Genomic DNA, 111,922 nt, shown 5'->3' with positions numbered 1-111,922 from the left:
CGGGGTGGCGGCCCGGCCCCGTTACACGCCCACCCCCGCGCCCCGCAGGCCCCGCGCCCCGCGCCCCGCGCCCCGCGCCCCGCGCCCCGCGCCCCGCGCCCCGCGCCCCGCGCAACTTCAGGGATGTTGCTGCCTCCCAGGCACCGTAGGCAGCACTTTCCCTGAAGTTGCGCGGATCTTGGACTGGGCCGGGACGGGGATCGTGCTCGATCATGGTTGTAGTGGCCACCAGGGCGGCTCGAAGCCCCCTATCCATGATCGAGCACGATCTTGGCCGCCCGGACACGTCGATCATGAGGTTGGCCGGGCGTTCCGTCCGAGTTGTCCCCGCCAACCTCATGATCGACGGGTTGGACCCGGGCGGTGGGTGGTGCGCAGGACCAGTAGGACCACGATCAGGAGCAGGGCGGTCATCGCCAGGGCGCCGGGTGCCTTGGTGAAGCGGGCCAGGTTCGTGCCGTCGGGCAGGGTCAGGAAGGCCGCCACCGCCACTGGCAGCACGAACCACGTCGTTCGGGCGGCGGTTAGTGCGAGCAGCGCCAGGGGCCAGGTCGCGTACCAGGGGTGGAAGACCGGGGACAGGACGACGGTGGCGACCAGCGCCAGGGCAGCGCCGTGCAGCACCACCCGAGGGCGCGCCTCCTCGACCCGAGCCTCCTCGACCCACGCCCCGTCGACCCACGCAACCTCGACCCGCGCCCCGTCGACCCGCGCGCCCTCGACCCGCGCCACATCGACCCGCGCGCCCTCGACCCGCGCCCCATCGACCCGCGCCCCATCGACCCGCGCGCCCTCGACCCGCGCCACCCGCCGGGCATCGCTGAAGCCGCGCAGCGCCCGCCAGGCCCGCCACCAGAGCACCACCAGCACCCCGGCCAGCAGCAGCAGGGCGACTGCCCGGACCACCGGCACCGCCTGCGGGTCCCGGCCGACCAGCGCACCGGCGTAGTCCACCACGAACCCGACGGCGGTGGGTGGTGACGTCCACTGCTCCGAGTCGCCGCTGTGCGTCAGCCCGCCCACCCAGCCGAACCCGAGCCCGGACACCGCCGAGGTGACCAGCACCGCACCGAGCAGCCCACCGGCCAGCCAGCCGCCGTCGCGCAGCAACGCCCGTACGGTGTGACGACCACGGACTGCGGCCAGGGCGGCGAACGGCACCACCACGACCGCGCTGGCCTTCACGGTCACCGCCAACCCGAGCAGCGCCCCGGCCAGGAGCAGTGCCGGAGGCCAACCCGGTCGCCGGATCGCCACCAGCAGCCCGCAGAGCAGCAGGCCCAGCATCACCGCGTCGTTGTGCGCGCCGGCGATGAGGTGCACCCCGACCAGTGGGGCGGCCAACGCCAGCCACGCGGCGCGCCGGGTCGGCACCCCGGCTGCCCGTGCCAGGCCGGGCAGGGAGATCGCGGCCAGCAGCAACCCCGCCACGGCGATCACCCGCAGCAGCACCACAGTGCCGGTGAGCCCGCCGCCGAGCGTGACCGCCAGCGCCGCGAGCAGGACGAACACCGGCCCGTACGGTGCCGGGGTGTCCCGCCAGATCGGCGCAACCGTGTCCAGCCAGGGGCAGCCCGCCGCCGCCACCCCCACCGCGTACGGGTCGACGCCGTGCGCGTATGTCCAGCCCTGGCAGGCGTACGAGTAGACGTCCCGGCTGCCCAGTGGTGGCGCGACGAGCAGCGGCAGCGCCCACAGCCCGGCCGTGACGTACGCCCACCGGGTCGACGGTGCGCCCCCGCGCAGCGACCACCACGCACCGACCAGCAGCGTGGTGCCGGCCAGCCAGCAGATCAGCGTCGCCGGGCCGTCCGGGGTTCGCCAGGTCGACACCGGTGTCACGCCGAGCGGGGCGTCGGGCAGGGCACCGCCGAGGTAGCCGGCCACAGTGAGCAGGACCGCGCCGGCCAGGCCCGCGTACCGGGCAAGGCGTGCCGACAGAGGACGAGGCGGCGACGGAACACGCGAGGGCGGAACAGGCGGCGGAACAGGCGGCGGAACAGGCGCGCCGGGAGCGGTCACCGGCGCACCTTCCCTCAGTCGGCGGCGACCGGCTGACGGGCCGCCCGAGCCGACCGTACCAACCGGACGACCACCACGATCACCAACAGCGTCATCAGTGGCGCCCCGACCGTCTTGGTGTACCGGGGAAACCCGGTGCCGTCGGGCAGCACCAGGAAGGACGCGACGAGGGCGACCACTGTGAACCAGCCGGTACGGCGGGCGGTGGCGGCCAGCACGAACAACGGCCACGTCCAGTACCAGGGGTGCACCACGGGAGAAAGCGCGACGGTGACGGCGAGCGCGAGGCCGGCGTAGTACAGGGGGTCGCGGGTGCGGGCCCGCCACCAGAGCCAGACGAGGAGGACGGCCAGGACCACCACGGCTATCCCGCGCGTCACCGGCAACGCGTCGATGTGAGCGCCGAACAGCGCGGCGACGTAACCGACGGTCTGACCGACGGCGGTCGGCGGGGACGTCCAGGCGACGGCGGCGCCGCCCTGGGACAGCCCGCCGATCCAGCCGAAGTCCAGCCCGCCGGCGATTGTCACTCCCAGCACGGCGGCGACCGCACCGCCGACCACCCAGCCGCCGTCGCGGATCAGCGACCGGAGCCGGTACGGGCCGGTGGTGGCCGCCAGCGCTGCGAACGGGACCACCACCACGGCGGTGACCTTGATCGACACGGCGACTCCGAGGAGCAGCCCGCCGACCAGCAGCATGCCGCGCCGGCGCGGGTGTGCGGCCACCACGGCCAGCCCACCGACCAGCGCGGCGAGCATCAGTATGTCGTTGTGTGGGCCACCGATGAGGTGCGCGGCGACCAGCGGGGAGCCCAGCGCCAGCCAGACCGCCCGCTTGGCCGGCACCCCGGCCCGGCGGGCCAGCACCGGCAGCGCCCACGCGCTCAACACCACGCCGAGCAATGCCAGCGCCCGGAACAGCACGATGCTGGCGGTCAGCGAGCCGGCGACCTTGACCACCGCAGCCGCGACGAGCACGAAGAGCGGCCCGTACGGCGCCGGGGTGTCCCGCCAGATGTAGGAGACCGAGTCCAGCCAGGGGCAGGGCAGCGCGGAGACGCCCTGCTCGTACGGGCTGATGCCACCGGCGAAGCTGGCGCCCTGACACGCGTACGCGTACACGTCGCGGCTGCCGAAGGGCGGCGCGACCAGCAGCGGCAGCAGCCACAGCCCCACGGTGAGCAGCGCCCAGCGAGTCGACGGGCCGCCGTCGCGCAGCGCCCACCAGGCGTACGCCATCAGGCCGGTGCCGACCGCCCAGGCGGCCAGGATCAGCGGGCCGTTGGTGCCCTGCCAGATGCTGACCGGGGTGCTGCGCAGGGGGCCGCTGGGAAACGCGCCGCCGAGGAACGCGGACAGCGCGAGCAGCATCGAGCCGGCCAGGCCGGTCCAGCGCGCGAGGTGGGGAGGCACGCCCGACATGCTGCCAGCACCCCGGTGGGTGACCGACGGCAGGACCGTCAGCAGTGGTTGGCCGGTGCCAGGCTGCTGGAGATCGAGTAGTCGCCGGCCGCGCGTACCCGCACCTCGGTCCACCCGTCGGCGCCGGGTCGCAGGCAGCCGTCCGGGCCATCGAGCGACAGCCACCGTGACCACCGCACCTTGACCGGCACGTCGCCGGGCGTGGCCGTCAGCCGGACCGCGCCCCGGTCGGCGGTGACGAGCCGGCCGGGGGCCCCGACCAGCGGCGTCGGATCGACCACCTCGTACAGGCGCCAGGTCGGATCGCGCCAGACCTCCCGCAGGTACGGCAGGTCGCCGCGGATCAACGCGGCCTCGTCGCGGCCCCACCGGTCGGCGGGAGCATCCGGGGCGACCACCACGTAGGTGACCGCCTGGTCGCGGAGCCACTGCTCGTAGGTCTGGGCGCTCAGGGTGCCGTCGTAGAACAGCGCGTTGCGGTCGCTGTCGACCTGGCGCTCCCAGCCACGGGCCAGCGGCACGGTCGGTGGCAGGTACGCGGACTCCCAGTGGTCGCGCAGCGGCACCACCTCGACCCGCCCGACGGGCTGCCGTCGGTCGAGTTCCGCGACGAGCGGGCGGTAGAACGCCGGGGCGCTCTCGGCGGCGCCGGCCCGGGTGACGTCGCTCAGCATCACCGGGGACTGCCACCAGACCGTCGCGGCGAGCAGCCCGGCAAGCCACGGACCGGGCAGCGGCGCGTACCCGGCCAGCACGGGCAGCGCGAAGAGCAGCGGCAGGCGCAGCGCGTTGGAACCGATCGGGCTGGGCACGTAGTACGCGCCGACCAGGAGCAGCACGGTGAGCAGCGCGCCGACGCGCAGCACCCGGCGACGACGCGGCAGCACGACCGCCACCAGCACCGCGAGCGCGACGTTGATCCGCATCGACTCGGCCGAGTACGGCTGGGTGCCCCCGTTGCCGAAGAGCAACGCGATCGGCGCCAGGGTGACGGCGGGCGCCACGGCCAGCACGAACCCCTCCGCCAGTGGTCGCTCCGAGCGCCACCCACCGGGCAGTGCACGGCCGGGCCCGTCGCCTCTGCGCAGGGCGGCCAGCAGCAACGCCGCGCCGGCCAGACCGGTGAACAGGCCGGCGACCGGGCTCGCGGCCGTCGCCAGGGCGGCGCAACCGGCGGCAAGTGCCAGGCGAACCGGGCGTGGCGGGCGTTCCGCGCTGACCGCGCAGAGCGCCAGCAGCCCGAACGCCAGCCCGACGGCGAAGGTGACCCGACCGCTCGCCAGGTTGCCGACGAGGACCACGGCACCGAGGACGCCGGCCAGCAACGGCCGGCGGGCCCGGCCCCGGACGAACAGCCAGCCCAGCGCCGCCGCGCCGAGCACGGCGGCGACGGCCCCCAGTGGACGCATCCCGATCAGCGCGCCCAACCTGGCCGTGAACAGGCTGTAGCCGTACTGGTTGACGCCGCCGTACCAGCCGAGGTCGATCGGCGCGGCACCGTACCGGTCGGCGAACTCGGCGCGGGCCACCTGGGCCGCGAGGTCCGTGCCCATCCGCGGCGCGAGCAGGAACGCGGCGGCGAGCACGACCGCGGCCCCGGTCGCCGCCGCCCAGACCACCTGCGGGGACCGCGTGGCCGGACGGGTCGACGCGTCAGGCATTCAGGACCCGCTCCGTCGCGGCACGGGAGCGGCGGCCGACGCGCAGGTACTCGTCGAGGAACTCCCCCGGGTCGTCCCGGCCGAGGAGTCGGACCACGCCGGCCAACTCCACCCCGTGCCGGGGCAACTGGTCGCCGGCCCGGCCCCGGACCAGCATCAACGCGTTGCGGACCTGCGCGGCCAGAGACCACCCGGCGGCCATCTCCGCGGCGTCCGTCGGGTCGATCAGGCCGGCCCGCTCGGCGGCCGCGAGGGCATCGAGGGTACGCGTGCCGCGCAGCGCCGGGATCGCGCCCGCGTGCCGGAGCTGGACGAGTTGCACGGCCCACTCCACGTCGGCCAGCCCGCCGCGCCCCAGCTTGGTGTGGGTGGCCGGGTCGGCGCCCCGGGGCAGCCGCTCGGTCTCCACCCGGGCCTTGATCCGCCGGATCTCGACGACCTGCTCGCGGGTCAGCCCCTCGGCCGGGTAACGCACCGGGTCGATCATCGCCTCGAACTCGGCGCCCAGCTCGGCGTCGCCGCAGACGAACCGGGCGCGCAGCAGGGCCTGTGCTTCCCACACCCGCGACCAGCGGGCGTAGTACGCCGCGTACGCGGCGAGGCTGCGGACCAGCGGGCCCTGCCGGCCCTCCGGGCGCAGGTCGGCGTCGACGCCCAGCGGCGGGTCGGGGGCGGGCACGCCGAGCAGTCGGCGCAGCTCCTCGGCGATCGCGTGGGCGGCGGCGCTGGCGGCGCTCTCGCTGGACCCGGCGGGCGGGTCGTAGACGAAGAGCACGTCGGCGTCGGAGAGGTAGTTCGACTCGTACCCGCCGAGCCGTCCCATGCCGATCACCGCGAACCGCAGCCCTTCCGGGGCCGGCTGGCTGGCCTGGGCGGCGCGCAGCGCGGCGGCCAGGGTGGCGTCGGTGACGTCGGCGAGGGCCGTGCCGACCTGGGTGATGTCGGCCAGCCCCGGTGCCGGCCGGTTCGCGCCGTCCGGTCGGGTGGGTGTGGGTGCGAGCGCGCCCGCCCGACAGAGCACGTCGGCGCAGGCCACCCGAACGAGTTCCCGGCGCCGCAGTGCGCGTACCGCGCGGGTGGCCTCGACCGGGTCGGCGTGCCGGGCCGCTGCGGCGAGGAACCCCTCCCGGAGCACCTCGCGGGAGCGGGGCGCCAGCTCGTTCTCCTCGGCCAGCAGCCGCAGTGCCTCCGGGTCGCGGGCGAGCAGGTCGGCGACGTACCGGGACAGCGCCAGGACCCGGGCCAGCCGACGGGCGACCGGGCCACCGTCGCGCAGCAGCCGCAGATACCAGGGGGTGCTGCCCAGCTTGTCGGACACCTTCCGGTAGTTGAGCAGCCCCCGGTCCGGTTCCGGCGCGTCGGCGAACTCGCTGAGCAGCACCGGCAGCAGGGTGCGCTGGATGGCCGCCGTGCGACTCACCCCGCCGGTGAGCGCCTGGAGGTGCCGCAGCGCCCCGGCCGGGTCGGCGAACCCGAGGATCTCCAGCCGGTGCCTGGCCGCCTCCGGGGTGAGGCGCAGCCCGTCGGCCGGCACCCGGGCCACCGACTCCAACAGCGGCCGGTAGAGCAGCTTGGCGTGCAGCCGGCGTACCTCGGTGGCGTGGGTGACCCACTCGGCCCGGAAGCTCTCCACGGCGCTGCGCCCCGGCGCCGCCGTGAAACCCAGCGCGGCGGCGAGCCACCGCAGCGCGCCCGGCTCGGTGGGAACGGTGTGCGTACGACGCAGGCCCTGGAGTTGCAGCCGGTGCTCGACGCTGCGCAGGAAACGGTAACCGCGCAGCAGCGCCTCGCCGTCGGCACGGCCGACGTAGCCACCGGCGACCAGCGCGCGCAGCGCCGGGATGGTGCCCGGCGCCCGCAGCGTCTCGTCCCCGCGACCGTGTACGAGTTGCAGCAACTGGACGGCGAACTCGATGTCGCGCAGCCCGCCGGGGCCGCGCTTGATCTCGCGCTCCAACTCCTTCGGCGGGATGTGGTCGATGATCCTGCGCCGCATGGCGCGGACGTCCTCGACCGCCTCGGGTCGCTCGGCCGCCCGCCAGACCAGCGGCGCGAGCTGGTCGATCCACTCCTGGGCCAGCGGGAGGTCCCCGGCGGCCGGGCGGGCCTTGAGCAGCGCCTGGAACTCCCAGGTGCGCGCCCACCGCTGGTAGTAGGCCAGGTGGCTGGCGAGGGTCCGCACCAGCGGGCCCCGGTTGCCCTCGGGGCGCAGGGCGGCGTCCACCGGCCAGGCGACCAGCCCGCAGATGTGGATCAGCCGGGTCGCCACCAGGGTCGCGGCGGCCAGGTCGGCGTCCTCGGCGGCCACGAAGATGACGTCCACGTCGGAGACGTAGTTCAGCTCGCCGCCGCCACACTTGCCCATCGCAACCACCGCGAGCCGAGGCCGCTCGGTGCCCTCCGCCAGTTCCGCGACGGCCACCTCGTAGGCAGCGGCCAACGTCGCGTCGGCCAACGCGGAGAGCGCGGCCATCGTCTGCTCCAGGCCGCGCCCGCCGGTCAGGTCGGCCGCCGCGATCCGCAGCAGCGCCAACCGGTACGCGGTCCGCAGCACCGCCACCGGGTTGCCACCGGCGGCCGGCTCCAACCGTCCCTCGGCGATCGGCGCGAGCCCGTCCGGGGCGGTCCGCAGCGCCGTGCAGTGGTCGGGATGGGCCACCAGGTGATCGCCGAGCGCCGACGAGGCACCCAGCACCGCGATCAGCCGCCGCCGCAGCCCGGGGTCGGCGTGCAGCTCCGCGAGCAGCGGCGAGTCGGCGGCGCCGTCGGTCGTGCGACGTTCGGCCTCGACGATGCGGTGCAGTTGGCGCAGCGCCAGGTCCGGGTCGGCGGCCCGGGACATCGCGGCCAGCAGCTCACCGGCCGGCTCGTCGGCCGGCTCCTGCTCCTCCGGCCGCCACAGCCGCAGCCCGTCCGGGCCGAGCAGGTCGGCGGCACGGGCGCCGCCGTCGCCCTCGGCGGTGCCGAAGCCGTACCGGGCGAGCCGGCCCGTTGCCCTGGTCGGCCGGCTCATCAGTGCCCGAGCAGCGGCAGGCCACGCCGCATCGTGCTGTCGTCCAACTCACCGAGGGCAAGCGCGGCGAACCGGGCGGCGAACGGCTGCCAGACCTCCTCGATGTCGGGCAGCACCGAGGCGCAGGCCGCGACCACCAGCTCCGGGTCGTAGCCCAGCTCGGTGAGTTGGGCCGAGTCGGTGGCCCAGTCGGCGATCATCGCGGCGTCACACTCGATGTGGAACTGCAGACCCCAGGCCCGGTCACCGAGCCGGAACGCCTGGTGCGGGTAGCGGGTGGACGCGGCCAGCAGGGTGGCACCCCGGGGCAGCTCGGTGATCTCGTCGGCGTGCCACTGGAGCACGTCCGGGATCAACGGCACGTACCGGAACAGCGGGTCGTTCTCGGCGGCGTCGCGCCGGCCGACCACGCCCGGGCCGATCTCCGGCCCCGATGGACTCCGCTCGACCAGGCCGGCATGCGCGGTGGCGAGCAGTTGCGCGCCCAGGCAGACGGCCAGGGTCGGCACCCGGTAGCGGACCGCCTTGCGCAGCAGGCCCTCCACCGCCGGAAACCACTGTGCGCCGGGCGAGCCGTCCGGCAGCGGGTACGCCTGCTGGTCGCCGCCGAGCACCACCAGCGCCGCGTACCCCTCCAGGTCGGCGGGGAGCTCGTCGCCGGCGTGCGGGCGAACCACCCACAGCTCCAGCCCAGCCTCGGTCAGCCACTCGCCCAGCCGGCGTGCGTCGTCGGTCGGGTCGTTCTCGATCACCAGCGCGGTTGCCACAGGTCGAGGCTAGCCGGTGCGCCGCGCGGCGCAGCGCCCCGCCACAGGCCCACGCTTCCGGTGGTGTCCCTCTGCGGCCGCCGGGACCTGGCGTGGTCGTTAGGCTCAGCGGTTGTGATCAGCGACGACACCGCAGCCGTCCGCCCGCCCGTGCTGCTCCCGGGCGACGCGGTGCTGCTGGTGTCGCCGTCCGGCCCGACCTCGCCGGAGCGGGTGGCCCGGGGCATGGAGCTGCTCACCGGGTGGGGCCTGCGCCCGGTGCCGGCGCCGAACGCGTACGCCCGCCACGGCTACCTCGCCGGCACCGACGACCTACGGGCCGCCGACCTGAACACGGCCTTCACCGACCCGGAGATCCGCGGGGTGATCTGCACCCGGGGCGGGTACGGCGTCCAGCGGGTCGTGGACGCCATCGACATGACCGCCGTCCGCCGCGACCCGAAGGTGGTGGCCGGCTTCTCGGACATCACCGCGTTGCAGTTCGCACTGTGGCGGGGTGCCCGGCTGGCCGGGGTGCACGGTCCGGGAGCGGCCTGGCGCGACGAGCGGACCCCGCTGCGCTCCGCCGAGTCCCTGCACGCGGCGCTCATGACGACCGAGCCGGTGTCGATCACCGCGGTGCCCACCGAGGAGACCTTCGGCGTACGCGTCCCGGGCCTCGCCACCGGCACCCTGCTCGGCGGCAACCTCTGCATGATCGCCGCCTCGATCGGCACACCGGACCTGCCCGACCTGACCGGGGCGGTGCTGTTGATCGAGGACGTGCAGGAGCCCCCGTACAAGGTCGACCGGATGCTCACCCAGCTGCGCCGGGCCGGCGCGCTGGACGGGCTGGCCGGGGTGGCGGTCGGGCAGTTCACCGACTGCGGTGACGGCTGGGACACCACGATCGTCGACGTGCTCACCGAACGCCTCGGCGACCTGGGCGTACCGGTCCTCGGCGGCCTCCCCATCGGCCACGGCCCCAACCAGCTGACCGTCCCGGTAGGCACCCAAACGACCCTGAATGCCGAAAACGGCACCCTGACCGCATCCCCCGCAGTCCAGTAACGCACCCCCACCCCCTGCCCTGCCCGCGCTCCCCGCCCAGCCCCTCCCCGCGCTCCCCGCCCCTCCCCGCGCTCCCCCGCCCCTCCCCGCCCCGGTGATCAAGAGGTTTGCGTCAACTTCGGGCGGGATTTTGACGCAAACCTCTTGATCAACCAGGGACGGCGGGGCTGGGACGGCGGGGCGGCGCCGGGGCGGGGGTCAGGGGATCAGGGGATCAGGTGGGCTACTGCTCCTATTTCCAGGGCGGCCCAGACGCCCTGGGGGGTCAGGGTGATGCCGTGGGGTTCGGCGTTGGCGGTGGGCAGGTCGTGGCCGTCGATCCGGCCCGTGCCGTCGATGTGGCCGATCCGGTTGGCACCCCACTCGGTGAACCAGGCGCCGCCGGCCGGGTCGGCCACGATCGCGTGTGGGCGGGCCGCCCGGTCCGGCAACGGGAACTCGGTCATCTCGCCATCCGGGGTGATCCGGCCGAGCTGACCGGCGGCGATCTCCACGAACCAGATCGCGCCGTCACCGCCGAGGGTGATGCCGACCGGGCCGGCGTTCGCGGTGGGCACCGGATGCAGCGTCACCCGGCCGTCGAGGTCGATCCGGCCGATCGCGTTCGCCTGGTTGAGGGTGAACCAGAGCGCCTGGTCCGGGCCAGCGGTGATCATCGAGGCGAATCCGCCGGCCACCGGCAGCGGGAACACCTCGACCGTGCCGTCGGTGCCCACCCGGCCGATCGTGTCGGAGTTCATTCCGGCGTACCAGAGTGCGCCGTCGGGGCCGGCCGCGATGCCGCACGGCGCGGCGCCGGTCGGCAGGACGACCACCCGCTGCTCACCGTCGACGCTGATCCGGCCGATCCGGTCATCCCCGGAGCGGGTGAACCAGAGGGCGCCGTCCGGCCCGGTGGTGATGATCAGCGGTCGGCCACCGGCCGGGTCCAACGGGTAGGTCCGGATCGCGCCGTCGGGGGCCAACCGGGCGATCGCACCGGCGTGGACCAGCGTCAGCCAGAGCGCGCCGTCCGGGCCGGCAGTGATGCCGTACGGGCCGGCGCCCGGCGCGGCGAGTGGGATCTCACGAATCTCGGCGGTCGTCACGAGGCGTGGTCCTTTCGTCGGGGTTTTCCCACCCTGATCGCAGGGACGTCGACGTTGCAACCGGTTTGTCCGGTCGCTGGTCGCAGATTGTCAGCCCGCTGACAGGTTCGCCATGGGCCGCGCCCAGACTTTCCAGTCACTGTCGGTGACGTCATCGCAGCATCAACGACAACCTGGAGGACTGATGTTCCGCACGATGTCGAAGAAGCACCTGCTGGCCAGCGTGGCCGCCGCCGGTGTGCTCGGCGTGGGGATCGCCGCCCCCACGATGGCGTTCGCCGCTGACGGCAGCACCCCGACGCCGAGCGCCAGCAGCAGTGAGCAGCCGCAGCAGCAGGACCGGCAGGGCGACAAGAAGGGCGAGCGGCAGGGCGAGTTCGCCGAGAAGCTCGCCACCGAGCTGGGCGTCCCCACCGACAAGGTGACCGCCGCGCTGGAGAAGCTGCGCGAGCAGCACAAGCCGGCCGACCGGCCGGAGCGCCCGTCAGCCGAGGACCGGCAGGCCGCGCTCAAGGAGCGGCTGGACCAGGCGGTCAAGGACGGCAAGCTCACCCAGGAACAGGCCGACGCCATCACCAAGGCCGTCGAGGCCGGCGTCTTCCCCGGCCCCGGCGGCCACCGCGGTCCGGGCGGTCACGGCGGTCCGGGCGGTCACGGCGGTCCCGCGGGTACGCCGGGCAAGTAACCCCGGCAGACCCGCGGGTACGCCGGGCAGGTAACCCCGGCAGACCCGCGGGTACGCCGGGCAGGTAGCCCCGGCAGCCCTCTGGTCGAACCGGGCCCACCCCGGCTTGATCCACTCGGGTTTCGTGAAGTGGCGGTGTCCGGCGCACCCGGACACCGCCATTTCCTTGAGCCGGAGTTGATCATCACTGCCGAGCCCCAGCGAGGCAGGTACGCCAGCCCCGAGCGGCACCGGCACCCGACGCAAGGGGTCAGCCCCGAGGCGCCGGCCGGGAGCGCATCAGCCCTGGGCGGGCGGAGGGCTGAACACACCCAGGTGGTTTCCGGCCGGGTCGAGCAGGTGGGCGAGGGTGAGGCCGCTCGGTGCCGTACGGGCCGCCACCAGCACCTTGCCACCGGCCGCCTCCGCTCGCCGGCAGGTTTCCGACACGTCGGTGACCTCGGCGTAGAACACCGCGTAGTTCGGTGACGTCCCGTCGGTGGCCCGAATCGCCCCGCCGATCCCGGTATCGCCACCAGCGCCGGTCACCCGGTAGGACCCGCCGCTGCCTGCGCCCTGCTCCTCGAAGGTCCAGCCGAACAGCTCTCCGTAGAAGCGCTCCGCCTCCTCCGGCCGGTCGGTGCCGATCTCGAACCAGGTGATGGGCGTCGTGGACATCTGCTGCCTCCAGAGTTTCCGTGCCGGCCGTTCGGCCGTCGTCTGGAGCAGTCTCTGGGTCGTCCGCGACACCGTCCTGTCGGTGTTTCCGGATCACCCAACGGAGACCCGCTCTCGAAAACCCGTCAGACCAGGCTCAATGAGCGGACCCGCTCGCGCGGAATGTCCAGGTCGGTCGGGCGCAGCTCGCGGGACACCACGTCGGGCAGCGCCTGGACGCTTTCGATCCGGTCGGTGCGGAAGCAGCGCAGCTCGTCGCGCAGTCGGCACCAGGCCAGCAGATACCAGTGTCGCGGGTTACCGAGGTAGCCCAGCGGCTCGACGTCACGGACCGAGCCGGCGCCGGCCCGGTCCGCGTACCTGATGCGCAGCACCCGCCGCGCGGCGACCGCGTCGGCGACGAGGGCCGGGACGGGCGTGGCCGGCCCGTCGCCGACCAGGTGCACGCGGCCGGCGAGGCGGTGCGCCTCGACGGCGTCGGCGGCTGGCAGCACCGCCATCAACTTGCGCAGCGCGGTGCCACCCGGCCCGGCGAACGGCGTGCCGGCGAGCCGGCGTAGCGCGACGGCCATCGCGACCGCCTCGGCCGCGGTCAGGTTGACCGGCGGCAGAGTGCGGGCGCGATCCACCACGTAACCACCGGTGCGCCCAGGCTCGGCCCAGATCGGCACCCCGGCCTCCTGTAGCGCGCCGATGTCCCGTTCGATGGTGCGGCTGCTCACCTCGAAACGCGCGGCCAACCAGCGGGCGCTGCGCGGCCTCGGCGACACCGCCCGCAGCTCCTCGACCAGCGCGTAGAGACGGTCCGTACGGTTCATGCCCGGCACGCTACGGCCGGGGTACGACGCCCGTCGGCGACCGCCCGCACTGCGACGCGGAGGGCCGCCACAGCAAGACGCGGACGGCCGCCACAGCAAAGCGGACAGCCGCCTCAGGCGATGCAGGCGCAGACGATCAGCGCGGCGCCGAAGTGGGTGGCGGCGCTGACCCGGGCCGCCGGGTGCGGCTCGTCCGAGCAGATGACCTCGCCGAGCTTGCCCGGGGTGAGCAGGTCGAGCACGAAGAAGGCCAACGCCATGATGGCCAGCCCGACGATGCCGAAGATCACCGTGGAGGCGAGCCCCCTGCCGAAGTCGCTGTAGCTGGTCAGGATCGCGGTGAACACGATCCCGGCGATGCCGAGCTGGTTGGCGGCCAGCAGCAACCCCGCGTTGGAGTTGCGCTGCACCCAGATCAGGTCGCGCAACCGACCGGGCGTGAGCAGGTCGACCAGCACGAAGCCAGCCGCCATGAGCCCCACGCCGACGATCCCGAACACGACGCTCTGCCAAGCACCGCTGAGCAGATCCTCCAGCACCGACTGCCTCCCGACTCTCCGCCCGGAGGGGGTACCGGCGCGGTGATCGAGACGATAGCGGCAGCGCGCAAGCGCGTCAGCCCCGCGGTTACAGCGCCAGGTAGCGCTGCCGCTGCAACCGCGTCAGCCCTCGGTTAGAGCGCCAGGTAGCGCTGCCGCTCGTACGGGGTGACCTCGCGCCGGTACTGCTCCCACTCGGCCCGCTTGTTGCGCAGGAAGAAGTCGAAGACGTGCTCGCCGAGCACCTCGGCGACCAGCTCGGAACCGGCCATCACGTCGATCGCCTCGGCGAGGTTTTCCGGCAGCGCCTCGTATCCCATGGCACGCCGCTCGGCGCTGGTCAGCGACCAGACGTCGTCCTCGGCGCCCGGCGGCAGCTCGTAGCCCTCCTCGATGCCCTTCAGGCCGGCGCCGAGCAGCACCGCGAAGGCCAGGTAGGGGTTGGCCGCCGAATCGGGTGAGCGGACCTCGACGCGGGCCGAGTTGGGCTTGCCGTACGCGGGAACGCGGACCAGCGCGGACCGGTTGAGGTGACCCCAGCAGACGTACGCGGGGCTCTCGGTGATCCGGTCCGGCAGGGCCTGCGGGAAGAGCCGCTTGTACGAGTTGACCCACTGGTTGGTGACCGCTGTGTATTCCCGGGCGTGCACCAGGAGGCCGGCGATGAACGACTTGGCCACCTTGGAGAGCTTCATCGGGTCACCGCTGTCGTGGAAGGCGTTGCGCTCCCCCTCGAACAGCGACAGGTGGGTGTGCATCCCGCTGCCCGGCTGGTCGGTGAACGGCTTCGGCATGAAGCTGGCCTGCACTCCGGTGGAGAGCGCCACCTCCTTGACGACGTGCCGGAAGGTCATGATGTTGTCGGCGGTGGTCAGCGCGTCGGCGTAGCGCAGGTCGATCTCCTGCTGGCCGGGCGCGACCTCGTGGTGGCTGAACTCCACCGAGATGCCGATGCGCTCCAGCGCCAGCACGCCCTGGCGGCGGAAGTCGCGAGCCACGGCGTGCGTGGTGTGCTCGAAGTAGCCGCCGGTGTCGACCGGGGTGGGCACCGAGCCGTCCTGCGGGCCGTTCTCCAGGAGGAAGAACTCGATCTCGGGGTGGGTGTAGAAGGTGAAGCCCTTCTCGGCGGCCTTGGACAGCGCCCGGCGCAGCACGTGCCGGGGGTCGGCCCAGGACGGACCGCCGTCGGGCAGCAGGATGTCGCAGAACATCCGGGCGCTCTCGCCGCTGACCCCGCCCTCGAACGGGAAGACCTGGAAGGTGGTCGGGTCGGGCATGGCCACCATGTCCGATTCGAAGACCCGGGCGAAGCCCTCGATCGCCGAACCGTCGAAGCCGATGCCCTCCTCGAAGGCCGCCTCCAACTCCGCCGGCGCCACCGAGACGCTCTTGAGCGTGCCCAGCACGTCGGTGAACCACAGCCGGACGAACCGGATGTCCCGCTCTTCCAGCGTGCGGAGGACGAACTCCTGCTGACGGTCCACTTCCCCAACCCCTCGCGACGCTCTGCTGTCCGCCTTGGTCGGGCTGCGCGCCCGACCTGATCGCCCAGTCTTACCGGGCCTGGTTACGCAGACGTTACGCGAACTGCCGCCCGCCGTCCCCTCGCATCCCGCCCGGCGGGCGGGGGCCCTGCCGCCGACGAGCCCGTGCCCCGCCGCACGGCGGGCGCCGTCGCCGCAGCGTGGCGGCCATCTCGTCGGAGGGTGGGGATTGTCCCGTTGAGGCTGGGGCAAGATGAGGACATGCCCACCCTGCGTCTCGCCCTGTCCCAGGTCAACCCGAGCGTCGGCGACCTCGCCGGAAACGCCGACCTGGTCCGCAGCTGGACTCGCCAGGCCGCCGATGCCGGTGCCCAGCTGGTGCTCTTCCCGGAAATGATGCTCACCGGTTACCCGGTCGAGGACCTGGTCTTCCGGCGCTCCTTCGTGGCCGCGTCCCGGGCAGCCGTGGAACGGCTCGCGGCCGACCTCGCCACGGACGGCCTCGGTGAGGTGCCGGTGGTGGTCGGCTACCTGGACGCCGACGGGCCGCCGCAGGTCAGCGGCGACGCCGAGCCGGGCCGGGGTGCCCGCAACGCCGCCGCGCTGCTGCACCGGGGGGTCGTCGCCGCCCGCTACTTCAAGCACCACCTGCCCAACTACGGGGTCTTCGACGAGGACCGCTACTTCCTCCCCGGCGACACGCTGACGGTGGTGCGGATCGGTGGCGTGGACGTCGCGCTGACCATCTGTGAGGACCTGTGGCAGGCCGGCGGCCCGTTCGCCGCCGCCCGGCAGGCCGGCGTCGGCCTCGTGGTCAACATCAACGGCTCGCCGTACGAGCTGAACAAGGACGACATCCGGCTGCCGCTGGTCCGCCGCCGGGCCGCCGAGGCGGGCGCCGCCATCGCGTACGTCAACATGATCGGCGGACAGGACGAGCTGGTCTTCGAGGGCGACTCGATGATCGTGACCGCTGACGGTGAGCTGCTCACCCGCGCCCCGCAGTTCGTCGAGCACCTGCTCGTGCACGACGTCGAACTGCCGGCCGCCACCGCCACGACGACCACGGAGGCCGTCGCGGACGGCATGCGCATCGCGCACAGCACGCTGGACGGCATTCCGGCCGCGCCGACCGGCCCGGGCGCCACCGGCGGCCTGATCGAGCCGGTGGCCGACGAGGCCGAGGTGTGGCAGGCCCTGGTGCTCGGTCTGCGCGACTACGTCAACAAGAACCGGTTCCCGTCGGTGGTGCTCGGCCTCTCCGGCGGCATCGACTCGGCGGTGGTGGCCGCGTTGGCCGTCGACGCGCTCGGACCGGACCGGGTGGTCGGGGTGTCGCTGCCCAGCCAGCACTCCTCGGAGCACTCCCGGGAGGACGCCGCCGACCTGGCCAAGCGCACCGGCCTGGACTACCGCGTCGAGCCGATCCAGCCGATGGTGGACGGCTTCCTGGCCAACCTGTCGCTGTCCGGTGTGGCAGTGGAGAACCTCCAGGCCCGGGTCCGTGGCGTGATCCTGATGGCGCTGTCGAACCAGGAGGGCCACCTGGTGCTGACCACCGGCAACAAGAGTGAGCTGGCGGTCGGCTACTCCACGCTGTACGGCGACTCGGTGGGCGGCTTCAACCCGGTCAAGGACGTCTGGAAGACCCTGATCTGGCGGCTCGCGAAGTGGCGCAACCGGGACGCGGCCCGGCGCGGCGAGACCGCCCCGATCCCGGAGAACTCGATCGGCAAGCCGCCGAGCGCCGAGCTGAGCCCGGGCCAACTGGACAGCGACAGCCTGCCCGACTACGACGTACTGGACCCGATCCTGATCGGTTACGTCGACGGTGACCTCGGCCGCGACGGGCTGGTCGAGTCGGGTCACGACCCGGCGATCGTGGACAAGGTGCTGCGGCTGGTGGATACCGCCGAGTACAAGCGTCGGCAGTCGGCACCGGGCACGAAGATCTCCATGAAGGCGTTCGGTCGGGACCGCCGTCTGCCGATCACCAACCGGTGGCGCGAGCACGGCTGACGCGTACCCCTGGGGGTGTCGGGTCGGTGGCGCGACCCGGCGCCTCCCCGCGGGGGCCGCGTGGCGCGGGCCTCGCGGTTTCGCTGTGGAGTGACATCTTGCACTGGGCCCTGCCGTCACCCCGTCTCACGGTGCGACGATCGCGACGGAACCCGGGGACCGCGCAGGCGGCCTCGAGGAAGGGAGACAGAGATGGTGGAGTCCACTCCGAACGAGGTGACCGCGCTGTACGGCGGCCCGGCCACCCGACGGGTCCGCACCCGGGACCTGATCGCCGCGAAGGAGCGCGGTGAGCGGTGGCCGATGCTGACGTCGTACGACCAGTACACGGCGTCGATCTTCGACCAGGCCGGTGTGCCGGTGCTGCTGGTCGGCGACTCGGCCGCGAACAACGTGTTCGGCTACGAGACGACTCTGCCGGTCACGGCCGACGAGTTGCTTCCGCTGGTGCGGGCCGTGGTGCGGGCGACCCGGCAGGCGCTGATCGTCGGTGACCTGCCGTTCGGCTCGTACGAGGAGGGGCCGGCGCAGGCGCTGCGCACCGCCGTCCGGTTCATGAAGGAGGGTGGCTGCCACGCGGTGAAGCTGGAGGGTGGCCGCCGCTGCGCCGAGCAGATCGCCGCGATCGTCGGCGCCGGCATTCCGGTGATGGCGCACATCGGTTTCACCCCGCAGAGCGAGCACACGCTGGGCGGCTACCGGGTGCAGGGCCGGGGCGACGCCGCCGACGAGGTGCTTGCCGACGCGCGGGCGGTCACGGAGGCGGGGGCGTTCGCTGTGGTGCTGGAGATGGTGCCCGGCGAGGTGGCCAAGCGGATCACCCACGAGCTGCCGATCCCGACGGTGGGCATCGGCGCCGGCCCGGACACCGACGCGCAGGTGCTGGTCTGGCAGGACATGGCGGGCCTGCGGACCGGAAAGACGCCCCGCTTCGTCAAGCGGTACGCGGACCTGGCCGGCGTGCTCACCGACGCCACCCGGCGTTTCGCCGACGAGGTCCGGGGCGGCGAGTTCCCGGCCGCCGAGCACACCTTCTAGGAATGCTCACGGCGTGACCCACTCGGGTTTGCCGAACACGCGGTGTCCCTGACCTCGGGACACCGCGTGTTCACGAAACCGGAGTGGATCACGCCGGCCGAGAATGACTCAGATGTCGGTGACGCGGATGCCCGCGTGTGCCTTGTAGCGCTTGTTGATCGCGATCAGGTTCGCGGTGAACGCCTCGATCTGGTGGGCGTTGCGCAACCGCCCGGCGTAGATGCCGCGCATCCCCGGGATCCGGGCGGCGAGCGCGCCGACCACGTCGACCAGCTCGCGGTCCTCGGTGCAGATCAGCACGTCCAGGTCGATCCGGTCGACCTCCGGGTCGGCCAGCAGCGGGGCGCTGACGTGGTTGAACGCCGAGCAGACCCGGGAGTCGGGCAGCAACGCTGCGGCCTGCTGCACGGCGCTGCCCTCGGCGACGGTCAGCGCGTACGGGCCCTGCTTGTCGAAGCCGAGCGGGTTGACGCAGTCGACGACGATCTTGCCGGCGAGTGGCTCGGCCAGGGCGGCGACGGTGGCGGCGTGCCCGTCCCACGGCACCGCGATGATCACCACGTCGCTGCGTCGGGCCACCTCGTCGTTGGCCGCGCCCGTGACACTGCCGGTGGCCGGCACACCGGGCAGGGCGGCGATCTCGGCTGCGGATTCGGCGGCCCGCTCAGCGTTGCGGGAGCCGATCAACACCGTCTGCCCGGCCCGCGCGAACCGGTAGGCGAGACCTCGCCCCTGGTCGCCGGTGCCACCGATGATGCCGACCGTCAGCCCGGACACGTCGGGGAGCGTGCTCGCGTCGTATGCCATGGGTTCATCCTCGCAAACCGACCGGTCCGGCAGCAGCGCGGAGCACTGTGACGATCCCCGCTGCCCCGCGCCCGCAGGGTCAGGCCAACTCAAACAGGACCGTGCGGGCTGGCGGGTCCGCGGTGACCAGCCGGACGCGGACTCGTTCGCCGAGCGGTAGGTCGCCGAGGCATCGGCTGCGCACCGGTGGGGCGTCCAGCGCGACCGTGCCGCCGGGCGGTCGGGTGCGGGCCCGACCGTTGGGCGGCGCGTCGACGTCCAGCACAGCCGCGTCGAAGGTCTCACCCACCCGGTGCTCCAGCAGCACCGCCTCGGCCAACTCGACGGCGCCCCGGGTGGCCGTCGAGGCGATCCGGTCGGTGCTGGCCATCACCTCGGGCAGCCGGGACAGCGCGGCGCGAGCCCAGTCGGGCACCGGCTGGCCCGCGTGCAGGGCCAGGCAGACCTCCGTGGCGTACCGGTCGGCCAGACGCCGCAACGGCGCCGTGACGTGGGCGTACGTAGCTGCCACGCCACCGTGCTCCGGTTGCTCCGGCACCGTCCCGTCGAAGGCGGTGTACGCGGCGCCGCGCATCAGCTCGGCCGCCTGGTCGATGAACGCGGCGGCGCGCGGCTGGGAGGCGTCCAGAGCGGCGATCACCTGACCCGGGCCCATGTCGTCCGGCCAGTGCACGCCCAGCGGCGCGGCGGCGGCCCGCAGCCGCTGCACGGCCTCCGGTTTCGGCGCGGGCATCGTCCGCAGCAACCCGACCCGGCCGGCCAGCATGATGTCGGCGGCGGCCATCCCGGTCAGAAGGGAGATCTGGGCGTTGTGCTCCTCCATCGGCACCGGCGCGCGCAGCACCAGTTGCCAGCCGTCGCCGTCGGGCTCCAGATCCTGCTCAGGCAACGGCAGGTTGATGGCGCCCCGGCGCAACCCGCGGGCCGTCAGCCGGTCACCGATCTCGGGCAACAGTGCGATCGGCTCGGGCAGCCGCCCGGCGTCGGCTGCCGCCTGCACCCCGGTGTAGTCGAGTTTGGCCCGGCTGCGAACCAGGGCACGTTCCAGCTCCACGGCCACGGTGCCGCCGTCGGCGTCCAGGTCGATGGTCCAGACCACCGCGGCCCGGTCGTCGTCGGGCAGCAGGCTGGCCGCACCCTCGCTGAGCGTGTGTGGGTGCAGCGGCACGTTCCCGTCGGGCAGGTAGATGGTCTGCCCGCGCCGCCAGGTCTCCGCCTCCAACGCGCCGCCCGCGGAGACGTGGGCGGCGACGTCGGCGATCGCGTACCGCACCCGGTAGCCGCCACCTGGACGGCGGGCGAGGTGCATCGCCTGGTCCAGGTCGCGGGAGGTGGCCGGGTCGACAGTGACGAACGGTACGTCGGTGCGGTCGACGGGCGGGCGCGGCGGCGCGCCGGCCGCCTCGTCGGCCTCACGTTGGGCGTCGGCCGGGAACTCCCCGGGCAGGCCGAGTTCGCGGCGCAGTGCGCCGAAGTCGATGCGGGGCGCGAGTACGCGTCGGATGACCACGAGTCAATCCTGACAGCGCCGCCGGTGATCCGCTTCCGGTGACCGGCCGAGATATCTCTCCCCGGGCGAGCCCGGGTCGACCTGCGCTCAGCCGGTCGCCTTCCGGGCAGCGCTGCGCGGGCTCCGGGGCGCGGTAGCCCGTGCGGCGGCAGGGCGGGCCGGTGACTTGCGGGCGGTCACCTTGCGGGCCGGGGCCTTGGCCGCGACGGTCTTCTTCGCCGGGGCCTTCTTGGCCGCCGCCTTGCGCGCGGTGGTCGACGAGGTGCCCGTCGCCTTCGCGGCCGGGGCCTTCTTCGCCGGAGCCTTGCGAGCACCGCCGCTGGGACCGGTCGACGCGGTCTTCTTCGCCGGCGCCTTCTTGGCGGCCGTCTTCGTCGCCGCCGTCCTCTTCGCCGCTGTCTTCTTGACGGCGGACGCCTTGGTCGCGGTCTTACGCGCCGGCGCCTTCGCCGCTGCGGTGGTCTTCTTCGCCGCCGAGGTGGTGGTCTTCTTCGCGGCGCCCACGGTCTTCTTCGCGGCGCTGGTGGTCTTCTTCGCCGTACCCGTGGTCTTCTTCGCCGTGCCCGTCGTCTTCTTCGCGGCTGCGGTGGTCTTGCGCGTCGCGGACGCCGGGGCCCGCTTCGCCGCGACAGTTGTCGAGCGGGTGGTGGTCTTCTTCGCGGGGGCCTTCTTGGCCGTCGTGGTGGCCTTGGTCGTGGTCTTCTTCGCGGGAGCCTTCGTGGCCGCCGTGGTGGTCTTCTTCGCCGGGGCACGTCCCGCGCCGCCGGCGGCCTTCCTCGCCGGGGCCTTCGCCGCCTTCGCACCCGCCGTGGACTTGCGGACGGGGGTGGTCCGGCTCGCGGCCGTGTTGCGCTCCGCCGCGGCGGTCTTCTTCGCGGTGGTGCGTCGGGCGGCCGGGCGGGTGGTGGCCTGCTGTGCTTCGGCCATCGTGGTTCCCTCCTTGGGGACGTGCTCTCGCGTGCGTCCTCGCGGAGCACGAAATGCCTCGGCGCGGGCCGTCCCGCGCCGCCTACTTGTTCTCCCCGGCCCAACGAGCGTCCTCGGCATCCCACGCCTCGTTCCGCTCCTGCACGCGTTGCAGGGCGTTCTCCGCGTCGGCCGCCGAGTTGTACGGGCCGAGAACGTGCTTCGCCGGACACACGTCGGCGTCCGTCTCGACCCGGTGATGCCGGGTGCACCAGTAGAACTGCCCACCACGTTCGCTGTCGCTCATGGGAATCACTGTGCACCGCGAACCGTCAGGCCGCCACCGGATCGCACAAGTCGCCGACCCTCTCCACAGTAGATATGCATGGGGCCCGTGGGGCCTGAACAGCGAAATAGGGTCAGGACGAACAGTCAGTTCCCGCAGGTGGCGGGCTGGGGCATGATCTGCGCTCGTGATCAACACGGTGACCGGCACGGGGGCGTGCCCGGAGTGTGGGGCGAAGACGGCATCGCTACGGGACGCGGTGCCCTGGTGTCCCCGCTGTGAGTGGCATCTGGACGCCTACGACCCGCAACGGCGTCGACGCGAGTTCGGTTGGAGCTGGGTCGACCGGTGGACCTACCGGATGGCGTTCCGGGCGACCGGGCGGCAGTTCACCCAGTTGGTCGGGCGGCCGTTGGGCACCAACGGATCGGGAGCCGCTCGCGCGTTGACGGCGACAGCCTCGTTGATCCTGGTCGCCGCGGTGCTCGCGCTCGCGGTCGTCGGCGGGTGGCTGATCGTGGCGTTCCCGTTTCCCAACCTGGCGATCGTGCCGGGTGTGGCGATGGTCGGCCTCGCTATCGCGTTGCGGCCCCGGTTCGGTCGACTCGACCCGGAGCTGGAGGTGCTCACCCGCGACAAGGCCCCGGAGCTGTTCGGCCTGATCGACGAGGTGGCCACCGCGATCGGGGCGCCGGTGCCGGACGTGGTGGGCGTCGACGACGCCATCAACGCGTACGCCGGCGCGGTCGGGCTGCGGCGCCGCAAGGTGCTCGGTCTCGGGCTCCCCTTGTGGGGTTCGCTTCCCGCCGGCGGTCGGGTGGCGCTGCTCGGGCACGAGCTTGGCCACTTCGTCAACGGTGACCCGCGCCGAGGCCTGCTCACCCAGCCCGCGTTCGACATGCTCGCCTCAGCCTCCGACCTGTTCCGGCCGGTGCAGACCACCGTCGGCGCGGGGCTGCTGGAGATGCTGGGCGACGCCCTGGGCCGCGCGTTCCAGTGGGTGGTGTCCCGGGTGCTTTTCGTCGCGTACCTGCTGTTGGTGACGGTGGCGTTGCGGGACAGCCAGCGTGCCGAGTACCTCGCCGACGAACTCGCCGCCCGCGCTGCCGGCACGACCGCGGCGACCGACTTCCTCGACACCCTGCTCGCCGCCGAGTCGCTGGAGCTGGCAGTACGCCGCGAGACGCGGGCGGGGCACGGCCCGGACCGGTGGCGCTCCGCCCTGGCCGAGTCCCTTGCGGCCAACACCGACCGCCTGCCGTTGCTGCGGCAACTGTCGGTGCGCGACGAGGCGTCGCTGTTCGCCTTCCATCCGCCGACCGGACTGCGCCGCCAGATGCTCGCCGGACGCACCTGGCAGGAGCCTGCTGTGGTGCTCACCCCCGGCCGGATGGAGCGGATCGACGCGGAGCTGGCCAGGGAGTACGACCGCTTCCGCCGTGCCGTCGCCTGGGCGGGCTGACCAGCGCGACGACTGGTCGTGGGGTCGCGCCTATGATCGCCGGATGGGGACACCGGACTACATCGTGGGGATGCGCAAGCACGTCGGCCACGACCTGCTCTGGCTGCCCAGCGTCAGCGCGGTGGTCCGCAACGACGCCGGTGAGCTGCTGCTGGGCCAGCGTTCCGACGACGGGCGGTGGTCGGTGATCAGCGGGTTCGTCGAGCCGGGCGAACAGCCGGCCACCGCGCTGGTCCGCGAGGTGCGGGAGGAGACGGGTCTGGACGTCGCGCCGGTGCGGATGTCCAGCGCCGTGTCGCACCCGCACACCTACCCCAACGGGGACCAGTGCGAATACCTGAACCTGGGCTTCCTCTGCCGGGTGGTGGCCGGCACCGCCCGGGTCAACGACGACGAGTCGCTGGCCGTGCGGTGGTTCGGATTGGACCAGCTGCCCGAGCTGGACAAGCATGCCCTGCTGGTCATCGCCTACGCCCTGCGCGACAACCGGTCGGCCGGTTACCTGGAGCCGGGCGTGACGTGGGACGACGTGCCCGACTGAAGGGGTTCACGCCGGGGTGGACGCGAGCACGACCGGAGCGGTCGGCGCCGACCGCGCCGCCCTGATGGTGTACGCGAGCGCGTACGGCGTGCAGGCCAGGTAGAGCATGGGTTCCGTCGGCACCCGGTTGCTGATGATTCCGAAGATCTCCCATGGAATCGTGGGTCGGGGTAGGCCGATGTTCCAGTCTGTCCAGGCGGCGAGGAGCCACAGCGGCGCGGAGATCCGGTCGATGCTCTCCACCGGCGTCGGACCGATGACCGGGCCAGCGCGATAGCCCGCCGAGATGGCGTCGACAACGGCGAGAATCATCGCGAGGTCGGCGGCGGCGAGTGCGCCGAGGACGCCCACCCACCAGGCCGCGTGGAGGCGATGCCGAACGGCGAGGCTCGCCGCGGCCCAGAGGGCCAGCGTCAGACCGGCCAACCAGAGCAGCAACCCGGGTACGAAGGTGGCCAGGTCGTCCGGGGAGATGGCCGACAGGAACACGACTGCGGCCACCCCGACGGGGAGCACCACCCCGAGCGCGATGCGTAGCGGGCCGTCGAGTGCGGTGTGCCGGGCCCAGCGCGCGGCGAACACCGCCAGCAGCAGCGCCAACCCGACGGTGAACGCCGACCAGAGCGGCCTCTGCGCCCGCTCCGACCAGCTCTCGGCCAACACGCGCTCGATCGGGTACAGGGCGTACGCACCGACGAGCACGATCCCGACGCAGGCGATCGGGGACAGCAGCAACGCGGCCGCGGTGCGGCCGATCCGACCGCGCAGCACTGTGCGGTCGACGATCGGGGCGCCGGCCCGGCTGACGGCCAGGCTCACCGCGAAGCCGAGCATCTTCGTCCGGTGACCGCTCTCGGCGAGCACGTGCAGCTCGGCGGCCCACTCGCGGCGCAGGTCGTCGCGGACGTCGGCCGGCCAGCGGCGCGCGGCCATCTCCAGCAGCAGTTCGGCGGCCCGGCGGGTCATCACGCTGGCGCTCCGGTGGGCTCGGTGCCGCCCCAGGAGGGACGAGCGTCGGGGATCGCGGCGCGCAGGTCGGCGAGAGCCTGGCGAGCCTGCGTCACCCCGACGGCGGTCAGCCGGTAGTAGCGACGGGCCGGCCGGCCGGCCGCGACGGGGTCGATCGCCTCCCAGTCGGCGTCCAGCCAGCCGGCCGCGCTCAGCCGGTGCAGCACCGGGTAGAGGGTGCCGCTGGGCAGGCCGGTCAATCGCATCAGGTCCAGCCCGTAGCGCTGCTCGTCGAGTTCGGCGAGCAGCGCCGCGAGCACCTTCGCGACCGGAATGGTCATCCGCATCCGACCACTGTATCGGAACTCTACATAGGGGTAGGTGTCCGCTCGACGGGGATCCACAGCTCGGCGTCCGCCTCGGTGCCGTCTGCGGACACCCGGACCCGGGAGATCTCCGGTCCAGGTCGGCTGCGGTACGGGTTGGACGGAAACCACTGGGTGAACACGTCACGCCACAGGTGCTGCACCGCCTGCGGGAACGCTCCGGAGGTGGTGAACACCGCCCACGTCCCGGCCTGCACCGGCAGCGCGTCCAGGTCCTCCGGTGGCAAGGCACCGGTCACCACCCCGTGCCAGTAGTCCAGCTCGGTGCCCTCCTCCCGGCTGTCGGCGAGGTTGTCGCTGACGTTGACGATCCCCGCCGGCTCCTGATCGGAGAGCGCCTCGATCCGTGCGGTCGTCTCCTTGTCGATGCTCCGGATGAACGCGACGATCGCCGGGTTCATCCCCTCGTGCACCAGCGGGACCCGTGCCTTGCGCCCCACCAGCGCGAACGCGTCCTTGCTGACGATTCGGTACTCCATGCTGCCGCTCCCTTCGACGGTGAGTCGGAAGGACATCCGGGGCTGGGCACGCAGCGCTGCCCCCGTACGCCGAGCCTCTCCGGGCCCCACGCCGTGCACGGCGTGGAACGCCCGGGCGAACGCTTCAGTGGACCCGTAGCCGTAGTGCACCGCGACGTCGAGCAACGTCCGCTCCCCCGCGAGCACGTCCGCGCCGGCGACCGTGAGCCGACGCCGCCGGATGTACTCCGACAGCGGCATCCCGGCCAGTGCGGAGAACAGCCGCCGGAAGTGGTACTCCGACGTCAGCGCGATCCGCGCCAGGTCGGCCACCTCGATCTTCTGGTCGAGGTGACGCTCGATGTGAGCCATCGCCTCGTTGAGCCGATCCAGCACCCGGGCCTCCTTCCCTTTCGAACACTGACGCTAGGTCGCGGGGTCGGTGGCCCACCCGACATCCGATGCCCGCATCGGTCGGGTGCGCCCGCACCGGTCGTCGTGTCGTAGCCTGGCGGACTTTGCTTCTCCAGGAGGTTGACGTGGCCGAGTATCCGCAGGACGTCGTGCAGCGCTTCCACGGCACCCCCGAACAGGTCGACGCCGGCCTGGTGGGCGACCCGCCGCGCACGTGGGAGTCCGTCGTCATCGAGGAGTACGACAGGGTCTGGGCGCAGCGGTTCACCGCAGTCCGGTCGTCGCTCACCGAGGCGCTGGGCGCTCTGATCATCGCGGTGGAACACGTCGGGTCCACGGCGGTGCCGGGGCTCGCTGCCAAACCCGTCATCGACATCGACCTGGTCATCGAGGACACCGCCGAGGAGTCCGGGTATCTCCCCGCCCTGGAACGGCTCGGTTACCGGCTCGTCCTGCGGGAGCCCTGGTGGCACGGGCACCGGATGCTGCTCAGCGCCGCCGAGGACGTCAACCTGCACGTCTGGCCGCAGGGTGCGCCCGAGCCGGTCCGGCACCGGCTGTTCCGCGACTGGCTGCGCTCGCATCCACATGACCGGGAGCTCTACGCCGCGACCAAACGACGCCTCGCGCAGGACACCGCGCACCGACCCCGCGACTACAGCCTGGCCAAGAACGACGTCATCGACGAGATCTATGCGCGCATCTTCGCCGCCTGAAGCTGGTCGGCGATCCGGGGCCGAGCGCGACGAGTTGGCCGGCGCGGGTGGCTCTCAGCGCGGCGACTGCTGCATGACCCAGGTGGGCACGGGCTCCGACAGGGAGCCCACCACCTCCCAGCCGGCGCGGCGGTACAGCTCGACGTTGGCCGGTTTGCTGGTTTCCAGGATCGCCGGCAGACCGTCGGCGGCGGCGCGCTCCAGCCCGGCCCGCATGACGGCGCGCCCCCAACCGCGCCCGGCGCTGTCGGGGTGGGTGCCCAGGACGCCGAGATACCAGAACGGGAACGCGGGTAGGGCTGCGTGCACGGCATCGTCGTAGCTCTGCACCCGAGCCTGCACGTCAGCGGGGTATCGAGCTGGCGTTGTGTGGCCGGCCGCCGGCTCGGCCGGTGGCTCCCAGATGGCGACCGACGCTCCCCCAGCGATCGTCCAGATCGACGACCGGTGCACCCGCTTGTCGAAGAGGTTCCCGAAGAAGGTGGCGGCGTACTCGGGATAGGTCTCATCGTCGGGAAACAGGTGCCGCAGCACGGGATCCTTGACGAACGCGGCGACCAGTGTGTCGACCACTGCTCGACGGTCCGCTGGGGTGGCGATGGTGATCTCGGGCGCTGTCACAGCAGTCGACACTATCCGGAAAAGCGCCTTGACCCTGACACCGTGGCGGACCGGAGACTGGCCCCATGGACCTCGATGACTACCGGAACCACTCCCCCTACAGCGACCCCGGTCGGCACGGCGGGCTTCTCGACGCCGTGGCGACCGACATCCCCACCGTGGCGGCGACCGCCCGCAACGTGATCGTCCACTACCGGGCCGGCGGCGTAGAGCTGCCCGACGATCGGCTGGACGAGGTGAACTGCCGCTGGGTGGACCGCATCCTGGACACGGACCAGTCCCGCTTTCCCCTGCCACTCACCGCTGAGCGCCCGGCCGTCGACCGGGTTGCCGGCTGCTGCCGGGACCACACGTTGCTCTCGGTGGCGGTGCTGCGCCAACACGGCATTCCCAGCCGTAGCCGGGTCGGGTTCGCCTCCTACTTCACGCCCGGCTGGCACCACGATCACGTGCTGCTGGAGTACTGGAACGGCGAACGATGGGTCTGGGCCGATCCGGAGATCGACCCGGCCGGCGACTGGCGGTTCGACGGCTACGACATCGACCCGACGGCAGGGCTCTTCGACTCGGCAGCGCGGGTGTGGTCGGCGTACCGGGCCGGGGCGATCGACCCCGACGTCTACGGCGTGGCCCCGGAATCGCCGATCCGCGGTGCCTGGTTCATCCACGACTACGTCATCCAGGAGCTGGCTCACCGGCAGAAGGACGAGCTGTTGCTGTGGGACAGCTTCGGCGCGATGACCGACGACCTCACCGACGCCGACCTCACGCTCGCCGACGAGATCGCCGCCCTGCTGCTCGCCGCCGACGACGGCGACGAGGGCGCGGAGAAGGCGCTCGCCGACCGGTACGCGACGGACAGCCGCCTGCGTCCCGGCGCTCAGGTGCAGAGCTTTTCGCCGGTCTTCAACACGGTGAGCACAGTCGATCTGCGCCTCAGCCGAACGTGAAGGCGTACGCCTGGGCGCCCGGCTCGCCGAACGTGATCTCCAGGGTCCGCTCCCGGACCGCGCCGGCCTGGCGGACAAGCTGGTAGAGGCGGCCGTCCTGGAGCACGCCGTTGCCGTCTTCGTCGACGTCGACGCCGTGTGACGGGCCGGGAGCCTGGCCGTCGAGGAGCACCCGGAACGGGATCGACCGTCCCGCCCCGGGGGCCAGCACGAGATGCGCGTCGCGGCCGTGGAACCGGAAGGCGATGCTGCCGCCGGCTCGATCGGCCACGACGCTCTCCGACCCGATCGTCCACTCGCCCGCCAGTGCCCACTGGTTGAGGCCCAGGCTCGCCGGCAGCTCGTAGGCGCGGCGTTCGTCGAGCGCCGGGCCGTTCGGCGACGCGAAGTGTTCGCCACGACTGAATCCGAGGTACGTCTCGGGCGTCCGCAGTTCGCCCCAGTCGGCCTCCGCCTCCGGGCCGACCCCCTTCACGGGTACGGGGGCGCGCTCGATGCCGAGCAGTTGCTGGAGAACCCGCTCGGACTGCTCGTAGCGCCCCTCACCGAAGTGCTCGTCGCGGATGACCCCGTCGGTGTCGACGAAGTACAGCGCCGGCCAGTACTGGTTGCCGAAGGCGCGCCAGATCGCGTAGTCGTTGTCGACCGCCACCGGGTAGTCGATCGATCGCGCCGCGACCGCCCGCCGCACCCCGTCGACGTCGTGCTCGAACGAGAACTCCGGCGTGTGCACCCCGATGACGACCAGCCCGTCGTCGCGGTAGGCCTGCGACCAGGCACGCACGTACGGCTCCTGGCGCAGCCAGTTGATGCAGGTCAGCGTCCAGAAGTTCACCAGGACGACGCGCCCGCGCAGGTCGGCGGGGCCGAGTGGCCCGGAGTTGAGCCACTCGGCCGCCCCGTTCAGCGGGGGCAGGTGCACGGCCATCTAGCGAAGCGACCGGAAGGCGGTGCGAAGCTCTTCAGAGAAGATCTTCGGCTGTTCCCAGGCCGCGAAGTGCCCGCCCACGTCGAGCTTGTTGTAGTAGATGAGGTTCGAGTACGCCTGCTCGGCCCAGCTCTGCGGCGCCTCGTACAGCTCGTCGGGAAAGACGCTCACGGCGACCGGAACGTTGACGCCCTTGGCGGCGAAGAACGAGAGCTTGTTCTCCGCGTACAGCCGGGCGGCGGAAATCGCGGTGTTCGTCAACCAGTAGAGCGAGATGTTGTCCAGGATGTCGTCGCGGGTGAGACCGGCCTTGGCCCCGTCGAAGACCTGCGCGATCAGGGCCAGGCTCTTCGCGTCGTGGTCGAGCAGGAAGGACGCCAGGCCGACCGGAGAGTCCGCCAGCCCGGTCAGCGTCTGCGGTCGCGTCGCCATCATGAGGGCGTACGCGACGTGCTTCCAGACGTAGTTGGCTTCCTCGGCGGCACGCATCTCATCGTCGGACAGGCCGGATGGCAGCGAGCCCATGGCGTTGTTCGCGCCGGTGGTGTCGCCCTGGAACAACAGGTCGATCTCCGGTGGGATCGCACCGGGCATGTTGGTGTGGATGCCGAGCAGTTCCGGGGGCGCCTGTAGGCCCATCTGGTCCACGATGACCGCGCCCCAGTCGCCGCCCTGCGCGACGAACCGGTTGTAGCCGAGACGCTTCATCAGCTCGGTCCAGGCGGTCGCGATCTTTTGCGGGTTCCATCCCGACGTTGTCGGCTTGCCGGAGAAGCCGTGGCCCGGCAGCGATGGGATCACCAGGTGGAAGGCGTCCGACGCGCTGCCACCGTGTGCGGTGGGGTCGGTCAACGGCTCGATGATCTTCATCTGCTCGATGATCGACCCGGGCCACCCGTGGGTGACGATCAGCGGCAGCGCGTCCTCGTGCTTCGAGCGCACGTGGATGAAGTGGATGTCGACGCCGTCGATGGTGGTCATGAACTGCGGCACAGAGTTCATTCGTGCCTCGACCTTGCGCCAGTCGTACTCCTTCTCCCAATAGCGGGCGACGGCCTGAATCGTCGCGAGTGGCACGCCCTGCGACTGGTCGTCAACCGTTTCCTTGTCCGGCCAGCGGGTGGCCGCGATGCGCCGTTTCAGGTCGTCCAGGTCCGCCTGGGGAATGTCGACCGAGAACGGCCGGATCTCCGTGGTGCCGGGGCGAGTCTTGGTTTTGACAGCCATGCGTGTTCCTCTCCGTCTAGGTTTGCGCCTCGTGAGGGGAATCATGGGGTGAAGGCACTGCCCGGACCTGTGTGCCAATTCGAGATGGGCACGCCGCCGCCATATCTCGGAGCCTAGAACGCCGCGCCCCGGGCTCGTGGCGATACGAGCAGTCCCTCACTGGTCCTGCCCGGGGGCGGCTACCGCGTGCTCGGCGGCTCGGCTGACCTGCTCCCAGCCCGCCCAGGTGTCCATCCGCCGACGGGAGACGTCGAACGCCAGGTCGTACACCATGCTCCCGAGCAGGAGCCGCAGCGGCGGGTCGTCGCTGTCGACCAGGCGCAGCAACGCCTCGGCGGCCAGTCGGGGCTCGCTGTCGATCGAACCCTCCGCCCACTGTCGTTCCAGTTCGGCGCGCAGCGGCGCGTACGCCTCCATTGGGCTGGTGGCGCTCAAACTGGTGTAAAGGTCGGTCCAGTAACCGCCCGGCTGCACGATGCTGAGCTTGATGTCGAAGGCCGCCGCCTCCATTGCCAACGCCTCACTCATGCCTTCCAGGGCGAATTTGCTCGCGCTGTACATGCCGGTGCTCGGAAAACCACCCAACGCGGCGATGCTGGACACCTGCACGATGTGGCCGGACCGTTGGGCGCGCAGATGCGGCAGCACCGCCTGACTGACCCACAGCGCGCCGAACAGGTTGACCTCGAACTGGGCTCGCGCCTCCGCCTCGGTGAACTCTTCGACCATTCCCATGGACAGGGTCCCGGCGTTGTTGACGACGATGTCGAGCCGTCCGAAGTGCTCGACCGCGGTGGCCACGGCGGCGAATACCGCAGCCCGGTCGGTCACGTCGAGGGTCAGCGTCAGCAGTCGGTCGCCGTGGCGCTCGTCGAAGTCGTCCCGGGTGATGGTCCGGGCGGCGGCGACCACCCGGTCCCCACGGTCGAGCGCGGCGTCGGTGAAGGCGCGGCCCAGGCCGCGGCTGGCGCCGGTGATGAACCAGGTGCGCATGTCGGAACTCCATCCCCTTAGCGAGACGAGACGGTCCGTCTCGTCATGGAGGAGAGATTAGGCCGCGCCCGCCCCGGCCGTCAAGACGAGACGGTTCGTCTCGTCACTGATATCGTGGGTCCATGACCCCCAACACGGCCCGCCGGAGAGAGACCTCCCGACGCGCCATCCTGACCGCGGCCTTCGACCTGCTCCAGGAGATCGGGTACGCGAAGGTCAGCATCGAGGGCATCGCCGCGCGCGCCGGCGTCGGCAAACAGACCATCTACCGCTGGTGGCCGTCCAAGGGCGCGGTCATCTTCGACGCGTTCCTCATGCTCAGCGAGGCCACCGAGGGCGGGCCGCCGACCCTGCCGGACACCGGCGACCTGACCGCCGACCTCACAGTGGTGCTTCGCGCCACGGTCGAGGAGATGAACGATCCCCGGTACGAGCAACCGATGCGCGCCCTGGCCACCGAGATCGCGCTCGACCCCGAGCTGGCGGCGGCCTACGCCGAACGCCTGGACGGGCCGCTGAAGGAGGCCAAGCGGCAGCGCCTACGCAGCGCCCAGCAGGCCGGGCAACTCGCCGACGACATCGACCTCGACGTGGCGGTGGACCTGATCTGGGGACCGTTGTTCAGCCGATGGCTGCAACGCAGCGGACCGCTCACCGCCGAGTACGCCGACCTCGTCGTCACCACCGCCCTCGACGGGTTGCGCCCCCGCCGGCCGGCTTGATCCACTCGACTTCCGTGAAACCGGCCCATCCCCGGCGCCAGCAACCCCGCCTTCCTTGAAACCGAGTGGGCGCTCCCTGAACGGACTGCTACCCCACCGGTGCGGCGAGTGACAGTTTGCTCGACGCTTTTGCGCTGCCGCAGCACGCTGCGGCAACATCAGGCGCCGTGACGGCACCAGGCTCGGCCCCCTTCAACGACACCCCGGTCGGCACACTCCGGTCGCGTCGGCGGGTCAGACACTGGTTGGCCGGCGCCGGGGTCACCGCCCTGGCCGCCGTACTCGGCATCACCCTCGCCGTACGCGGTGGTGCCACCCCGGCCTGTGCCGCACCACCGACCGGAAACACCGTCCACAAGGCCAAGGCCAGCTTCTACGACGCCGGCCGCTCTGGCGGCAACTGCTCCTTCCCCGGCCCACCCGCGGACCGGCTCTACGTGGCCCTCGGCTCGTCGGCGTACTCCGGGTCCGCGGCTTGCGGCAGCTATTTGGACGTGACCGGCCCGAAGGGCACCGTCCGCGTCATGGTCATGGACCAGTGCGGCGGGTGCGGGACCGGCAAGATCGACCTCTCCGACGAGGCGTACGCCAAGATTGCCGACCGGGCGCAGGGCATCGAGCAGGTGACGTACCGGGCGGTGGTGAACCCGCCGCTCGACGGAGGCCTCACCTTCCGGATGAAGGGCGGCGCCTCGCGGTACTGGTTCGCGGTGCAGGTCGGCAACCACGGCAACCCACTCCGCTCGGTCGAGGCACAGGGACCGGGCGCCGGCTTCCGCAAGGCGGCTCGCCAGAGCGACAACTTCTGGACCGTCGAGGGCGGGATCGGCCCCGGGCCCTACAGCATCAGGGTCACCGACGTGTACGGACGCCAGGCGACCGCCACCGCCATCCGGCTGGTCACGAAGCAGGTCCAACGCAGCACGGCCACGCTCGCCGCTCCCACGCCCACGCCCACGCCCAGCAGTTCGCCCTCGGCCCCGCCGTCCCCCAGCATCGCGCCCTCGCCGAGCACGTCCGAATCGGTCGCACCAACGGCGACCATCGAAGCGCTCGCCGGTGCCGCTCCGCTCAACGCCCCTCGCTGCTGACCTCCCACCGACGGCGGCTCAGGAGGTGTCGGCACGGTCGTTCCTCTCCACCATTTCGGTGAAGGGCAGAGGGCAGCAGGTGCTTTCGGCGCAGGCGACCAGGTCGTCACAACCGGCCGAGATGGCGTCCCGCAGGGTGTCGCGGATGACGGTGAGGTCCGTCAGCCTCTGCTCGACCTCGATGAGCTTCTCCCTGGCACGCGCCTGGAGGCCGGCGTCGGTTCGACCCCTGTGCTGGTGTCGGCCGGCGTCGAGCAGGTCGGCAACCTCGTTGAGGGTGAAGCCCAGGCGTTGCGCGGTCTTGATGACTCTCAGCAGGGTGACCGTCTCGGCCGGGTAGAGCCGGTGCCCGCCCGGCGACCGCTGCGGCGAGTCCAGCAGGCCCCGGCGCTCGTAGTAGCGCAGCGTCTGCTGGTTGACCCCTGCCGCGTCGGCCAGTTGACCGCTGCGCAGGCCAGACTCGGTCACCTCTGATCTCGCAGGGACACGGCCCGCGCGGCGAGGGCGTCGAGCACGTCGACGTGGGCTGCCGGCACCCGGACGTCCAGCGAGAGCGAGTCGGGGCCTGGCCGGGAGAGGCCGAACGTGAAGAACGAGCAGCAGGACGACTCACGGGCCGTCAGGTCCCGCGCCATCTCCTCGACCTGCGCACCACCATCGAGCCGCAACCGCAGGTGCTGCGCCGACATGCGGTCGAGGCCCCGCACCGCATCGGTGAAGAACTGGTCAAACTCGGCAAGCCGCAGCGGCTGTTCAGCCGTCGGAAGGGTGCAGGCCTCCGGCACCCAGGCGTCGTCCGTCGTGATGTGGCGATCACTCATACCGTCGACGGTAAGCCTGTACCCAGTATCAGATGCAAGCCCGACGCTGGAGACCCCCCGGCAGCCTCCGTGTCGTTACCGCGCTCCGCGGATCGCTCGCGCTGCGATCGTGAGTAGTGCGTCGAGGAGCCCCCACGTCCGGTACAGCGCGTACAGGATCCACACGCCGAACAGGCCGGCAGCGGTGAGGATCAGGGCGGGCCCTACAACGGCAGAGTTCTCGACCGCCCAACCGCCCCCGATCGCCACGGTGCCCACGACGCCGAACAGCACAACAGCGCGCCCCACCCCCTTCACCGCGTGCCAGAGGGCAATCACGTACGCGGAGGCGGGCACGGCTTTTGGTGAGGGCGTGGTGGGCAACGCCTCGGGTGCGTGCATCGCCAGTTCCTGGAGTTGCTGCCCAGCGGCGCGATCCCGTTCGTACGGGGAGACACGCAGGACCGCCTCCAACGCGCGGAGGTCTTCCCTGCTGCGTAGCCGTCCAGTGCGCGGATCGCTGAGCAGCAGGTCGACTGTCGGACGCCCCTTGTGTCCTGGCTGGGTGAGCAGCCAAGCCTTGCCGTAGCCCTTCACGGAGCCCGGTCGCAGAATGTCGACGGTTCCGGAATGCAGGCTCGTCGGGTGAGTCGGGGTGTCAACGCCGGTCACGAGGTCCGTCCCATTGATCATCGCTGCCCCGTCCACCAGGTTCCGGCAACCGCCGAAGACGCGCCAGATCTTGAAGGCGGCGGCGGCGATCCCCGCCACGGACGCGACCAGCACGATGCCGCCAAGCAGTTCGTTGCGCTGCGTCGCCAGGCCGATGAACAGCAAGGAAGGGACAAGGACGAGCAGGTACCAGCCAGCGAACAGCAGGGCCTTGCGCCAATCCAGCCACCGTGTCAACCGGGCATGGTCAGGCTCGTCAGGAAAACGCCGCAGCGGGATCGCGCCGGCTGGCAGCGTCAGCTGTCGGCAGAGGTTGTGGAAGCGGTGACCGGCCAGCGCGGCCAAGTCCCGCAGGAGCAGTTCCTCTCCGTAGTCCACCTCGCTCAGCTGGAACAGTTCCACGGCAGCCTGTCCGCCCACTGCACTCTCCTCGGAGAGCGGAACTCCCAGGCTCACCCCGGCCGCAGGCACCAGGAGCAGCCGAGGAGCCGCGGTGATCCCCCGACGGGCCGTTGCGGGGGCGTCGGCGAGCAGGACCGTCGCGACCTCGTCCCAACGCACGTAGCGGTTGAGCTTCGGTGTCCGAACCGACCAGCCTTGCGCGTCGACTTCGACGCGGAACGGCATCACCGCGTGCCGCACCAGCGGGCCACCGATCGCCAGGCCGAACAGCACAACCACCCAGCAGTAGAGCAGGCCGAACCAGCCGAGATCTTCCGTCACCGTTGTATAGGCGACCGAGGCCGCTCCGCCAAGCAGCAGCATCCCGAACAGGAAGGCGACCAGGCGGTCGATGTACGGGCGCCGCAGTTTCACCTGATCATCATCCGACCCGGTGTCAAAGCGCCCTATCGCGTCAGCACGGGCCCTCAGGCTCGACCGGACCGGCGAGACCGGTCGCGCCAGGGACATCCACCCGAGGAACCGCGCGTGCATCGCCGGCAGATTAGAACGCAGACCCAGACCGTGTACGTCGTCGATCGGAGCGGCTCGCGGAGCCCCTCATCGGCCGACGGCTCCCTTCGGGTAGTGGCGGCGCAGGTTGGCGGCGAGGACGCGGTCGAGCGTGCGGTCGGAGAGCATCGGGCCCAGGCGCATGATCAGGGCGGCATCCCGTCCGGCGGTGTAGCGGGTGCGCGGTCGACGCGTCGTCACAGCCCGCGCGATGACCCGGGCGGCGGCGTCGGCGGTCAGCCCTGAAGCAGTGCCCGAGGTCATCAACTTGTTGTTCGCCTGGACGAGGCTGCCGTAGCGCTCGTCCTGCTCCGGCGTCATCTGGGCAGCCAGGTGGTTCGCCGTCTCGACCCCGCGGGCAGCCATCTCCGTGCGGACGCCGCCGGGCTCGACCACCACCACCTGTACGCCAAACGGAGCGACCTCCCGGCGGAGCGAGTCGCTGACCGCCTCCAGGGCGAACTTGGCGCCGGCGTACGCGCCGTATGTGGCCATGGCGAACTTGCCGCCCACCGAGCTGATGTTGATTACACGACCCTTGCTGCGTAGCAGCGCGGGTAGGAGCGCTTGAGTGACAGCAATGTGGCCGAACAGGTTGACTTCGAACGCCCGCCGCCACTCCGTCATCTGCAGGACTTCGACTGGAGCGTTCACCTGAACGCCGGCGTTGTTGACGAGCGCGTGCAGTGCACGGGGGTCATCGGCGACCCGCGCGGCGAGTGCCTCCACGTGCTCGGACTTGGTGATGTCGAGGATGACCGGCTCGATGCCTGTCGATCGGATGACGTCGGCGTCACGGTCGCGTCGCACGCCGGCCAGGACGTGAAATCCCTGGCGAGCCAGCTCGCGGGCGGCTGATGCGCCCACGCCCGTGGACGCTCCAGTCACGACGACCAGCCTTTGAATTTCAGATGACGTTGTCATCTTAGCTACCCTACTGTTTCAGATGACACTGTCAACCCTATGATGGACGTCATGACCACCCGTGCGGAGTCCGCCGCCGCCACCCGTCGCGCTCTGCTCGACGCGGCCGCCGACCTCCTCGACCTCGGCGGCCCCGACGCGGTCACCTTGCGCGAGGTGGGCGCGCGGGCAGGCGTGACCCGGGGAGCGCCGTACCGGCACTTCACGGGCAAAGACAGCCTGCTGACCGTCGTCGCGGCCGAAAGCTGGGAACGGATCGGCGACCAGGTGCACGCCCTTCGGACCGACCCGGCCCTGCCTGCCTCGGAGAAGCTGCGCGGCGCTCTCCGCACCCTCATCGACGTCGGCCGGGAGCAGCCGCACCTGTACCAGGTGTTGTTCAGGCGACGCGCAAACCTTCCTGGGCAACTCGGTGACGGGATGGATCGCATCCGGCGTCAGCTATGCGGGCCGGAAGGCGACCCGGCGGTGGCCGACCGCGCGGCCGAACGCTTCCAGGGCGAGTTCCTGAACATCGTCGCCGACCTCGTGGGAGAGCGAAACGCACGGCGCCATGGCGCCCTGCTGCTGACCAGCGCCCACGGCATCGCGAGCATGGAGATCAGCGGCTACCTCGACACAGGCAAGTGGCACACCACCGCCGACGAACTCGTCGACACCCTCGTCCGCATAGTCACGGACGCCGGCGAAATGCCATAGCCACGCCCCCGCCCCTCGACGGCAGACGCCCCAAGCGGATCCGCGGCGAGCGACCCCCTTGTTGAAAGCCATCATGGACTTCAGTAACGCCCGGTGGCGTAGGTCCACCCGCAGCGGCGCGAGCGGCGGGAACTGCGTCGAGGTGGCAAGCAATCTGCCCGGTGTCGTGGCCGTCCGCGACTCGAAGCCCGCTTCACAGGGAGTGCGGCCGACGGGATGCCGGTCAGTGGCGACGGACTGGTTGACTGCGAGACGTGACAAAAAAGGTGACGGCGCGTCGCGTGACCCTCGCCATTGGTGCCGCTCTGATCGCCGTCGGGTTCACCGTCGTCATCGGGGCCATCTTCGTTGCCCCTTTTGGGATCTTCGTTGGCCAAATGATCGTCCTTGCAGGCGGCCGGGTCCTAGGAAGCGTCCTTCTGCCGGGACGCACCTCCGTCGGGCCAGGTGGCACAGCTCCGCGCGCCGAGGACGAGTGATCCCCGAGTATTCCGATGGACGGCCGTTGCGATGAAATCAACGCAGAGGCCCTCTCATGGCAACTCGGTGCCAAACTGCCTGGATGACCGAACGCCTTGCGCCTGTGCTCCGACCACGGACGCCAACGCCGCCGCGACCTGGTACGCGCGCCTTGGTCTCGTGAAGCAGTGATCGGTTCGCCTCGGACTTGCCGCTCTATGTGAGCATTACCCGCGGCGAAGTTGAGATCCATCTGTCGGAAAGAATCATCAACGGCGGGCGCGTCAGTTAATGGCAGCCATCTTAATTATGCTGCTTGTCAGTCTCGCAATCCTGCTCTCCTCAGTTCTCAGAATTCTGAAATCACCGAGAGTGCACGGGTCGTCCTGTTCGGCGCGGCAGGAGCAATCATGCTTCTTGCCATGCTGGTAATAGTTCAGGTAGTGCGCTTGAGAAGAACACAGACGACAAGGAATCCTCCAATTCCTGAGGCTCATCTGAAAGCGGTTACTGCAGCTTTTAGATTGAGCTTTACGTCCATTGCCACTGCTGGGTACCTGGCTGCCCAGGGGCGGGAGGACGCCCGGCACGATATTCGACAAGACGGCGAATTTTCCTCGGTCGTGGTTTACAGCAAAGAGGACTTGAGCATTAGTCATCGGGATGTTCTGAATGTGGGACCGCTCCAGGAGTACTACAAATGCAAGTACGAGGGAATGATCCTACTCGCGATGTCTGAAAACCAAATATTCCTCGCGGTACGCCCTGCAACATCTAGTGCTAGGCCGAAATTTACCCTTTTTTCGTTCGGAACAATGATGAGCTGCGATTGAATATCGCACAATAACCCAACCGGCGTTCCCGGACGTCACAAGATCCGGAACATGCACGGAATGATCAAGCATCGATCGGGGGTCGGCGGGCATGCCAGTTGTCTAGCCCCGTGTCTAGTCCCGCCATACGCATGGCAGATCCGTCCCAGCTCATGCTTTTACGCCTTGCCTAGTCCTCAGCGGCGCCGTCTAGTTGAACCCTGACTCGTGGCTGGCGTGCCGGGGCTTCGCCGCAATCGCCGCTCAACTCCCACACCCCTGCCCGCCGTGCCCGGTGGCCGGACAAGATGTATCGATGTGGCCGTAGTCGATTTCGCCGGCACGTCGACGGCTGGCCGAAGGGAGGACCTGCGAAGGAACACGGCCGCGTCGCTCTCCACCACAAGCGTGCCCCTGTGGTAGCAGCGAGCCTCGCCAGGCTCCGGCCGGCTGTAGTCGGGGTGGGACGGTGCCAGGACCACGTCGAGCGCAAGGGTCAGCCGGTTCAGCGCGGAGACCACGCTCAGGACCAAGGAGTCCTCTAGTTCGACGTTTGCGAGGCTCGCGACGACGAGGTGATAGGGAGAGCTGCACTCATGCGCCGCGGCCATGAGTCCCAGGGTGCCGCACTCGGCGAACCATCCGGCCCGCTGCCCGGCCAAGATCGCCGCGCTGATCATGTAAAGCATGTGGTGAGACGCAGGTGTGAAGCATCAGCCGGGGCCGGCCCCTCGTCGGTTGAGATCGCAAGCTGCCTGATGCCGCTGTGCCCAACTTCTGACAGTCCGAACGTGGCAGGAGCCTGCCATAATCGAGGGCTGTCGACGCGATGTGAGGAGCGTAATGAGTGGAGTTGAGCTGATCATCGGAGCGCTAGCCGCAGGCTCAGCCGCAGGCATAACGAATGCCGCGACTGATGGGGTTCGTGAATCCTTGGCCGCCCTGAAGAACTTGCTGGCCCGCCGTTTCGCCGATCGAGGTAGGGCACGGTCCAGCCTCAGCGCCCAAGAGACCAGTCGCAGTGCATGGAGGTCTCGTCTCGGTGACGACCTTGCCGAGTCTGGTGCGGCGGATGACGAACAAGTTCTCGCGGCAGCTCGCCATCTACTCGACCTGCTGCGTGGCGACGAACCCACGAGGTACCAGGTTAACCTCCAGACAGCAAGAGGCATTCAGATCGGCAGCGGCAACACGCAACACAATTCTTTCTCATGACCGACCGATCAATGGAGGGCTCGCACAACCCTCCTCCCGAATCACGGTCGAATGGGTTAAATGTGGACGCGGCCTTCGCCAAGGGCGCACAGATTGGCGAGAAAAATAATCAGTACAACTACTTTGGGTGGCATCCCGCAGAAACGCCAGGCGATTCCTCGGACGAGTCAAACGAACCTCCCGGCACCGAGTCGAAGCTTGGACTCGGTGGCCTAGCTCTTGTAGCCCTGCTCGTGGCGCTGGGCTGTTGGCACCTAATTAGCGGATCCTCTGAGCCAAAATCATCCTTTCCAGGCGAGAACGGTCAGCGACCAGCAGGATCGAGCGATCAAGCGATTCGCACGGCCACGCTGACGGCCTTGGACGCCTGCGCGAAGGTCAACGCACTAAAGCCTTTACACTGTCCACAAGCAGTTGATGACCTTTACGCTGATGATGCAGAACAAGTGACTTGGCGAATACATGGCGACCCAGGCGATGGCTCCAAGGTGGTTTTTAACGGCGAAGAAGGCCGCTTCCACATGATAGGCACCGCCGTCATGTCCGTGTCTTATCGCGACACATCCGGACAGCGTCTAAGAGTTCGAGTGGTCCACTACTGGTCACGGGTTGAGTGGATCGACAACCTGCCCAGGGTGGCGGAGCTCCGAGCATACGATGACACACCGCGCCCCAATACCGACAAACAGAACTGGAGCGTCGCAGACTCCATCGTATTACCACCCGTGGAGGCGGCTTTCCGGAAGTGCATGGCAGTAAAGTTCTCCCCACCGCCGCCCGAATGCCCAACAAGTAACACCGCCCCAAGGGCTAAGAAAGCTCAGTGGAAGCTAAACGGCAACCCTTTGCTGAACGCTCGCGCGAATTTCGATGCAAGTTCGGGCTTAATTCATGTGAAGGGAAACTATTCCGCGTCAGTGTCACACGAAGTCTGGCTGTCAGGCATGACCTCGCAAACCGAGAGCGGGGCCTATGATGCGGCTGTTTCTATAGACAACGGGAAGGCCACAGTAATAAGAATTCAGCGGGACTAAGGGCCGCAATTAAACGCCCCCTGAAGCGTCAAAGCTGGGGCAAACTAGACCCACCGTCAGATCGCCTGAGATGCTCTCACCTTAAATCAGCAAGGGTGTCGATGCCGGCTAGGCGTACTGCGGTTACCAAGATCGTGACGGGACAACTGTCTAGCCCCACGCTGCTGCCGAATTCTTCCGTTCTGGATCAAGGCACCGCGCTCCGCGCGGTGCGGGGCGGCAAGCCCGGCCGGCGGCAAGCCGCCCCGGTCGCCTTCGGCACCGGGGCGGTGAGCCACCGACAGCCGCCGGGACACCGCCCCACCAGTCAGAGGGACCAGGTCCAGCGAGGCCGTGACGGAAGCCGACGGGGCGGCCTGATCGGGTGGACAGGGCTTCCGGCTGCCGCGCCAGTCCAACCCCGGGCCTGCCTTGCCACCGGGTCACCGGGTCAAGGCACCAGCTTCACCGCCAAGGCGTGCCGGCACGCACGACAACCGGCGGCACCGCTCAGCCCACCAAGGCACCGAATGGCCCTCAGGACGAGACGACCATGCCGGGGCGAGTTCGGGGGTCTACTAAGCTTCCGCTCAGGCCGTCTCTAGGCCGTCTCAGGCCGCGGCCAGGCCGTCAAACGCCACCCAACGATGACCAAGGTCAACCAACGGCACCAGATATACGGCCAGCTCAGAGCCTTGATCACGACTCTGAGCTGGGGTACGACGGACGAGTCGACCTGTACGCCGGATTCTGTGCGCGGCGCGTACCCCGAAGGGTTTGCGCCGGCGGCGGCCATCCATCTCGGCCTGCCGTTGCCGGCAGGCTCCAGCGGCCTACCCGCAGACATCGGGCGGGCAGCCCTCAAGCGTCTGCGCCGGGTCGCCAGCTTGCGGTGACGGCCCTTGCTTGGCCTTGCTCCGGGTGGGGTTTACCTAGCCACCCCGGTCACCCGGGGTGCTGGTGGGCTCTTACCCCACCGTTTCACCCTTACCGTCCCCGTTGGGGTCGGCGGTCTGTTTTCTGTGGCACTGTCCCGCGGGTCGCCCCGGGTTGCCGTTAACAACCACCCTGCCCTGTGGAGTCCGGACGTTCCTCGGCGGCGGGCCTGAGCCCGCCGACGCGACCGCCCGGTCGACTCGTCCGTCGCTCTCTCATCCTAACGACGTGCCAGCTCCCGGTATTGCCGCCCCACCTGGGCAAGATCGCGCAGCTCAAGCGCGGTGGTCCGGCGAATCCGGCCTACGAGGCGGGGACTAGCCTCGTGGGGCTATGGATCTCTCCCACGCCGCGCTGCTGCTCGCCGCCGGTCTCGCCGCTGGCACGGTCAACGCGGTGGCCGGTGGTGGCTCCCTGATCACCTTCCCGGCGATGATCGCGGTCGGGTTGCCCCCGGTGCCAGCGAACGTCAGCAACTCGGTGGCCGTGTTCCCCGGGTATCTGGCCAGCGTGGCGGGTAGCCGGCAGGATCTGCCGCGTCCCCGCGCGTTGGCCACTCTGGTTCCCACCACGATCGTCGGCACGATCCTCGGGGCGCTGTTGCTGCTGGCCACGCCGGCCCGCGCGTTCGAGCTGGTCGTACCGTTTCTGGTCCTCGGCGCGACAGCGGTCCTGGCCTTCCAGGATCCGTTGCGCCGGCTGGTCGGTCACCCCCGGGACATGTCACCCCGCCAGCGGACGGTCGCGGTGCAGACGATGGTCGGGCTCGGTGCCGTGTACGGCGGGTATTTCGGTGCGGCGCTCGGGGTGATGCTGGTCGCCGGCCTGGCCCTGGTGTTGGACGCGACCCTGGCGCGGGTGAGCGCGATCAAGAATCTGCTTTCCGCGGTGGTGGGGTTCACGACGCTGGTGGTGTTCGCCCTGTTCGGCCCGGTGAACTGGGCGGCCGTCGCGGTGGTCGCGCCAGCCACGTTGATCGGGGGGTACGCGGGTGCCCGACTGGTCCGCCGGCTGCCGCCGGTGCTGCTGAAGACGCTGATCGTGGTGTTCGGTACGACGATCGGCCTCTACCTGCTCTGGCGCGCGTTGAGCTGACGCCAGGAGCCGCGCAACTTCAGGGAAACTGCTGCCTCAGCGCGCGTCGAGGCAGCAGTTTCCCCGAAAGTGCGGGTCTTGAAGCAGGTCAGCCCACCGGCTCCTCGGCAGTCTTCTCGGTGTCGGCGGCGGCTCGGTTCCAGCGGGACCAGAGGACACGCTCTCCGTAGCCGGCGGCCATCAGGTGCGCGAAGGCCAGGTAGACCAGCACGCCGACGGCGAGCACCCCGAAGCCGACCCAGAACGGCAGCGACAGCGAGTGCTCGGCGAGCTTGCCGGAGATGATCGGCGCTGGCGCGGCGGCGCCCCAGCGGACCAGGTTGAACGCGCCGGTGGCGACGCGGCGGTCGCTGGAGCCGAGGCCGAGCGCCAGGTCGGTGAGGTTGGCGTTGGCCAGGCCCATGCAGAGTCCGGCGAGCACCAGCACCACGAGCGCTTCGGCGGTGCTGCTGGAGGTGGCGAAGAGGACCATGCACACCAGCAGCCCGGCGATGGCCACGCCGACGGTCTGCACGGCGCCGATCCGGTGGGCCAGCCGGTGGCCAATCACCATGATGCCGGCGGCCAGACCGAGCCCCCAGCCGGTGAAGGCGAGCCCCAGCGGGATGACGTCCAGGCCGAGGAAGAGCGGCGTGTAGCCGAGCACCACGAAGAACACGAAGTTGTACGCGCCGGTCACCACGCAGAGGGCGATGAACGCCGGCCGGCGGTAGGTGGCGAAGATCTGGCCGACGCGTACCGGTGCCTGGCGGTTGGTGGGTTCGCGCAGCTTGCGGGAGGCCACGCCGAGGGCGAGGACCATGAAGACGCCGCAGACGAAGAACGGCAGCCGCCAGCTGATCTCACCGAGCAGGCCGCCGATCAGCGGGCCGACGGCGAAGCCCATGCCCAGGGCGGTCTCGAAGAGGCCGACCACCCATTCCCGGTCGACGGCCAGGTTGACCAGCACCACCATGGCGGTGGCGAAGAACATCGCGTTGCCCAGGCCCCAGACACCGCGCAGCACGGAGAGCTGCACGATGTTGTCGCTGAACGAGGCGAGGATCGCGGCGAGGCCGACCACGGAGACGCCGGTGATGAGCACCGGTTTGAAGCCGAAGCGGCCGCTGGCCAGGGTCGCCGGGATCATGCCCAGGGCCATGACCGCGATGTACGCGGTGAACAGCAGCTCGACCTGCCAGGCGGTGACGCCGATCGCCTCGCCGATGGCGGGCAGGATCGGGTCGACGACGGCGATGCCGGCGATGGCGAGGAAGGCCACCAGCGTGGTGGCGTAGATGGCACTGCGGTTCGGTTCGGAACGCCGATCCACTCCGACTCCTCAGATAGCTGTATGGTACAGGTACTTATCCTGTATCATACAGCTATGAGTGACGACGACGAGATCACCCTCGGCCGCATCGAGACCGAGGTTGCCCTGCTGATGCGCTTCGGCGAGGCGACCCGGCGGGCCACCGGCACCGCCGAGCACCGGGTGCTCGACCGGGCGGCGTACGTGATCCTGCGTCACCTGGACACCGCCGGCCCGCAGAACGTCTCCGCGCTCGCCGCCCGGCTCAACCTGGACGGCTCGACCGTCACCCGGCAGGTGTCCGCGCTGCAACGCGATGGCCTGATCGTGCGCGCCCCCGACCCGACGGACGGCCGCGGCACGGTCATCTCCCCCACCCCGGCCGGGCTACAACGGATGGCCGCCGTGCAGAACGCCCGCACCCGGCTCTACGGCGACATGCTGGCCGACTGGAGCGCCGAGGACCGCACCTCCCTGGCGACCCTGCTGGGCCGTCTCAACCAGGCCCTGGTCTCCCGCAGCCGCCCCCGCTAACCCCAACCCCACCCCACCTCGGTCGATCATGGAGTTGTGGTGGGGGACGATCGGTGTGAATCACCATCGTCCGGGCACCACAACTCCATGATCGACACGGGGAAGGCGCCCCGGGCCTAGGCGACCGGCTCCCGGGCGGAGTCGGCGTCGCGGTCGGCGCCGGGGGTGACGCGGGGGTCGCCCTCGTCGGCGAAGTAGTCGTCCGGCTCGGTGCCGTCGACTCCCTCGTCCACCTTCGCGGCCCGCAGCGCCAGCGTCACCAGTGCCGCGACGGCAAGGTTGACAGCCACCGCCACGATGCCGACGTAGATCGTCCTGGTGGTGTCGAACCCGAACTCCGACAGCGGGAACGCCGAGCCACCGAAGTGCTTCCGGGTCGGGCTGGCCACCTGGTAGAGCATCCACATGCCCAACCCCATGCCGACCGCCCAGCCGACGATCAGGCCGGTGCGGTGGAACCAGCGGGTGTAGAGACCCAGCGCCACCGCCGGCAGCGTCTGAAGGATGATCACGCCACCGATCAGCTGAAGGTCGATGGAGAACTGCGGGTCGAGGAAGACGATGCAGGCCACCGCACCGACCTTCACCACCAGCGAGGTGATCTTCGAGACGTTGGCCTCCTGGGCCGGGGAGGCGTCCCGCTTCAGGTACTCCTTGTAGATGTTGCGGGTGAACAGGTTCGCCGCCGCGATCGACATGATCGCCGCGGGCACCAGCGCCCCGATGCCGATCGCCGCGTACGCGACACCGGCGAACCAGTCCGGGAACTGCTGGTCGAACAGCAGCGGCACGACGGTGTTGCTGTCGACCGTGCCCTCCTTCGAGCCGGGCAACGGCTTCACCCCGGCCGCGATGGCCATGTAGCCGAGCAGCGCGATCAGCCCGAGCAGCAGGCTGTACGCCGGCAGCGCCGACATGTTCCGCTTGATCACGTCGCGGTTCCGGCTGGCCAGCACACCGGTGATGCTGTGCGGATAGAGGAAGAGCGCCAACGCCGAACCGAGCGCCAACGTCACGTACTGAAGCTGGTTGTTGCCGTTGAGCAGGATGCCGTCGTTCGGATTGGGCGAGGCGTCGAACTTCGCGTCCGCGGCGGCGAAGATGTCACCCCAGCCGCCCAGCTTGTAGGGCAGGTAGACGACCGCCACCAGGATGACGATGTAGATCAGGCTGTCCTTGACGAACGCGATCAGCGCCGGCGCGCGCAGCCCCGACTGGTAGGTGTACGCGGCCAGGATGGCGAACGCGATGATGATCGGCAGGTGCCGGGCCAGCGCGTTGTCGCCGGTGACCCCCATCGTCTTGAGCACCGCCTCGATGCCGACCAGCTGCAACGCGATGTACGGCATGGTGGCGACGATTCCGGTGATCGCGATCAGCAGCGCCAGCACCGGCGAGTCGAACCGGTTGCGGACGAAGTCGGCCGGCGTGACGAACCCGTGCCGGTGCGACACCGACCAGAGCCGGACCAGCACCAGGAAGACCAGCGGATAGATGACGATGGTGTACGGCACGGCGAAGAACCCGGCCGCTCCGGCACCGAACATCAGCGCCGGCACCGCCACGAAGGTGTACGCCGTGTAGAGGTCACCGCCGACGAGGAACCAGGTGATCCAGCCGCCGAAGCTGCGACCGCCCAACCCCCACTCGTCCAGGTGCGCCATGTCCTTCGGTGCCCGCCAGCGCGCGGCCACGAAGCCCATCACGCTCACCAGCAGGAAGAGGAACGAGAAGACGACGATCTCGGTGAGATGGTCACGCCACATCAGCGGTCCCCCCGCTTCTTCGTCATCTGATAGACCAGCGTCGTGGTGCTGACGCCCAGCAGGATGAACGCCAGTTGCAGCCAGTAGAAGCGTGGGAAGCCGAAGACCCGGGGCGAGTCGCCATTGAAGAAGACCGGGATCAGCGGCACCACGATGGGAATGAAGAGCAACCAGTTCCAGGGACTGTGGTCCTTCGCCCTGGTTGGCGCCGTGGTCGGCGCCTCCGGTTCCGGTGCAGCCATCTGACACACCTCCGGGGAGTCGTGGCTCTCGATGTAACGGCCGGAGGCTACGACTCTGTGACGGCGGTCACCCGACCCGCCCGGACGGTGCTGCGCCGAACGGCCGGCCGGCTGCGCCGAACGGCGGCCCAGGTGACCTGACGGATGAGCGGGTCTGGCCGACGACGGCGTGGGGCCCGGGTGCCGACGGCACCCGGGCCCCACACATCTGTCGATCGTCGGCTCACCCGGTCGGGGTCACCGCTGTGCCGCCCAGAGCACGGCCCGGCCGAGCTGTGACTGCAAACCCTTCGGGTGCAGGCGGAACGTCGGGTCGGTGCCGAACAGCACCACGCCGTTTCCGGCAGCGGAGACGCCCCGCACGATGCTGGCCTGGTTGGCCGCCGCCACCTGCCCGTTGGCGCCCTCGGTGGCCCACCATCCGGAGAGCAGCGGGTCGGCAGCGTACGACTGGTCGACCTCGACGCCTGCGCCCAGGTCGGTGAACCAGACGGGCTGGCTGATGAACGCGTGCGGGATGGCGGAGGTGGTGACCGGTCCCCCGTTGTTGACGATGTTGGCCACCCCACTCGCCAGGCTCGGCGCCGCGGTGGCGGTCACGGTCAGCAGCCTTGCGGCGTTGCTGAGGGACGCCCCGGCGGTGCCCAGGCCGACCACGCCGCCGCCCCGGGCCAGGAACCGGTCCAGGGCCGCCCGGTTCTCGGCGGTCAGGGTCGCCAGGTTGACGTTGTTGGCGACCAGCAGCACGTCGACGTCATCGGTCAGCGTGCCGACCAGCGTCGCGGCGGTCAGCTCCCGGCCCTCGAAACCGAGGTCGGCGAGGGTGTCCCGCTCCTCGACCGTACCGAGATAGCCGACCACGACCCGGTCCAGCGGGGTGCCCTGCCAACGGGCCGGCGCGCGTTCGAAGCTGACCGCGTGGGCGCGAACCTCGGCAGCGGCCAGCTTCCGGTTGGCCGGGGTGCCGGGGACGACCACCGACCCGTCCGCGAGCCGGTGGACCTCGACGCCCTTCGCGAGCAGCGAGTTCACGGCGAGCAGGTCGGCCGCGTCGCGCAGGTCCAGGCGCAGGTCGGACCGACCGGCGGGCAGAGTGCCCTTGGCCCGCCCGTCGTAGGTCCGCTCCAGGCGTACCCGGGGCAGGTTGTCCCACACGGTGTCCACAGTGGCGCCCCAGGTGAGCCCCTGGCTCCAGGCCGCCGGGCCCGCGTACAGGTCGTTCACCCGGTCGGTGATGTCGGCACCCGGTTCGAGCAGCGAGTTGACCAGGCCGCGCTTGGGTTGGTGCAGGTCGACGACGTACGAGCCGGCCTGGTAGCGGTTGCCGCCAGCGGTGAAGTTCGTCTTCGCCCGCCACACCCGGCCACCGCTGTCGATCAGCAGGTCGACCAGGCGGGCCGCGGCCGGCTCGGAGCGCTGCCCGGCGCCGCTCGGGATGACGTACGCCCGGGGGAAGGTGGTGTTGTAGTTGTCTTCCGGACCCCAGCCCGGCACATAGCCGTCGGGGATGTCGCGCAGCGGCTCACCGGCCAGGCCCCGCCGGTAGACCTCGGCCTGGTCGTGCAGCACCTCGGCCCGGTGGTCCTGGATGTAGCGCAGCGAGGTGCGGATGGCCACCTCGTGCACGTCGGTGTTGATACCGGAGCGACGGACCCGTTCGGCGGGGGTGAGCGTGCTGCCGCGCGGGTTCAGCGGGGCTTCGATCGTGTACGGGATGCTGCTCTGCAACATGGCGAAGGACGGCACGTAGATCGGCGGGAAGTCGTCCCAGACGCCCGGTTCGTCGTCGCGGAAGGGGATCCTGGCCCGCTGGGTCTCGGCATACCCGAGACCGCGCAGGTCCTCCTCGATCGCCAACGCGTTGGGCAGGCCGTGCTTGATGTACAGGTCGTACTCGTTGTTGACGTTGTGCGGCGGGGTGCTGGGGTGCAGCAGGGTCGGGTTGACGTACCCGTGCAGGTCCAGCGTGATGATCGGCTTGGTGTCGATGATCAGGTCACGGATGAGGTTGGTCTCGGGCTGCGCGACGATGGTCAGGTCGCGGTTGAGGTCGTAGCCGGCCGAGTTGGCCCGGGTGCCGGCAACCCGACCGTCCGGGTTCGAGGTGATGTTGAAGACCAGCCGGTTGCGCCGCAGCAGCTCGGCGACCTCCGGGCTGCGGTCGGTGGCGAACTCCTCGATGACCCGCAGCGCCGCGTCGGTGCCCTCCCACTCGTTGCCGTGGATGTTGGCGTTGACGAAGAGCGGGGTCTTGTAGCCGGCGAGCAGCCTGCGGTCCCGCTGCGCTCGGGCGGGTTCGTCCTCGATGAGCCGTTTCCAGGTCTCCTGCTGCCGCGCCTCGGCGCGACTCTCCGGCGCGGTCACGGTGACCGCGTACAGGTCGTAACCGCCAGCGGACTTCCCCGCGACCCGGGCGGAGACCCGGTCGCTGGCCCGCTGGAGCGCGTTCAGCTTCGGTGCGATCTCGTCGTACGGAATCACGCCGATCGGAATGGAAGCGTCGGCCGGGTTGTCCGGCCAGACCGGGAGGGTGCTCTGCCGGGGATAGCCCCGGACGTCGAAGAGGTCGACGGGGACCGACGGCACCGTGGGCAGCGCGCTGGCGGACACCGGCCCGGTCAGGGCCATCGTCGCGAGCAGCGCGGTGCTCACCGCGGTCGCGGTGAGGCGGGCGAGAGGTCTTGCGGACAGCATGACGGATCTCCTGTCGGAGGGTACGCGCAGGCGAACGCGCCGCCGGGCCGGAGACCAGCGGGGATGGGAAACGCCTGCAGCGTGCGAGGGAGGGAGGAACCCGGCGTCAGAGGGAGCGTCGACAGGCCGCGCTGGCGACGCGCAGGAGGTCGATGTGACCTCGCTTCGTCAGGTGAACGCTTCGCACGAACCGATCTTGAAGCGGGGTCCATCCACTGTCAACAGGTTCCCCACAGGTTCGGGCCCTCGACCCGAAACCCTCCCGACAGATGGGAACTAATCGATCTTCGCGAGGTGGGCGGTGTCGTTGACCGTCCGGACGGCGACGCCGCCGTCGGGCCACATGTCGAGCACCGAGATGCCGGCCGCGTCCAGGAAGAGCCGGTGCAGGAACCCGTCGCCGGCAGCGAGCGCGTCGCGCAGCATCAGCTTGATCGGCGAGACGTGCGAGACGACCACCACGGTCTCCCCGGGGTACGCGGTGAGCAGCCCGGTGACGACGCGGTGCGCGCGTTCGGCGACGTGGGTGAACGACTCGCCGCCCGGCGGGGCGATCCGGGGTGAGGCGAGCCAGGCGTCCATCTCCCCCGGCCACCGCTCGCGGACCTCGGTGAAGGTGCGACCCTCCCACTGGCCGAAGTCGCACTCGATCAGGTCGTCCTCGGTGCGCACCGGCACGTCGCCGCCGAGCGCTTCGGCGATCGACGCCGCGGTGGCCGTACACCGGGACAGCGGTGAGCTGAGCACGGCCCCGACGGACGGGGCCAGCTCGGCCACCCGGGCGCCGGTGGCGCGGACCTGGGCGCGGCCCTTCTCGGAGAGCGGCACGTCGCCGCGGCCGGAGTAGCGCCGCTGCTCGGTGTACTCGGTCTCGCCGTGCCGGACCAGGATGAGCCGGGTGGCCGTGAAGCTCGGCCGGGGCTCCCAGGACGCCGGCGCTGTGGCCGGGTCACTGCCGGTCGCGGGCGTCGCCGGCGGCTGGCCCGTCTTCGGGGCCGACGGGGGCCGGCCGGCGGCGGCGTCCATGGCGGCGTTGGCGAGCGCGTCGGCGTGCCGGTTCTGCTCGCGGGGGATCCAGGCGAACCGGACCGCGGCGAAGCGGCCCACCAGCCCGGCCGCCTTGGCGGCGAGGGGCCGCAGGCCGGGGTGCTTGATCTGCCACCGGCCGCACATCTGCTCGACCACCAGCTTGGAGTCCATCCGGACGTCCACCTCGGCGGCGCCCAGCTCGGCGGCGGCGGTCAGCCCGGCGATCAGCCCCTGGTACTCGGCGACGTTGTTGGTCGCCGTGCCGAGCGACTCGGAGCGCTCGGCGAGCACCTCGCCGGTCTCCGCGTCACGCACCACCGCGCCGTAGCCGGCCGGGCCGGGATTGCCCCGGGACCCGCCGTCGGCCTCGACGCTGACCACCCGCGGTGCCACGCCCTACAGACCCGACTCGTTGGTGCGGACCATGATCCGCCGGCAGTCCTCGCAGCGGACCACGTCGTCCGGGGCGGCCTTGCGGATGCGGGCCAGGTCGGCGCCGGAGATATCCAACCGGCACCCGCCGCAGCGGCCCGCGGTGAGCAGGGCGGCACCCAGCCCGGTGTCCGCGCGGATCTTGTCGTAGAGGTTGACCAGGTCGCTCGGGAGGTCAGCGGCGAGTGGCTGACGGGCCCCGCGCTTGAACTCCTCCTCCTTCGCGATCTCGGCCATCGCCTCGTCGCGGCGCTGCTCGGTGGCGGCCCGCTTGTCGCGGGTGTCGGCCAGCCGCTGCTCCACGCCGTCCAGTACGCCCTGCGCGGTTTCCCGCTGCTCCATCAGCTCCAGCTCGGCGTCCTCCAGGTCACCCTGGCGCCGGTTCAGCGAGACCAGCTCGTGCTGGAGGGCCTCCAGCTCCCGGGCCGGGCCGGTGCCGGCGGCCAGCCGGTTCTCGTCCTTCTGCTTACGGACCCGGACCTGCTCGACGTCCTTCTCCAGCCGGGCGATGTCCCGGTCGAGGTCGTCGACCGCCACCTGGGCGCGGACCCGCTCGTCCTCCAGCGACGACAACTCCCGGGCCAGCGACTCCAGCTCGGCCCGCTCGGGCAGCGTCCGCCGGCGGTGGGCGAGCTGGGCGAGGTTGGTGTCGATCGCCTGGAGGTCGAGCAGGCGGCGCTGCACCTGAGGGTCAGCCTTCACGGTCGGGCTCCTTGTCGTCCACAACGGGTGCGGCGGCGTGCACGGTCCACGGATCGGTGTCCAGTTCGGACACCAGCGTCTCGACGCCCAGCGCCTCCCGGAGGAGGGCGGCCAGGTCGTCCAGCCACGGTCGTTCGGTCGCCCAGTGGGCGGCGTCGATCAGGGCGGGACCATCGGCGGCGAGGTGCTCGCCGGCCGGGTGGTGCCGCAGGTCGGCGGTGAGGAAGGCGTCCACCCCGGCGGCGGTCGCGGCGCCGAGGAAACTGTCCCCCGACCCGCCGCTGACGGCGAGGGTACGAACCATACGCCCGGGATCCCCCGCGGCGCGAACTCCCCAGGACGTGACGGGAAGCACGGCGGCGGCGTGCCGGGTCAGCTCGGCGAGGGTCATCGGGTGGGGCAGCTCGCCGATCCGTCCGAAGCCCCGGTCGTCGCCGTGGGCGGGCGAGCCGGGCGCGGGCCGCAGCAGCGGGCGCAGCCCGGTCAGCCCGAACCGGGCAGCGAGGGCGTCCGAGACGCCCGGGGAGGCGACGTCGGCGTTGGTGTGCGCCGCGTAGAGCGCCACCCCGGCCCGGATCAGCTGGTGGATGATCCGCCCCTTGAAGGTCGTCGGAGCGACCGACGAGACCCCGCGCAGCAGCAGGGGGTGATGCGCGACGATCATGTCGGCGTCGACGGCCAGCGCCTCGGCGACCGTCTCGGGCACCACGTCGACGACGCAGAGCACCCGGCGCACCCGGGCGGACGGCTCACCGAGCACCAGGCCCACCCGGTCCCACTCCTCGGCCCAGACCGGCGGAAAGCGCCGTTCCAGCTCGGCCACGACGTCGGTCACCGTCGGCGCGGATCCGCTTGTGCTCACGGCGGCCCAGCTTACCGGCGCGGGGACCGGGGGGCGGCGACGCCCGGCCCGGCCGCGCCGAGTGGGAGCCCTGCCGGGAACGCTAGGCGGCGGTCACCGAGACGGCGCGCAGCGCGGCCAGCGGCTTCGCCCACGGGAAGGCGGGCAGGTGCTGCTCCCCCGTCCCCGGCGGGTGCAGGGCGATCACGTGATCACCGAAGAGCACCGTGACACCCCACTCGGCCAGCCGGGCCACCCCGGCCCGAAACGCCGGGTGGGCGGCCATCGCCGCATTGGTGTAGGGCACCGCCACGATGGGGACGCCCTTGCCCTGCGCCTCGATCAGCAGCCCGAGTGCGAGGGTGTCGGTGATCCCGGCCGCCCACTTGTTGACCGTGTTGACGGTGGCCGGGCAGACGATCATGGCGTCGGCGGGCGGCAGCACGTCCGGGTCACCGGGATTCTTGTAGTGCGTCCGCACCGGGTGGCCGGTCTGCCGAACCAGTGCCGACTGGTCGACGAACTTCGCGCCGTCCGGCGTGGTGACCACGCAGACGTCCCAACCATCCTGCTGGGCAAGGTCGACCAGACGGCCGACGTGCCGTGCCAACGGCGAACCGCAGGCGATGACATAGAGCACCTCGCGGTGCCCGCTGGTGCACGGTGGGCCGGCCATCAAGCCGGCTCCGCGCTCATACCCCTACTCCCATGTGCTCAGCCAACTCCGCTACCGGAGAAGGCGGCGCACCACGTGTGCGACGCAGGATGTCCGACATCACCTCGTGCGCGATCGGACGGCAACGGATCTCGGACGGAGCGAGTCGATCACCGAGCAGCAGCATCTCGCCGGCGTTCGCCACGTCGCCGATCTGGGCGTACCCGCGGGCGATGTCGAGCAGGTGGTGGGCGCGACGCTCGGGCAGCAGCGCGTTGAAGGAGGGCTCGGCGATGCGCAGCTGGTGCACCTCCACGGCCCGACCGCCGTCGCCCAGCTCCACAGCGGCGGCGGCCCGGTGCAGCTCGACATTCGTCGGGCCGAACGACGTCCAGTAGTGGTTGTGGTCGCCGCCGAGCAGGATGGCGGCCTCCTGCGCGCAGTTGATCAGGTCGTCGACGCTGGCCGTGTCACCGATGCGGGAGGCGGCCATCGCACCCTGGAGCAGCAGCATCCCGTAGACGGACAGCCGGGCCGGGGAGACCTCGTTGCTGCCGCCCGGTGCCAGCCGGTTGGCGATCTGGACGTTCAACTCCAGCGCGGGACGAGCCCGGCCCATCGCGACCAGGGCGGCGCACACCCGGGTGGTGGCGATCCCGGCCAGCAGCGGGTCGTTGGCCCGCTGGGCCACCGCCATCGACCGGTCGGCGGCCAGCCAGGCCAGCTCGCACTCGCCGAGCTTGCGCAGCACCGACGAGGCGATCTGGTAGACCTGCCCGAGCAGGTGGGCCGCCTCGGGGGCCCGCTCACCGCCGTACGCGGCGTCGGCCGCCTGTGCGTCGCGCAGCAGCTTGGGCAGCGCCCGGGTGAGCATCCCGTAGCGGCCGTACTGGTAGGTGAGCCACGCGTGGTTGACGGCCTTGCGCATGTCGTCCAGCGGCGGCGGGGAGGGCGCCGCGTCGAAGTACGCGCTCATCGAGTCGTAGCGTTCCAGCGCCGCCCGGATCTCCTGCACCTCGATCTGGTCGATGCAGTTCAGCGCGTCGGTGCGGCGCTCCGGGTCCTTGCCCATGAGCAGTTGGACGTCCACCTGGAGGATGTCGGCGATCTCGTACAGGACGGAGAACTTGTCCAGTCGACGGACGCCGCGTTCGACCTTGTCCACCCAGCTCTTCGACTTGCCGAGCCGGTCGGCGAAGACCTGCTGCGACATCTTGCGTCGCCCCCGCCAGTAGGCCACTCGCCGTCCTATGGGTAGCTCGTCCATCTGCCCATCCTCCCCTGCCGCCCAGGACCCATTGAGTCGAGGCGATGTCCGCGGGTGCGGCGACCGTCGTTCACTTTCAGGTTTTCGCTGGTCGCACACGATGTACGTCAGCCGTACAGCCAGTCCTCGTACTTTTCGTGCAAGTTGCACGAGCCGTTCGTCAACCTCAACGATCGTGGGTTACGGCAGTGACGGTGCTCGACATGCGACCTGGCGACCGCCGGGCCAGAAGAGGGGAGATGGCACACATGTGGGGAAATGTCGCACCGCGCGTGGCCGAACTGTCGCCGCTGGAACGGGTCCGGCTGCGCCGGGTCGCCATGCGGTACGCCGCACACGGCTGGGAGGTGACCCCGGGTGCCTGCCTGGCCCGCAGTCGCTTCGTCTGCGGCCGGGCCGGCTGTCCCACAGTGGGCTGCCACCCCGCGCTGGAGAACTGGGAACTGGCTGCCAGCGCCGACCCGGCCCGGGTGGCGACCTGGTGGCGCAGCCGCCCGCACGGGGTGCTGCTGCCCACCGGCCGGGCCTTCGACGTGCTGGAGGTGCCCGCCCACCTCGGCCGGCACGTGCTCGACGCGGTGCAGATCCACCCCGCCGGCACCGGCGTACGCGGGCCGGTGCTGGTCACTCCCACCGGGCGGTGGATGTTCCTGGTCCGCCCCGGCGACCCGCTCCGACCGGAGCTGGAGCACTGCTTCCACGTGGTCCGGCACGGCCCCGGCTCGTGGATCCCCGCGCCGCCGACCCGGCTGCCCGAGGGCACTGTGCGCTGGGCGGTCGCCCCCGAGCAGGCCCGCTGGCAACTCCCGGACTCGTACCTCGTGCAGAACACGTTGATCGGGGCGCTGCGTGCCACCGGGGTGACGCTCACCCCCGACCTGCTCCCCGGTCACCTGCCCCTGCCCCGACGAGGCATGTGAAAACAGGCCCGGTCGACGATTCCATCCGGTGCCCGACAGCGTCGCCGGAGCGCCGGTCCTCGTTGACAGGGGGACGGCGCGAACGCGCGCCACGAACGGGGGAACGATGTCCACGGACGACAGAGCCTCTCATCCCGGCGGCACCGAGCCGCCCCGGCGCAACCACCCACGCCACCGCTGGGCCGGCACCCGACCGTCCGGATCGCGCCCCGGCCGCCCACGCCCCACCGGGTCCCGCCCGGCCGGCACCCACCGCCCGGTCCGCTAGGGCCCACGTCTAGTCGGTCAGCGGGATGGCGGCGGAGTAGTACTGGCGGCCGTCGTCGGTGACGACGGCGTGGGTGTGGTCGTCGTCCAGACGGTCCAGCCAGCCCAGACCGGTGGTCCCCATGGCCAGGGCGGCGGTGGCGTACGCGTCGGCCACCCCCAGGTCGGTGCCGACCACGGTCACCGAGCGCAACCCGCTGGCCGGCGCGCCCCGGCGCGGGTCCAGCACGTGCCGGCCCCTCTCGTAGACGCCGGACGTCGCCACGGCCAGGTCGGTCCCGGTGAGCACCAGGCAGGTCGACATCGCGTCCCACGGGTGCCGGATGCCGATCCGCCAGGGCTCCCCCGACGGCGAGAGACCCCGTACGCGCACGTCACCGCCGGCGTTCACGCAGTGGTTCGCGGCACCGGCGGCGAGCAGGCGATCCGAGGCGACCTGGGCCGCCCAACCCTTGACGAAGCCGGACGGGTCGAGCCGCCCGGTGGCGTACGCGTCGAAGAACCCGTCGGTGGCGCCCCACAGGTCGGCGCAGGCCTCCAGCACGAACCGCAGATCCGCGGACGCCTCGGAGAGCAGCACCTCACCCCGGTCGAAGCGGCACACCTCGCTGTCCGGCTTGTAGGTGCTGAACCGGGCGTCCACCTCACGCATCCAGGCGAAGACCTCGTCCGCAAGCTCGCGCAGTGCCGCCGGTGGCAGGTCGTCGGCGAGATCCAGGGTGATCGCCGTACCCATGATCTGTTCGACCCGGCACAGCCCGGGTCGGGTCAGCGCGGCCGGCACGTCAGAATGCCTGCTCGATAGCGGACCGCAGGGACTGCTTGTAGGCGTTGCTGGTCTCGGTGGCGCCGGAGACGGTGTTGAGGTTGGCGCTCTGCTTCTGCACCACCTCGCCGCCGGTGCCGTCGTAGCGGTTGCTGACGTCGCCGCTGTGGATGTCGGACTCACCCCCGGTGGGCAGCGACAGTGCGACGGCCTCGACGATCCGGTTACCGGAGACCACGATCTGCACCTGCACGTACCCGTAGTTCTCGCTGCCGTCCTTCGCGTCGAAGCCGGCGCCGGTGACCCGGCGGGTGGTCGACTGGGGCGCCTTGGTGGTCCGCGGGGCGCTGGGGGCCTTCGTCGTCTTGGTGGCAGACGGGCGGGCGGTGGTCTTGCCGGGTTTGGGCGACGTCGACGGCCCCGCGCTGGCTGATGACGTCGGCGCTACGCCCGCCGGGTCGTCACCCGGTGCGTCCGGGGCGGCGCTGGGATCGGTGCCCGGCCCGGCGGGGTTGACCGGCTGGGCGGTCGGCAGGTTCTGGGCGACCGGGGTGGCGCTCGTCGAGCCCTTGAACACCACCAGCGCGGTGGTGCTGGCGGCCAGACCGGTGATCGCGAGGAACGCGCGACGCATGGGATGCCTCTCCTACAACTCGAACGTGGCCAGGTGGATCTGCCGTCGGGGCACGCCGGCTCGGCGCAGCGCGCGCACCGACTGTTCCACCAGCCCGGGTGGCCCGCACAGGTAGACGTCGCGCCGGGCCACGTCGGGCACCAGCTGACGCAACCCGTCCGGGCTCATCAACTGACGGGGGCCGGGGTCGTCGCGGGAGCCGATGACGTACCAGACGGAGGTGTCGCGCTCCTGGGCCAGCCAGTCCAGCTCACGGCTGAGCAGCACGTCGGCCGGGGTACTCGCGCGGTAGATCAGGGCCGCACCCGGAGGCAGCTCCTCCAGCATCGCCCGGATGGGGGTGATGCCGCTGCCGCCGGCGATCAGCAGGGCCCGTTCGCGGACCCGGTGCGCGGCGGTGAAGGTGCCCGAGGGGCCTTCGGCCCAGACCCGGGTGCCCGGCTCCAGGTCGCGCAGGTCGGCTGTGTGGGTGCCGACCACCTTGACGGTGATCCGCAGCCAGCGGCCGTTGGTGGCGGCCGAGACGGAGAACGGGTGCGACTGCCACCAGCAGCCCCGGGTGAGGAACCGCCACCGGAAATGCTGGCCGCCGAGCATCGCCAGCCGGCCGAGCCGCTCCCCGGTGAGGTAGACGGAAATGGTGTCCGGGCTCTCGGCGACCACGTCGGCGACCCGCAGCTTGTAGCGCAGGTTGAACGCCAGCGGCGCGATCACGCGACCCCAGAGCAGGGCGGCGACCACCAGCAGGTAGAGCGCGATCCAGCCGGTGCGCACCGGGCCGGGCCGGTACAGCTGCGCGCCGTGGGTGAACTGGTGGCCGAAGCCGAGCAGCAGCACCAGATAGCTGGACAGGTGCAGCAGGTGCCACATCTCGTAGGGCAACGCCCGCCGGATCGCCCGGATGCTGCTGAACCCGACCAGCATCATGATGCCGGCGGCGACGAACGCCGAGACCATGTCCTCGTACTCGCCGAGCAACGTGCCGACCTCGGCGAAGACCGACTGCTTACGCAGGTCGGCGTAGCCGACGAGGATCAGCGACACGTGCGCCAGCACGGTGACCAGCAGGGTGGCACCGATGTCCCGGTGCCAGCGGGCCGTCTGCTCGCCGCCGATCCACCGTTCCAGCACCGGCAGTCGGCTCATCATCAGCACCTGCACCAGCAGCAGGTAGCCGGCGATCAGACCCGAGATCCGGCCCGCCGCCGTGACGGTCGCCGCAGTGGTCTTCAACGAGCCGGCGGACGTGCCCAGCCACCACGGCAGCACGCTGGCGACCAGGCCGACCAGGAGCAGCACGCCCAGCAGCCGCCGGCCGCCGGGTCCGCGCCGGTCCGGGATCTGCGGGGGTACGGGCGCAGCCGACCGGCCGCCGTGCCGGGACGAGGTCCCGGTACGACGGCCGGCGGCGTGGGTGTGCGGGTACGTCACGCGTACAGCTTCATCGGGGCGTACTTCTGGCGGGGGAAGACCTTCTCGACCTCCGCGTTCGTGAGCCCGAACCGGCCCTGAGCCACAGCGCCGTAGACGTTGAACATGTTGTTGTACTCCGGCACGTCACCGGAATCCAGCTTGTCGAGGCCGTTCCAGGTGCCGAGCAGCGAGCCGGCCAGCTTCTTGCCGGACAGCACTGTGACAACCCCGCCGTGCCCGTGGTCGGTGCCGCCGGTGTTGGAGCCGACCCGACGGCCGAACTCGCTGGACACCATGATCGTCACGTCGGCGGCCTGCGGGCCGAGGTCGGTGAAGAACGCGGCCATGGCACTGGCCAGGTCGTTCAACCGGCGGTGCAGTTGGCCGCCCGCACTGGTGCCCTGGTTCTCGTGGGTGTCGTAGCCACCCATGCCGACGGTGGCGACCCGGACGTTGGCGCCGCCCTTGATCAGCTGGGCGAGCTGCTTGAACGCGTTGCCGACGCCCTCGTACGTGACGCCCTCGACGGGCTGGTACGGCTTGGCGGCGAGCTTCTGGGCGGTGGCCAGCGCGCCCATGCCCTCCTGCACGGCTTCCTCGACCGGGTGGTTGATCCCGGTGAACAGCCCCTTGATGGCCTTCTCGGTGGCGGCCCGGAACCGCTCGTCACCGTTGAGCCGCAACGATCCGATGCTGTTCAGCGAGATCGCGCCGTTGTTGCCGACCAGCGAGCGGGGCAGGGTGCTGCCGATGCCGACGCTGCGGAACGCGGTGCCCTTGCCCAGGTTGTCGACCAGACCGTCCAGCCAACCGCGACCGCCGGTCTCGTTGGGCAGCCCGCCCAGGTTGCAGGCGTCCGCGGCCTGGAAGTGGCTGCGCGACAGCCGCTCGTCCGAGACCGCCGGGATGAAGCCCAACTGGCCGGCGCCGAGCCACTTCTCCAACGGCTTGAACGCGCTGGTCAGCTTGAAGCCGCGGCCCAGGGCCAGCGAATCGTTGCCGAGCAGCAGGTCGGGGCGGGCCTTGGCGAGCACCGGGTCGTTGTCCGGTGCGATCAGGCTCAGCCCGTCCAGCCCGCCGTAGAGGAAGACGTGGATCAGGGTGCCCGTCTTGGTCGCCGCGAACGACGCCGATGTGGTGACGAACTGGGCGGTGGCCAGGGCGGTGGCGGTGGCTGCGGCACCGGCGACGAAGGTACGCCGGGTGACGCCACGACCGTCCTGCTGGGCCTCCTCCAGGTTCTCCAGGGTGCGGTAGCGGTCGAGCTCCGCGGCGTTCTCGGCGGCGACGATGTCCGCCTCCGCGCGCAGCAACGCCTCGGCCGGGTTGTCGGCCAGCCGGCGCACGTCGGGGCATTCGGGGTGCAGGGGGAAAGAGTTGTACACAGTCTTCTCCATCGGGTGCCTCACCGGAGGTGGTGCTGGGGGGAAGCGAGGATCGCCCGCGCGACGGCGGTGATGGCCCCGTTGAACGTGGCGTCGACCTTGGCGGTCGCCGGCACGCCGGCCACGCCGAGGATCAGATTCTTTTCCCGCGTGCTCAGCTTCTGACCCACCAGCCGCTGGGAGAGCGCGTCCACGTACGCCCCGGCGGTGGCCGGCGGCTTGGCGACCAGCTTCTCCGGCGCCGTGTACGTGAAGGTGGTGCGGTAGCCGGCGAGGACCTCGCCCGCCTCGTTCCAGCCGTTGACCATGGTGCCGGCCGACGTCCAGGCGACGTAGACGTCCGGGTAGCCGTCCGGGGTGGGATGACCCATTGGGTAGTGGCCCAGCTCGCGCAGCTTGTCGTGGATCTGCCGCAGGCCGCGGGCGTACGGGGTGCGCTTGCTGTCACCGTTGTTGTGCTTCGGCGACGCGTCCGGCGAGACACCCAGGGTGCGGTACGTGGCGACCAGGTACTCCATCGGCCGGCGCACCTTCTGGCCCACGCCGGCCCAGAACTCGGAGGAGCAGAACATCGCCATCAGCACGGGCTTGATCAGGCCGTTGTTGGTGATGTAGATCTTGGCCAGCCGGTCCACCAGGGACTTCGGCGGGGTGTCCGAGACGAAGCGGGTCGCCAGGCTCTGCGCGACGTACTTCGCGGTCGACGGGTGCAGCGCGATGTACGTGATGTACGCATCGATCGCCGCGTCGGCCTTCTTCGGGTCCGTCGAGTTGTTCGCGTGGGTGAAGCCGAGGATCTTCACCTTGCCGACGTAGTGCTGCTCGGGCTTGAAGACGTACTTGCCGTCCTTGTCGATGCCGCGGCCGGTCTGGAGCATGGCCGCCTGGCGCACGTCCGGCTCCTTGTAGCCGCCGTCGACGCCCACCGAGTAGAGCTCGAGGTTCTCCCGGGCGAGGTTCTCGTTGATCGCGTCCTTGCGGGAGTCCTTCTGGTTCAGGTAGATCAGCAGCGCGGGGTGCTTGTTCGCGGCGACCAGCATCTCCGGGTAGCTGCCCAGCGCGTGCTTGCGCACCACGTCCTGGTCGAACGAGTTGCGGTACACCTCGCCACCGTCGAAGTCGGCGGCGACGTGCAGGAAGTCGTTCCAGAAGTCGACCATCACCTCGAACAGTTGGCGCTTCGACCAGATCTGCCGGGCGATGGTGGCGTCGATCATCTCCCGTTCCGGCTGGGCGCCCTGCTCGTTGAGCTGGTCCCGCTGGGCGCGCAACTGCTGCACGTTGAGCTTCTGGGTCGGCAGCTCGGCGAGCTTCAGCTCGGCCTTGCTCGGCGCGATCTTCTCCGGGTCCATCTGGGCGCGGATCCAGGCGTCGATGCCCTGGTTCTTGATGTCGGCGATCACCGCGGGCGTCGGCCCGAAGGTGGTCCGCCGGGCCAGGTGCAGGATCGGATCCTTGGCCAGCACCGTCTTCACTGTCACCTGGGTCGCCGCGGCGGCGGCGGCCGGCCCGGAGAAGCTCCGTCCACCGGCCGGCGCGTTCTTCTTCAGCGCCTCGCCGGCCCGGGAGCCCATGTAGCTTTCGTTCTGCTCGGTGTAGGTACGCACCGTGCTGGGCTGCTGGCCACTGGGCCGCGCCGCGGTGCCGTCGGTCACCGTGCTGCCGGTGGCGTCACCGGCCGCCGCCTCGTCACCGAAGAGGCCGCGGATCTGCGGGGTCATGGCGAGCGCCGCACCACCGGCGACGACGGCGGCGGTGCCGCCGAGAGCCACCATGGCCTTGCGCCGGCCGACCTTGCGGCCCGGCTCGTCGTCATCGTCCAGGGTGGGCAGTCCGCTGCCGGCCGGGGCCGGGCGTCCGAGCCCTTCCGGGCCGACCCACTGCGGCCCGCGCGGGGCGGGGGCGGGGTGCCCGGCGGGCGGGTAAGCCTCGCCGTACTGCTCGCGCGGGTCGGCCTGCGCCGGGTAGCCGCCCTGGTAGGGGTGGGGCGAGTCGTACCCGTAGGGCGCGGGCGTGTTGGGGTCGCCGTAACCGTCCGCGTTGTGGTGCTGGCGTCCGTCCCAACCGCGGTCGTCCCGCGGTCGACGTGGTGGCACATTCTGGTCGGCCATGTACCAATCCCGATTTCTGATGAGCGCCGGAAGCTGCGACCGGACAGGTGCGGCAGGTGCGGCGACTGTTGCCTGAGGGGGTTGCTACGGCAAGGTAACCAAGGCCCCATGGGCCTTCAAGGTGGGTCGAACACCATCGTGAGGGCACTTAAGACAGCGCTCAGTACGACGTCGGCGACCAATGTCTGACCGGGCACCGGCGCGGACCTCCCCAGCAGGGCGTACGCGCGGCAGCCGGGCACGGAACGGACCACACGGCAGTACGCGACACTTTCCGCGCCGTTCACCACCACAGACAAACTTAAGGTTCAGATAAGCCGGACATGAGGTGCCCTCACGTGGAGGAAAAGTAGCAGCGGCGGTCGAGCGTGAGCCGCCACCGCAGCGGGTATGCCGCCGAACCGCTGAACGCGTGAGGGGAAGGCAGCGCCATGCTCAGCAAAGAGGATCAGCGCAGGTTCGACCAGATCACCCGTCAGCTCCGGGAGAGTGACCCGGCCTTCTTCGCCCGGCTGGACCACCGGGTCCGGGCCCGCAGGGGCCGCTATCTGATGTTGTTGACCATCGTGCTGTGGGCGTCGCTGCCGGCGATCGCCGTGTTCGCCGGTCGGATGACCGGTGCGATCTGCGCGGTGGTGCTCGTGGTCAACGCCGCGATCATGTGGCGGTTCCGCCGCCGCTGGACGTGACGGCTCACCGCTCGCCCGGGCCGAACGCCCGGTACGCGCGGCGCAGCCGTTCGAGCAGTCCCGGCCCGCCGATGGCCGGGGCTGGCGCCCCGAGCTGGCGTAGCAGCAGGTCGGGACCGGTCGCCAGTCGCGGCGGACGATCGGGCAACGGCACCGGCGGCAGCCAGAACCGGTCTGCCGCCTCCGGTAGCGGCGTCGTCGACAGCCCGGCGAGCGCGCGTGCCGCACCGACCGGGGCCGCGACGTCCACTGTCGACTGGTCGGTGTCCGGTTCGGACACCGCGAGGACCGGCTGGGGCTGTGGGACGGCGCCGGTGGCCCGCACCCGACGGGCGCGCAGCTCGGCGAGCAGCTCGGCGCGGGACCGTCCGCGCCAGTGCAGCAGCTCGAACGGGTCCGCGTCGAAGGCCTCGGCCAGCAGGTAGAACGTCGCCGCGAGGTGCTTGCACGGCACCGCGAAGTCGGGGCAGTTGCACCGCTGGGTCAGCTCGTCCACGGCGGCCGGGAAGAGCGGCGCGCCGGCGGCGACGAACAGCTCCTCCAGCTCGTCGGGGAGGTCCCCGGCGAGCAGCCGGGCGCTGAAGAACGCCTGCCCGGCCAACTCCTCCTCGATGTGGGACCAGAGCGCCGGCGGGAACGGCCGCAGCGCGATGGACACCTGGTACGGCTGCGGCCGGGAGCCCTGCACCACCGCGCTGACCAGCCCGGGTGTGATGTCGAGTGAGAGCACCTGACCGGCCCGCGCGTACGACCGGCCGCGGGTCAACCGGGTGCCGAGCGCGAACGACTCCAGCACCTCCAGGAAACGTCGGGACCACCAGGACCGGCCGATCGCGCCCCGGGCGCTGCGCGCCCGCAGACCCCCGTCGACCTTGCGAGGGCGGCCGTAGTCGGCGAACCTGTCGGTGCTCACGCCAGAGCTTCCCTCGCTCACTACTCCACCACCGCCCCGGCCTCCAGGGCGAACAGCTCGCGCAACTGGCCGGTGGACAGCTCGGTGATCCACTGCTCGCCGGTGCCCACCACCCGCTGAGCGAGGGCACGCTTGTCGGCGATCATCGCGGCGACCTTCTCCTCCACAGTGCCGGCGCAGACGAACTTGCGGACCTGCACCCGTCGGCGCTGCCCGATCCGGAACGCCCGGTCGGTGGCCTGGTCCTCCACCGCCGGGTTCCACCACCGGTCCACGTGCACCACGTGGTTGGCGGCGGTCAGGGTGAGCCCGGTGCCGCCGGCCTTGAGGGAGAGGACGAACAGCGGTGGGCCGTCCGCCGACTGGAAGCGCTGCACCATGGCGTCCCGCTCCGCCTTACCGAGGCCGCCGTGCAGGAACAGCACCTCCCGGCCGAAGCGCGCCGACAGGTGACCGCGCAGCATCGCCCCGAACTCGGCGTACTGCGTGAACAGCAACGCCCGCTCCCCCGCCGCCAGCACCTCCTCCACGATCTCGGTCAGCCGGGAAAGCTTGCCGGAGCGGCCCTCCAGCGCCGAACCGTCGCGGAGCAACTGCGCCGGGTGGTTGCAGACCTGCTTGAGCCGGGTCATGGTGGCCAGCACCAGGCCACGTCGCTCGATGCCGTCGCTGGTCTCGATCCGGGTGAGCATGTCGTCGACCACCACCCGGTACAGGGCTGCCTGCTCGGCGGTGAGGTTGCAGAGAACCTCCATCTCCAGCTTCTCCGGCAGGTCCGAGATGATCGACGAGTCGGTCTTGAGTCGGCGCAACACGAACGGGCCGGTGATCCGGCGCAGCCGCTCGGCGGCCTCGGCGTCGCCGTGCCGCTCGATCGGCTCGGCGAAGCGCTTGCGGAACGTCGCCGCCGGCCCGAGCAGACCCGGGTTGGCGAACTGCATGATCGACCACAGGTCGGCGAGCCGGTTCTCCACCGGCGTACCGGTCACCGCCACCCGCTGCCGGGCGGGGAGCGCGCGGACCGCCTCGGCCTGCCTGGTCGACGCGTTCTTGATGGCCTGTGCCTCGTCCACCACCACCCGGTGCCAGTCGATGCCGGCCAGGTCGACGGCGTCGCGGGCCGCCACCGAGTAGGTGGTGAGAACCAGGTCCGCGCCGTGCGCTGCCGCGGTGAACTCCGCCCCCCGCGCCCGCTCCGCCCCATGGTGTACGTGCACACGCAGCGTCGGCGTGAACCGTGCCGCCTCCCGCTGCCAGTTGCCGACCAGCGACATCGGACAGACCAGCAGGGTCGGGCCGGCCTCCGGTGGGTCCCCGGCGAGCAGCGCGAGCAGTTGGACGGTCTTGCCCAGCCCCATGTCGTCGGCGAGCACACCACCCAGCCCGAGCGAGCGCAGGAAGGCCAGCCACGCCAACCCACGCTGCTGGTACGGCCGCAGCGTTCCCACGAAGCTCGGCGGCGGATCCAACGGGGTGAGCCGGCGCTCGACCGCACCGGCGAGCAGGTCGCCGAGCGCCCCGTCGGCGCTCACCTCCAGCACCGGTAGCGCCCCGGTGGCCTCGCCGTCGGCCAGCCCCAGGCGGAGCAGGTCGGCGACGGTCAACTCACCCGCGGAACGGAGCAGGCGCAGACCGGCGGCGAGCCGCCCCGGGTCCAGCTCCACCCACCGGCCGCGCAGCCGCACCAGCGGGGTCTTCAACTCGGCCAGCGTCGCCAACTCGTCGGCGGACAGCGGATGGTCACCGAGGGCGACCTCCCAGCGGTAGTCGACCAGGGCGTCCAGACCGACGCCCGCTTCGGTGCCACCAACCGTGCCGGGCGCGGTGCGACTGCGGGCACGCAACCGGGCGCCGAGCCGCGCCGACGGGCGCTGCCACCAGGACGGCAGCAGCACCCCGAAACCGGCCGCGTGCAGCACCGGAGCGCCCTCGCTGAGGAACCGGTGCGCCCCCTCGACGTCGAGGTCCATCGCCTCCGGGGCGGCGGTCCGCAGCGCGGCGTCCAGATCCGGCCAGAGCCGGCTGGCCCGGCCCAGCTCGGCGAGCAGCGTCTCCTGCGGGCTGGTCGTCCGACCGGCCAGCCCGCCGAGCGTGTGCGGCGCCCGCCAGACCTGCCCGGCGTCGACGTGCAGGCCGGGTTCGTCGGCGGCCTGCAACCCGAACTCCAACCGCCAGCGCCCACCGCCGGTCGGCTCGACCGACGCCGGGACGACGTCGGTCGGCGCCGGACGGGTGGCCAGGATCGGTTCGGTGACCTCGTCGGGGGCCGGTTCCACCAGCCGGAAACTGGCTCGCACCGGGCCGCCCGCGGCGTCACGCTGCCAGTTGTCCAGCTCGTCGCGCAGGGTGGCCAACGCGGTCGGGTCGACGGTGAAGTCGCGCCGAGGGCCGGCGAGCGCGGCCAACCACGCCGGTGCCGGGCCACCCGGGCGCAGCCCACGCGCCAGGGTGGTGGTCGCCAGAGCGGCCCGCGCGGCGGCGTCGGTCAGCGCGTCCAGCGCATCCGCGACCACGTCGGCAGCGGTCAGCTCACCATCGCCCGGGCCGGTGGTCCCGGTGGTGGTGACGGCTCGGGCGGCTGGTGGCAGGGCCAGCGCCAGCGAACGGGCCCATGCGGCGTCGGTGCCGGTCAGCAGGGGACGCCAGACCGCCAGCGCCGGCACCTGCACCCCGGCTTCCAACGGCGTTTCGGCGGCCGACCGCGCTTCGGCGCCTGACGGCCTGCTCGGCTCCGTCGTGCGGACGCCGGGGAGGACACGGCCACGGGTCACCAGGTCGGCGGCGAAATCGGCCAGCTCGGCGAGGTGACGCAGGGTGGCCCCGGGCACCGCCGGGAGTTCGTCCAGGGCGCGCAGGAGCGGCAGCGCGTCGTCCGGGGCGTACACCAGCACGGGGACCCGCCACCCGGCCAGGGTGAGCCGGCCGCGGGTCGGGGGTGCGACGGCGGTCCGGATCAGCTCGGGTGAGTCGGTCGGCGCGCCGGCCCGGGTGGGCAGGGTGAGCAGCGCGGTGTCCGGGCGGGCGGGCTCGGCGGCGTCGGCGAGGACGGCGACCAGGTCGGTGTGCCCGGCGGCAAAGGGGTGCGGGCGTTCCCGGGGTGACCGACCGGAACGGGTCGGTGCGGAAGGCGCGGCGCTGTCCTCGGCCCAGACGGCGAGACCGCCGGTTGGGCTGTCGCCGGGCAGCCACAGCCCGTGGATGACCAGCACCTGCTCCCCCTCGTCGCCGCCCGCGCCCAGGATAGGCGGCCCCCTGCGGGTCCGGCGCATCCCACCCAGGGCTCACCGCGTCGCCGTCAAAGGCCGCCCGGGCGTGATCGGAGATCAGATAGCGCCGGACTCGCCGTCGGTCAGCTCGCGCAGGATGTCGGCGTGACCCGCGTGCCTGGCCGTCTCCTCGATCATGTGCACCAGCACCCAGCGCAGCGACACCTCACCGAGCTGCGGGTGCGGCACCACGTGGTCGAGATCGAGGCTCGCGGCGACGACCCGGGATCGGGCGCAGGCCCGCTCGTACGCCTCGGTGAGCCCGGCGACGGTGTCCTGGTCGCCGACCGCGAAGTGCGCCGCCGCGTCCTCGTCCGACGTCAGGTAGACGTCGCCCGGCTCGGGGGCCAGCAGGGTCGGGAACCAGTTCCGCTCGACCATCGTCAGGTGCTTGACCAGCCCGGCGAGCGTGGTCGCCGAGGGCACCAGCCGGCGGCGCGCGTCGGCGTCGGAGAGACCGCGCAGCTTGCGCAGCAGCACGGCTCGGTGGAAGTCGAGGAACGAGTCCAGGACGGCGCGTTCGTCGGCGGTGCGGGCGAGCACCGGACCGAGCGTCGGATCGATCGTCTGCTCCATCCGCCGACCCTAGTCACGAAGCGGAGCTCCCCGCTGCCCCGCTATCCGCTGCGGGCGGGCGGCACTACGGGCAGGATGGGCGCATGGCTTCATCCGTGCAGATCCTTCTCGTCGGCGGCACGGCGGACGGGCAGACCATCACCGTCGAACTGGACAGCAACGGCCGTCCGCCGCTGACCCACCACCACATCGGCTCGGGTGGGCTGGCCGACGCGCAGATCTACGAGTTGGAGACCGCCCGGGAAGAGGCCCGCGAGTGGCGCTACCGGTGGACCGGCCCGGCGGTGTGACAGCCCAGGTCAGACCCGGGTGAGGGTCTGACTGCGCAGGCTCTCCAACACGCCACGGGTGACCTCCGAGGTGCCCCGCGCCTGCTCGCACACCTCCGCCACCCGGCGGGCGGTGGCCTCGGCGCGTTGCTCCCGCTCGTCCCACAATCGGTCGACCTCGGCCAGCAGCGGCCCCTCGACCTCCCGCTCGACGCCGCGCAGGGCCGGCACGCCGAGTCGTTGGGCCAGGTCGAAGACCTTGCCGGCGTACGGCAGGGGCAGGAACGGTGTGCCGACCATCGCCGCGAAGATCAGGAAGTGCAGGCGCATGCCGACGGCCAGGTCGAAGTGGCGCATCAGCCCGAGCACCTGCTGCGGCGAGTAGGTGCCGTGCAGGATCCGGCCCCGCTCGGCGGCGACCATGTGGGACAGGACGCCGTGGGCGTGCCGGATGTCGTCGCGTTCCATCGGCACGAACAGCACGTACGCGTCGATCCGGTGCACCAGGAAGTCACCGATCTGGGCGAGCAGCCGGTGGTAGCCGTCCACGTCCAGCCGTTCGGCGGCCCGCCCCGGCTCCCGCACGCTGATCCCGACCAGGCGTTTGCCGACCGGCACACCCTCCTCGGCCAGCAGGTGCGCAGGGAACTCCTCCGGTTGCAACAGGAAGGCCGGGTCCGCGGTGACCGTGATCGGGTTGAGCAGGCCAGCCTCCTCCAGCACCATCCGGGACTCCTGGTCACGGACGGTCACCTGAGTCGCGCCGGAGAGCGTCTCCCGGACCATGCCGGTGTCCACCCCGTCGCTGAGCGGCCCGACCCCCACCGCGTACGTGATCAGCGGCAGGCCCCGCTCCTGGGCGACCCGGACCACCCGCAGGTAACGGCGAGCCTCCCGGTCGTAGAGGATGCCACCGCCGCCCAGGATGAGCAGATCGAGTTGGGCCAGGACCAGGGCGGAGTCGGTGCGGCTGACGCCCTCCCAGGGCACCGCCTCGACGTCCGGATGGGCGGCCCGGGTGTGCTCCGGGTTACGGGAGAAGACGATGATCCGGGCATTCGGTTCCTGCGTACGCAGATCGGTGAGCAGGCCGGTGAGGATCGCCTCGTCGCCGAGGTTTCGCCCACCGTACGAGCCCAGCACACCGATGGTCAGTCCGGCACCGTGCGTCATCCGTCGCTCCTCCCCAGGTGCGGTCCGCGCCGGTTTCCCGCTGGGCAGGTGAACAGTCCTGCTCAGGGGACCGTCCTGGGCCTCGCTTCCGACCTCAGCCCGCCGGGTCGATCCGCTTCGCCATCTGCTGTGAGGTGACCTCGAAGCCCAGACTGCGGTAGAGCCCGATCGCCACGGTGTTCGTCCCGAACACGTTCAGACCCAGCTCGGGCACCTTGAGCTGGGCGAGTTCGACCTCGATGAGCTGGATCATCCGGCGTGCGTACCCGTGTCCCCGGTGCTCCTCGTGCACCTCGATGTTGTGGATCCACGCCTGGTCCGGGGCGGCGGCCGTCGGCAGTGTCACCCAGATCCAGCCGACCTCGGTGTCACCGACCCGGCCCATCCGCAGCAGCGCCCCCTCGGTGGCCGCGCCCGCCGGCAGCGACTCCCGGATCTGACTGCTCGACCGATCAAGGGCCGCCTCCGGGGTCATCCCCCGGTGCGCCACCAGGTCATCGGCGTACCCCTGCTCCAGCGACACCAGCAGCCGGGCCAGCTCCTGCGCCGTCATCGGCATCAACGTCAATTCCACAGTCGCTCCCCTTCGTCGTCGCCAGCGGGTAGTGCAGCAGAACCCGCCCGGACACGCCACCGGGTTCGCCACGGCGGGACGGCCAGGCGTGCGCGACCCGGCCATGATGACGAGCTCACGTCAGCGACGGCCACCTCGACAATCCGGAAGGGGTGGCCACCGGAGGGGAAATGGGTTGTCCGGCGGCGTGGACGGGGCGCACGGTGAGTAGGTGACGCAACAGACCACCAACCGGATCGGCTGGACGGACCTGCCCGAGCGGGTCCGGACGTCGGTGCAGGAGATCATCGGCGATCGGGTGGTCGAGGCGGTGTCCCAACCGGGCGGCTACTCGCCGGGCACCGCGGACCGGGTCCGCACCGCGACCGGTCGGCGGGCGTTCGTCAAGGCGATCAGCCCGGCGCAGAACCCGGACAGCCCCGGAATGCACCGGGCGGAGGCCCGTACGGCCGCCGCCCTGCCGGCCTCGGCACCGACACCCCGACTGTTGGGCTGCCACGACGACGGCGAGTGGGTGGCGCTGGTCTTCTCCGACGTGGACGGTCGACACCCGGCCACCCCGTGGCGGGCCGACGAGCTGACCCGCGTCCTGAAGGCCCTGGAGGTGATGGCCGCGGTGCTCACCCCGAGCCCGGTGACGCACGTGCCGACCGCCGCCGACCTGCTGGCCGAGGACTTCGCCGGGTGGCACCGGATCGCCGCCGACCCACCGGCTGTGCTGGACCCGTGGGCCCGGGAGCACCTGGACCAACTGCGCGCCGCCGCCGACCACGGCATCGCCGCGCTGACTGGTGACACGCTCTGTCACGTGGACGTACGGGCCGACAACCTGCTGCTCGACGCGACCGGCACGCTCACCGTCGTCGACTGGCCGTGGGCCTGCCGGGGGCCGGCCTGGCTGGACACCGCGCTGCTGCTGGTCAACGTCCGGCTGCACGGCGGGCACGACACCGAGTCCCTGCTGCGCCGGCTGCCCATCACCGCCGAGGTCGACCCGATGACGCTCACCGGCGTGTACGCCGGGTTGGCCGGGTTCTTCGCCGACGGCGCTCGTCGTCCGCCACCGCAGGGCATCCCCACCGTCCGCGCGTTTCAGCAGGCCCAGGCCGACGCCCTGCTCCCGTGGCTGGCCACCCGCCTCCGGTGACCCGGCGGGCGGGTCAGGGCGTCGTCGGCGTCGACTGCAGGTGGCGTGCCAGTTGCGCCAGGTCGGCAAGGCGCAGATCGCCGTCGAGGCCCTTCAGCGCGGCGGTCATCGCACCGGCCGCCCGCCCGGCCCGCAGCCCCACCTCGGCGTCCTCGACCACCAGGCACCGCGCCACGGGCACGCCCAGCAGAGCGGCGGCCCGCAAATAGCCCTCCGGGTCCGGCTTGCCCACCCGCACGTCCTCCACGGTGACCAGCACCGGCGCGACGATGCCGGCGGCACCGAGCCGAGCCTCGGCCAGTCGCGCGTCCGCGCTGGTCACCACCGCCCAGGGCAACTCCAACCGGGCCAGCGCGCTCAGCAGGTCGTGCGCCCCGACGGTGGCCGTCACGTCGGACAGGTCGTCGTACTGCAACGAGAGCTGTCGCGCCGCAGCCGCGGCGACCGCGCTGTCGTCGAGCGCGGGCAGCAGCCGGCGGATGGTCCGGTCGGCGGGGCTACCGTGCGCGATCGCCAGCGCCGCAGCGGGGTCGACGGTGTATTCGACGGCCCACCGCTCCCAGGCCCGCTCGACGGCGGCGTCGGAGTCGACCAAAGTGCCATCCATGTCGAACAGCACCGCGCCGATGCCTGCCAATGTCACGCCACGCTCCCCCTGATGCTCGTCGGACGACAATAGCCGCCCCGCTCCCCCGCCCCAAGATCCGCGCAACTTCGGGGATCCTGCTGCCTCACCGACTGCTGAGGCAGCAACAACACTGAAGTTGCGCGAATCTTGGCGGGTGGTGTCCTCAGCTCGGCAGGGGGCCTCAACCATCCGCCGCACGGGAGGCGTTCTTCTCACCGAGGGGGTGGGCATGACCGAGACGTTCCACGAGTTCGTGGTGCAGCGTTCGCCGGCGCTGTCCCGGACCGCCTACCTCCTCACCGGTGACCATCAACTCGCCGAAGACCTCGTGCAGACCGCCCTGGCGCGCACCTACCGCCACTGGCGGCGCATCCGCGACGGCGACCCCGAGGCGTACGTCCGCCGCGTGATGTACCACCAACAGGTCTCCTGGTGGCGACGGCGACGCCTCGCCGAACGCCTCGAAGCCGAACCCACCGAACGGGCCGGCGGCGACCACACCGACACCACCGCCCTACGACTGACCCTCACCGCCGCGCTGCGCCACCTCACCCCCCGCCAACGGGCCGTCATCGTGCTGCGCTACTACGAGGACCGCACCGAAGCGCAGGTCGCCGACCTGCTCGGCTGCTCTCTCGGCACCGTCAAACGCCACGCCCACGACGCACTGCGCCGACTCCGAGCGGTCGCTCCCGACCTGCTGGACGCCGCCGCGGAGAGGAGCACCCGATGACCGCCCGGCTCCGCGACGCACTGCGTGTCACCGCCGAGGACGTGCCCACCTACCCGGTGTACGAGCGCGCTCTCGCCACCGCCCGCCGCGACCGTCTGCGCCGCGTGGGCGTCGGCGCCGCGGCGTTGTTGCTGCTCGCGTTGGCCGGCGTCGTGGTGCCGCTGACGCGTACCCCCGGCCTCGACCCGGCCGCCGCCGCGAACGCCGCGCTGCCCGACCACATCGCCCTGCCGCCGATCGGCACGCTGCATGTCACCGACCGTCCCCGGCTCGGTCCGGCGTCGGTCATCTTCGACGGGCCGGCGCCGCGTCTGCACGGTTGGAACGACGTGAACGTGGTCGGCGTGGTCGACGCGGACTCCGACCGCTACCGGATCATGCGGATGGGCGGGGAGTCACTGGCGGGCGTGTCGGTCCACCTCTCCCCCGACGGCCGGTACGTGGCCCGGCCGGACGGGGTCCAGGACGATCCGGGCGTCGAGGTCATCGACTTGATCACCGGCCGGACCCAGCGACTCACGTCGCCCGTCGACCGCAGTGTCTGGAGCACACCTGTCGGCTGGTCCGCTGACGGCGGGTCGCTGGTGGTCAGTGACGAAGTGCCGGTCGCGTTCGAAGGGGCCACGTACACCACCGTGCTGAGTGCGGTGACCCTCGGCGGGGAGCGTTGGACCAGGCTGGCCGCCGGCGCCCAGGAGGCCCGCTTCGGCTCGACCGTCGCCGCCGCCCCGGGTCGGCTCGCCTACCAGTACGGCCGCACCGTCGCGGTGACCGATCTGGCTGGCCGCGAGCTCTCCTCGTTCGCCCTGCCCGACGAGACATGGTTGGCCGGCAAGGGAGCGTGGCGTCCAGACGGCAGGAATCTGACGCTGGCCTCCCGCCGGGCGGACAGCGAGTGGACCCTGCGCCAGGTCGACCCCGCCAGCGGCCGGGACGTCGGTCCACTACGCCTGCCCGCTGTGTCCGGGGTCGTCGCCATCCGGCTGCTCGGCTGGGCGCCGGACGGGTCGGCGCTGGTGGCGGCCTATCAGCCGGACCCCCTCGCCCCCGACCTGCCGCTCGAGGAGCAGACGGCCCCGCCCACGAGCGACCAGCGCGTGCGCACCGTACGGGTGCTCGCGCTCACGCCCGGAGCCACCGCACCGCGAACCGTGTTGACCGCGCCGGACCAGGTCATCGCCGTCGACGTCGCCGACCAGGTGGTCCGCAGCGGACGCGTCCGCGACGCGCAGCCGCCGGGCGGAGTGGGTGGTCGGTTCTGGCTCTGGACGGGTCTCGTCACCATGCTGATCACGGTCGGAGTGTTGTACGCGAGCCGCCAACGGATCGCGCTGTGGCTCGACGATCGACGCGTCAGGCGGGCCCGCCGACCTGGCGGGTGAGAGACGGCAGCGGCCCCGCCGGCGTCACTCGTCCCGATCCAGCACCGGCCGGACGGCATCGACGAACGAGATCCGGTGATTGGTCCGCAGCTCGATCGCGGCGAGCCAGCGCTCCCGATGGCCCTCGCGCAAGGGCGTCGTCGCCCCGCCCGGCTCGTCGCCCAGCCGACGCTGGTCGGCGTGCTCCGCACCGATGCTGGTCAGCACAGCCCGGGCCGCCGACACCACCTCCGCCGGCCCTTCCAACAACACCAGGTTGTACGCCTCGTCCACGGCGCGCATCGCCGCGTACGCCTCGTCGTGGCTCGAAACCGGCTCACTCCCGCCGGCTTCGAGCCACCGCCGGTCCAACTGCCGGTACGCCTGGTCGCAGGCGCTCAGGAACCCGACGTACGCGTCCCGCCGTAGCTCGTCCCGGCGCGTCGCCCGCCGTTCGACGCTCTCCTGGCGGGCCACGGCGAGCTGGTGGGCCAGTTGCCGTCGGGTGCTCAGCGCGCCGACCAACCCGGTCAGGGCGGCGGCGGCCAATGTGGACAGTGAGGTGATCAATGCGACGGCGACGGTGTCCTGCACCCGCCCATCATGGCGGCGCGCGCAGTGGGCGTCGTCACCCGGGCGCGGGTCGACTCCGGGTCAGCACGCGGTCGATGGCTGGCAGTCGGGCAGCTCGACACGCCGAACGCCGCGCTGCTGAGCTGCCAGGGATCGTTCGCGGGCACGTACTGCTGCCGTTTTCATGATGAGGGGTGGGCGCGGCAGGTTTCGAACCTGCGACCCCCCGCTTGTAAGGCGGGTGCTCTCCCACTGAGCTACGCGCCCGGATCGCCCGTGCGGCGGGCCGGTGGTGGGCAAGCTTACCTTGCCCGCCACCGGCTCGGGCGCACGGCGTACCCCGGTCAGACGGTCGCTGCGGCGATGGCCTTGCGCCAGCCCTGCTGGTCGCGGGCCTCGCCCGGGCCGTTCATCTCGGCGAAGCGGACCACGCCGGCCTTGTCGATGACGAAGGTGCCCCGGTTGGCGAACCCTGCGACGTCGTTGAAGACCCCGTACGCCTGGGCGACACCGCCGTGCGGCCAGAAGTCGGCCAGCATGGGGAACTGGTAGCCCTCGCGGTCAGCCCAGATCTTGTGGCTGTAGGCCGAGTCGACGCTGATGGTCAGCACCTGGACGTCGTCGTTCACGTACTCGTCGAGGTTGTCCCGTATCTCGGACAGCTCACCCCGGCAGGTGCCGGTGAAGGCGAGCGGGTAGAAGACCAGCAGGACGACGCGCCTGCCCCGGAAGCCCGAGAGCCGGACCTCCTGGTTGTTCTGGTCCTTGAGCACGAAGTCCGGTGCCTCGGCACCAACCTCGATGGGCATGCGAACTCTCCTCGGGTCGGGTCACGAAAACGGCACCGGCTTGCCACCCGGCGGTACGGACCGCCGGGCGCGCGAAGCGGCACGGGCTACTTCTTGGCCTTGGCCCCTCGGCGCAGCACCAGACGTGCGCCGCTCCAGTCCCGGCCGGCGTTGACGGTCGAGGTCTGCTGAAGGCCGGCGGTGGGTGCGGACTCCGCGACCTCACTCGGCTCGACGTGCCCGTCACGCCCCGCCTTCGGGGTGAGGAGCCACACGACCCCGTTGTCGGCCAGCGGGCCGAGGGCATCGACGAGAAGCTCGAAAAGGTCACCGTCGCCGTCGCGGTACCAAACCAGCACGGCGTCGACCACCTCGTCGGTGTCCTCGTCGACCAGATCTCCACAGCGGTCGGTCAGGGCGTCTCGGAGATCCTGGTCGACGTCGTCGTCGTACCCCATCTCCATGACGACCATCCCCGGTTCGATTCCGAACCGGTCCGCCAGGCTGCGTACCCCGTCGGCGGCCTGACCAGCGGTCGCGCTCACTGTCGCGTGCCTCCTCATCTCGTCCCTGCTCGCGGCGTCGGTGCGACGCCGTCAGGCAAAGTCCACACAGTTGTGCGTCCGCGCGCAAGTGGCGCACCGGGTGGAACGGAATTTACCGTGCCAGCAGCGTACGGGCACCGTCGGTAATGGCTTCCGCGGAGACCAGTACGTGACGTGCTGCCGGACCTAATGGTACAAACGAGTCAACTGCCGCTACTCGTCGCGCGGCACCGACATATCCGGCGTCGACCAGCGCGGCGATCACTCCCTCGCCGACCCCGCCGGAGCGGCGTGTCTCGTCCACCACCAGCACCCGACCGGTCGCCGAGGACTCCCGGATGATGTCGGCCACCGGCAGGGGGGCCAACCAGCGCAGGTCCACCACCCGGGTGCCCACCCCCTCCTCGGCGAGGACGGCCGCTGCCCGCAGCGACATCCGCACCCCGTTACCGAAGGTGATGATGGTCAGGTCGTCCGCCGAACCGACCCGGTAGACCCGGGCCCGGCCGATCGGCACGTGCCCGGCCACCCACGCCCCCGGCTCCGGGTATCCGGCCAGCCACTCCCCGTCGCCATCGGCGTACAGGTCGCGGGTGTGGTAGAGCGCGATCGGCTCCAGGAACACGCAGACACTGCCGTCCACCGCCGCGCTGGCCAGGCAGGTCCGCAGCATGGGCGCGGCGTCGTCCGGCCGCGCCGGCACCGCGACCACCAGACCAGGCACATCCCGGAGTACGGCCACCGAGTTGTCGTTGTGGAAGTGCCCGCCGAACCCCTCCTGGTACGCCAGCCCGGCCACCCGGACCACCATCGGGTTGCGGAACGCCCCCTGCGAGAAGAACCGCATGGTGGCCGCCTCGCCGCGCAGCTGGTCCTCGGCGTTGTGCAGGTACGCCAGGTACTGGATCTCCGGCACCGGCAGCATCCCGGCCAGCCCCGCGCCCAGGCCCAACCCCAGCACCGACGTCTCGTCCAACAGGGTGTCGAAGACCCGGGCCGCCCCGAAACGGTCGCGCAGCCCCTTCGTCACCCCGTACACGCCGCCCTTGGCAGCCACGTCCTCACCGAAGATCGCCATCTGCGGGTGGTCGAGCATCCCGTCGGCGAGCGCCGCGTTGATGCTCTGCGCCAGGGTCATCGGCCCGCTCAGCTCCGGCGGCTTGCCACCGAACGCCTCCGCCCGGGCACCCGCGCCCGGGCCGCTGGCCCGTGCCGCGGCGTCGGCCACCGCCCGCGCCACCCGCATCGGGCGGCGGGGCGCCAACGTCGACACCACGTCGGCCGCGGAGGCCAGCTTCGGCTCGCCCAGCACCTCCTCGGCCAGCCGGCGTACCTGCCAGCCGGTCTCGTCGTACCGGGCCAGCAGCTCCTCGCCGGTCGCCACACCGGCGTCGACGAGCAGCCGCGCGGTGGCGGCCACCGGGTCCCGGTCCAGGTCCTCGGCCAGCTCGGCCGGGCTGCGGTACGCCGACTCCGCGTCCGCACCGGCGTGCCCCATCAGCCGTACGGTGCGCAGGTGCAGCACGGCCGGCCGCCGGGTACGGCGCACCCAGGCCGCGGCCTCCGCCGCCACCGCGTACGTCTGCACCGGGTCGGCCCCGTCCGCGCTGAAGTAGCGGATGCCTGGCTTGGCCCGCAGGGTCGTCTCGACCCAGCCCTCAGGTGTTCGGACGCTGATGCCCAGCCCGTTGTCCTCGCAGACGAAGAGCACCGGGATGCGCAGCTTGCCGTGGTCGTACCACCCGGCGGTGTTGAAGGCGGCGGTGGCGCTGGCGTGGTTGACCGAGGCGTCGCCGAACGAGCAGACCACGATCGCGTCCGGTGGCCAGGGGGCGTGCGCGGCGCCCGCAGCGCTGCCGACCCGGACCCCCGCCCCGGTACGCCGCCCGGCGCTGTCCAGCCGGCGCAGCCGTTCCACGGCCAGTCCCATGCCGACCGCGCGGGGCAGGTGCGAGGCGATGGTGGAGGTGGTCGGCACGATGGCCAGGTCGGCCCGGCCGAACACCTTGTGCCGGCCGCCGGCGATCGGCTCCTGGCTGGAGGCGACCATGCCGCGCAGCACGTCCCGGGCCGCGTCCGCGTACGCCGCGAACCCGCCGGTGGGCGGCTCGGTCCCGGACGGCTCGGACGGCTCGGACTGGTCGGCTGCCTCGGGCTCGGCGGCGGGCCCCGGGCCCACGGCTCGCTGCGGGTCCACGACGGGCTGCGTGCCGGTGGCTGGTTGCGTGCCGGTGGCTGGTTGCGTGCCGGTGGCTGGTTGCGTGCCGGCGGGTCGTTGCGTGTCGGCGGGCGGCTGTGCCTGGTCCGCAGGCGTCGCCTCGGCGGCAGCCTGCGCGGCGCGCTGGCAGTAGAACGCGCCGGAGCGGTAGTGCAGCAGCGCCGGGTCGGTGGGACGTAGCGCGGCGGCGACCGCGGCGTTGCCCTCGTGCCCGGCCGAGCCGATCGTGTAGAAGCCCTCCCCGAAGCTGCGCAGCCAACGGCCGGCCAGGTCGAGCTGCCGGCTGGTCACCTGTGCGTCGAACAGGTCCAGCACCTGCGCGCCGGTCAGTGGGGCGTCGTCGGTGACCGGGTCAGCGGGATCACGCCGTTGCTGCGCGGCGGGCAGCGCCGCCAGCGTCTCCCGGAATCGGTCGTCGAGGTCTTGCGGGGTGGTCACGTCGGACAGCATTACCGACGGGAGGCCGCCTCGCCCAGTGGGACACGGCCGGGGCGGGTCGGCTCACTCCGGCCCGCAGGGCTCCGGGCAGCCACCGTCGGACACCTTCCACACCAGGTCACGAAGGGTGCTCAGCTCCCGGTCGGTCAGCCCCGACAGGAGTCGGGAGTCAGACATCACCTCGGTCACCCGGTCCCGTTCGACGCGCCCCTTCTCGGTCACCACCAACGTCTTCTGCCGCCGGTCCGCCGGGTCGGTGCGGCGCTCGACCAACCCGGCCTGCTCCAGCTTGTCGACCAGCACCGTCACGTTCGACCGGTCACAGCCGAGTTGACCGGCGAGGTCACGGGCGGGCAGCGGGTGGTCCGGGTCCAGTTCACGCAACGCCCGGGCCGCCGCCGGGGTGAGTCCCAACTCGGCGAACGCGGAGCCCTGCCGGTGCCGCAGGGCGTCGCTCACGTGGGCCATCCGGCGTAGCACATCGGCGGCGAGACCGGCCCGATCCACCGGCCCACCTGCTGCGGAACCCACCTCCTGCGTCACGGCCACATCGTACGCACGGGGCCGGTCACCGAGGCCCCCGACCGAAGCCTCTAGATCCGCGCAACATCAGGGAAGTTGCTGTCTCGGCGCGCGTTGAGGCAGCACTTTCAGGGAAGTTGCGCGGATCTAGAGGGCGCAACGGCGGCGTGAGGCGCGGTCAGCCGGGGAGGAAGGAGAAGCGGACCTGGCGGGTGGGGTTGTCACCGTTGGTGTCGACCAGGCAGACGGACTGCCAGGTGCCGAGGGCCAGCCGGCCGCCGAGCACCGGCAGTGTGGCGTACGGCGGAATGAACGCCGGCAGCACGTGGTCCCGGCCGTGGCCGGGCGAGCCGTGCCGGTGCCGCCAGCGGTCGTCGGTGGGCAGCAGCGCGTCGATGGCGGTCAGCAGGTCGTCGTCGGAGCCGGAGCCCGTCTCGATGATCGCGAGGCCGGCGGTGGCGTGTGGCACGAAGACGTGCAGCAGTCCGTCACCCTCACTGGAGACGAACTGCTGGGCCTCTGCGGTGATGTCGTGGACGCTCGGGCGGGACCCGGTCCGGACGGTGATGACGTCGCTGCGCATACGTCGCATTCTGCCCGAGCGGGTCAGGACCCGCCGCCACCGCCACCAGAGTCCCCACCACCCCCACCGCCGGAGTCGCCACCGCCGCCGGACCAGTCCCAGCCGCCCGAGTCGCTCCCGTAGTAGGTCGCCGGGATACCTGTGTCGGCGTGCCTGCGGCGCTGGCCGGGCACGGGCCGCGCCCTCCGGTCAGCAGGTGCCAGCAGGCCGCCGCGCAACTGGGCCGCGCCGAAGACGGCCGCGGCCAGGGCGAGGACGATGATCGGGAGCACGGCGGGATCACCCGACAGGAGCACCCAGGTCGCTGGGATCGCCGCGAGCACCCCGACCGCCAGGAGTGCACCGCCGACAACTACTCGTCGCCCGAACATGTCACCACGGTAGGAAACGAGAACAAGGGCCGAAAGCTCGTCGTCGCGCTAAGTTACCGACGGGTACCTGTGTTGAGCGTCGCGTCAGGGGCCCCTAGACGTGACGACAGGTGCCACCAGGGGGCAGGATGGCGCTAGAGACCTATCCCACACACAACCGAGGGAACGCCTGTGGCTACGGAACGCAAGCGCCCGGTGATCAGCGACGGCCTACCGAGCCAGCTTCCGGACATCGACCCTGACGAGACAAGCGAATGGGTCGAGTCGCTTGACGGTGTCATCGACGAACGCGGCGCCAAACGCGCCCGCTACGTCATGCTGCGCCTGCTGGAGCGGGCCCGTGAGCGCCAGGTCGGGGTTCCGCCCCTGACCACCACCGACTACATCAACACCATCCCGTCGGAACGCGAACCGTGGTTCCCGGGTGACGAGCACGTCGAGCGGCGGATCCGGGCGTACGTCCGGTGGAACGCCGCGATGCTGGTGCACCGGGCGCAGCGCCCGGAGATCGGCGTCGGCGGGCACATCTCGACCTTCGCCAGCTCGGCTTCGCTCTACGAGGTGGGCTTCAACCACTTCTTCCGGGGCAAGAACCACCCGGGCGGCGGCGACCACATCTTCTACCAGGGCCACGCCTCCCCCGGCATGTACGCGCGGGCGTTCCTGGAGGGGCGGCTCAGCGAGCACCAGCTCGACGGGTTCCGCCAGGAGTTGTCGCACCCCGGCGGCGGGCTGCCGTCGTACCCGCACCCGCGGCTGATGCCGGACTTCTGGGAGTTCCCCACCGTCTCGATGGGTCTCGGCGGTCTGAACGCGATCTACCAGGCCCGGTTCAACCGGTACCTGCAGCACCGCGGCATCAAGGACACCTCGCAGCAGCACGTGTGGGCGTTCCTGGGCGACGGTGAGATGGACGAGCCGGAGACGCTGGGCGCCATCGGTGTGGCCGCCCGCGAGGAGCTGGACAACCTCACCTTCGTGATCAACTGCAACCTCCAGCGGCTGGACGGCCCGGTCCGGGGCAACGGCAAGGTCATGCAGGAGCTGGAGTCGTTCTTCCGGGGTGCCGGCTGGAACGTGATCAAGGTCGTCTGGGGCCGCGAGTGGGACCCGCTGCTCGCAGCGGACACCGACGGCGCGCTGGTCAACCTCATGAACACCACGACCGACGGCGACTACCAGACCTACAAGGCGGAGTCGGGCGCGTACGTGCGGGAGCACTTCTTCGGGCGCGACGCGCGGACCCGCAAGATGGTCGACCCGCTCAGCGACGACGAGATCTGGAACCTCAAGCGGGGTGGGCACGACTACCGCAAGCTCTACGCGGCCTACAAGGCGGCCACCGAGCACACCGGTCAGCCCACCGTCATCCTGGCGAAGACGATCAAGGGCTGGACGCTCGGCTCGCACTTCGAGGGCCGCAACGCGACCCACCAGATGAAGAAGCTGACGCTGGAGGACCTGAAGACCTTCCGCGACCGGCTCTACCTGGACATCCCGGACAAGGCGCTGGAGGACAACCCCTACCTGCCGCCGTACTACAACCCGGGTGAGAAGTCCGAGGAGATCCAGTACCTCAAGGAGCGCCGCGAGCAGCTCGGCGGCTACCTGCCGTCCCGGCGGACCAGCACCAAGCGGCTGACCATCCCCGGTCCGGAGCGGTTCGCCGACGTCAAGCGCGGCTCGGGCAAGCAGAAGGTGGCCACCACGATGGCCTTCGTCCGCCTGCTCAAGGACATCATGAAGGACAAGGAGTTCGGCAAGCGCTGGGTGCCGATCATCCCGGACGAGGCCCGCACCTTCGGTCTCGACTCGATCTTCCCCACCGCGAAGATCTACTCGCCGCACGGCCAGCGCTACACCTCGGTCGACCGGGAGCTGTTCCTGTCGTACAAGGAGTCGACGACCGGGCAGATCCTGCACGAGGGGATCAACGAGGCCGGCTCGGTGGCCTCGTTCACCGCGGCCGGTTCGGCGTACGCCACGCACGACGAGCCGATGATCCCGATGTACATCTTCTACTCGATGTTCGGGTTCCAGCGGACCGCCGACGGGCTGTGGGCGGCGGCCGACCAGATGGCCCGGGGCTTCCTGCTCGGCGCCACCGCCGGTCGCACCACGCTCAACGGTGAGGGCCTCCAGCACGAGGACGGCCACTCGATGCTGATCGCCGCCACCAACCCGGCGGTGGTCGCGTACGACCCGGCGTTCTCGTTCGAGATCGCGCACATCATGGAGCACGGCCTGCACCGGATGTACGGGGACGCGCAGGAGAACGTCTTCTACTACCTGACGGTCTACAACGAGCCGATCCTTCAGCCGGCCGAGCCGGCCGGGGTGGACGTGGAGGGCCTGCTCAAGGGCATCTACCGCTACTCCCCCGCACCGGAGGTCGACGGCCCGAAGGCCAACGTGCTCGCCTCGGGCACCGGCATGCAGTGGGCGCTCAAGGCCCAGCAGCTGCTCGCCCAGGACTGGGGGGTGGCCGCCGACGTCTGGTCGGTGACCTCCTGGACCGAGCTGCGCCGCGACGCGGTGGAGACCGAGGAATACAACCTCCTCAACCCGGGCGCCGAGGCGAAGGTTCCGTACATCCAGCAGAAGCTGGCCGACGCGGACGGGCCGAAGGTCGCGGTCAGCGACTGGATGCGTGCGGTGCCGGATCTGATCGCCCGCTGGGTGCCCGGCGACTACACGTCGCTCGGCACCGACGGCTTCGGCATGTCGGACACCCGGCACGCGCTGCGTCGGCACTTCCACGTCGACGCGGAGTCGATCGTGGTGGCCACGCTGCGGCAGCTTGCCCGCAGCGGCGCGGTGGCGGCCACCGTGCCGGCCGAGGCCGCCAAGAAGTACGCGATCGACGACGTCAACGCCGCCCCGGTCGGCGAGACCGGCGGCGACAGCTGATCCAGCACGACCAAGGAAGGGCCCGGCGCGCAAGCGCCGGGCCCTTCCTTCGGTAAGACCCACCCCCACTCGGGTCGATCATGGAGTTGTGGTGGGGGACGAAGCTGTCAAGTCACCTCGCAACGGGCACCACAACTCCATGATCGACCGCAGCGGAGGGGCGCAGCGGAGGGCCCAGCGGGGTCCGGAGCCGGAAGCGGCGGCGGTCCGGGGTCCCTGGCGGGGATCCGGACCACCGCCGTCGCGGGTGACGCCGGGAGGATGTGCGCTCGTCAGCCGACGGCGGCCAGGTCGGTGAGCCGGGCCAGCGAGTCCTCCAGGTCGGCGCCGACCCGACGTAGTCCGAGGCGCAGCAGGGCCGCCTTGACCGGACCGGCCGGCCAGCGGACGACGATGAGCCGCACGACGGTCCCGCCCTCCTCTTCGTCGGTGGTGAGCTGGACGTAGATCTCGGTGCGCGCCTCCGCACGAGCACCGGCACCCTTGGCCCGTTCCCGCCAGCCGATCAGCGTCGGCTCCTGGTAGGCGATCACCTCGGCCTCATGCGCCGAGCCGCGCCCCGCCTGGACCAGTTGTCGCCGGCCGAAGCCCTCTCCCGAGAGCACTTCGGCCGCGCGGACACCCGCCAACCAGGCCGGCAACTGCTCGGCCCGCTGGACAACATCCCAGACCACTTCAATCGGCGCCGCCACGTGCGCACTGCGTTCAACGAGGATCATTTCCGTCTTCCTCCGGTGAGGACATCCCACGATATCGGCACTCTATGCGTTAAATCGGACTTACCTGGACGGGTTCGGAAAAAGACACGCCGATCAACCATTGCGGATTGCGCCAAGCCGGCCTATGGCGCATTCATCGAGAGCGCCCTAAAGTCCCGAGCACGTTTCACGTTGACCGGGAGGGCGCATGTCGACCGCACCGATGCCCCAGTTCCCCACCGGCTTCCGTTGGGGTGTCTCCACATCGGCCCATCAGATCGAGGGCGCCACAGCGGTCGACGGGCGTGGTCCGTCCATCTGGGACACGTTCGCGCGCTCCCCCGGCCGGATCGGTGACGGCAGCACCGGCGAGGTGGCCTGCGACCACTACCACCGGCACACCGAGGACGTCGCGTTGCTGGCCGGGCTGGGCGTTTCCGCGTACCGGTTCTCGATCGCCTGGCCGCGGGTGCAGCCCACCGGCACGGGCCCGGCCAACCCGGCCGGCCTGGACTTCTACGACCGGCTGGTCGACGAGCTGCTGGCCGCCGGCGTCGACCCCGTGGCGACCCTCTACCACTGGGACCTGCCCCAACCCCTGGAAGACGCCGGCGGCTGGCTGCACCGCGACACCGCCGCCCGGTTCGCCGAGTACGCCGACCTGACCGCCGCCCGACTCGGCGACCGGGTCCGGCTCTGGATCACCTTGAACGAACCATTCATCCACATGAGCCTCGGGTACGGCATGGGAGTGCACGCTCCCGGTCGGATGATGCTCTTCGACGCCTTCCCGGTCGCCCACCACCAACTGCTCGGGCACGGGCTCGCGGTCGCCGCGCTGCGGGCCCGCACCACCAGCCCGGTGGCGATCGCCAACAACTACTCGCCCGTGCGGGTGCTCGGCGACCGCGACGCCGACCGGGCCGCCGGGGCCGCCTACGAGGCGCTGCACAACCGGCTCTTCACCGACCCGCTGCTCGGTCCCGGTTACCCGGAGCTGCCCGGCTTCGACCCGGGCGTCATCCACCCCGGCGACCTCGACACGATCGCCGCGCCGATCGACGTGCTCGGGGTCAACTACTACAACCCCACCGGCGTACGGGCGGCAGAGGAGGGTTCACCGCTGCCGTTCGACCTGGTGCCGCTGGACGGCTACCCGCGTACCGCCTTCGACTGGCCGGTGGCCCCCGACGGGCTGCACGAGCTGCTCGGCTGGCTGCACGACACCTACGGCGACGCGCTGCCACCCATCGAGATCACCGAGAGCGGCTGCGCGTACGACGACGCGCCGGACACCGACGGGCAGGTGGCCGACCCGGAGCGGATCGCGTACCTCGACGGGCACCTGCGCGCCGTCCGGGCCGCCATCGACGACGGAGTCGACGTTCGCGGGTACTTCGTCTGGTCGCTGCTGGACAACTGGGAGTGGGCCGAGGGGTTCACGAAACGCTTCGGCCTGGTGCACGTCGACTACGCCACCCAGAGGCGTACGCCGAAGTCGTCGTACACCTGGCTGCGGGACGTGATCGCGGCCTCCCGGCCGGGGTCGGCGCGGTGACCACCCTCGACCCGACGCCGGCGTCGCTGCCGGCGGCGCTCGCCGAGCCGACCGTGCCGGTGCGACGCGGCTGGATCGGGTTGATCTTCGCCGCCAACCTCGGCGTCTGGATGGCGTTCTTCACGCCCATCCAGGTGCTGCTGCCTCAGCAGATCGAGCAGATCGCACCCGGCGACAAGGAGAACATGCTGGCCGTGGTCACCGGCCTCGGCGCCTTGGCCGCGGTGCTCGCCAACCCCCTCGCCGGCGCGCTCTCCGACCGCACCTGCCTGCGGGTGGCCGGCCGCGAGTTCGGTCGCCGGCACGTCTGGACGGCGGGCGGGGCCCTGCTGGGCGCGGCGGCCCTGGTGCTGTTGGCCCAGCAGCGGACCATCCTCGGGGTCGCGCTCGGCTGGGTGGCCGCGCAGGTCTGCTTCAACGCGATGCTGGCCAGCCTCAGCGCCGCCGTCCCGGACCGGGTCCCGGTGACCCAGCGCGGTGGCGTCTCGGGCTGGGTGGGCATCCCGCAGGCGCTCGGGCTGGTGCTCGGCGCGGTGCTGGTGACCGCAGTGGTCACCGGCAACGCCGCCGGCTATCTGGCCATCGCCGTGGCCATCCTGCTGTTGTCGCTGCCGTTCGCGCTGTTCACCCCCGACGAGCCGCTGCCACGTACGCACCGGCCCGTGGTGCGCACCCGGGCGTTGCTGGCCTCGATGTGGATCAGCCCGCGTCGGCACCCGGACTTCGCCTGGGCCTGGATCACCCGGTTCCTGGTGCAGCTCGGCAACGCCCTGGGCACCCTCTACCTGCTGTACTTCCTCACCGACGGGGTGCACCACCCCGATCCTGAGGGTGGGCTGCTGGTGCTGATCCTGCTCTACACGCTCGGCATGATGCTGACCGCTGTGGTCGCCGGACGGCTGTCGGACCGTTCCGGACGCCGCAAGATCTACGTCATCGCATCCGGGGTGATCATGGCGGTGGCGGCGCTGCTGCTGGCGGTGGCGCCGGTCTGGCCGATGGCGATCGTCGCCGCGCTGCTGCTCGGCGCCGGCTACGGCGTCTACCTCGCCGTGGACGCCGCGTTGATCACGCAGGTGCTGCCCCGGGCCACCGACCGGGCCAAGGACCTGGGCGTCATCAACATCGCGAACTCCGCGCCGCAGGTGCTCGGCCCGGCGCTCTCCGCCCCGCTCGTCGTGTACCTGGGTGGCTATCCCACGCTCTACGCCGTCACCGCTGTGGTCACCCTGATCGGCAGCGCGCTGGTCGTCAAGATCCGCTCGGTTCCCTGAGTCGAGGCCCCTGGCGGAATGCGCTCGACCGTCGCCGTAGGCTGGGGGACGTGACAGTACGTGTGCGCTTCGCCCCCTCCCCGACCGGCATGTTCCACGTCGGCGGCGCCCGCTCGGCGCTGCAGAACTGGATCTACGCCAAGCAGCAGGGCGGGGTGTTCGTGCTGCGTATCGAGGACACCGACGCGGCGCGCAACAAGCCCGAGTGGACCGAGGGGATCCTCTCCGCGCTGGACTGGATCGGCATCTCGCGGGGCAGCTACGAGGGCCCGCACTTCCAGTCGGAGAACGCCGGCGAGCACCGGGCCGCCGCCGCCCGGCTCTACGAGTCGGGTCGCGCCTACTACTGCGACTGCACCCGCGAGGACGTGCAGGCCCGCACCGGCTCGCAGTACCAGGGCTACGACGGCTACCACCGCGACCGTGGCCTCGGCCCGGGCCCAGGGCACGCGCTGCGCTTCCGTACGCCGGACGAGGGCGCGACAGTGGTCGTCGACCTGATCCGCGGTGAGCCCACCTTCGAGAACAAGCTCATCGAGGACTTCGTCATCGCCCGGGGCGACGGCTCGCCGGTCTTCCTGCTGGCCAACGTCGTGGACGACATGACCATGGGGATCACCCACGTGATCCGGGCCGAGGAGCACCTGCCCAACACGCCCAAGCAGCAGCTGCTCTGGGACGCCCTCGGGGTCAAGCCGCCGATCTGGGCCCACGTGCCGGTGGTGGTCAACGAGAAGCGGCAGAAGCTCTCCAAGCGCCGGGACAAGGTCGCTCTGGAGGCGTACCGCGAGGAGGGCTACCTCCCCGGCGCCATGCGCAACTACCTGATGCTGCTCGGCTGGGCGCCGTCGGGCGACCGGGAGATCGTTCCCTGGTCGGTCATCGAGGAGGAGTTCCGGCTCGAAGAGGTCAATCCCTCCCCCGCGTTCTTCGACGAGAAGAAGCTTCGCGCGTTCAACGGCGATTACATTCGCGCGCTGCCGGTGGACGAGTTCATCGACGCCTGCCAGCCGTGGCTGACCGGCACCGGCACCATCGCGCCGCCGCCGTGGCAGCCCGAGGAGTTCGACGCCGACGCGTTCGCCGCAGTCGCCCCGCTGGCCCAGACCCGGATCACGGTGCTCAGCGAGATCGTGCCGAACGTCGACTTCCTCTTCCTGGCCTCGCCACTGATCGACGAGGCCGCGTGGGCCAAGACGATGAAGGACGGCTCCGCCGAGTTGCTCGACGACGCCGTCGCGGCGTTCGAGGCGCTGGAGTCCTGGGATGCCGAGTCGCTGAAGTCGACGCTGGAGGCGGTCGGCGCCGAGCGTGGCCTCAAGCTCGGCAAGACGCAGGCGCCGGTACGCGTCGCGGTCACCGGCCGCACCGTGGGCCTGCCGCTGTTCGAGTCGCTGGAGGTGCTCGGTCGTGAGCGCGCCCTGACCCGGATGCGCGCCGCCCGGCTCCGACTGGTCTGACCTCCGAGCTCCGGCGCCGTCTCCGCCGCCGGTCGCCGGCCAACCGGGCTGGTGCCCGGCCGCTCAGCGGCGTCGGGCTCGGAGCCACCTTTGCAACCCGACGACGAGCGCGCCCACCAGCAGGGCCGCCGCGATCGTCCACAGCCAGCCGCGCATCTGGCTGCTCTCCTGCGCGGCCGGCACCGGGCTGCCCGCCGCGGTCGCACCGGCCGTCGCGGTGACGGCCGGGGCCGCCGACGACGCCCCGCCGGCGGTCGGACCCGTCGCCGCGGTCGGGGCGGTGCCACCGGCGGTCGGGGCGGAGCCGCCAGCGGTCGCCGGCGAGGCGGACGGGTCAGCAGCGGTGCCGGTCGTGAGGGTGAACCGCACCTCGCCCTTCACCGGGTGTCCGTCCGAGGACGCGAGCTGGTAACCGACGATGTAGAGCCCGGCCGCCGCCGGCTTGAACGGCACCCGCACCCGGCTGCCGTCGAAGGCCGGCGGGCCGCCAGCGACCACATTGTCCGGCCCGGATATTGTGATCTTCGTCGTAGCCGGTGCCGGCTTGGCCAGGAACCGCAGCTCGATCTGGGCGGGTGCCGTCGCCACCCGGGCACCGTCGCGCGGGTCGCTGCCAGTCAGCGAGTTGTGCGCGGCGGCTGGCGTTGCCGGCGCCAGGAACGACACACCGAACGCCACGCCGAACACCACTGGCACGACCCGTGCCATACGTGTAACCCTGCCCCCCATGAACCCCTCCGTAAGGGTACGATCCGCCCGCTGATCTAACCGCTCCTCATTAGTCGAGCAGAGATCGCAGATAGTTCCAAATACTGTTCCACAAGCTGCAACTCATCGACGTTTTCCGGAGTCTGTAAGGGTGAGCCCGACCATCTGGTCGGTGCCGCATCGGCAGACCGATCCAGACGTCACAACGATGCCATCCATCGAACGGGGCGAGGAGGCGGGATGGTCCGTCACATGAGGTGGTTGGCAACCGTGCTGGCGGGCGCGCTGGCCACGGCGTTGCTGTCACTCGGCACTGCCGGCCCGGCCTCGGCGGCGCCGAAGCCGCCACCCGCCGGAGTGAACATCGCCGGCGAGGGCCTCTCCGCGCCGTTGCAGTTGCGCGCCGACACCCAGCCCACCCACGTGGGCGCGGTCATCGACCAGGTCAACTTCCTGGCCCACATCGGCATGCCGAAGGGCCCGAAGCCAGCCGACCTCGGTCCGAAATACACGGTCGTGGTGCTCGCCGGCGAGACGCCGAAGCAGACCTACGATCTCTATCCCAAGGCGGTCGGCGGCCCCCGTGTCTACCGGCCGGCGAAGCAGCCGGACGGCCGCAAGATCAGCGCCGGTTGGTTCCTGGGTCGGCTCAGCATGTCCGAGACCCTGCGCACCGCCGGCGTCCCGCTGGAGCGGCAGTTCGACACGGTCAGCGGTGGCGTGGGCGGCGGCGAACGGGCGCTCCCGGAGAACACGCTCGACCCCGCGAAGGACCTTGACAAGGCGCTCGGCGACCTGCAACGCCTGCTGCTGCTCAACGTCGGGGTGATGCTCACGATCACGGTCGGCCTCGCCGGGATCGCCCTGCTGATCCGTCGCCGCACCCGCTGAGCTACCCCCGCCCGGTGGTCAGCACCAGCGGCGTGGTGGGCGTTGCCGGCGGGTGGCCCGCGGCCGAGGTCGGACCGGGCCGTGCCGATGCGCCCCGGCCCAGCCGGGAAGTTCGCTGAGGCAACCGGCGGGAACGTCCGAGTCGGGTTCGGCGAGGATGTTGGGCTCCCCGGAGCGCTGGCGCGGCAGGGCGTCGTCGTCGGCCCGGCCGGCGAGCGGCTCCACCGGGTGCGACGGTGCGCCGCCGACCGGCCGGCGGTGCTTGCCAGCCGCCTGCGGGTCGTGGTGCCCCGGTCGGCAGGGCTCGCCCTGGGCGCAGCCGTGCTCGGCCTCCCCGTGCGCCATCCCCGGTCTCCTCACACTCGTCCCAACCTCGGGTGCTCCCCCCGACGTGCCCTGTCACCGTACTGGCCCGGACCGGCGGGCCGCGCGCCGCGTACCCCGGGGTCAGGACCGGGCGGTTCATCCGGACGACGGGGAGCGCGGGAGCTGGTTACGCAGTTCACAGCTTCTTTTCGTGCCGTTCACCGTGGGGGCGCGGCCGGGGCGGCGCGGTGCTCAGCGGGTGCGGTGAGCCTCCAGGTCGGCGCGGGTGAAGAGCGCTCGCAACGCCACGCCGTGGCCGGCGAGCGCCTGCGCTCCACCCTCGGCCCGGTCGATGACGCAGAGGGCGTGCTCCACCCGGGCGCCCAGGTCGCGCAGTTGCCCGGTGGAGATGACCACCTGGCCGCCGGAGGTGACCACGTCCTCGACCACCAGCACCCGCCGACCGACCAGCTCCGCCCCCTCGGCCAGCCGGGCAGTCCCGTACGGCTTGGCGCTCTTGCGGACGAAGGCGCAGGGCAGCCCGGTGTGCCGGCCGAGCGCGGTCACCACCGGAATGCCTCCCATCTCCAACCCGGCCAGCACCTCGGTGTCGGTCGGGACCAGGAGCGCCAGCTGGGCGGCCACCCGGTCCAGCAGACGGGGGTCGGCCTCGAAGCGGTACTTGTCGAAGTACTCGTCGGCGGTCCGCCCGGAGCGGAGCACGAACGTGCCGGTCAGCCGGCAGGTGGTGTCGATCTCGCGAGCCAGCGCGGCCAGGGTTTCCACATCGGTCATGATGATCATTATCGCGGCTGCGGCTCGGGGTCCGCGTACCCCTTTCGGCGCATGTGGGCGTCGTCGGGCTCCTCCTGCCGACGGTGTCCGAGGGTCGGCGGCTGTGGTGGGATCGGGGCATGCGTCCGCCACCGTGGCTCGGCTCCGGCACCCTGGCCCGCGACGTCGCGCTCGCCGGCGCGTCGCTCGTCGGCGGCCTCGTGCTGTACGCCCTGGGGTGGCAACCGCAGGTGCGCCCGAACACGGGCGTGCCGTCGGTGCTGTTCCTGCCGCCGCTGCTGACGATGTGCGTGGCCGTGGGCCTGCGCCGGGTCGCCCCCCGCGCCAGCCTGGCCGTAGGCACCGGGGCGCTGGTCGTGGACACCGCGCTAGGCAACTCGCTCGGGACGATCCTGATCTACACCCAGGTGCTCTACGACGCCTGCGTGTACGGCCCGCCCCGCCTGTGGCGATGGTTGCTGCGGGTGACCATCGGGCTCAGCCTGATCGGTGCGGTCCTCGGCGTCCTCCTCCTCGGCCATTGGCGCGGGGTCACCGTCGGGGTGCTGGTGGTGCTCGCCGGGTTGTTGCCGGTCCTGACCGGGATCAGCGTGCGGCAGTACCGCGACCAGGCCACCGCCGAGCGGGCGCGGGCCGAGCAGACCGCCCGGCTGGTCGAGATGGACCGCCGGCAGGCGGTCAGCGCCGAGCGCGCCCGGATGGCCCGGGAGCTGCACGACGTCGTCGCCAACCACCTCAGCGCGGTGGCCATCCACGCCACCGCCGTGCTGTCCGTACCCGGGCTGGACCGCAGCCAGGTCGAGTCGGCGTTGCGGGTGATCCGGGAGAGCAGCGTGCAGGGGCTCGCGGAGATGCGTCAGATGATCGAGGTGTTGCGCGAGCCGGGGACCACCGGTGGGCCGGCCCCGGTGGGAGACGACCCGGCCGTGCCGGAGATGGTCAGCGCGCGGCTGGCGGAGGCGGACGGGTTGGTCGAGCGGATCCGCGCTGCCGGCCTGGCGGTGCGGGTCCGCACCGACGGCACGCCGGGGCCGCTGCCGGTGGCGGTGGACCTGGCCGCGTACCGGATCGTGCAGGAGTCGCTGACCAACGCGCTCAAGCACGGGACGGGTGAGGCCGATCTGACGATCGCGTACGGCTCGGCGGAGGTGGTGCTGACGGTGGAGAACCCGGTGCGCCGGAACGGGATCGGTCTGACCGGCGCCGGCGCCGGGCTGATCGGGATGCGGGAGCGGACCACACTGCTGGCCGGTCGACTCACCGCCGGGCCGCAGGACGGTCGGTGGCTGGTCCGGGCCGCCCTGCCCACCGGGGAGGGCGGGTGACCGGGCCGTCGGGAGACGCGGGCGCGGCCACGGTACGGGTGGTGCTCGCCGACGACCAGCCAGCGGTACGGGCGGGGCTGGCCCTGATCCTGGGTGGCTCACCGGGCATCGAGGTGGTCGGCGAGGCGGCCGACGGCGACGAGGCGGTGCGGTTGTGTCGGGAGTCGCGCCCGGACGTGGCGGTGCTGGACGTCCGCATGCCCCGCCGGAACGGGATCTCCGCGACCCGGGCCATCGTCGCCGACGGGCTCGCCGACGTGCTGGTGCTCACCACCTTCGACCTCGACGAGTACGTCTTCGGCGCATTACGTGCCGGCGCGGCCGGGTTCCTGTTGAAGGACACCGACGCCGACGGCCTGGTGACCGCTGTGCGTACGGTGGCGCGCGGCGACGGCTTCATCGCCCCCGCGGTGACCCGCCGGTTGATCACCGCTTTCGCGGCCACCGCGCCGGGCGCGTCCGCGGCCACCCGGGCCGCGCTGGGCACCCTCACCCCGCGCGAGCGGGACGTGCTGGCCTGCCTCGGCCTGGGCCTGTCCAACCAGCAGATCGCCGATCGGCTGGTGCTGGCCGAGAGCACCACCAAGACACATGTGAGCCGGATCCTCGCGAAGCTGGGCCTGCGTAGCCGGGTGCAGGCCGCGATCCTGGCCCAGGAGCTGGGGCTGACCGCTCCCCCACAACCCTGAGCGCGTGTGTCCACTCCGGACACCCACAGACCGCCCGCCTGCCGTACGCTGCGCGCCACCGGTGCCGATGCCGGCCGCTGAGAAATGGGGAGACCGTGCGACGGTGGTGGGGGACGACGATCCTGACGGCGCTGATCGTGGGGGCCGGTGGTTGTGACAGCAGCCCCACCGAGGAGTCAGCCTCGACCTTCGCCCCCAAGGCGGGCGTGTGCCACGCCACCGCTTCCGACGAGCGCAGCCCCGAGGCGTACACCCCGATCCCCTGCTCCTCGAAGCACGAGGCGGAGACGTTCCTGGTCGGCCGGATCTCCGGCGCGGAGGGTGCCGCACCGAAGCCGCCGGCCGCCGACAGCGACGGGCTGTGGCGGCTGTACGAATCCTGCGACAGCGAGGCCGCCCGTTTCCTGGGCGGCGAGTGGCGCGAGTCGCGGCTGGCGATGCGGACGCTGACCCCGTCGGCCACGCGATGGAAGGCGGGTGAGCGGTGGTACCGCTGTGACCTGGTGGAGATGAATGCCGTGGACCGGTGGTCGCCGAACCCGCGGGCGAACAGCCTGCGCAACGGTCTGACCGGTGATTCGCCGCTGCGGTTGAGCTGTTTCACCGAACCGGAAGAGACCTCCGAGGCCCTCGTCAACCTGCCGCCCACCGACTGCAAGGGGCCGCACGCCACCGAGTTCGCCGGCCTCTGGTGGCCCGGTCCGGAGATCGCGGAGGTCACCGAGGAGATCATGGAGGCGGGGTGCCTGTCGGTCATCGCACAGCACGTCGGGGTGCCGGAGCGGGACCTGGACGGCCGGTTCGAGGTGTTGGCGTACTACCCGACGGACGAACCTGAGTGGCTGGCGGACTACAGCGCCTGGTGCTTCCTCCACGCCCCCGATCGACCGCTCACCACCTCACTGAAGGGTGTCGGCCGAACCGGCCTTGCGGCGGCCCGCTGACCGGTGCCGACGTGGATGGCCTGCTCACGACGTGTCAGGCTAGTGCGGTGAGCACGCCGGGCGGTGGAGACCTGTCGGCCACGCTGCGCCGGATCGAACGTTCGGCGGGGGCGTTGGCCACCTCCAGCGTGGCCCGGATGGACGACACGCTGCCGTGGTTCCGGACCCTGCCGGCCGACCAGCGCTCCTGGGTGATGCTGGTGGCGCAGGCGGGCGCCCGGTCGCTGGTGCAGTGGCTGCGTGACGGCGGCGGCACGGCGGACAGCACTCAGGAGGTCTCGGACGAGGTCTTCGCCGCCGCCCCGCAGGCGCTGGCCCGGTCGATCACCCTCCAGCAGACCGTGGCGTTGATCAAGGTGACCATCGACGTTGTCGAGGAGCAGGTGTCGCACCTGGCCGCCGAGGGTGAGGAGCAGCAGCTCCGCGAGGCGGTGCTGCGCTTCTCCCGGGAGATCGCGTTCGCCGCCGCCCGGGTGTACGCGCGGGCGGCCGAGTCGCGCGGCGCGTGGGACGCCCGGTTGCAGGCCCTGCTGGTCGACGCGCTGCTGCGCGGTGACTCGCCGGACGTGCTGGCCAGTCGGGCCGCCGCGCTCGGCTGGGCGGACGCGCCGCCGGTGGCGGTGGCGGTCGGTCGGTCGCCCGGCGGCGAGGTGTCCGCGGTGCTGCACGTGGTCTACCGGCAGGCCCGCCGAATCGGGGTGGAGGTCATCGGCGGGGTGCACGGCGACCGGCTGGTGATCGTGCTGGGTGGCGCACCGGACCCGTTGACGGCGACCGCCAAGTTGTTGAGCGCGTTCGGGGACGGCCCGGTCGTGGTGGGTCCGGCCGTACCGAGCCTGGACGAGGCGACCGAGTCGGCACGGGCGGCATTGTCCGGTTTCCGGGCGGCACCGGCATGGCCCAGCGCCCCCCGGCCGGTGCCGGCCGCGGACCTGTTGCCGGAGCGGGCCCTCGCGGGCGACGCGGAGGCCCGTCGGCGGCTGCGGCACGACGTGTACGCGACTCTGGTACGCGCCGGTGGCGAGCTGCTGGCGACCCTGGACGCGTTCCTGGCCGCCGGCGGCACACTGGAGAGCGCAGCGCGGGCGCTGTTCGTCCATCCGAACACCGTGCGTTACCGGTTGCGCCGGATCGCCGAGGTGACCGGCTTCTCGCCGCTGTCACCGCGGGACGCTTTCGCTCTCCAGGTCGCGCTGACAGTGGGTCGGTTGGATCCGGTCGCCCCGCTCATCTCGCCTGTCCCGACTCAGACAATGACCCCGGCCACCCGGAAAACCACCCAAAACGAGGATGATCCCCGCCGATCTTTGTAGGAAACCTCCAAAGGCGCTAGTGCGGTTTGGTCGAAGGCGGCACAGCGTTACCCGCGCGTATCCGGGAGAGTCATAGGCGTGCTCGCCGTACTTAGTCCCGGCCAGGGTTCCCAGAAACCCGGCTTCCTGACCCCCTGGCTCGACCTGACCGGCACCGAGGCGCGTCTGCGCGAGTGGTCGGCGTTGGCCGGGGTCGACCTGATGCATCTGGGCACCACCGCCGACGCCGACGAGATCAAGGACACCGCCCGCACCCAGCCCCTGCTGGTCGCCGCGGCGTTGCTCGCCGGCGAGCACCTGCCGCTGGACGACGTGACGCTCACCGCCGGGCACAGCATCGGCGAGCTGGGCGCTGCCGCCCTGGCCGGCGTGCTGTCAGCCGAAACGGCGATCACCCTCGCTGGCGTCCGCGGCCGGGAGATGGCGGCCGCGTGCGCGCTGGAGCCGACCGGCATGGCCGCGGTGCTCGGCGGCGACCCCGACGAGGTGCTCGCCGCGATCGAGGCGCACGGGCTCTACCCGGGCAACCGCAACGGCGCCGGGCAGATCGTCGCCGCCGGCTCGCTGGACGGGCTCGACAAACTCGCCGCCGAGCCGCCCGCCCGGGCCCGGATCATCCGGCTCAAGGTGGCCGGAGCGTTCCACACCCCGTACATGGCCCCGGCCGAGACCGCGCTCGCCGCGGTCGCCGCCGAAATCACCCCCGCCGACCCCGTCCGCCTCCTGCTGTCGAACCTCGACGGCACCACTGTCGACACCGGCGCGGACATGGTGCAGCGCCTCGTGCGCCAGGTGACCGCACCGGTGCGCTGGGATCTGTGCATGCGTACGCTGGCTGACCTCGGTGTCACCGGCGTGATCGAGCTACCACCGGCCGGCACCCTCGCCGGGCTGGTCAAACGGGACCTCAAGGGCGACGGAGCCCCGGAGATCGTCACCCTGAACACCCCGGACGACCTGCCGGCCGCACGGGACCTGATCGCCCGCACCGGAGGTCGCTCATGACTGGCAGTCGCATCGTCTCGATGGGGCACTACCAGCCCTCCCGGGTGGTGACCAACGACGACATCGCCCAGCTCGTCGACACCAACGACGAGTGGATCCGCGACCGGGTCGGCATCGTCAGCCGGCGGATCGCCGACAGTGAGACGGTGGCCGACATGGCTGCCGCCGCCGCCGGCAAGGCGCTGGCCAACTCGGGCCTGACCGCCGCCGACATCGACCTGGTCGTCGTCGCCACCTGCACCTCCATCGACCGCAGCCCCAACGTGGCCTGCCGGGTCGCCGCCAAGCTGGGCATCACCGCGCCGGGCGCGTTCGACGTCAACACCGCCTGCTCGGGCTTCGCGTACGCGTTGGGCACCGTCGACCACGCCATCCGGGCCGGCGCGTCGCGCAACGCCCTCGTCATCGGCGCCGAGAAGCTCTCCGACTTCACCGACTGGACCGACCGCTCCACCTGCATCATCTTCGCGGACGGCGCCGGCGCCGCGGTGGTCAGCGCCACCGCCGACGACGAGCCGGCCGGGATCGGGCCGGTGGTCTGGGGTTCGGCGCCGGAGAAGAGCGACGCGGTCCGCATCGAGGGCTGGCGCCCGTACGTCCAGCAGGAGGGGCAGGCGGTCTTCCGCTGGGCCACCACCGCGATCGCGCCACTCGCGCTGCAGGCCTGCGAACGGGCCGGGGTCGACCCTTCGGAGCTGGCCGCGTTCGTGCCGCACCAGGCCAACGCCCGGATCATCGACGGCATCGCCAAGCGGCTCAACATCCCCAACGCGATCATCGCGAAGGACATCGTCGAGTCCGGCAACACCTCCGCCGCGAGCGTGCCGCTGGCCCTGTCCAAGCTGGTCGAGCGCCGGGAGGTGCCCTCGGGCGCACCGGTACTGCTGTTCGGCTTCGGCGGTGGCCTGACCTACGCCGGTCAGGTCATCCGCTGCCCCTGATGACCCCCTCGGCGCGTACGCGTCCAGGAGCGGCGGTCGGCGACGCCGTCCGCCGGAAACCCCGATGAAAGGAACCAACCGTAATGACCCGTGACGAGATCACCACCGGCCTCGCCGAGATCCTCGAAGAGGTTGCCGGGGTGAACCCGGACGACGTGGCCGAGGGGAAGTCCTTCACCGACGACCTCGACGTCGACTCGCTCTCCATGGTGGAGGTCGTTGTCGCCGCCGAGGAGAAGTTCGGCGTCAAGATCCCGGACAACGAGGTGCAGAACCTCAAGACCGTCGGTGACGCCGTCAGCTACATCGCGGCGCAGTCCTGATCATGAGTCGTCCCGACGTCGTCGTCACCGGGCTCGGCGCGACGACCCCGCTTGGCGGGGACGTCGCGTCGACCTGGGACGCCATGCTCGCCGGCCGCTCCGGGGTGAGTGCCCTCACCCAGGAGTGGGCCGCGCAACTGCCGGTCCGGATCGCCGCCCAGCTGGCCGTGGAGCCGTCCGAGGTGCTGGACCGGGTCCGGCTGCGCCGACTGGACCGTTCCGAGGCGATCGCCATCATCGCGGCGCAGCAGGCCTGGGCGGACGCCGGCCTCGCCGGCTCCGACCTCGACGGGGAGCGGCTGGCCGTCAGCGTCGGCTCCGGCATCGGTGGCGCCACCACCCTGCTCGCCCAGGACGACATCCTGGAGGCCTCCGGACCACGGCGGGTCTCCCCGCACACCATCCCGATGCTGATGCCGAACGGTCCGGCCGCCTGGGTCGGGCTGGAGCTGGGCGCCAAGGCCGGCGTGCACTCGGTGGCCAGCGCCTGCGCCACCGGCGCCGAGGCCATCGCCCTCGGGCTGGACATCATCCGCGCCGGTCGTGCCGACGTGGTGGTGGCCGGCGGCACCGAGGCGGTCATCCACCCGCTGCCGATCGCCGGCTTCAGCTCGATGCGGGCCATGTCGACCCGCAACGACGACCCCGAGCGCGCCTCCCGCCCGTGGGACCGGGGCCGAGACGGCTTCGTCCTCGGCGAGGGTGCCGGCATCGTGGTGCTGGAGCGGGCCGAGCACGCGGCAGCCCGGGGCGCCCGGGTGTACGCACGCCTCGCCGGTGCCGGCATCACCTCCGACGCGTACGACATCGTGCAGCCGCACGCCGAGGGTGAGGGCGCCATCCGGGCCATCGCCAAGGCGATCGCGGACGCGGACGTGGCGAAGCGGGACATCGTGCACGTCAACGCGCACGCCACCTCGACCCCGGTCGGGGACATGCTGGAGATCAGCGGGCTGCACAAGGCGCTCGGCGACCACCCGGTGCTGTCCGCGACGAAGTCGATGACGGGTCACCTGCTCGGTGCGGCCGGAGCGCTGGAGTCGATCGCCACCATCCTGGCGATCCGCGACAGTGTCGTCCCTCCGACGATCAACCTCGACGACCCGGAGCCAGGCCTCACCCTGGATGTCGCCGCGCACAAGGCCCGCCACATGGAGATCCCGGCCGCGTTGAACAACGCGTTCGGCTTCGGCGGCCACAACGTGGCGCTCGTCTTCGCCCGGCCCTGAGATCCCGCGGAAGGGCCCCTCCTCGTCGAGGAGGGGGCCCTTCTGTCGTTCAGCCCCGGTTGCGGGGGTGCTGTTTCGCGGTGCGCTCGTTGCCGTGGCGGTAGTTGCCGGTCCAGCGGGCCATCACCAACTGCGGGTCGTCGTCGACCTCGGCGAGGAACTCTGCAGCCCGAGCGCCGCGCAGCGTGCCGGCGACCCGTCCGTGGTGTGTGATCACCACAGTGCCGTCCGCCCGTTGCACGTGCCGGAATCCTTCTGCCACTCCCATGCCTGGAAGGTTGTCAGGCCGACCGAACCGAGGCGACCCGATTTTCGGCCCGTGAACGGCGGTCAGCTACTGGCGCAGGTCGTCGCCGGCAGGCCCGGCACGGTCACCGGGGACCGGCCGCCCGGCCGGGCCTTGCCGGCCAGCACGGCGGCCAGCCCGGTCATGGAGGCCCGGCTGGAGGAGTACGTGGCCAGCAGCGTCGGCGACTTCGCGCCGCTCAGCACGTACGGGGTGTCCATCGCGACAGTGACCGCCGCGTCGGCGCGCAGGTCGTTGGCGCCGTCGCCGTAGCCCACCAGGTGCACGATCGTGCCGCCGCTGGGCTTGACCTGCACCCCGGCGGCGGTCAGTGCGGCGGTGAGCACCGTCCGGGTGCCGTCGCGGCCACCGGAGGAGGTGACGGTGACCGGCCCGCGTACGGCTCCGCCGCAGGTGCCGCGCAGCACGGTGACGGCGGCGGTGGCCAGTGCGTCGGCCGCCGCGCGGTGCGCCGGGGCGTTGAGCGTGGACATCTGCCCGGCCGGGGTCTCCGCGAGCCGGAACTTCATGGTCAGCACCCGGGTGACCGCCTCGACGAGCCGGGCGCGTGGCAGTGAACCGCCGCGCAGCGCGGCGAGCAGCCCGTCGTACGCCTGGCCGACGTTCGGGGTCATCAGGATGAGGTCGTTGCCGGCGTTCAGCGCGCGGACGGCCGCCTCACCGGGAGCCCAGCGCTTCGCGGGCGGCATGTTCATCCCGTCGGTGATCACCACGCCCTTGAAACCGAGCTGACCCCGCAGGACGTCGGTGAGCAGCTTGTGCGAGAACGTCGCCGGGGTCCCCGGGTCGATCGCGCGGGCGTCCAGGTGACCGGACATCACCGCCATCGCCCCGGCGTCCATCCCGGCGGTGAACGGCGGCCACGCGCCGCTCCGCAACGCCTCGGCGGACTGGGTGAGCACCGGCAGGTCCTGGTGGGAGTCGTCGGCGCTGTGGCCGTGCCCCGGGAAGTGCTTCAGGGTGGCCGCGACCCCGGCCGCCTGGAGGCCACGGACGGCGCCGCCCACCTGCACCGCGGCCTGCTTCGGGTCCGAGCCGTACGACCGGGAGCCGATCACGGTGCTGCGGGTGGCCAGCACGTCGGCCACCGGGGCGAAGTCGACGTTGATCCCCATCGCCGCCAGCTCGGCGCCGGCGGCCTGCCAGGCGGCCTCGGTCAGCTTCGGGTCGCCGGCCGCGCCCGCCGCGAGGGCGCTGGGCAGCACGGTGACGCCGTCGGTGACGCGGGTGACGACGCCGTACTCCTGGTCGGTGCCGATCAGCAGCGGCGCCGGGCCGGCGGCGAGCCGACCGGCGGCGGTACGCAGCCCGCTGGTGAGCGCCTGCACCTGCTTCGGGTTGTCGACGTTCGTGGTCTCCTGGTTGCCCTTGGTCGGGTCGTCGGCGCTGAAGCCGACCAGGATCAGGCCACCCAACCGGTACTTGCTGATCATGTCGGCGGGAGTGTCGACCCCAGCGAGGGCCTGGTTGCCGGCGGCCGAGCCGGCCGAGACCTTGGTCGCGGAGTCGCCGTAGGCGTACGGCATCAGCACCTGACCGACCAGGTCCTCGTCGGACAGCGTGGTGACCAGCGCGGCGGCCCGGGCGGCCGGGTCGGTGGCTGGCGGCGCGGTGGGTGCGCTCGGGGCTGCGGATGTGCCGGCCGGGCTGGGCGTCGGCGCTGGGCGCTCGGGGTCGCTTGAGCAGCCGGAGACGAGCAGGGCGGTCAGGGCGGCGACTGCGACGGTGGCGCGCCACGGGCGATTCGACACGCCGCCCATCCCACCAGCTTCCCCCTTATCGGGGCAACTTGACCTTACCGGTCGCACCCTCCCGGGGGGTGCGGCCAGCGGATCGACGGTCGGGTCAGCCGACCCGGGTGAGCAAGGTCACCGGGGCGCCGTCGCCGGCGTACCGGTAGGGCTCCAGGTCGGCGTCCCAGGCGGTGCCGAGCGCCTTGTCGAGGGCGTGCGCCAGCGCCTCCGGGGCCCGCGAGGAGACCATCAGCGCCCGTAGCCGGTCCTCGCCGAGCTGGATGTCGCCGGCCACGCCGACGGTGGCCCGGAACAGGCCACGAGCCGGCACGTACATGAAGCGTTCACCGTCGACGCCGGCGCTCGGCTCCTCGGTGACCTCGAAACGGATCATGGGCCACTGCCGTAGGGCAGCAGCCAGCTCGGCGCCCGTTCCCGGACGACCGGTCCACCCGCACTCGGCCCGGCGTGCGCCGGGGTCGACGGGCTGAGCCGTCCACTGCAGGTTGACCGGCGCGGCTAGGACGCGCGCGATCGCCCACTCGACGTGTGAGCACACGGCGAGCGGGGTCGAGTGGACGTATACGACGCCACGCGTTGGCACGGTGACCTCCCGGAGAGCGAGGTGCGTCTTCCCCTACGACCTCGTCCACCCAGGTGGTTCCTGCAACACATGATTACTCCTGTGGCGGGTGGTGCGCCAGGGAATCGGAAAAATCGCCGGGTGGAATAGCCGGACGGGTGGTCGCCGTTGCCTCTCAGGACACCGCGACAACCAGCGTGATGTCGTGGTCATGTACAGTTCCACCGGCGGCTTATGCCGCGTTACACCTTCGCGAGCCGAGTCAAGTGCGGCCCGCACACAGCCCCCGGACGTCCAGTCCTCCCGTACGTCTTGCAAGGAGTACCTCCGTGGCGAGCAACACCTCTAAGACCGCGCGCGCGTCCGTCCGGGCCGGCCAGGCTGGCCAGGGTGGCGCCCTCAGCGTGCTGGGCGAGTTCAAGTACCTCATCCCGCTCAACGGCGGCAAGCACGCCTACGTGCGGAACCTGACCAACGGCAAGACCGCGCACCTGCGTACGGACTCCGACGCCTTCGTCGAGGAGATCCGCGTGCTGGCCGCCGCCGGCCACGCCGCCAAGATCCGGGCGGAGATCAACAACCTGGCTGCCACCCACCCGGGTGACGGCTGGGAGGCCACCGAGAAGCGCCTGGTCGCGGCCGGCGTCTTCGAGGGCTGAGCTCTCCCCCCCACCGCAACACGTAAAGCGCCCGCCGGGAGTCCCGGCGGGCGCTTTCGCGTGTCCGGCGTGAGATCGAAAAGGCCACGGTCGAGCGCGTCGGGGCGGGTTCAGCCCGGATCGAGCAGAGCGACCTCACCGGTGGCCAGGTCGTAGAGGCCACCGACCACGGCCACCCTTCCGGCGGCGATCGGCCCGGCCAGCAGGTCGTCAGCGCGCAGCGTGCCCACCGTTCGCCGGACATGCCGGCGGATCGCCAGCGGATGCACCGCCGGGTCGTCGATCCCCACCTCGGTCACCGCCGGGGCGATCTCGTCCACCAGGTGCGCCAGCGACCCCCCGGGACGTTGCCCGCTGCGCAGCGCGTCCACCGCCGCGCCCACCGCGCCGCACCGCTCGTGGCCGAGGACCATCACCAGCGGTACGCCGAGCTGGCCGACCACGTACTCGATCGAGCCGCACACCGCGCGGTCGAGGACATGCCCACCGGTACGGATCACGCAGATCGCGCCGAAGGTCTGGTCGAAGATCGCCTCCAGCGGCACCCGGGAGTCGATGCAGCCGAGCACCACCGCGTACGGCTGCTGATCGCCAGAGGCGGCCGCGGCGGCGGTGACGTCGTGTCCGTGGATCGGCTGGCCGCTGACGAACCGCCGGTTGCCGGAGAGCAGGTCGGCCAGCGCGGCGCGGGGCGTACCCCCGGCCTGCCGTCCCTGCCCCGCCGCCCCGCCCATGGACGCCCCCGACGACCCCATGCCGTACAGCTTGGTCCCCCGCCGAGGACCACGGGCGCGGTCCGGAATGTTAGCCCCGGCGCGATTGACGTGGTCTGATGGCGGGTAGCCCGTGTTACCGCCGGGTATCCCGGTGCTGGTGATGCTGGGCGGCCCTGGGAGGCGGCGATGCCGGAGCGGTTCGAGGTGGGTCTGCCGGACGGTGTGCGGCTCAACGTCGAGGTCACGGGGCCGACGGACGCCCCGGTGACCGCCATCCTGCTGCACGGTTGGACGCTGGACGGGCGCGCCTGGCACCGACAGGTCGACGCGCTCACCGCGGCGCCACTCGGCGGGGCGGTGCGGGTGGTCACCTACGACGCGCGGGGGCACGGCCGCTCCAGCTGCATGGCGCTGCCCACGGCCACACTGGCCCAGCTGGGTGACGACCTGGCCGCGGTGATCGACGCGGTGGCGCCTCCCGGGCCGGTGCTCCTCGTCGGGCACTCGATGGGCGGCATGACGATCATGGAGTACGCCCACCGCCACCCCACGCACTTCGCCGCCCGTACGGCCGGGCTGGTCTTCGTCTCGACCACCGCCGAGGGGCACACGCACACCGTCTACGGGCTCTCGCCGCGGATCGCCCGGTTGATCCGGCTGGCCGAGACGACCGGAGCCGGAGTGCTCGCCCGGTGCGGGTCGTGGCGAGCGCCCCGGGCCCTGCTGAACGCGCTGCAACCGAGCATCCGGTGGATGCTCTTCGGCGACCACTGCGAGCCCTCCGACATCCGCCTGGTGACCTCCGCGGTGGCTCGTGCCTCGCTGCGCTCGATCGGCGGGTTCCGCGCCTCCATCGGCACCCAGCACCGACTGGACACCCTCGCCGCGTTGGCCCACCTGCCGGCCGCCGCCCTGGTCGGCGACCGGGACCGACTGACCCCACCGCCCTGTGCCGAGTCGATCGCGGCGGCGCTGCCGGCCACCGAGCTGACCGTCTGCCCGGGTGCCGGGCACATGCTGATGATGGAGCGCCCGGACGAGGTCAACGCCGCCCTCACCGGCGTACTGCGTCGGGTGCTCGCCGCACCGCAGCGCAGGGTGACGCCCGCCGGGACGGGCGTCTGAGCGCGTTCCCGCACCTCGGGCGCGGCGGGCCGGGCCGGGGGCCGTACCCTTCTGCGGTTGGCTTGCGCGGTTTCCGCCGCCTGCCGGCGACCTTCGAAGGAGCGTGCGTTGACCGACCAGACCGGCCTGGAGCAGGAGATCGCCGTCGAGCAACGCCACCTCGACCGGGTGTACGCCCGACTCGCCGAACTACGGCAGTCGGCGGTCCGCGCCGAGCGTGACGGCTACCGGATGGCTCGGGTGGGCACGCACGGGGCGCTGGTCGAGCGCGACGCGATGGTCTTCCACGCGGCGCAGCGGCGGCACACCCTGGACGCCGAGCACGAGGGGCTGGTCTTCGGCCGGCTGGACCTACGCGACAGTCAGGTGCTGCACGTCGGGCGCCTCGGCATCCGCGACGAGGACGCCCGCACGCTGGTCGTCGACTGGCGGGCACCGGCCGCTGCCGCCTTCTACCAGGCCACCCCGGCGCAGCCGCTGGACGTGGTGCGCCGCCGCACGATCCAGTCCCGCGCCGAGCGGGTCACCCGCATCGAGGACGACCTGCTCGACCCGAACGCCGCGCCGGAGGGCATGACGGTCGTCGGTGACGGTGCGCTGCTGGCCACCCTGTCCAAGGCCACCGGCCGGGGCATGCGGGACATCGTGGCGACCATCCAGCGGGAACAGGACGAGGCGATCCGCTCCCCCGGCTCCGGGGTCACGATCGTCGCGGGCGGCCCCGGCACCGGTAAGACCGCTGTCGCCCTGCACCGGGCCGCCTTCCTGCTCTACTCCGACCGCAGCCGGTACGCGGGCGGCGGCATCCTGGTGGTCGGCCCGTCGTCGGTCTTCGTGGAGTACATCGGCTCGGTGCTGCCGTCGCTGGGCGAGGACACCGCGACCCTGCACTCGCTGGGCACCCTGTTCCCGGGCATGAGCGCCACCCGCACCGACCCGCCCGAGGTGGCGGCGGTGAAGGGCTCGCTGCGGATGCGTCGGGTGCTGGAGCGGGCTGCCCGCGACGCGGTGCCGGGCGGCCCGGGTGAGCTGCGGCTGCTCTACCGGGGCACGCTGCTGCGGCTGGACCGGACGGCACTGGACCGGATCCGGGACCGCGCGTTGCAACGGGGTGCCCGCCGCAACGAGGTGCGCCGGGCCGGCTTCGACGGGGTGTTCGCCGCGCTCTGGGCGCAGGCCCGTGAGGTGGGCATTCGACTGCCGGACCAGCGGACCTTCGAGGCGGAGATCGCCGAGCGGTCGGAGTTCCGGGAGTTCCTCAAGGCGTGGTGGCCCCGGCTGCACCCTCGCCATGTCCTGGGCTGGCTGGCGCAGCCGGACCGGCTGCGCCGGTACGCCGGGGGGATCCTCTCCTCCGCGGAGATCCGGCTGCTCAGCGCCGCGTACCGGCACCTGGACACGACCGGGCTGACCATCGCCGACATCGCGCTGCTGGACGAGCTGGACTCCCTGCTCGGCAAGCCGGCGCAGTCGGCCAAGGCCCGGCGCGACCCGTTCCAGCTGGCTGGCGGCGTACGCGAGTTGAGCACCCTCGGCGAGCGGCAACGGGCCGCCCGCGCGGCGGCCCGCGAGCGCCCGGAGGACTACCGGGACTACGCGCACGTGGTCGTGGACGAGGCGCAGGACGTCTCACCGATGCAGTGGCGGATGGTCGGTCGACGTGGCCGTCTGGCCTCCTGGACGGTGGTCGGCGACCCCGCCCAGACCGCGTGGACCGGCGACCCCGACGAGCTGGACCGGGCCCGGGACCAGGCGCTGGGTCGGCGCAAGCGGCACGATTTCACGCTCACCACCAACTACCGCAACTCCTCGGAGATCTTCGCGGTGGCGGCGGCGGAGATCCGCCGGCTCTATCCTGACCTGCCGCTGCCGACCGCGGTCCGCTCCACCGGGGTCGACCCGGTCGAGCTGGTGGTGCCCCCGAGCGGGTTGGAGACCGCGACAGTGGAGGCGGCCGCCGGCCTGCTGGCCGAGGTGGAGGGCACCGTCGGCGTGATCACGCCGGTCCCCCGCCGCGACGAGGTCGCCGGCTGGGTCGCCGCACTCGGCGCGCCGAGGCTCCAGGTGGTCACCAGCCTGGAGGCCAAGGGCATGGAGTACGACGGGGTCGTCCTGGTCGCCCCGAGCGAGATCCGGGCGGATCCGGGTGCCGGGGTGCGCACCCTGTACGTGGCGCTCTCCCGGGCCACGCAGCGCCTCACCACCATCGACCCGACCGGCTGATCCGTGCTGGCGAGCCGCCGGCGAGAGTTGCCGCCCCTACACTTGCATACATAGCGATGTGAACATACATTTGACCGGGTCCCGGCTGGCGGCGGAGGGTGGTTCTCGTGGGCGCAGGTCATGACCACCACCACGGGTCCGTCGCCAATGCCGCACACCAGCACCGGGGCCGCCTCTGGGCGGCATTCGGGCTGCTCGCCACCCTGATGGTGGTCGAGGCGGTAGCCGCCCTGCACACCGGCTCGCTCGCCCTGCTCTCCGACGCCGGGCACATGTTCACCGACGTGCTCGGCATCGGGATGGCGCTCGCCGCGATCACCGCGACCCGGCGGGCCACCGGCGACCCGCAGCGCACCTTCGGGCTCTACCGACTCGAGGTGCTCGCCGCGCTGGCCAACGCCGTCCTGCTCTCCGGCGTCGCGATCTACGTGGTGATCGAGGCGATCCGCCGCTTCGGCGACCCGCACGAGGTCATCGCCGGCCCGATGCTCGCGGTGGCCGTGCTCGGCCTGCTCGCCAACATCGCCGCCTTCGCCCTGCTCCGCGCCGGAGCCCGGGAGAGCATCAACCTTCAGGGTGCCTACCTGGAGGTGCTCGGCGACCTGCTCGGCTCGGTCGGCGTGATCGGCGCCGCACTGCTCATCACCGTCACCGACTGGTGGTGGGCCGACCCGCTGGTCGCCGTCGCCATCGGCGTGTTCATCCTCCCGCGCACCTGGCGGCTGGCACGGGCTGCCGTCCGCATCCTGGTGCAGGCCGCCCCGGAGCACCTCCAGGTGACCGCCGTGCACGACCGACTGGCCGCGGTCCCCGGTGTGGTCGAGGTGCACGACCTGCACGTCTGGACGCTCACCTCCGGCATGGACGTGGCCTCCGCACACCTGACCATGGCACCCGGGGCGGAGGTCGGCGCGGTGCTCACCGCCGCGCGTACGGCCCTGCACGACGACTTCCGGATCGAGCACGCGACGTTGCAGATCGAGCCGGGTGCCGCCTCGGGAGCGTGTGGCTCGATCGAGTGGTGACAGCAGCCTCTCGTGACGACGCACGCACCGTCCGTCACATTGGCTGCAGCCACCCCACCGGCACCGGTAGGCTCGGTCCCGGCCTCCACCAGGCGGCGCCCTCCCGGCGCCGGTGGTGGTCGCCGCCTAATCGCCCGCGAGGGCGAACCGGGGAACCACGTACCTGGGGTGCATCCGCGTCAGCGGTAGGGATCTTCCGTCCCGAACCCGTCAGCTAACCCGGTCGGCGGCTGACGGAAGGACATGCACAGTGGCACCAGCACGACCACCCGCCGCCCGACTGGCGGCCCTGATCGTCGCGATGTTCGCCCTCGGCGTCGCGCTCCCGGCCGGCACCGCCTCGGCCGCTCCACCGACCGGCCTGCGGGCCGCCGCCCCCGACTCCGACGAGGAGGGTGGCACCCCCGCGCTGCGAGCCCAACTCGAGGCGGCCAGCAAGGGCTACCTGGACGCGAAGCGCGCCCTGGCCGCCTCGGTGCAGCGGCAGCAGCAGCTCACCACCCAACTGAAGACCATCGAGGTCGAGCTCAACCAACGCAGCGGCAAGGTCGGCGAGATCGCCGGCGTCGCGTACCGCACCGGCCGGCTCAGCGCGATGTCGGCGCTGCTCAACAGCGACAGCCCGGAAGGCTTCATGGACCGGGCAGCCGCACTGGACGCGGTGGCCGCCAACGAGGACCGGGTGCTGCGCGACCTGCTCAGCAGCAAGGACCAGGCCAACCGCACCCAGGTCGCCCTGAACGGTGAGATCAACGAGCAGCGCAAGCAGGTCGCGGTGATGGCCAAGCGCAAGGAGCAGGCCGAACGGGCCTTGACGGTGGCCACCACCCCCAAGCCGCAGCCCGCCGCCGACACCGACTCCAACCGGGGCACCTCCGCCGCCAACGCGAAGGCCGCGCCGCGCAACTCCGACGGCTCCTGGCCGTCGGAGACGTGCAGCGTCAACGACCCCACGCCGGCCAGCGGCTGCATCACCCCGCGCACCTTGCACGCCCTCAACCAGGCCAAGGCGGCCGGCTTCACCCGGTACGTCTCCTGCCACCGACCCAGCGGCTCCGGCGAACACCCGAAGGGCCGGGCCTGCGACTTCGCGGCCCAGACGGGCGGCTTCGGCGGCGACGCCACCGGCGGCGACAAGACGTACGGCAACAACCTGGCCGCGTACTTCATCCGCAACGCCGACCGGCTCGCCGTGCTGTACGTGATCTGGTACAGGCAGATCTGGCTGCCCAGCAGCGGATGGAAGTCCTACAGCGGGGCGGGTGGCGACCCGTCCAGCGACCACACCAACCACGTGCACCTGTCGGTCTACTGATCCGGCCGTTCCCCAAAGTGTGTGATGCCTGTGAGTCATCAAGATGACTCACAGGCATCACGTTCGTCCGGGCAGCGCTGTCCGACCGGGCTACGTCGCCGGGCGTACCCCTGATGTCGTCGCTCGTCGGACGACCCGGCGGCGGTCGGCGGGCAGCATCGCGGTATGCCTCGGATCCCACCCACCGCCCGCAAGGGGCTGCTCACCCTGCACCTGGTCACCTCGCTGGGCTGGCTCGGCGCCGACCTGGTGCTGCTCACCCTCGGCATCGCCGTGCAGCGGGGCGCTGACCCGGCGGTGCTCTACCCGGTCGGCGCGCTGGTCGGCACCGTCCTGTTCGCGCCGCTGAGCGTCCTGGTCTGGCTCATCGGTGTCGCCAGCTCGCTGCTCACCCCGTGGGGCCTGCTGCGCTACCGGTGGGTGGTGGTCAAGCTGGTGCTCACCACGGTGATGGTCGGGCTGGTGCTGTTCCTGCTCACCCCGAATCTGCGGCATGCCGGAGCGGTGGGCGCCGCCCTGCCCGCACGGGACCGCGCCGATCTGGTGATCGCCCCCGCGGTGTCGACCAGCCTGATGATCATCGCGACGGTGCTGTCCACGTACAAGCCGTGGGGACGGCGTCCCGCCGCCCAGCCCGCCCTGGCGGGCCGCGCCCGCAACCGGTGACCCCGCTGCCGTGCCGCGCTCGGGTCAGGCTGAGGGCGGCGGGTCTCCGGTGCGGTCGAGGGCAGCGCCGAGGCGGGTGGCCAGGGCGAGGTGGGCGGCCCGGGCCTGACGGAACGCGTACCGGAACAGCGGGGTCGGCGCGGTCAGGGTGATGTCGACGTCGATCCGGGTCAGGCCGTCCGGCTCGGGGCGCAGCCGGGTGTGGTTACGCACGGTGGTGGCGGGCCACTGGCGGGCCACCATGACGATCTCGTCGTCCTCGCTGATCAGCACGTCCGCGTGGTAGGTGGTCCGGAAGCGCAGGGGGCCGGCCGCCAGCCGGTCGTTGATCGTGTAGCTGGCCTGCGCACCGGGTCGGGGCGGCAGTCGGCGGACCCGGACGATCAACGGGTGCAGCTCACCCTGCCGGGTCAGGTCGCTGAGCAGCGCCGCCGCCTCGGCCGGCGAACACCGGGCCTGCACGGTGTAGCTGAAGGTATCGCTGCTGAGCACACCGTCTCCCGCCGTCGATGGTCGCACGATCGTCCCGTACCGATGTCTGGCTGGCAATGTCCGAGGGCCGGCCCGGGCCGGCCCGATGACACGCCCAGTCACCGTTTGGCGCATTAAGGTCGTTCAGTGAGGAATCACCCGACCGTGCTGGAGGCGGACATCATGAACGGCGACGATCCGGTGAGCGGGCACGTGATGGTCTTCGCGCCCACTCCACAGCTGACCGTGACCGTCGACCAGCCGAACGACCACCCCGAACTGCACCTGCACCCCGGCGGGCAGGGCGTCTGGCAGGCCCGGATGGTGATGTCGCTCGGTGTCGAGGTGGTGCTCTGCGCCGCCCTCGGCGGCGAGATCGGCCAGGTGCTGGAGCCGTTGCTGGTCAGTGAGGGCGTGGACCTCAAGGCGGTGGCCCGTGATTCCGGCAGCGGCGGGTACGTGCACGACCGCCGGGACGGCTCCCGGCAGGAGATCGCCGACGTGCCCGGTCAGCCGTTGAGCCGACACGAACTCGACGAGCTGTACAACCTGGCCCTCGGCGAGGGCCTGTCGGCCGCGGTGAGCATCCTCAGCGGGCCGAACGAGCCGTGGCTCGTGCCTGCCGACCTGTACCGACGCTTCGCCGCCGACCTCAGCGCCAACGGCGGTCGGGTGGTGGTCGACCTTTCCGGCGATCACCTCGGCTCGGCGCTGGAGGGCGGCGTCTTCTTCCTCAAGGTGAGCCACGAGGAGCTGATCCGCGACGGCCGCGCCCGCAGCGACGACATCGTGGAACTGACCCGGGCCATGTACGAGCTGCACGCGGCGGGCGCCGAGACGGTGGTGGTGAGCCGGGCCGACCAGCCGGCGCTCGCGCTCATCGACGGGGAGCTGTTCGAGGTCGAGATGCCCCGGTTGGAGGCCGCCGACCCGCGCGGCGCGGGCGACTCGATGACCGCCGGGGTGGCGGCCGTCGTGGCCGGCGGCGGGGACATCCGGACCGCCATCCGGACCGGGGCCGCAGCCGGCGCGCTGAACGTCACCCGGCACGGCCTGGGCACCGGACGACTGGACTCGATCACCGGCCTGGTGGAACGGGTCCGACTGGTGCCTGCGGACAGCCGGCAGCAGGAGCGGACCACCCCGGACGAGCTGGCCGACCGGGCGGTCGACCGATGACCCTGCGGGTGCTGATCACGAACGACGACGGGATCGCCGCGCCGGGCATCCAGGCACTGGCCTGGGCTGCCCGGCAGCGGGGCCTGGACGTGGTGGTCGCCGCCCCGCTGGAGGAGGCGAGCGGCACCAGCGCCGCGATGAGCGCCGTGGAACGGGACGGACGGGTGGTCGTGAACGACCACCCGCTGCCCGACCTGGAGGGCGTGCCGGCGTACGGGGTTGGCGGCTCACCGGGCTTCATCACGCTGATCGCCCTGCACGGCGCGTTCGGCCCACCGCCATCGGTGGTGCTCTCCGGCATCAACCGTGGTGCCAACGCCGGCCGGGCCGTGTTGCACTCCGGGACGGTGGGGGCCGCCTTCACCGCCGCAACGAACGGGTGCCGGGCGATGGCGGTCTCCCTGGACGTGCTCTCCGCGGGCGAGGCGACGGCGGCGAGCGGTGGCGCGGCGGTGGACGCGGCCGCCCGGGTACGCGACGCCGAGCGGCACTGGAGCACCGCGGCGCGGGTCGCCCTGGACCTGCTCCCCCGGTTGACGTCCGCACCGATGGAGAGCGTGCTCAACGTGAACGCCCCGGACCTGCCGCACGGACGACTGCGCGGGGTGCGGCGAGGCACGCTGGCCAGCTTCGGTCAGGTGCAGATGACGGTGGCCGAATCCGGCCACGGCTTCGTCCGCACCTCACTGGAGGAGCCGGGGCAGGCCGCCCAGCCGGGCACCGACGTGGCGTTGCTGGCCGCCGGGTATGCGTCGGTGACGGCCATCCGGGCGGTCACCGAAGCAACCGACATCGACCTGACCGGGCTGGACGAGCAGCCCTGACCGGAATGCCCGGTGCGCTCAGGCGCCGGGCAGCACTTCGGGGGTGGCGGCACCGGCGAAGTAGGGCTCCGGGGCGCCGAACAGGCCGAGCAGACCGGTCACCCAGAGCTGTCGGTGCACGAACCGGCTCGGCTGCGTGACCACCAGCTTGACGTCGCTGACCTCGGCCGTCTGGAAGCCGGCGACCATGGCGCTGATGCCGACGGAGTCGATGAAGGTGACCAGCCTCATGTTCAGCTCGATGCGGAGTGGGCGGCCCTTGGCCAGCACCTCCGCGATCGCCTCGCGCACCTCGTACGCGGTGTCCACGTCGATCTCGCCCCGCGGGGCGATCTCCACCACACCACCGGACAGAACCGACTTCACGATCGACAGGCTCACGCGAGCACCTCCACCCGCCCGTCCCCCGGGCGCCTCATCAGTACGCGGGCCGCGACCGAGAGTATTCCTCCGACGGCCTCGGTCGCCACCCCTCGGGATGAGTAATTCGCGGATCCGGACCCACAAAGCCGCCCATATCCGTACTTTTCAGTATCTGATTACTCAACACTTTTCGTTATCTGACCCTCGGCGATCAGTCGGGACCGACGCGCCGCGGACAAGGGTAGCCGCCCGGACCCGACAGGCCCGACAACCGGACCACCACCCACGCCCGCCCCGTGCGCCACCGGCGTGTCGCCGCGAACGCCCGCCCTGATCGGCACCCGTGGTTGCCGACGCGCCCTAGCATCGGGCCGGGACACCCACCGTGACGGAGAGGACCTTCGATGATCAAGCGACTTGCGGGGCTGGCTGGCGTCGGCGTCTTGCTCGCCCTCGTACTGGCCTGCGGTTTCGGCGGTGGAGGCGACGATGACGACGATGACGACGACTTCGCCCGGGGCGTCGCCGTGACAGTGGTGCGCTGAGTTCCTCCGAGCCAGGGCCGGCCGGGTTTGCGCTCGGGCGGCCCTGGGCACTGCGGGGTAGGCGAACCGTGACGCGCTGAACAGACGCCGAAGTCCGAAGTGGCCGGCGGCTTCGGCACCCGAGGAGGTAACCACGATGTTCGGAACCAACCTGCTGGACCGCCGCAGCAAGCCGGAGCGGATCGCGGACCAGGCCTGGGAGCACCTGCTCTCGGCCGTGAGCTCCGCCGGAGACAGTGTGCGGGACACCGCCCGGTCGGCCCGTCGCAACAGCGGCGACCTTGCCGATGGCGCGGGTGACCTGGTGGGCTCCGCCGCCGAGGAGGCACGTCGGCGTGCCTCGCTGGCCTTCGACGCGCTCGCCGGCCGCCAGCCGGCACTGCCCTGGACGCTGCTGATCGGTGCCGCGCTCGTCGGCGCGGCGGTCGGCTGGGCCGTCGGGTCCGCCGCGCGGGCCGCCGGCAGCCACGACGACCGTGCCGTCGACGACGTGGAGTTCGTCGACGTCGACCGCCCCAACTCCCCCGCGGTCTGATCAACCGCTCTCCCCGCACCGCCACGGGCCCCACTCGACCACGGTCGAGCGGGGCCCAAGCCATCCCCCAACCCCCACCCCCCACGGCGTCGATCATGGAGTTGTGGTGGTGGACAAAGGTGGCGAGAAGCAGCACGTCGTCCACCACAAGTCCATGA

104 protein-coding genes, 1 tRNA gene, 1 other RNA gene, 4 pseudogenes and 1 riboswitch are annotated in these 111,922 nt (G+C 71.5%); of the genes and pseudogenes, 44 read left to right on the top strand and 66 right to left on the bottom strand.

The window, feature by feature from the left end:
- Nucleotides 1-336: 336 nt before the first annotated feature.
- The 5 genes from mptB (KBX46_RS27495) to KBX46_RS27475 form a co-directional block, all read right to left on the bottom strand.
- Entirely contained in the window at nucleotides 337-1,941 is a 1,605-nt protein-coding gene (gene mptB / locus KBX46_RS27495) for a polyprenol phosphomannose-dependent alpha 1,6 mannosyltransferase MptB (RefSeq protein ID WP_210794795.1), read from the bottom strand.
- 95 nt (nucleotides 1,942-2,036) lie between these two features.
- Nucleotides 2,037-3,437, bottom strand: coding sequence for a polyprenol phosphomannose-dependent alpha 1,6 mannosyltransferase MptB (mptB, locus tag KBX46_RS27490; protein WP_210794780.1), 1,401 nt, complete (start codon nucleotides 3,435-3,437; stop codon nucleotides 2,037-2,039).
- Nucleotides 3,438-3,484: 47 nt separating this feature from the next.
- Nucleotides 3,485-5,107, bottom strand: a complete 1,623-nt coding sequence (locus KBX46_RS27485; RefSeq protein ID WP_247668263.1) for a hypothetical protein — start codon at nucleotides 5,105-5,107, stop codon at nucleotides 3,485-3,487.
- Nucleotides 5,100-8,120 (bottom strand): bifunctional [glutamine synthetase] adenylyltransferase/[glutamine synthetase]-adenylyl-L-tyrosine phosphorylase, encoded by a 3,021-nt coding sequence (locus tag KBX46_RS27480; RefSeq protein ID WP_210794778.1) that lies wholly within the window; start codon nucleotides 8,118-8,120, stop codon nucleotides 5,100-5,102. The genes KBX46_RS27485 and KBX46_RS27480 overlap by 8 nt, the downstream gene beginning before the upstream one ends.
- Nucleotides 8,120-8,887: a type 1 glutamine amidotransferase gene (locus KBX46_RS27475; RefSeq protein WP_210794776.1), complete on the bottom strand. Its 768-nt coding sequence runs from the start codon at nucleotides 8,885-8,887 to the stop codon at nucleotides 8,120-8,122. Before KBX46_RS27475 ends, KBX46_RS27480 begins: the two co-directional genes overlap by 1 nt.
- A gap of 114 nt (nucleotides 8,888-9,001) precedes the next feature.
- Between KBX46_RS27475 and KBX46_RS27470 the strand changes: the two genes are divergently transcribed.
- Nucleotides 9,002-9,937 (top strand): LD-carboxypeptidase, encoded by a 936-nt coding sequence (locus KBX46_RS27470; protein ID WP_210794774.1) that lies wholly within the window; start codon nucleotides 9,002-9,004, stop codon nucleotides 9,935-9,937.
- Between the two features lie 206 nt (nucleotides 9,938-10,143).
- Here KBX46_RS27470 and KBX46_RS27465 read toward each other — a convergent pair whose 3' ends face one another.
- Entirely contained in the window at nucleotides 10,144-11,025 is an 882-nt protein-coding gene (locus tag KBX46_RS27465; protein ID WP_210794772.1) for a virginiamycin B lyase, read from the bottom strand.
- Between the two features lie 184 nt (nucleotides 11,026-11,209).
- Here KBX46_RS27465 and KBX46_RS27460 point away from each other — a divergent pair, with 184 nt between their 5' ends.
- The gene (locus KBX46_RS27460; RefSeq protein WP_210794770.1) at nucleotides 11,210-11,710 is read left to right on the top strand and encodes a hypothetical protein; all 501 of its coding nucleotides are present in this window, start codon (nucleotides 11,210-11,212) and stop codon (nucleotides 11,708-11,710) included.
- A 279-nt stretch (nucleotides 11,711-11,989) separates the two neighbouring features.
- Here the strand turns inward: KBX46_RS27460 and KBX46_RS27455 are convergent, their stop codons facing one another.
- The 4 genes from KBX46_RS27455 to glnA form a co-directional block, all read right to left on the bottom strand.
- Nucleotides 11,990-12,367, bottom strand: coding sequence for a VOC family protein (locus KBX46_RS27455; protein ID WP_088949501.1), 378 nt, complete (start codon nucleotides 12,365-12,367; stop codon nucleotides 11,990-11,992).
- A gap of 125 nt (nucleotides 12,368-12,492) precedes the next feature.
- Nucleotides 12,493-13,185 (bottom strand): YafY family protein, encoded by a 693-nt coding sequence (locus tag KBX46_RS27450; protein ID WP_088949502.1) that lies wholly within the window; start codon nucleotides 13,183-13,185, stop codon nucleotides 12,493-12,495.
- 113 nt (nucleotides 13,186-13,298) lie between these two features.
- Nucleotides 13,299-13,724 carry a DUF350 domain-containing protein gene (locus tag KBX46_RS27445; protein WP_210794768.1) on the bottom strand — a complete coding sequence of 142 codons (426 nt, stop codon included), beginning with the start codon at nucleotides 13,722-13,724 and terminating at the stop codon, nucleotides 13,299-13,301.
- Nucleotides 13,725-13,858: 134 nt separating this feature from the next.
- Nucleotides 13,859-15,208 carry a type I glutamate--ammonia ligase gene (gene glnA / locus KBX46_RS27440; protein ID WP_088949504.1) on the bottom strand — a complete coding sequence of 450 codons (1,350 nt, stop codon included), beginning with the start codon at nucleotides 15,206-15,208 and terminating at the stop codon, nucleotides 13,859-13,861.
- Between the two features lie 261 nt (nucleotides 15,209-15,469).
- Here glnA and KBX46_RS27435 point away from each other — a divergent pair, with 261 nt between their 5' ends.
- Nucleotides 15,470-17,227 (top strand): NAD+ synthase, encoded by a 1,758-nt coding sequence (locus tag KBX46_RS27435; protein ID WP_210794766.1) that lies wholly within the window; start codon nucleotides 15,470-15,472, stop codon nucleotides 17,225-17,227.
- A 192-nt stretch (nucleotides 17,228-17,419) separates the two neighbouring features.
- Nucleotides 17,420-18,265 (top strand): 3-methyl-2-oxobutanoate hydroxymethyltransferase, encoded by an 846-nt coding sequence (gene panB, locus KBX46_RS27430; RefSeq protein WP_210794764.1) that lies wholly within the window; start codon nucleotides 17,420-17,422, stop codon nucleotides 18,263-18,265.
- A gap of 108 nt (nucleotides 18,266-18,373) precedes the next feature.
- Here panB and npdG read toward each other — a convergent pair whose 3' ends face one another.
- The 4 genes from npdG to KBX46_RS27410 all read right to left on the bottom strand — a co-directional run bounded on the left by npdG (nucleotide 18,374) and on the right by KBX46_RS27410 (nucleotide 21,795).
- Nucleotides 18,374-19,072 carry an NADPH-dependent F420 reductase gene (npdG, locus tag KBX46_RS27425; RefSeq protein ID WP_088949507.1) on the bottom strand — a complete coding sequence of 233 codons (699 nt, stop codon included), beginning with the start codon at nucleotides 19,070-19,072 and terminating at the stop codon, nucleotides 18,374-18,376.
- A gap of 79 nt (nucleotides 19,073-19,151) precedes the next feature.
- Complete coding sequence (locus KBX46_RS27420) at nucleotides 19,152-20,582, bottom strand: RNB domain-containing ribonuclease (RefSeq protein WP_210794762.1); 1,431 nt, start codon at nucleotides 20,580-20,582, stop codon at nucleotides 19,152-19,154.
- 87 nt (nucleotides 20,583-20,669) lie between these two features.
- Nucleotides 20,670-21,509, bottom strand: a complete 840-nt coding sequence (locus KBX46_RS33040; protein ID WP_197699555.1) for a histone — start codon at nucleotides 21,507-21,509, stop codon at nucleotides 20,670-20,672.
- Between the two features lie 82 nt (nucleotides 21,510-21,591).
- Entirely contained in the window at nucleotides 21,592-21,795 is a 204-nt protein-coding gene (locus tag KBX46_RS27410) for a hypothetical protein (protein ID WP_088949509.1), read from the bottom strand.
- A gap of 166 nt (nucleotides 21,796-21,961) precedes the next feature.
- On the opposite strand from KBX46_RS27410, the gene KBX46_RS27405 reads away from it, so the two are divergent.
- Nucleotides 21,962-23,236 carry a M48 family metallopeptidase gene (locus KBX46_RS27405; protein WP_210794761.1) on the top strand — a complete coding sequence of 425 codons (1,275 nt, stop codon included), beginning with the start codon at nucleotides 21,962-21,964 and terminating at the stop codon, nucleotides 23,234-23,236.
- Between the two features lie 43 nt (nucleotides 23,237-23,279).
- A complete protein-coding gene (locus tag KBX46_RS27400; protein ID WP_210794759.1) occupies nucleotides 23,280-23,777 on the top strand; it encodes an NUDIX domain-containing protein in 498 nt (165 codons plus the stop codon).
- A gap of 6 nt (nucleotides 23,778-23,783) precedes the next feature.
- Here the strand turns inward: KBX46_RS27400 and KBX46_RS27395 are convergent, their stop codons facing one another.
- From KBX46_RS27395 to KBX46_RS27385, 3 genes are read right to left on the bottom strand one after another with little or no spacing between them, the layout of a single operon-like run.
- Nucleotides 23,784-24,743, bottom strand: coding sequence for a hypothetical protein (locus KBX46_RS27395; protein ID WP_210794791.1), 960 nt, complete (start codon nucleotides 24,741-24,743; stop codon nucleotides 23,784-23,786).
- The gene (locus KBX46_RS27390; protein ID WP_210794758.1) at nucleotides 24,743-25,072 is read right to left on the bottom strand and encodes a PadR family transcriptional regulator; all 330 of its coding nucleotides are present in this window, start codon (nucleotides 25,070-25,072) and stop codon (nucleotides 24,743-24,745) included. Before KBX46_RS27390 ends, KBX46_RS27395 begins: the two co-directional genes overlap by 1 nt.
- 20 nt (nucleotides 25,073-25,092) lie before the next feature.
- Nucleotides 25,093-25,965: an AraC family transcriptional regulator gene (locus tag KBX46_RS27385; protein ID WP_210794756.1), complete on the bottom strand. Its 873-nt coding sequence runs from the start codon at nucleotides 25,963-25,965 to the stop codon at nucleotides 25,093-25,095.
- Nucleotides 25,966-26,108: 143 nt separating this feature from the next.
- On the opposite strand from KBX46_RS27385, the gene KBX46_RS27380 reads away from it, so the two are divergent.
- Nucleotides 26,109-26,699 (top strand): GrpB family protein, encoded by a 591-nt coding sequence (locus KBX46_RS27380; protein ID WP_210794755.1) that lies wholly within the window; start codon nucleotides 26,109-26,111, stop codon nucleotides 26,697-26,699.
- Between the two features lie 54 nt (nucleotides 26,700-26,753).
- Here the strand turns inward: KBX46_RS27380 and KBX46_RS27375 are convergent, their stop codons facing one another.
- A complete protein-coding gene (locus KBX46_RS27375; RefSeq protein WP_210794753.1) occupies nucleotides 26,754-27,320 on the bottom strand; it encodes an N-acetyltransferase in 567 nt (188 codons plus the stop codon).
- 65 nt (nucleotides 27,321-27,385) lie between these two features.
- Here KBX46_RS27375 and KBX46_RS27370 point away from each other — a divergent pair, with 65 nt between their 5' ends.
- Nucleotides 27,386-28,270, top strand: coding sequence for a transglutaminase domain-containing protein (locus KBX46_RS27370; protein WP_210794752.1), 885 nt, complete (start codon nucleotides 27,386-27,388; stop codon nucleotides 28,268-28,270).
- Here KBX46_RS27370 and KBX46_RS27365 read toward each other — a convergent pair.
- From KBX46_RS27365 to KBX46_RS27355, 3 genes are all read right to left on the bottom strand, one after another.
- Nucleotides 28,257-29,198, bottom strand: a complete 942-nt coding sequence (locus tag KBX46_RS27365; protein ID WP_210794750.1) for a redoxin family protein — start codon at nucleotides 29,196-29,198, stop codon at nucleotides 28,257-28,259. The two genes, KBX46_RS27370 and KBX46_RS27365, sit on opposite strands and share 14 nt — an antisense overlap.
- Nucleotides 29,199-30,425, bottom strand: a complete 1,227-nt coding sequence (locus KBX46_RS27360; RefSeq protein WP_210794749.1) for an epoxide hydrolase family protein — start codon at nucleotides 30,423-30,425, stop codon at nucleotides 29,199-29,201.
- A gap of 156 nt (nucleotides 30,426-30,581) precedes the next feature.
- Nucleotides 30,582-31,418: an SDR family oxidoreductase gene (locus KBX46_RS27355; RefSeq protein WP_210794747.1), complete on the bottom strand. Its 837-nt coding sequence runs from the start codon at nucleotides 31,416-31,418 to the stop codon at nucleotides 30,582-30,584.
- A gap of 122 nt (nucleotides 31,419-31,540) precedes the next feature.
- Between KBX46_RS27355 and KBX46_RS27350 the strand changes: the two genes are divergently transcribed.
- Both KBX46_RS27350 and KBX46_RS27345 read left to right on the top strand, forming a co-directional pair.
- Entirely contained in the window at nucleotides 31,541-32,140 is a 600-nt protein-coding gene (locus KBX46_RS27350; RefSeq protein WP_210794746.1) for a TetR/AcrR family transcriptional regulator, read from the top strand.
- A 167-nt stretch (nucleotides 32,141-32,307) separates the two neighbouring features.
- On the top strand, nucleotides 32,308-33,231 hold the full coding sequence (locus KBX46_RS27345; protein WP_210794744.1) for an expansin EXLX1 family cellulose-binding protein: 924 nt from the start codon (nucleotides 32,308-32,310) through the stop codon (nucleotides 33,229-33,231).
- An 18-nt stretch (nucleotides 33,232-33,249) separates the two neighbouring features.
- Here the strand turns inward: KBX46_RS27345 and KBX46_RS27340 are convergent, their stop codons facing one another.
- The 4 genes from KBX46_RS27340 to KBX46_RS27325 all read right to left on the bottom strand — a co-directional run bounded on the left by KBX46_RS27340 (nucleotide 33,250) and on the right by KBX46_RS27325 (nucleotide 36,581).
- A complete protein-coding gene (locus KBX46_RS27340; protein WP_210794742.1) occupies nucleotides 33,250-33,699 on the bottom strand; it encodes a MerR family transcriptional regulator in 450 nt (149 codons plus the stop codon).
- Entirely contained in the window at nucleotides 33,696-34,052 is a 357-nt protein-coding gene (locus tag KBX46_RS27335) for a hypothetical protein (protein WP_210794740.1), read from the bottom strand. The genes KBX46_RS27340 and KBX46_RS27335 overlap by 4 nt, the downstream gene beginning before the upstream one ends.
- Before the next feature lie 75 nt (nucleotides 34,053-34,127).
- The gene (locus KBX46_RS27330; protein ID WP_210794738.1) at nucleotides 34,128-35,519 is read right to left on the bottom strand and encodes a hypothetical protein; all 1,392 of its coding nucleotides are present in this window, start codon (nucleotides 35,517-35,519) and stop codon (nucleotides 34,128-34,130) included.
- Between the two features lie 186 nt (nucleotides 35,520-35,705).
- Nucleotides 35,706-36,581, bottom strand: coding sequence for an SDR family NAD(P)-dependent oxidoreductase (locus KBX46_RS27325; protein WP_247668261.1), 876 nt, complete (start codon nucleotides 36,579-36,581; stop codon nucleotides 35,706-35,708).
- A gap of 51 nt (nucleotides 36,582-36,632) precedes the next feature.
- Here KBX46_RS27325 and KBX46_RS27320 point away from each other — a divergent pair, with 51 nt between their 5' ends.
- The 3 genes and pseudogenes from KBX46_RS27320 to KBX46_RS27310 all read left to right on the top strand — a co-directional run bounded on the left by KBX46_RS27320 (nucleotide 36,633) and on the right by KBX46_RS27310 (nucleotide 40,800).
- Nucleotides 36,633-37,280 carry a TetR/AcrR family transcriptional regulator gene (locus KBX46_RS27320; RefSeq protein WP_210794734.1) on the top strand — a complete coding sequence of 216 codons (648 nt, stop codon included), beginning with the start codon at nucleotides 36,633-36,635 and terminating at the stop codon, nucleotides 37,278-37,280.
- Between the two features lie 73 nt (nucleotides 37,281-37,353).
- Nucleotides 37,354-37,467 (top strand): annotated as a pseudogene (locus KBX46_RS27315) (DUF397 domain-containing protein); the annotation flags it as partial.
- A 2,295-nt stretch (nucleotides 37,468-39,762) separates the two neighbouring features.
- The gene (locus KBX46_RS27310; RefSeq protein WP_210794732.1) at nucleotides 39,763-40,800 is read left to right on the top strand and encodes a hypothetical protein; all 1,038 of its coding nucleotides are present in this window, start codon (nucleotides 39,763-39,765) and stop codon (nucleotides 40,798-40,800) included.
- Between the two features lie 702 nt (nucleotides 40,801-41,502).
- On the opposite strand, the gene rnpB is transcribed toward KBX46_RS27310, so the two are convergent.
- An RNA gene (gene rnpB, locus KBX46_RS27305) (RNase P RNA component class A) lies at nucleotides 41,503-41,918 on the bottom strand.
- Nucleotides 41,919-42,048: 130 nt separating this feature from the next.
- Here rnpB and KBX46_RS27300 point away from each other — a divergent pair.
- Nucleotides 42,049-42,810 carry a sulfite exporter TauE/SafE family protein gene (locus tag KBX46_RS27300; protein WP_099856260.1) on the top strand — a complete coding sequence of 254 codons (762 nt, stop codon included), beginning with the start codon at nucleotides 42,049-42,051 and terminating at the stop codon, nucleotides 42,808-42,810.
- 88 nt (nucleotides 42,811-42,898) lie between these two features.
- On the opposite strand, the gene KBX46_RS27295 is transcribed toward KBX46_RS27300, so the two are convergent.
- Nucleotides 42,899-44,122: an MFS transporter gene (locus tag KBX46_RS27295; protein ID WP_210794730.1), complete on the bottom strand. Its 1,224-nt coding sequence runs from the start codon at nucleotides 44,120-44,122 to the stop codon at nucleotides 42,899-42,901.
- 54 nt (nucleotides 44,123-44,176) lie between these two features.
- On the opposite strand from KBX46_RS27295, the gene KBX46_RS27290 reads away from it, so the two are divergent.
- Nucleotides 44,177-44,635, top strand: a complete 459-nt coding sequence (locus tag KBX46_RS27290) for a MarR family winged helix-turn-helix transcriptional regulator (RefSeq protein WP_210794728.1) — start codon at nucleotides 44,177-44,179, stop codon at nucleotides 44,633-44,635.
- 116 nt (nucleotides 44,636-44,751) lie between these two features.
- Here KBX46_RS27290 and mctP read toward each other — a convergent pair whose 3' ends face one another.
- The 9 genes from mctP to KBX46_RS27250 form a co-directional block, all read right to left on the bottom strand.
- Nucleotides 44,752-46,401, bottom strand: coding sequence for a monocarboxylate uptake permease MctP (mctP, locus tag KBX46_RS27285; RefSeq protein ID WP_210794726.1), 1,650 nt, complete (start codon nucleotides 46,399-46,401; stop codon nucleotides 44,752-44,754).
- A complete protein-coding gene (locus tag KBX46_RS27280) occupies nucleotides 46,401-46,643 on the bottom strand; it encodes a DUF3311 domain-containing protein (protein WP_088949530.1) in 243 nt (80 codons plus the stop codon). Before KBX46_RS27280 ends, mctP begins: the two co-directional genes overlap by 1 nt.
- A 237-nt stretch (nucleotides 46,644-46,880) precedes the next feature.
- Nucleotides 46,881-49,337: a M14 family zinc carboxypeptidase gene (locus KBX46_RS27275; protein ID WP_210794724.1), complete on the bottom strand. Its 2,457-nt coding sequence runs from the start codon at nucleotides 49,335-49,337 to the stop codon at nucleotides 46,881-46,883.
- 106 nt (nucleotides 49,338-49,443) lie between these two features.
- Nucleotides 49,444-49,524: a putative leader peptide gene (locus KBX46_RS33345; protein WP_355149468.1), complete on the bottom strand. Its 81-nt coding sequence runs from the start codon at nucleotides 49,522-49,524 to the stop codon at nucleotides 49,444-49,446.
- Between the two features lie 89 nt (nucleotides 49,525-49,613).
- Nucleotides 49,614-50,759 carry a bifunctional RNase H/acid phosphatase gene (locus KBX46_RS27270; RefSeq protein ID WP_141910643.1) on the bottom strand — a complete coding sequence of 382 codons (1,146 nt, stop codon included), beginning with the start codon at nucleotides 50,757-50,759 and terminating at the stop codon, nucleotides 49,614-49,616.
- A gap of 3 nt (nucleotides 50,760-50,762) precedes the next feature.
- Nucleotides 50,763-51,500 (bottom strand): zinc ribbon domain-containing protein, encoded by a 738-nt coding sequence (locus KBX46_RS27265; protein ID WP_088949533.1) that lies wholly within the window; start codon nucleotides 51,498-51,500, stop codon nucleotides 50,763-50,765.
- A complete protein-coding gene (locus KBX46_RS27260) occupies nucleotides 51,490-52,362 on the bottom strand; it encodes a Nif3-like dinuclear metal center hexameric protein (protein WP_210794722.1) in 873 nt (290 codons plus the stop codon). The genes KBX46_RS27265 and KBX46_RS27260 overlap by 11 nt, the downstream gene beginning before the upstream one ends.
- 82 nt (nucleotides 52,363-52,444) lie before the next feature.
- Nucleotides 52,445-53,017: a flavoprotein gene (locus KBX46_RS27255; protein WP_210794720.1), complete on the bottom strand. Its 573-nt coding sequence runs from the start codon at nucleotides 53,015-53,017 to the stop codon at nucleotides 52,445-52,447.
- A 16-nt stretch (nucleotides 53,018-53,033) separates the two neighbouring features.
- Nucleotides 53,034-54,263: a helix-turn-helix domain-containing protein gene (locus KBX46_RS27250; protein ID WP_088949536.1), complete on the bottom strand. Its 1,230-nt coding sequence runs from the start codon at nucleotides 54,261-54,263 to the stop codon at nucleotides 53,034-53,036.
- A gap of 248 nt (nucleotides 54,264-54,511) precedes the next feature.
- On the opposite strand from KBX46_RS27250, the gene KBX46_RS27245 reads away from it, so the two are divergent.
- A complete protein-coding gene (locus KBX46_RS27245; protein ID WP_088949537.1) occupies nucleotides 54,512-55,183 on the top strand; it encodes a bifunctional DNA primase/polymerase in 672 nt (223 codons plus the stop codon).
- Nucleotides 55,184-55,460: 277 nt separating this feature from the next.
- On the opposite strand, the gene KBX46_RS27240 is transcribed toward KBX46_RS27245, so the two are convergent.
- From KBX46_RS27240 to KBX46_RS27220, 5 genes are read right to left on the bottom strand one after another with little or no spacing between them, the layout of a single operon-like run.
- Nucleotides 55,461-56,186: an FAD:protein FMN transferase gene (locus tag KBX46_RS27240; RefSeq protein WP_210794789.1), complete on the bottom strand. Its 726-nt coding sequence runs from the start codon at nucleotides 56,184-56,186 to the stop codon at nucleotides 55,461-55,463.
- Nucleotides 56,187-56,235: 49 nt separating this feature from the next.
- Nucleotides 56,236-56,850 carry an FMN-binding protein gene (locus KBX46_RS27235; protein WP_210794719.1) on the bottom strand — a complete coding sequence of 205 codons (615 nt, stop codon included), beginning with the start codon at nucleotides 56,848-56,850 and terminating at the stop codon, nucleotides 56,236-56,238.
- A gap of 12 nt (nucleotides 56,851-56,862) precedes the next feature.
- On the bottom strand, nucleotides 56,863-58,281 hold the full coding sequence (locus tag KBX46_RS27230; protein ID WP_210794717.1) for a ferric reductase-like transmembrane domain-containing protein: 1,419 nt from the start codon (nucleotides 58,279-58,281) through the stop codon (nucleotides 56,863-56,865).
- Nucleotides 58,278-59,660 carry a DUF1501 domain-containing protein gene (locus tag KBX46_RS27225; RefSeq protein WP_088949540.1) on the bottom strand — a complete coding sequence of 461 codons (1,383 nt, stop codon included), beginning with the start codon at nucleotides 59,658-59,660 and terminating at the stop codon, nucleotides 58,278-58,280. Before KBX46_RS27225 ends, KBX46_RS27230 begins: the two co-directional genes overlap by 4 nt.
- 8 nt (nucleotides 59,661-59,668) lie before the next feature.
- Nucleotides 59,669-61,759: a DUF1800 domain-containing protein gene (locus tag KBX46_RS27220; protein ID WP_210794716.1), complete on the bottom strand. Its 2,091-nt coding sequence runs from the start codon at nucleotides 61,757-61,759 to the stop codon at nucleotides 59,669-59,671.
- Nucleotides 61,760-62,190: 431 nt separating this feature from the next.
- Here KBX46_RS27220 and KBX46_RS27215 point away from each other — a divergent pair, with 431 nt between their 5' ends.
- Nucleotides 62,191-62,448: a DUF3040 domain-containing protein gene (locus KBX46_RS27215; RefSeq protein ID WP_088949542.1), complete on the top strand. Its 258-nt coding sequence runs from the start codon at nucleotides 62,191-62,193 to the stop codon at nucleotides 62,446-62,448.
- A gap of 4 nt (nucleotides 62,449-62,452) precedes the next feature.
- Here KBX46_RS27215 and KBX46_RS27210 read toward each other — a convergent pair whose 3' ends face one another.
- The 4 genes and pseudogenes from KBX46_RS27210 to KBX46_RS27200 all read right to left on the bottom strand — a co-directional run bounded on the left by KBX46_RS27210 (nucleotide 62,453) and on the right by KBX46_RS27200 (nucleotide 67,203).
- Nucleotides 62,453-63,361 carry an SWIM zinc finger family protein gene (locus KBX46_RS27210; RefSeq protein ID WP_210794715.1) on the bottom strand — a complete coding sequence of 303 codons (909 nt, stop codon included), beginning with the start codon at nucleotides 63,359-63,361 and terminating at the stop codon, nucleotides 62,453-62,455.
- A 20-nt stretch (nucleotides 63,362-63,381) separates the two neighbouring features.
- A pseudogene (locus KBX46_RS27205) lies at nucleotides 63,382-65,547 on the bottom strand (DEAD/DEAH box helicase); the annotation flags it as partial.
- 71 nt (nucleotides 65,548-65,618) lie between these two features.
- Nucleotides 65,619-66,570 (bottom strand): annotated as a pseudogene (locus KBX46_RS33340) (ATP-dependent helicase); the annotation flags it as partial.
- 114 nt (nucleotides 66,571-66,684) lie between these two features.
- Nucleotides 66,685-67,203, bottom strand: coding sequence for a DinB family protein (locus KBX46_RS27200; protein ID WP_088949545.1), 519 nt, complete (start codon nucleotides 67,201-67,203; stop codon nucleotides 66,685-66,687).
- An 83-nt stretch (nucleotides 67,204-67,286) separates the two neighbouring features.
- On the opposite strand from KBX46_RS27200, the gene KBX46_RS27195 reads away from it, so the two are divergent.
- Complete coding sequence (locus KBX46_RS27195; protein WP_088949546.1) at nucleotides 67,287-67,493, top strand: hypothetical protein; 207 nt, start codon at nucleotides 67,287-67,289, stop codon at nucleotides 67,491-67,493.
- Nucleotides 67,494-67,502: 9 nt separating this feature from the next.
- On the opposite strand, the gene KBX46_RS27190 is transcribed toward KBX46_RS27195, so the two are convergent.
- Both KBX46_RS27190 and KBX46_RS27185 read right to left on the bottom strand, forming a co-directional pair.
- Nucleotides 67,503-68,645, bottom strand: coding sequence for a polysaccharide pyruvyl transferase family protein (locus tag KBX46_RS27190; protein WP_179780364.1), 1,143 nt, complete (start codon nucleotides 68,643-68,645; stop codon nucleotides 67,503-67,505).
- 94 nt (nucleotides 68,646-68,739) lie between these two features.
- Nucleotides 68,740-69,219 carry an N-acetyltransferase gene (locus KBX46_RS27185; RefSeq protein WP_308159704.1) on the bottom strand — a complete coding sequence of 160 codons (480 nt, stop codon included), beginning with the start codon at nucleotides 69,217-69,219 and terminating at the stop codon, nucleotides 68,740-68,742.
- 211 nt (nucleotides 69,220-69,430) lie between these two features.
- On the opposite strand from KBX46_RS27185, the gene KBX46_RS27180 reads away from it, so the two are divergent.
- Nucleotides 69,431-70,366: a phosphotransferase gene (locus KBX46_RS27180; protein ID WP_210794711.1), complete on the top strand. Its 936-nt coding sequence runs from the start codon at nucleotides 69,431-69,433 to the stop codon at nucleotides 70,364-70,366.
- A 13-nt stretch (nucleotides 70,367-70,379) separates the two neighbouring features.
- On the opposite strand, the gene KBX46_RS27175 is transcribed toward KBX46_RS27180, so the two are convergent.
- A complete protein-coding gene (locus KBX46_RS27175; protein ID WP_210794709.1) occupies nucleotides 70,380-71,009 on the bottom strand; it encodes an HAD-IA family hydrolase in 630 nt (209 codons plus the stop codon).
- Between the two features lie 214 nt (nucleotides 71,010-71,223).
- On the opposite strand from KBX46_RS27175, the gene KBX46_RS27170 reads away from it, so the two are divergent.
- Both KBX46_RS27170 and KBX46_RS27165 read left to right on the top strand, forming a co-directional pair.
- Nucleotides 71,224-71,727, top strand: coding sequence for a SigE family RNA polymerase sigma factor (locus tag KBX46_RS27170; protein WP_088949551.1), 504 nt, complete (start codon nucleotides 71,224-71,226; stop codon nucleotides 71,725-71,727).
- Nucleotides 71,724-73,109, top strand: a complete 1,386-nt coding sequence (locus tag KBX46_RS27165) for a hypothetical protein (RefSeq protein ID WP_210794708.1) — start codon at nucleotides 71,724-71,726, stop codon at nucleotides 73,107-73,109. The genes KBX46_RS27170 and KBX46_RS27165 overlap by 4 nt, the downstream gene beginning before the upstream one ends.
- 24 nt (nucleotides 73,110-73,133) lie before the next feature.
- Here KBX46_RS27165 and KBX46_RS27160 read toward each other — a convergent pair whose 3' ends face one another.
- The 8 genes from KBX46_RS27160 to KBX46_RS27125 all read right to left on the bottom strand — a co-directional run bounded on the left by KBX46_RS27160 (nucleotide 73,134) and on the right by KBX46_RS27125 (nucleotide 79,126).
- Complete coding sequence (locus tag KBX46_RS27160) at nucleotides 73,134-73,682, bottom strand: hypothetical protein (RefSeq protein WP_210794706.1); 549 nt, start codon at nucleotides 73,680-73,682, stop codon at nucleotides 73,134-73,136.
- A 174-nt stretch (nucleotides 73,683-73,856) separates the two neighbouring features.
- Nucleotides 73,857-73,928: transfer RNA gene (locus KBX46_RS27155), tRNA-Val, on the bottom strand.
- Nucleotides 73,929-74,005: 77 nt separating this feature from the next.
- Complete coding sequence (locus KBX46_RS27150) at nucleotides 74,006-74,470, bottom strand: peroxiredoxin (protein ID WP_210794704.1); 465 nt, start codon at nucleotides 74,468-74,470, stop codon at nucleotides 74,006-74,008.
- An 86-nt stretch (nucleotides 74,471-74,556) separates the two neighbouring features.
- Nucleotides 74,557-74,994: a DUF3052 domain-containing protein gene (locus KBX46_RS27145; protein ID WP_007463483.1), complete on the bottom strand. Its 438-nt coding sequence runs from the start codon at nucleotides 74,992-74,994 to the stop codon at nucleotides 74,557-74,559.
- A 112-nt stretch (nucleotides 74,995-75,106) separates the two neighbouring features.
- The gene (locus KBX46_RS27140; protein WP_210794702.1) at nucleotides 75,107-77,662 is read right to left on the bottom strand and encodes a thiamine pyrophosphate-dependent enzyme; all 2,556 of its coding nucleotides are present in this window, start codon (nucleotides 77,660-77,662) and stop codon (nucleotides 75,107-75,109) included.
- 51 nt (nucleotides 77,663-77,713) lie between these two features.
- Nucleotides 77,714-78,118 (bottom strand): MarR family winged helix-turn-helix transcriptional regulator, encoded by a 405-nt coding sequence (locus KBX46_RS27135; RefSeq protein ID WP_099856296.1) that lies wholly within the window; start codon nucleotides 78,116-78,118, stop codon nucleotides 77,714-77,716.
- Between the two features lie 232 nt (nucleotides 78,119-78,350).
- Nucleotides 78,351-78,755 carry a secondary thiamine-phosphate synthase enzyme YjbQ gene (locus KBX46_RS27130; protein ID WP_185755388.1) on the bottom strand — a complete coding sequence of 135 codons (405 nt, stop codon included), beginning with the start codon at nucleotides 78,753-78,755 and terminating at the stop codon, nucleotides 78,351-78,353.
- A 23-nt stretch (nucleotides 78,756-78,778) separates the two neighbouring features.
- The gene (locus KBX46_RS27125; RefSeq protein ID WP_210794700.1) at nucleotides 78,779-79,126 is read right to left on the bottom strand and encodes a hypothetical protein; all 348 of its coding nucleotides are present in this window, start codon (nucleotides 79,124-79,126) and stop codon (nucleotides 78,779-78,781) included.
- A gap of 171 nt (nucleotides 79,127-79,297) precedes the next feature.
- On the opposite strand from KBX46_RS27125, the gene aceE reads away from it, so the two are divergent.
- A complete protein-coding gene (gene aceE / locus KBX46_RS27120) occupies nucleotides 79,298-82,036 on the top strand; it encodes a pyruvate dehydrogenase (acetyl-transferring), homodimeric type (protein WP_088949557.1) in 2,739 nt (912 codons plus the stop codon).
- A 272-nt stretch (nucleotides 82,037-82,308) separates the two neighbouring features.
- Here aceE and KBX46_RS27115 read toward each other — a convergent pair whose 3' ends face one another.
- The gene (locus tag KBX46_RS27115; protein ID WP_088949558.1) at nucleotides 82,309-82,755 is read right to left on the bottom strand and encodes an SRPBCC domain-containing protein; all 447 of its coding nucleotides are present in this window, start codon (nucleotides 82,753-82,755) and stop codon (nucleotides 82,309-82,311) included.
- 187 nt (nucleotides 82,756-82,942) lie between these two features.
- Between KBX46_RS27115 and KBX46_RS27110 the strand changes: the two genes are divergently transcribed.
- The 3 genes from KBX46_RS27110 to gltX are packed head-to-tail and all read left to right on the top strand — an operon-like array spanning nucleotide 82,943 to nucleotide 87,026.
- On the top strand, nucleotides 82,943-84,292 hold the full coding sequence (locus KBX46_RS27110; protein WP_210794698.1) for a GH1 family beta-glucosidase: 1,350 nt from the start codon (nucleotides 82,943-82,945) through the stop codon (nucleotides 84,290-84,292).
- Nucleotides 84,289-85,566, top strand: a complete 1,278-nt coding sequence (locus KBX46_RS27105; RefSeq protein ID WP_210794696.1) for an MFS transporter — start codon at nucleotides 84,289-84,291, stop codon at nucleotides 85,564-85,566. The genes KBX46_RS27110 and KBX46_RS27105 overlap by 4 nt, the downstream gene beginning before the upstream one ends.
- 50 nt (nucleotides 85,567-85,616) lie before the next feature.
- On the top strand, nucleotides 85,617-87,026 hold the full coding sequence (gene gltX, locus KBX46_RS27100; protein ID WP_308159703.1) for a glutamate--tRNA ligase: 1,410 nt from the start codon (nucleotides 85,617-85,619) through the stop codon (nucleotides 87,024-87,026).
- A 63-nt stretch (nucleotides 87,027-87,089) separates the two neighbouring features.
- Here the strand turns inward: gltX and KBX46_RS27095 are convergent, their stop codons facing one another.
- Entirely contained in the window at nucleotides 87,090-87,734 is a 645-nt protein-coding gene (locus KBX46_RS27095) for a copper resistance CopC family protein (RefSeq protein WP_247668258.1), read from the bottom strand.
- A 240-nt stretch (nucleotides 87,735-87,974) separates the two neighbouring features.
- Here KBX46_RS27095 and KBX46_RS27090 point away from each other — a divergent pair, with 240 nt between their 5' ends.
- A complete protein-coding gene (locus KBX46_RS27090) occupies nucleotides 87,975-88,625 on the top strand; it encodes a hypothetical protein (RefSeq protein ID WP_210794692.1) in 651 nt (216 codons plus the stop codon).
- 18 nt (nucleotides 88,626-88,643) lie between these two features.
- Here the strand turns inward: KBX46_RS27090 and KBX46_RS27085 are convergent, their stop codons facing one another.
- Together KBX46_RS27085 and KBX46_RS27080 are read right to left on the bottom strand one after the other, a co-directional pair.
- Nucleotides 88,644-88,970, bottom strand: a complete 327-nt coding sequence (locus tag KBX46_RS27085; protein ID WP_210794690.1) for a hypothetical protein — start codon at nucleotides 88,968-88,970, stop codon at nucleotides 88,644-88,646.
- A gap of 213 nt (nucleotides 88,971-89,183) precedes the next feature.
- Entirely contained in the window at nucleotides 89,184-89,726 is a 543-nt protein-coding gene (locus KBX46_RS27080) for an orotate phosphoribosyltransferase (protein ID WP_210794688.1), read from the bottom strand.
- A gap of 119 nt (nucleotides 89,727-89,845) precedes the next feature.
- On the opposite strand from KBX46_RS27080, the gene KBX46_RS27075 reads away from it, so the two are divergent.
- From KBX46_RS27075 to fabF, 8 genes and pseudogenes are all read left to right on the top strand, one after another.
- Nucleotides 89,846-91,051: a sensor histidine kinase gene (locus tag KBX46_RS27075; protein WP_210794686.1), complete on the top strand. Its 1,206-nt coding sequence runs from the start codon at nucleotides 89,846-89,848 to the stop codon at nucleotides 91,049-91,051.
- The gene (locus tag KBX46_RS27070) at nucleotides 91,048-91,740 is read left to right on the top strand and encodes a response regulator transcription factor (protein ID WP_210794684.1); all 693 of its coding nucleotides are present in this window, start codon (nucleotides 91,048-91,050) and stop codon (nucleotides 91,738-91,740) included. The genes KBX46_RS27075 and KBX46_RS27070 overlap by 4 nt, the downstream gene beginning before the upstream one ends.
- A 95-nt stretch (nucleotides 91,741-91,835) precedes the next feature.
- Nucleotides 91,836-92,684 carry a septum formation family protein gene (locus tag KBX46_RS27065; RefSeq protein ID WP_210794682.1) on the top strand — a complete coding sequence of 283 codons (849 nt, stop codon included), beginning with the start codon at nucleotides 91,836-91,838 and terminating at the stop codon, nucleotides 92,682-92,684.
- Nucleotides 92,685-92,695: 11 nt separating this feature from the next.
- On the top strand, nucleotides 92,696-93,997 hold the full coding sequence (locus tag KBX46_RS27060; RefSeq protein ID WP_305069558.1) for a CdaR family transcriptional regulator: 1,302 nt from the start codon (nucleotides 92,696-92,698) through the stop codon (nucleotides 93,995-93,997).
- Between the two features lie 78 nt (nucleotides 93,998-94,075).
- Nucleotides 94,076-94,993: pseudogene (locus KBX46_RS27055) on the top strand (ACP S-malonyltransferase); the annotation flags it as partial.
- 5 nt (nucleotides 94,994-94,998) lie between these two features.
- Entirely contained in the window at nucleotides 94,999-95,943 is a 945-nt protein-coding gene (locus KBX46_RS27050; protein ID WP_088949570.1) for a beta-ketoacyl-ACP synthase III, read from the top strand.
- A gap of 83 nt (nucleotides 95,944-96,026) precedes the next feature.
- The gene (locus KBX46_RS27045; protein WP_030330276.1) at nucleotides 96,027-96,266 is read left to right on the top strand and encodes an acyl carrier protein; all 240 of its coding nucleotides are present in this window, start codon (nucleotides 96,027-96,029) and stop codon (nucleotides 96,264-96,266) included.
- A gap of 2 nt (nucleotides 96,267-96,268) precedes the next feature.
- Nucleotides 96,269-97,495: a beta-ketoacyl-ACP synthase II gene (gene fabF, locus KBX46_RS27040; protein ID WP_088949571.1), complete on the top strand. Its 1,227-nt coding sequence runs from the start codon at nucleotides 96,269-96,271 to the stop codon at nucleotides 97,493-97,495.
- 49 nt (nucleotides 97,496-97,544) lie between these two features.
- On the opposite strand, the gene KBX46_RS27035 is transcribed toward fabF, so the two are convergent.
- The 3 genes from KBX46_RS27035 to KBX46_RS27025 form a co-directional block, all read right to left on the bottom strand.
- A complete protein-coding gene (locus tag KBX46_RS27035; protein WP_099856320.1) occupies nucleotides 97,545-97,763 on the bottom strand; it encodes a hypothetical protein in 219 nt (72 codons plus the stop codon).
- A 62-nt stretch (nucleotides 97,764-97,825) separates the two neighbouring features.
- A complete protein-coding gene (locus KBX46_RS27030; RefSeq protein WP_210794678.1) occupies nucleotides 97,826-99,562 on the bottom strand; it encodes a glycoside hydrolase family 3 protein in 1,737 nt (578 codons plus the stop codon).
- A gap of 85 nt (nucleotides 99,563-99,647) precedes the next feature.
- Nucleotides 99,648-100,139, bottom strand: a complete 492-nt coding sequence (locus tag KBX46_RS27025) for a DUF3145 domain-containing protein (protein WP_088949573.1) — start codon at nucleotides 100,137-100,139, stop codon at nucleotides 99,648-99,650.
- Nucleotides 100,140-100,447: 308 nt separating this feature from the next.
- Here KBX46_RS27025 and KBX46_RS27020 point away from each other — a divergent pair, with 308 nt between their 5' ends.
- Nucleotides 100,448-100,777, top strand: a complete 330-nt coding sequence (locus KBX46_RS27020; RefSeq protein ID WP_030330285.1) for a hypothetical protein — start codon at nucleotides 100,448-100,450, stop codon at nucleotides 100,775-100,777.
- A gap of 110 nt (nucleotides 100,778-100,887) precedes the next feature.
- Here the strand turns inward: KBX46_RS27020 and KBX46_RS27015 are convergent, their stop codons facing one another.
- Nucleotides 100,888-101,532: a carbonic anhydrase gene (locus KBX46_RS27015; protein ID WP_231927117.1), complete on the bottom strand. Its 645-nt coding sequence runs from the start codon at nucleotides 101,530-101,532 to the stop codon at nucleotides 100,888-100,890.
- Nucleotides 101,533-101,679: 147 nt separating this feature from the next.
- Here KBX46_RS27015 and KBX46_RS27010 point away from each other — a divergent pair, with 147 nt between their 5' ends.
- The 5 genes from KBX46_RS27010 (at nucleotide 101,680) to KBX46_RS26990 (ending at nucleotide 107,847) form a co-directional block, all read left to right on the top strand.
- A complete protein-coding gene (locus tag KBX46_RS27010; protein WP_210794676.1) occupies nucleotides 101,680-102,618 on the top strand; it encodes an alpha/beta fold hydrolase in 939 nt (312 codons plus the stop codon).
- A gap of 108 nt (nucleotides 102,619-102,726) precedes the next feature.
- Nucleotides 102,727-104,841, top strand: coding sequence for an AAA family ATPase (locus KBX46_RS27005; protein ID WP_210794675.1), 2,115 nt, complete (start codon nucleotides 102,727-102,729; stop codon nucleotides 104,839-104,841).
- A 107-nt stretch (nucleotides 104,842-104,948) separates the two neighbouring features.
- Nucleotides 104,949-105,866, top strand: a complete 918-nt coding sequence (locus KBX46_RS27000) for a cation diffusion facilitator family transporter (protein ID WP_099856331.1) — start codon at nucleotides 104,949-104,951, stop codon at nucleotides 105,864-105,866.
- 113 nt (nucleotides 105,867-105,979) lie between these two features.
- Nucleotides 105,980-106,111, top strand: a riboswitch (cyclic di-AMP (ydaO/yuaA leader).
- Between the two features lie 5 nt (nucleotides 106,112-106,116).
- Nucleotides 106,117-107,181 carry a coiled-coil domain-containing protein gene (locus KBX46_RS26995; protein ID WP_374223729.1) on the top strand — a complete coding sequence of 355 codons (1,065 nt, stop codon included), beginning with the start codon at nucleotides 106,117-106,119 and terminating at the stop codon, nucleotides 107,179-107,181.
- A gap of 165 nt (nucleotides 107,182-107,346) precedes the next feature.
- Complete coding sequence (locus KBX46_RS26990) at nucleotides 107,347-107,847, top strand: hypothetical protein (protein ID WP_210794673.1); 501 nt, start codon at nucleotides 107,347-107,349, stop codon at nucleotides 107,845-107,847.
- A 24-nt stretch (nucleotides 107,848-107,871) separates the two neighbouring features.
- Here KBX46_RS26990 and KBX46_RS26985 read toward each other — a convergent pair whose 3' ends face one another.
- On the bottom strand, nucleotides 107,872-108,339 hold the full coding sequence (locus KBX46_RS26985) for an SRPBCC family protein (RefSeq protein WP_210794671.1): 468 nt from the start codon (nucleotides 108,337-108,339) through the stop codon (nucleotides 107,872-107,874).
- Nucleotides 108,340-108,534: 195 nt separating this feature from the next.
- On the opposite strand from KBX46_RS26985, the gene KBX46_RS26980 reads away from it, so the two are divergent.
- Both KBX46_RS26980 and surE read left to right on the top strand, forming a co-directional pair.
- The gene (locus tag KBX46_RS26980) at nucleotides 108,535-109,497 is read left to right on the top strand and encodes a PfkB family carbohydrate kinase (protein WP_210794781.1); all 963 of its coding nucleotides are present in this window, start codon (nucleotides 108,535-108,537) and stop codon (nucleotides 109,495-109,497) included.
- Entirely contained in the window at nucleotides 109,494-110,321 is an 828-nt protein-coding gene (gene surE, locus KBX46_RS26975; protein WP_210794669.1) for a 5'/3'-nucleotidase SurE, read from the top strand. Before KBX46_RS26980 ends, surE begins: the two co-directional genes overlap by 4 nt.
- 18 nt (nucleotides 110,322-110,339) lie before the next feature.
- Here surE and KBX46_RS26970 read toward each other — a convergent pair whose 3' ends face one another.
- A complete protein-coding gene (locus KBX46_RS26970; protein ID WP_088949581.1) occupies nucleotides 110,340-110,702 on the bottom strand; it encodes an STAS domain-containing protein in 363 nt (120 codons plus the stop codon).
- 386 nt (nucleotides 110,703-111,088) lie between these two features.
- Here KBX46_RS26970 and KBX46_RS26965 point away from each other — a divergent pair, with 386 nt between their 5' ends.
- Both KBX46_RS26965 and KBX46_RS26960 read left to right on the top strand, forming a co-directional pair.
- Nucleotides 111,089-111,229, top strand: a complete 141-nt coding sequence (locus tag KBX46_RS26965; protein ID WP_157744063.1) for a hypothetical protein — start codon at nucleotides 111,089-111,091, stop codon at nucleotides 111,227-111,229.
- Between the two features lie 136 nt (nucleotides 111,230-111,365).
- Nucleotides 111,366-111,764, top strand: coding sequence for a hypothetical protein (locus tag KBX46_RS26960; RefSeq protein WP_088949582.1), 399 nt, complete (start codon nucleotides 111,366-111,368; stop codon nucleotides 111,762-111,764).
- The last annotated feature ends 158 nt before the right edge of the window (nucleotides 111,765-111,922 follow it).

The organism is Micromonospora sp. C81, from assembly GCF_018070425.1.
GTDB classification, from domain to species: Bacteria; Actinomycetota; Actinomycetes; order Mycobacteriales; family Micromonosporaceae; genus Micromonospora; species Micromonospora zamorensis.
This window is presented reverse-complemented; position numbering and strand designations above follow the sequence as displayed.

Coding starts and splice junctions, on each gene's coding strand:
- KBX46_RS27235 (WP_210794719.1), bottom strand. CDS start 56,850: ATGCGTCGCGCGTTCCTCGCGATCACCGGTCTGGCCGCCAGCACCACC.
- KBX46_RS27335 (WP_210794740.1), bottom strand. CDS start 34,052: ATGAGTGATCGCCACATCACGACGGACGACGCCTGGGTGCCGGAGGCC.
- KBX46_RS27390 (WP_210794758.1), bottom strand. CDS start 25,072: ATGCGGATGACCATTCCGGTCGCGAAGGTGCTCGCGGCGCTGCTCGCC.
- KBX46_RS27435 (WP_210794766.1), top strand. CDS start 15,470: ATGCCCACCCTGCGTCTCGCCCTGTCCCAGGTCAACCCGAGCGTCGGC.
- KBX46_RS27030 (WP_210794678.1), bottom strand. CDS start 99,562: ATGGGCGGCGTGTCGAATCGCCCGTGGCGCGCCACCGTCGCAGTCGCC.
- fabF (WP_088949571.1), top strand. CDS start 96,269: ATGAGTCGTCCCGACGTCGTCGTCACCGGGCTCGGCGCGACGACCCCG.
- KBX46_RS27410 (WP_088949509.1), bottom strand. CDS start 21,795: ATGAGCGACAGCGAACGTGGTGGGCAGTTCTACTGGTGCACCCGGCAT.
- KBX46_RS27135 (WP_099856296.1), bottom strand. CDS start 78,118: ATGGCCCACGTGAGCGACGCCCTGCGGCACCGGCAGGGCTCCGCGTTC.
- KBX46_RS26960 (WP_088949582.1), top strand. CDS start 111,366: ATGTTCGGAACCAACCTGCTGGACCGCCGCAGCAAGCCGGAGCGGATC.
- surE (WP_210794669.1), top strand. CDS start 109,494: ATGACCCTGCGGGTGCTGATCACGAACGACGACGGGATCGCCGCGCCG.
- KBX46_RS27310 (WP_210794732.1), top strand. CDS start 39,763: ATGACCGACCGATCAATGGAGGGCTCGCACAACCCTCCTCCCGAATCA.
- KBX46_RS27365 (WP_210794750.1), bottom strand. CDS start 29,198: ATGGCCGTGCACCTGCCCCCGCTGAACGGGGCGGCCGAGTGGCTCAAC.
- KBX46_RS27165 (WP_210794708.1), top strand. CDS start 71,724: ATGACCGCCCGGCTCCGCGACGCACTGCGTGTCACCGCCGAGGACGTG.
- KBX46_RS27050 (WP_088949570.1), top strand. CDS start 94,999: ATGACTGGCAGTCGCATCGTCTCGATGGGGCACTACCAGCCCTCCCGG.
- KBX46_RS27240 (WP_210794789.1), bottom strand. CDS start 56,186: ATGGGTACGGCGATCACCCTGGATCTCGCCGACGACCTGCCACCGGCG.
- KBX46_RS27015 (WP_231927117.1), bottom strand. CDS start 101,532: ATGGGGTCGTCGGGGGCGTCCATGGGCGGGGCGGCGGGGCAGGGACGG.
- KBX46_RS27110 (WP_210794698.1), top strand. CDS start 82,943: ATGTCGACCGCACCGATGCCCCAGTTCCCCACCGGCTTCCGTTGGGGT.
- KBX46_RS27195 (WP_088949546.1), top strand. CDS start 67,287: ATGGCTTCATCCGTGCAGATCCTTCTCGTCGGCGGCACGGCGGACGGG.
- KBX46_RS27290 (WP_210794728.1), top strand. CDS start 44,177: ATGAGTGACGACGACGAGATCACCCTCGGCCGCATCGAGACCGAGGTT.
- KBX46_RS26965 (WP_157744063.1), top strand. CDS start 111,089: ATGATCAAGCGACTTGCGGGGCTGGCTGGCGTCGGCGTCTTGCTCGCC.
- KBX46_RS27200 (WP_088949545.1), bottom strand. CDS start 67,203: ATGGAGCAGACGATCGATCCGACGCTCGGTCCGGTGCTCGCCCGCACC.
- KBX46_RS27130 (WP_185755388.1), bottom strand. CDS start 78,755: ATGCGCAGCGACGTCATCACCGTCCGGACCGGGTCCCGCCCGAGCGTC.
- KBX46_RS27370 (WP_210794752.1), top strand. CDS start 27,386: ATGGACCTCGATGACTACCGGAACCACTCCCCCTACAGCGACCCCGGT.
- KBX46_RS27090 (WP_210794692.1), top strand. CDS start 87,975: ATGGTCCGTCACATGAGGTGGTTGGCAACCGTGCTGGCGGGCGCGCTG.
- KBX46_RS27450 (WP_088949502.1), bottom strand. CDS start 13,185: ATGAACCGTACGGACCGTCTCTACGCGCTGGTCGAGGAGCTGCGGGCG.
- KBX46_RS27275 (WP_210794724.1), bottom strand. CDS start 49,337: ATGCTGTCCGCAAGACCTCTCGCCCGCCTCACCGCGACCGCGGTGAGC.
- KBX46_RS27460 (WP_210794770.1), top strand. CDS start 11,210: ATGTTCCGCACGATGTCGAAGAAGCACCTGCTGGCCAGCGTGGCCGCC.
- KBX46_RS27095 (WP_247668258.1), bottom strand. CDS start 87,734: ATGGCACGGGTCGTGCCAGTGGTGTTCGGCGTGGCGTTCGGTGTGTCG.
- KBX46_RS27255 (WP_210794720.1), bottom strand. CDS start 53,017: ATGGCCGGCCCACCGTGCACCAGCGGGCACCGCGAGGTGCTCTATGTC.
- KBX46_RS27150 (WP_210794704.1), bottom strand. CDS start 74,470: ATGCCCATCGAGGTTGGTGCCGAGGCACCGGACTTCGTGCTCAAGGAC.
- KBX46_RS27400 (WP_210794759.1), top strand. CDS start 23,280: ATGGGGACACCGGACTACATCGTGGGGATGCGCAAGCACGTCGGCCAC.
- KBX46_RS27395 (WP_210794791.1), bottom strand. CDS start 24,743: ATGACCCGCCGGGCCGCCGAACTGCTGCTGGAGATGGCCGCGCGCCGC.
- KBX46_RS27355 (WP_210794747.1), bottom strand. CDS start 31,418: ATGCGCACCTGGTTCATCACCGGCGCCAGCCGCGGCCTGGGCCGCGCC.
- KBX46_RS27080 (WP_210794688.1), bottom strand. CDS start 89,726: ATGACCGATGTGGAAACCCTGGCCGCGCTGGCTCGCGAGATCGACACC.
- mctP (WP_210794726.1), bottom strand. CDS start 46,401: ATGTGGCGTGACCATCTCACCGAGATCGTCGTCTTCTCGTTCCTCTTC.
- KBX46_RS27170 (WP_088949551.1), top strand. CDS start 71,224: ATGACCGAGACGTTCCACGAGTTCGTGGTGCAGCGTTCGCCGGCGCTG.
- KBX46_RS26990 (WP_210794673.1), top strand. CDS start 107,347: ATGCCTCGGATCCCACCCACCGCCCGCAAGGGGCTGCTCACCCTGCAC.
- KBX46_RS27225 (WP_088949540.1), bottom strand. CDS start 59,660: ATGGAGAAGACTGTGTACAACTCTTTCCCCCTGCACCCCGAATGCCCC.
- KBX46_RS27125 (WP_210794700.1), bottom strand. CDS start 79,126: ATGTTCGGGCGACGAGTAGTTGTCGGCGGTGCACTCCTGGCGGTCGGG.
- KBX46_RS26980 (WP_210794781.1), top strand. CDS start 108,535: ATGGTCTTCGCGCCCACTCCACAGCTGACCGTGACCGTCGACCAGCCG.
- KBX46_RS27190 (WP_179780364.1), bottom strand. CDS start 68,645: ATGACGCACGGTGCCGGACTGACCATCGGTGTGCTGGGCTCGTACGGT.
- KBX46_RS27455 (WP_088949501.1), bottom strand. CDS start 12,367: ATGTCCACGACGCCCATCACCTGGTTCGAGATCGGCACCGACCGGCCG.
- KBX46_RS27250 (WP_088949536.1), bottom strand. CDS start 54,263: ATGGACGAGCTACCCATAGGACGGCGAGTGGCCTACTGGCGGGGGCGA.
- KBX46_RS27360 (WP_210794749.1), bottom strand. CDS start 30,425: ATGGCTGTCAAAACCAAGACTCGCCCCGGCACCACGGAGATCCGGCCG.
- KBX46_RS27245 (WP_088949537.1), top strand. CDS start 54,512: ATGTGGGGAAATGTCGCACCGCGCGTGGCCGAACTGTCGCCGCTGGAA.
- KBX46_RS27215 (WP_088949542.1), top strand. CDS start 62,191: ATGCTCAGCAAAGAGGATCAGCGCAGGTTCGACCAGATCACCCGTCAG.
- npdG (WP_088949507.1), bottom strand. CDS start 19,072: ATGGCATACGACGCGAGCACGCTCCCCGACGTGTCCGGGCTGACGGTC.
- KBX46_RS27280 (WP_088949530.1), bottom strand. CDS start 46,643: ATGGCTGCACCGGAACCGGAGGCGCCGACCACGGCGCCAACCAGGGCG.
- KBX46_RS27075 (WP_210794686.1), top strand. CDS start 89,846: ATGCGTCCGCCACCGTGGCTCGGCTCCGGCACCCTGGCCCGCGACGTC.
- KBX46_RS27035 (WP_099856320.1), bottom strand. CDS start 97,763: ATGGGAGTGGCAGAAGGATTCCGGCACGTGCAACGGGCGGACGGCACT.
- KBX46_RS27480 (WP_210794778.1), bottom strand. CDS start 8,120: ATGAGCCGGCCGACCAGGGCAACGGGCCGGCTCGCCCGGTACGGCTTC.
- KBX46_RS27300 (WP_099856260.1), top strand. CDS start 42,049: ATGGATCTCTCCCACGCCGCGCTGCTGCTCGCCGCCGGTCTCGCCGCT.
- KBX46_RS27325 (WP_247668261.1), bottom strand. CDS start 36,581: ATGACAACGTCATCTGAAATTCAAAGGCTGGTCGTCGTGACTGGAGCG.
- KBX46_RS27320 (WP_210794734.1), top strand. CDS start 36,633: ATGACCACCCGTGCGGAGTCCGCCGCCGCCACCCGTCGCGCTCTGCTC.
- KBX46_RS27220 (WP_210794716.1), bottom strand. CDS start 61,759: ATGGCCGACCAGAATGTGCCACCACGTCGACCGCGGGACGACCGCGGT.
- KBX46_RS27045 (WP_030330276.1), top strand. CDS start 96,027: ATGACCCGTGACGAGATCACCACCGGCCTCGCCGAGATCCTCGAAGAG.
- KBX46_RS27085 (WP_210794690.1), bottom strand. CDS start 88,970: ATGGCGCACGGGGAGGCCGAGCACGGCTGCGCCCAGGGCGAGCCCTGC.
- KBX46_RS27140 (WP_210794702.1), bottom strand. CDS start 77,662: ATGCTGTCCGACGTGACCACCCCGCAAGACCTCGACGACCGATTCCGG.
- KBX46_RS27010 (WP_210794676.1), top strand. CDS start 101,680: ATGCCGGAGCGGTTCGAGGTGGGTCTGCCGGACGGTGTGCGGCTCAAC.
- panB (WP_210794764.1), top strand. CDS start 17,420: ATGGTGGAGTCCACTCCGAACGAGGTGACCGCGCTGTACGGCGGCCCG.
- KBX46_RS27485 (WP_247668263.1), bottom strand. CDS start 5,107: ATGCCTGACGCGTCGACCCGTCCGGCCACGCGGTCCCCGCAGGTGGTC.
- KBX46_RS27115 (WP_088949558.1), bottom strand. CDS start 82,755: ATGATCCTCGTTGAACGCAGTGCGCACGTGGCGGCGCCGATTGAAGTG.
- KBX46_RS27350 (WP_210794746.1), top strand. CDS start 31,541: ATGACCCCCAACACGGCCCGCCGGAGAGAGACCTCCCGACGCGCCATC.
- KBX46_RS33040 (WP_197699555.1), bottom strand. CDS start 21,509: ATGGCCGAAGCACAGCAGGCCACCACCCGCCCGGCCGCCCGACGCACC.